104 protein-coding genes, 1 pseudogene and 1 riboswitch are annotated in these 112,831 nt (G+C 72.8%); of the genes and pseudogenes, 47 read left to right on the forward strand and 58 right to left on the reverse strand.

Features of this window, described 5'->3' with window-relative positions; translation table 11 throughout:
• Positions 1-207 precede the first annotated feature (207 nt).
• Positions 208-846 carry a peptide deformylase gene (def, locus tag ACGF15_RS04305; protein ID WP_093752265.1) on the forward strand — a complete coding sequence of 213 codons (639 nt, stop codon included), beginning with the start codon at positions 208-210 and terminating at the stop codon, positions 844-846.
• Positions 847-1,012: 166 nt separating this feature from the next.
• Positions 1,013-1,750: a D-Ala-D-Ala carboxypeptidase family metallohydrolase gene (locus tag ACGF15_RS04310; RefSeq protein ID WP_019764673.1), complete on the forward strand. Its 738-nt coding sequence runs from the start codon at positions 1,013-1,015 to the stop codon at positions 1,748-1,750.
• A 41-nt stretch (positions 1,751-1,791) separates the two neighbouring features.
• On the opposite strand, the pseudogene ACGF15_RS04315 reads toward ACGF15_RS04310, so the two are convergent.
• From ACGF15_RS04315 to ACGF15_RS04370, 12 genes and pseudogenes are all read right to left on the reverse strand, one after another.
• A pseudogene (locus tag ACGF15_RS04315) lies at positions 1,792-1,911 on the reverse strand (AraC family transcriptional regulator); the annotation flags it as partial.
• A 40-nt stretch (positions 1,912-1,951) separates the two neighbouring features.
• Entirely contained in the window at positions 1,952-2,983 is a 1,032-nt protein-coding gene (locus ACGF15_RS04320; RefSeq protein WP_258466079.1) for a hypothetical protein, read from the reverse strand.
• Between the two features lie 101 nt (positions 2,984-3,084).
• The gene (locus tag ACGF15_RS04325) at positions 3,085-3,690 is read right to left on the reverse strand and encodes an SMI1/KNR4 family protein (protein WP_381061850.1); all 606 of its coding nucleotides are present in this window, start codon (positions 3,688-3,690) and stop codon (positions 3,085-3,087) included.
• A gap of 44 nt (positions 3,691-3,734) precedes the next feature.
• Positions 3,735-4,535, reverse strand: coding sequence for an ABC transporter permease (locus ACGF15_RS04330; RefSeq protein WP_053559458.1), 801 nt, complete (start codon positions 4,533-4,535; stop codon positions 3,735-3,737).
• 6 nt (positions 4,536-4,541) lie between these two features.
• Positions 4,542-5,402 (reverse strand): ABC transporter permease, encoded by an 861-nt coding sequence (locus tag ACGF15_RS04335; protein WP_392796896.1) that lies wholly within the window; start codon positions 5,400-5,402, stop codon positions 4,542-4,544.
• Positions 5,399-6,370, reverse strand: a complete 972-nt coding sequence (locus ACGF15_RS04340; RefSeq protein WP_392796897.1) for an ATP-binding cassette domain-containing protein — start codon at positions 6,368-6,370, stop codon at positions 5,399-5,401. The genes ACGF15_RS04335 and ACGF15_RS04340 overlap by 4 nt, the downstream gene beginning before the upstream one ends.
• Before the next feature lie 186 nt (positions 6,371-6,556).
• Complete coding sequence (locus ACGF15_RS04345) at positions 6,557-7,576, reverse strand: ribonucleotide-diphosphate reductase subunit beta (RefSeq protein ID WP_362740244.1); 1,020 nt, start codon at positions 7,574-7,576, stop codon at positions 6,557-6,559.
• Complete coding sequence (locus ACGF15_RS04350; RefSeq protein WP_392796898.1) at positions 7,576-9,942, reverse strand: ribonucleoside-diphosphate reductase subunit alpha; 2,367 nt, start codon at positions 9,940-9,942, stop codon at positions 7,576-7,578. The genes ACGF15_RS04345 and ACGF15_RS04350 overlap by 1 nt, the downstream gene beginning before the upstream one ends.
• Positions 9,943-10,102: 160 nt before the next feature.
• A riboswitch (cobalamin riboswitch) is annotated at positions 10,103-10,179 on the reverse strand.
• Positions 10,180-10,292: 113 nt separating this feature from the next.
• Entirely contained in the window at positions 10,293-10,793 is a 501-nt protein-coding gene (locus ACGF15_RS04355) for a GNAT family N-acetyltransferase (RefSeq protein WP_345612925.1), read from the reverse strand.
• An 84-nt stretch (positions 10,794-10,877) separates the two neighbouring features.
• Positions 10,878-12,512, reverse strand: a complete 1,635-nt coding sequence (gene mctP / locus ACGF15_RS04360; RefSeq protein WP_362612668.1) for a monocarboxylate uptake permease MctP — start codon at positions 12,510-12,512, stop codon at positions 10,878-10,880.
• Positions 12,509-12,790: a DUF3311 domain-containing protein gene (locus tag ACGF15_RS04365; protein ID WP_345612929.1), complete on the reverse strand. Its 282-nt coding sequence runs from the start codon at positions 12,788-12,790 to the stop codon at positions 12,509-12,511. The genes mctP and ACGF15_RS04365 overlap by 4 nt, the downstream gene beginning before the upstream one ends.
• A gap of 161 nt (positions 12,791-12,951) precedes the next feature.
• The gene (locus ACGF15_RS04370; protein WP_345612931.1) at positions 12,952-13,938 is read right to left on the reverse strand and encodes a helix-turn-helix transcriptional regulator; all 987 of its coding nucleotides are present in this window, start codon (positions 13,936-13,938) and stop codon (positions 12,952-12,954) included.
• A 210-nt stretch (positions 13,939-14,148) separates the two neighbouring features.
• Here ACGF15_RS04370 and ACGF15_RS04375 point away from each other — a divergent pair, with 210 nt between their 5' ends.
• On the forward strand, positions 14,149-15,087 hold the full coding sequence (locus ACGF15_RS04375; protein WP_362612672.1) for an aldo/keto reductase: 939 nt from the start codon (positions 14,149-14,151) through the stop codon (positions 15,085-15,087).
• A 37-nt stretch (positions 15,088-15,124) separates the two neighbouring features.
• On the opposite strand, the gene ACGF15_RS04380 is transcribed toward ACGF15_RS04375, so the two are convergent.
• Positions 15,125-16,282 (reverse strand): endonuclease/exonuclease/phosphatase family protein, encoded by a 1,158-nt coding sequence (locus tag ACGF15_RS04380; RefSeq protein ID WP_392796899.1) that lies wholly within the window; start codon positions 16,280-16,282, stop codon positions 15,125-15,127.
• Positions 16,283-16,450: 168 nt separating this feature from the next.
• Here ACGF15_RS04380 and ACGF15_RS04385 point away from each other — a divergent pair, with 168 nt between their 5' ends.
• From ACGF15_RS04385 to ACGF15_RS04415, 7 genes are read left to right on the forward strand one after another with little or no spacing between them, the layout of a single operon-like run.
• A complete protein-coding gene (locus ACGF15_RS04385) occupies positions 16,451-17,449 on the forward strand; it encodes a glycosyltransferase family 2 protein (protein ID WP_345612937.1) in 999 nt (332 codons plus the stop codon).
• Complete coding sequence (locus ACGF15_RS04390) at positions 17,446-18,525, forward strand: lysylphosphatidylglycerol synthase domain-containing protein (protein WP_392796900.1); 1,080 nt, start codon at positions 17,446-17,448, stop codon at positions 18,523-18,525. Before ACGF15_RS04385 ends, ACGF15_RS04390 begins: the two co-directional genes overlap by 4 nt.
• Positions 18,476-19,912, forward strand: a complete 1,437-nt coding sequence (locus ACGF15_RS04395) for an aminotransferase class III-fold pyridoxal phosphate-dependent enzyme (RefSeq protein WP_362612683.1) — start codon at positions 18,476-18,478, stop codon at positions 19,910-19,912. The genes ACGF15_RS04390 and ACGF15_RS04395 overlap by 50 nt, the downstream gene beginning before the upstream one ends.
• Positions 19,906-20,931: an NAD-dependent epimerase/dehydratase family protein gene (locus ACGF15_RS04400; protein WP_392796901.1), complete on the forward strand. Its 1,026-nt coding sequence runs from the start codon at positions 19,906-19,908 to the stop codon at positions 20,929-20,931. The genes ACGF15_RS04395 and ACGF15_RS04400 overlap by 7 nt, the downstream gene beginning before the upstream one ends.
• Before the next feature lie 11 nt (positions 20,932-20,942).
• A complete protein-coding gene (locus ACGF15_RS04405; RefSeq protein ID WP_345612945.1) occupies positions 20,943-21,836 on the forward strand; it encodes a UbiA prenyltransferase family protein in 894 nt (297 codons plus the stop codon).
• Positions 21,837-21,874: 38 nt separating this feature from the next.
• On the forward strand, positions 21,875-22,882 hold the full coding sequence (locus ACGF15_RS04410; RefSeq protein WP_392796902.1) for a glycosyltransferase family 2 protein: 1,008 nt from the start codon (positions 21,875-21,877) through the stop codon (positions 22,880-22,882).
• Complete coding sequence (locus tag ACGF15_RS04415) at positions 22,879-24,081, forward strand: endonuclease/exonuclease/phosphatase family protein (protein ID WP_392796903.1); 1,203 nt, start codon at positions 22,879-22,881, stop codon at positions 24,079-24,081. The genes ACGF15_RS04410 and ACGF15_RS04415 overlap by 4 nt, the downstream gene beginning before the upstream one ends.
• A gap of 66 nt (positions 24,082-24,147) precedes the next feature.
• Here the strand turns inward: ACGF15_RS04415 and ACGF15_RS04420 are convergent, their stop codons facing one another.
• From ACGF15_RS04420 to ACGF15_RS04435, 4 genes are all read right to left on the reverse strand, one after another.
• Positions 24,148-24,897, reverse strand: a complete 750-nt coding sequence (locus ACGF15_RS04420; protein ID WP_345612951.1) for an AfsR/SARP family transcriptional regulator — start codon at positions 24,895-24,897, stop codon at positions 24,148-24,150.
• Positions 24,898-24,953: 56 nt separating this feature from the next.
• Positions 24,954-25,124 (reverse strand): hypothetical protein, encoded by a 171-nt coding sequence (locus ACGF15_RS04425; protein WP_256524592.1) that lies wholly within the window; start codon positions 25,122-25,124, stop codon positions 24,954-24,956.
• 142 nt (positions 25,125-25,266) lie between these two features.
• A complete protein-coding gene (locus ACGF15_RS04430; protein WP_392796904.1) occupies positions 25,267-25,461 on the reverse strand; it encodes a hypothetical protein in 195 nt (64 codons plus the stop codon).
• A 329-nt stretch (positions 25,462-25,790) separates the two neighbouring features.
• On the reverse strand, positions 25,791-26,555 hold the full coding sequence (locus tag ACGF15_RS04435) for a GntR family transcriptional regulator (protein ID WP_256524590.1): 765 nt from the start codon (positions 26,553-26,555) through the stop codon (positions 25,791-25,793).
• A gap of 284 nt (positions 26,556-26,839) precedes the next feature.
• Between ACGF15_RS04435 and ACGF15_RS04440 the strand changes: the two genes are divergently transcribed.
• The 6 genes from ACGF15_RS04440 (at position 26,840) to ACGF15_RS04465 (ending at position 34,662) form a co-directional block, all read left to right on the forward strand.
• The gene (locus tag ACGF15_RS04440) at positions 26,840-28,126 is read left to right on the forward strand and encodes an extracellular solute-binding protein (protein ID WP_345612957.1); all 1,287 of its coding nucleotides are present in this window, start codon (positions 26,840-26,842) and stop codon (positions 28,124-28,126) included.
• A 150-nt stretch (positions 28,127-28,276) separates the two neighbouring features.
• The gene (locus ACGF15_RS04445) at positions 28,277-29,293 is read left to right on the forward strand and encodes a carbohydrate ABC transporter permease (protein WP_392796905.1); all 1,017 of its coding nucleotides are present in this window, start codon (positions 28,277-28,279) and stop codon (positions 29,291-29,293) included.
• 26 nt (positions 29,294-29,319) lie between these two features.
• Positions 29,320-30,156: a carbohydrate ABC transporter permease gene (locus ACGF15_RS04450; protein ID WP_345613261.1), complete on the forward strand. Its 837-nt coding sequence runs from the start codon at positions 29,320-29,322 to the stop codon at positions 30,154-30,156.
• Positions 30,157-30,164: 8 nt separating this feature from the next.
• Positions 30,165-31,706, forward strand: coding sequence for a glycoside hydrolase family 3 protein (locus tag ACGF15_RS04455; RefSeq protein ID WP_345612961.1), 1,542 nt, complete (start codon positions 30,165-30,167; stop codon positions 31,704-31,706).
• 79 nt (positions 31,707-31,785) lie between these two features.
• A complete protein-coding gene (locus ACGF15_RS04460; RefSeq protein ID WP_362615278.1) occupies positions 31,786-32,862 on the forward strand; it encodes an SIS domain-containing protein in 1,077 nt (358 codons plus the stop codon).
• Between the two features lie 324 nt (positions 32,863-33,186).
• Complete coding sequence (locus tag ACGF15_RS04465) at positions 33,187-34,662, forward strand: PAS domain-containing sensor histidine kinase (protein WP_345613263.1); 1,476 nt, start codon at positions 33,187-33,189, stop codon at positions 34,660-34,662.
• A 197-nt stretch (positions 34,663-34,859) separates the two neighbouring features.
• Here ACGF15_RS04465 and ACGF15_RS04470 read toward each other — a convergent pair whose 3' ends face one another.
• Together ACGF15_RS04470 and ACGF15_RS04475 are read right to left on the reverse strand one after the other, a co-directional pair.
• The gene (locus ACGF15_RS04470) at positions 34,860-35,117 is read right to left on the reverse strand and encodes a WhiB family transcriptional regulator (RefSeq protein WP_003953983.1); all 258 of its coding nucleotides are present in this window, start codon (positions 35,115-35,117) and stop codon (positions 34,860-34,862) included.
• Positions 35,118-35,437: 320 nt separating this feature from the next.
• On the reverse strand, positions 35,438-36,406 hold the full coding sequence (locus ACGF15_RS04475) for a diacylglycerol kinase family protein (RefSeq protein ID WP_345612966.1): 969 nt from the start codon (positions 36,404-36,406) through the stop codon (positions 35,438-35,440).
• A gap of 159 nt (positions 36,407-36,565) precedes the next feature.
• Here ACGF15_RS04475 and ACGF15_RS04480 point away from each other — a divergent pair, with 159 nt between their 5' ends.
• The gene (locus tag ACGF15_RS04480; protein ID WP_345612968.1) at positions 36,566-36,997 is read left to right on the forward strand and encodes a hypothetical protein; all 432 of its coding nucleotides are present in this window, start codon (positions 36,566-36,568) and stop codon (positions 36,995-36,997) included.
• Between the two features lie 102 nt (positions 36,998-37,099).
• Here the strand turns inward: ACGF15_RS04480 and ACGF15_RS04485 are convergent, their stop codons facing one another.
• The 3 genes from ACGF15_RS04485 to ACGF15_RS04495 all read right to left on the reverse strand — a co-directional run bounded on the left by ACGF15_RS04485 (position 37,100) and on the right by ACGF15_RS04495 (position 39,835).
• The gene (locus tag ACGF15_RS04485; protein WP_392796906.1) at positions 37,100-38,089 is read right to left on the reverse strand and encodes an RNA polymerase sigma factor SigF; all 990 of its coding nucleotides are present in this window, start codon (positions 38,087-38,089) and stop codon (positions 37,100-37,102) included.
• Between the two features lie 23 nt (positions 38,090-38,112).
• Positions 38,113-38,526 carry an anti-sigma regulatory factor gene (locus tag ACGF15_RS04490; RefSeq protein WP_018845530.1) on the reverse strand — a complete coding sequence of 138 codons (414 nt, stop codon included), beginning with the start codon at positions 38,524-38,526 and terminating at the stop codon, positions 38,113-38,115.
• 319 nt (positions 38,527-38,845) lie between these two features.
• The gene (locus tag ACGF15_RS04495; protein WP_392796907.1) at positions 38,846-39,835 is read right to left on the reverse strand and encodes a 1-aminocyclopropane-1-carboxylate deaminase/D-cysteine desulfhydrase; all 990 of its coding nucleotides are present in this window, start codon (positions 39,833-39,835) and stop codon (positions 38,846-38,848) included.
• 258 nt (positions 39,836-40,093) lie between these two features.
• Here ACGF15_RS04495 and ACGF15_RS04500 point away from each other — a divergent pair, with 258 nt between their 5' ends.
• From ACGF15_RS04500 to ACGF15_RS04510, 3 genes are all read left to right on the forward strand, one after another.
• The gene (locus ACGF15_RS04500; protein ID WP_345612975.1) at positions 40,094-41,512 is read left to right on the forward strand and encodes a family 2B encapsulin nanocompartment shell protein; all 1,419 of its coding nucleotides are present in this window, start codon (positions 40,094-40,096) and stop codon (positions 41,510-41,512) included.
• 105 nt (positions 41,513-41,617) lie between these two features.
• Positions 41,618-42,655, forward strand: coding sequence for a family 2 encapsulin nanocompartment cargo protein polyprenyl transferase (locus ACGF15_RS04505; RefSeq protein WP_345612977.1), 1,038 nt, complete (start codon positions 41,618-41,620; stop codon positions 42,653-42,655).
• A 182-nt stretch (positions 42,656-42,837) separates the two neighbouring features.
• Complete coding sequence (locus ACGF15_RS04510) at positions 42,838-43,281, forward strand: DUF6304 family protein (protein WP_345612979.1); 444 nt, start codon at positions 42,838-42,840, stop codon at positions 43,279-43,281.
• Positions 43,282-43,408: 127 nt separating this feature from the next.
• On the opposite strand, the gene snpA is transcribed toward ACGF15_RS04510, so the two are convergent.
• Entirely contained in the window at positions 43,409-44,074 is a 666-nt protein-coding gene (gene snpA, locus ACGF15_RS04515) for a snapalysin (protein WP_345612981.1), read from the reverse strand.
• Positions 44,075-44,276: 202 nt separating this feature from the next.
• Here snpA and ACGF15_RS04520 point away from each other — a divergent pair, with 202 nt between their 5' ends.
• Positions 44,277-45,290 (forward strand): LysR family transcriptional regulator, encoded by a 1,014-nt coding sequence (locus ACGF15_RS04520; RefSeq protein WP_345612983.1) that lies wholly within the window; start codon positions 44,277-44,279, stop codon positions 45,288-45,290.
• A 999-nt stretch (positions 45,291-46,289) separates the two neighbouring features.
• On the forward strand, positions 46,290-47,597 hold the full coding sequence (locus ACGF15_RS04525; protein ID WP_392796908.1) for a VanZ family protein: 1,308 nt from the start codon (positions 46,290-46,292) through the stop codon (positions 47,595-47,597).
• A 354-nt stretch (positions 47,598-47,951) separates the two neighbouring features.
• Here the strand turns inward: ACGF15_RS04525 and sodN are convergent, their stop codons facing one another.
• Entirely contained in the window at positions 47,952-48,347 is a 396-nt protein-coding gene (gene sodN, locus ACGF15_RS04530) for a superoxide dismutase, Ni (RefSeq protein WP_256524574.1), read from the reverse strand.
• Between the two features lie 151 nt (positions 48,348-48,498).
• Between sodN and sodX the strand changes: the two genes are divergently transcribed.
• Positions 48,499-48,924 carry a nickel-type superoxide dismutase maturation protease gene (sodX, locus tag ACGF15_RS04535; protein WP_345613265.1) on the forward strand — a complete coding sequence of 142 codons (426 nt, stop codon included), beginning with the start codon at positions 48,499-48,501 and terminating at the stop codon, positions 48,922-48,924.
• On the opposite strand, the gene ACGF15_RS04540 is transcribed toward sodX, so the two are convergent.
• On the reverse strand, positions 48,843-49,457 hold the full coding sequence (locus tag ACGF15_RS04540; protein WP_345612987.1) for a CGNR zinc finger domain-containing protein: 615 nt from the start codon (positions 49,455-49,457) through the stop codon (positions 48,843-48,845). The two genes, sodX and ACGF15_RS04540, sit on opposite strands and share 82 nt — an antisense overlap.
• Positions 49,458-49,552: 95 nt before the next feature.
• On the opposite strand from ACGF15_RS04540, the gene ACGF15_RS04545 reads away from it, so the two are divergent.
• Positions 49,553-50,305, forward strand: coding sequence for a class I SAM-dependent methyltransferase (locus ACGF15_RS04545; protein WP_345612989.1), 753 nt, complete (start codon positions 49,553-49,555; stop codon positions 50,303-50,305).
• Positions 50,306-50,497: 192 nt separating this feature from the next.
• On the opposite strand, the gene ACGF15_RS04550 is transcribed toward ACGF15_RS04545, so the two are convergent.
• The 3 genes from ACGF15_RS04550 to ACGF15_RS04560 are packed head-to-tail and all read right to left on the reverse strand — an operon-like array spanning position 50,498 to position 53,258.
• Positions 50,498-51,274: an amino acid ABC transporter ATP-binding protein gene (locus ACGF15_RS04550; protein ID WP_345612991.1), complete on the reverse strand. Its 777-nt coding sequence runs from the start codon at positions 51,272-51,274 to the stop codon at positions 50,498-50,500.
• The gene (locus ACGF15_RS04555) at positions 51,271-52,251 is read right to left on the reverse strand and encodes an amino acid ABC transporter permease (protein WP_345612993.1); all 981 of its coding nucleotides are present in this window, start codon (positions 52,249-52,251) and stop codon (positions 51,271-51,273) included. Before ACGF15_RS04555 ends, ACGF15_RS04550 begins: the two co-directional genes overlap by 4 nt.
• A 41-nt stretch (positions 52,252-52,292) precedes the next feature.
• Complete coding sequence (locus ACGF15_RS04560) at positions 52,293-53,258, reverse strand: ABC transporter substrate-binding protein (protein WP_345612995.1); 966 nt, start codon at positions 53,256-53,258, stop codon at positions 52,293-52,295.
• 521 nt (positions 53,259-53,779) lie between these two features.
• On the opposite strand from ACGF15_RS04560, the gene ACGF15_RS04565 reads away from it, so the two are divergent.
• The 3 genes from ACGF15_RS04565 (at position 53,780) to ACGF15_RS04575 (ending at position 57,654) form a co-directional block, all read left to right on the forward strand.
• A complete protein-coding gene (locus ACGF15_RS04565) occupies positions 53,780-54,991 on the forward strand; it encodes an NADP-dependent malic enzyme (RefSeq protein ID WP_345612997.1) in 1,212 nt (403 codons plus the stop codon).
• A gap of 180 nt (positions 54,992-55,171) precedes the next feature.
• Positions 55,172-56,137 (forward strand): zinc-binding dehydrogenase, encoded by a 966-nt coding sequence (locus ACGF15_RS04570; RefSeq protein ID WP_362606099.1) that lies wholly within the window; start codon positions 55,172-55,174, stop codon positions 56,135-56,137.
• A gap of 86 nt (positions 56,138-56,223) precedes the next feature.
• Positions 56,224-57,654 (forward strand): glycoside hydrolase family 5 protein, encoded by a 1,431-nt coding sequence (locus ACGF15_RS04575; RefSeq protein WP_392796909.1) that lies wholly within the window; start codon positions 56,224-56,226, stop codon positions 57,652-57,654.
• Between the two features lie 79 nt (positions 57,655-57,733).
• Here the strand turns inward: ACGF15_RS04575 and ACGF15_RS04580 are convergent, their stop codons facing one another.
• The 9 genes from ACGF15_RS04580 to ACGF15_RS04620 form a co-directional block, all read right to left on the reverse strand.
• A complete protein-coding gene (locus tag ACGF15_RS04580; RefSeq protein ID WP_345613003.1) occupies positions 57,734-58,729 on the reverse strand; it encodes a PadR family transcriptional regulator in 996 nt (331 codons plus the stop codon).
• A 1-nt stretch (position 58,730) separates the two neighbouring features.
• Positions 58,731-59,597, reverse strand: coding sequence for a hypothetical protein (locus ACGF15_RS04585; RefSeq protein ID WP_345613005.1), 867 nt, complete (start codon positions 59,595-59,597; stop codon positions 58,731-58,733).
• Between the two features lie 201 nt (positions 59,598-59,798).
• Positions 59,799-59,984 carry a DUF6104 family protein gene (locus ACGF15_RS04590; RefSeq protein WP_345613007.1) on the reverse strand — a complete coding sequence of 62 codons (186 nt, stop codon included), beginning with the start codon at positions 59,982-59,984 and terminating at the stop codon, positions 59,799-59,801.
• 112 nt (positions 59,985-60,096) lie between these two features.
• The gene (locus ACGF15_RS04595; protein WP_345613009.1) at positions 60,097-63,858 is read right to left on the reverse strand and encodes a multifunctional oxoglutarate decarboxylase/oxoglutarate dehydrogenase thiamine pyrophosphate-binding subunit/dihydrolipoyllysine-residue succinyltransferase subunit; all 3,762 of its coding nucleotides are present in this window, start codon (positions 63,856-63,858) and stop codon (positions 60,097-60,099) included.
• 269 nt (positions 63,859-64,127) lie between these two features.
• Entirely contained in the window at positions 64,128-65,219 is a 1,092-nt protein-coding gene (locus ACGF15_RS04600) for a HAMP domain-containing sensor histidine kinase (RefSeq protein WP_345613011.1), read from the reverse strand.
• Positions 65,216-65,953: a response regulator transcription factor gene (locus tag ACGF15_RS04605; protein WP_256523041.1), complete on the reverse strand. Its 738-nt coding sequence runs from the start codon at positions 65,951-65,953 to the stop codon at positions 65,216-65,218. Before ACGF15_RS04605 ends, ACGF15_RS04600 begins: the two co-directional genes overlap by 4 nt.
• A 102-nt stretch (positions 65,954-66,055) precedes the next feature.
• Positions 66,056-66,754 carry a spermidine synthase gene (locus ACGF15_RS04610; protein WP_345613014.1) on the reverse strand — a complete coding sequence of 233 codons (699 nt, stop codon included), beginning with the start codon at positions 66,752-66,754 and terminating at the stop codon, positions 66,056-66,058.
• 225 nt (positions 66,755-66,979) lie between these two features.
• The gene (locus tag ACGF15_RS04615; RefSeq protein WP_345613016.1) at positions 66,980-67,627 is read right to left on the reverse strand and encodes a GNAT family N-acetyltransferase; all 648 of its coding nucleotides are present in this window, start codon (positions 67,625-67,627) and stop codon (positions 66,980-66,982) included.
• A 183-nt stretch (positions 67,628-67,810) separates the two neighbouring features.
• Positions 67,811-68,215 carry a cupin domain-containing protein gene (locus tag ACGF15_RS04620; protein ID WP_345613018.1) on the reverse strand — a complete coding sequence of 135 codons (405 nt, stop codon included), beginning with the start codon at positions 68,213-68,215 and terminating at the stop codon, positions 67,811-67,813.
• Positions 68,216-68,401: 186 nt separating this feature from the next.
• Here ACGF15_RS04620 and ACGF15_RS04625 point away from each other — a divergent pair, with 186 nt between their 5' ends.
• Complete coding sequence (locus tag ACGF15_RS04625; RefSeq protein WP_392796910.1) at positions 68,402-69,355, forward strand: GlxA family transcriptional regulator; 954 nt, start codon at positions 68,402-68,404, stop codon at positions 69,353-69,355.
• 54 nt (positions 69,356-69,409) lie between these two features.
• Here the strand turns inward: ACGF15_RS04625 and ACGF15_RS04630 are convergent, their stop codons facing one another.
• Positions 69,410-69,802 (reverse strand): hypothetical protein, encoded by a 393-nt coding sequence (locus ACGF15_RS04630; protein ID WP_345613022.1) that lies wholly within the window; start codon positions 69,800-69,802, stop codon positions 69,410-69,412.
• A 434-nt stretch (positions 69,803-70,236) separates the two neighbouring features.
• On the opposite strand from ACGF15_RS04630, the gene ACGF15_RS04635 reads away from it, so the two are divergent.
• The 4 genes from ACGF15_RS04635 (at position 70,237) to ACGF15_RS04650 (ending at position 75,159) form a co-directional block, all read left to right on the forward strand.
• Positions 70,237-70,902, forward strand: coding sequence for an MSMEG_1061 family FMN-dependent PPOX-type flavoprotein (locus ACGF15_RS04635; RefSeq protein WP_392796911.1), 666 nt, complete (start codon positions 70,237-70,239; stop codon positions 70,900-70,902).
• A 268-nt stretch (positions 70,903-71,170) separates the two neighbouring features.
• Positions 71,171-73,600, forward strand: a complete 2,430-nt coding sequence (gene lon / locus ACGF15_RS04640) for an endopeptidase La (RefSeq protein WP_392796912.1) — start codon at positions 71,171-71,173, stop codon at positions 73,598-73,600.
• 86 nt (positions 73,601-73,686) lie between these two features.
• Positions 73,687-74,484, forward strand: a complete 798-nt coding sequence (locus tag ACGF15_RS04645) for a pentapeptide repeat-containing protein (RefSeq protein ID WP_362606123.1) — start codon at positions 73,687-73,689, stop codon at positions 74,482-74,484.
• Between the two features lie 192 nt (positions 74,485-74,676).
• Positions 74,677-75,159 (forward strand): MarR family transcriptional regulator, encoded by a 483-nt coding sequence (locus tag ACGF15_RS04650; protein ID WP_345613267.1) that lies wholly within the window; start codon positions 74,677-74,679, stop codon positions 75,157-75,159.
• A gap of 18 nt (positions 75,160-75,177) precedes the next feature.
• Here ACGF15_RS04650 and ACGF15_RS04655 read toward each other — a convergent pair whose 3' ends face one another.
• Positions 75,178-75,969 carry a protein phosphatase 2C domain-containing protein gene (locus ACGF15_RS04655; protein ID WP_392796913.1) on the reverse strand — a complete coding sequence of 264 codons (792 nt, stop codon included), beginning with the start codon at positions 75,967-75,969 and terminating at the stop codon, positions 75,178-75,180.
• Between the two features lie 367 nt (positions 75,970-76,336).
• Here ACGF15_RS04655 and ACGF15_RS04660 point away from each other — a divergent pair, with 367 nt between their 5' ends.
• Genes ACGF15_RS04660 through ACGF15_RS04680 form a run of 5 tightly spaced genes read left to right on the forward strand, consistent with a single transcriptional unit; the run spans position 76,337 to position 82,353 of the window.
• On the forward strand, positions 76,337-79,501 hold the full coding sequence (locus ACGF15_RS04660; protein WP_392796914.1) for a nitrate- and nitrite sensing domain-containing protein: 3,165 nt from the start codon (positions 76,337-76,339) through the stop codon (positions 79,499-79,501).
• Complete coding sequence (locus tag ACGF15_RS04665; protein ID WP_345613036.1) at positions 79,498-79,986, forward strand: roadblock/LC7 domain-containing protein; 489 nt, start codon at positions 79,498-79,500, stop codon at positions 79,984-79,986. The genes ACGF15_RS04660 and ACGF15_RS04665 overlap by 4 nt, the downstream gene beginning before the upstream one ends.
• Positions 79,983-80,396: a DUF742 domain-containing protein gene (locus tag ACGF15_RS04670; RefSeq protein WP_345613038.1), complete on the forward strand. Its 414-nt coding sequence runs from the start codon at positions 79,983-79,985 to the stop codon at positions 80,394-80,396. Before ACGF15_RS04665 ends, ACGF15_RS04670 begins: the two co-directional genes overlap by 4 nt.
• Positions 80,377-81,090 carry an ATP/GTP-binding protein gene (locus ACGF15_RS04675; protein ID WP_376426274.1) on the forward strand — a complete coding sequence of 238 codons (714 nt, stop codon included), beginning with the start codon at positions 80,377-80,379 and terminating at the stop codon, positions 81,088-81,090. The genes ACGF15_RS04670 and ACGF15_RS04675 overlap by 20 nt, the downstream gene beginning before the upstream one ends.
• Positions 81,091-81,117: 27 nt before the next feature.
• Positions 81,118-82,353: a styrene monooxygenase/indole monooxygenase family protein gene (locus tag ACGF15_RS04680; protein ID WP_345613040.1), complete on the forward strand. Its 1,236-nt coding sequence runs from the start codon at positions 81,118-81,120 to the stop codon at positions 82,351-82,353.
• A gap of 145 nt (positions 82,354-82,498) precedes the next feature.
• Here ACGF15_RS04680 and ACGF15_RS04685 read toward each other — a convergent pair whose 3' ends face one another.
• The 3 genes from ACGF15_RS04685 to ACGF15_RS04695 are packed head-to-tail and all read right to left on the reverse strand — an operon-like array spanning position 82,499 to position 84,487.
• Positions 82,499-82,774, reverse strand: coding sequence for a hypothetical protein (locus ACGF15_RS04685; protein WP_362606135.1), 276 nt, complete (start codon positions 82,772-82,774; stop codon positions 82,499-82,501).
• Between the two features lie 10 nt (positions 82,775-82,784).
• Positions 82,785-83,513 (reverse strand): TetR/AcrR family transcriptional regulator, encoded by a 729-nt coding sequence (locus tag ACGF15_RS04690; protein ID WP_345613043.1) that lies wholly within the window; start codon positions 83,511-83,513, stop codon positions 82,785-82,787.
• Between the two features lie 38 nt (positions 83,514-83,551).
• On the reverse strand, positions 83,552-84,487 hold the full coding sequence (locus tag ACGF15_RS04695; RefSeq protein ID WP_392796915.1) for a diiron oxygenase: 936 nt from the start codon (positions 84,485-84,487) through the stop codon (positions 83,552-83,554).
• 191 nt (positions 84,488-84,678) lie between these two features.
• Here ACGF15_RS04695 and ACGF15_RS04700 point away from each other — a divergent pair, with 191 nt between their 5' ends.
• A complete protein-coding gene (locus ACGF15_RS04700; protein ID WP_345613047.1) occupies positions 84,679-85,794 on the forward strand; it encodes a ferritin-like domain-containing protein in 1,116 nt (371 codons plus the stop codon).
• 132 nt (positions 85,795-85,926) lie between these two features.
• On the opposite strand, the gene ACGF15_RS04705 is transcribed toward ACGF15_RS04700, so the two are convergent.
• From ACGF15_RS04705 to ligD, 9 genes are all read right to left on the reverse strand, one after another.
• Positions 85,927-86,445 carry a DUF3291 domain-containing protein gene (locus ACGF15_RS04705; protein WP_392796916.1) on the reverse strand — a complete coding sequence of 173 codons (519 nt, stop codon included), beginning with the start codon at positions 86,443-86,445 and terminating at the stop codon, positions 85,927-85,929.
• Positions 86,442-87,515: an amidase family protein gene (locus ACGF15_RS04710; RefSeq protein ID WP_392796917.1), complete on the reverse strand. Its 1,074-nt coding sequence runs from the start codon at positions 87,513-87,515 to the stop codon at positions 86,442-86,444. The genes ACGF15_RS04705 and ACGF15_RS04710 overlap by 4 nt, the downstream gene beginning before the upstream one ends.
• A 61-nt stretch (positions 87,516-87,576) precedes the next feature.
• Positions 87,577-89,034, reverse strand: coding sequence for a penicillin-binding transpeptidase domain-containing protein (locus ACGF15_RS04715; protein ID WP_392796918.1), 1,458 nt, complete (start codon positions 89,032-89,034; stop codon positions 87,577-87,579).
• Positions 89,031-90,413: an FtsW/RodA/SpoVE family cell cycle protein gene (locus ACGF15_RS04720; RefSeq protein WP_392796919.1), complete on the reverse strand. Its 1,383-nt coding sequence runs from the start codon at positions 90,411-90,413 to the stop codon at positions 89,031-89,033. Before ACGF15_RS04720 ends, ACGF15_RS04715 begins: the two co-directional genes overlap by 4 nt.
• Before the next feature lie 198 nt (positions 90,414-90,611).
• A complete protein-coding gene (locus ACGF15_RS04725) occupies positions 90,612-90,950 on the reverse strand; it encodes a zinc-ribbon domain-containing protein (protein WP_345613057.1) in 339 nt (112 codons plus the stop codon).
• A 61-nt stretch (positions 90,951-91,011) separates the two neighbouring features.
• Positions 91,012-93,105, reverse strand: a complete 2,094-nt coding sequence (locus tag ACGF15_RS04730; protein WP_345613059.1) for a PBS lyase — start codon at positions 93,103-93,105, stop codon at positions 91,012-91,014.
• A 339-nt stretch (positions 93,106-93,444) separates the two neighbouring features.
• A complete protein-coding gene (locus tag ACGF15_RS04735; RefSeq protein ID WP_345613061.1) occupies positions 93,445-93,876 on the reverse strand; it encodes a nuclear transport factor 2 family protein in 432 nt (143 codons plus the stop codon).
• A gap of 82 nt (positions 93,877-93,958) precedes the next feature.
• Positions 93,959-94,915 carry an ATP-dependent DNA ligase gene (locus ACGF15_RS04740; RefSeq protein ID WP_392796920.1) on the reverse strand — a complete coding sequence of 319 codons (957 nt, stop codon included), beginning with the start codon at positions 94,913-94,915 and terminating at the stop codon, positions 93,959-93,961.
• Positions 94,912-95,787, reverse strand: coding sequence for a non-homologous end-joining DNA ligase (gene ligD, locus ACGF15_RS04745; protein WP_362606162.1), 876 nt, complete (start codon positions 95,785-95,787; stop codon positions 94,912-94,914). The genes ACGF15_RS04740 and ligD overlap by 4 nt, the downstream gene beginning before the upstream one ends.
• 41 nt (positions 95,788-95,828) lie before the next feature.
• On the opposite strand from ligD, the gene ACGF15_RS04750 reads away from it, so the two are divergent.
• Positions 95,829-96,962 carry a Ku protein gene (locus tag ACGF15_RS04750; RefSeq protein ID WP_392796921.1) on the forward strand — a complete coding sequence of 378 codons (1,134 nt, stop codon included), beginning with the start codon at positions 95,829-95,831 and terminating at the stop codon, positions 96,960-96,962.
• 181 nt (positions 96,963-97,143) lie between these two features.
• Positions 97,144-97,218 (forward strand): 50S ribosomal protein bL37, encoded by a 75-nt coding sequence (locus ACGF15_RS04755; protein ID WP_374211945.1) that lies wholly within the window; start codon positions 97,144-97,146, stop codon positions 97,216-97,218.
• Between the two features lie 149 nt (positions 97,219-97,367).
• On the opposite strand, the gene ACGF15_RS04760 is transcribed toward ACGF15_RS04755, so the two are convergent.
• Positions 97,368-97,928, reverse strand: coding sequence for a TetR family transcriptional regulator (locus ACGF15_RS04760; RefSeq protein ID WP_345613069.1), 561 nt, complete (start codon positions 97,926-97,928; stop codon positions 97,368-97,370).
• 130 nt (positions 97,929-98,058) lie between these two features.
• Between ACGF15_RS04760 and ACGF15_RS04765 the strand changes: the two genes are divergently transcribed.
• The 4 genes from ACGF15_RS04765 to ACGF15_RS04780 all read left to right on the forward strand — a co-directional run bounded on the left by ACGF15_RS04765 (position 98,059) and on the right by ACGF15_RS04780 (position 103,286).
• Positions 98,059-99,636 (forward strand): FAD-dependent oxidoreductase, encoded by a 1,578-nt coding sequence (locus ACGF15_RS04765; RefSeq protein WP_392796922.1) that lies wholly within the window; start codon positions 98,059-98,061, stop codon positions 99,634-99,636.
• A gap of 1,010 nt (positions 99,637-100,646) precedes the next feature.
• Complete coding sequence (locus tag ACGF15_RS04770; protein ID WP_392796923.1) at positions 100,647-102,008, forward strand: rhodanese-like domain-containing protein; 1,362 nt, start codon at positions 100,647-100,649, stop codon at positions 102,006-102,008.
• Between the two features lie 175 nt (positions 102,009-102,183).
• Positions 102,184-102,549 carry a rhodanese-like domain-containing protein gene (locus ACGF15_RS04775; protein ID WP_345613074.1) on the forward strand — a complete coding sequence of 122 codons (366 nt, stop codon included), beginning with the start codon at positions 102,184-102,186 and terminating at the stop codon, positions 102,547-102,549.
• Positions 102,546-103,286 carry a sulfite exporter TauE/SafE family protein gene (locus ACGF15_RS04780; protein WP_392796924.1) on the forward strand — a complete coding sequence of 247 codons (741 nt, stop codon included), beginning with the start codon at positions 102,546-102,548 and terminating at the stop codon, positions 103,284-103,286. Before ACGF15_RS04775 ends, ACGF15_RS04780 begins: the two co-directional genes overlap by 4 nt.
• A 20-nt stretch (positions 103,287-103,306) precedes the next feature.
• Here the strand turns inward: ACGF15_RS04780 and ACGF15_RS04785 are convergent, their stop codons facing one another.
• Complete coding sequence (locus ACGF15_RS04785; RefSeq protein ID WP_256523006.1) at positions 103,307-103,594, reverse strand: metal-sensitive transcriptional regulator; 288 nt, start codon at positions 103,592-103,594, stop codon at positions 103,307-103,309.
• A gap of 83 nt (positions 103,595-103,677) precedes the next feature.
• Between ACGF15_RS04785 and ACGF15_RS04790 the strand changes: the two genes are divergently transcribed.
• The gene (locus ACGF15_RS04790; RefSeq protein WP_392796925.1) at positions 103,678-104,253 is read left to right on the forward strand and encodes a rhodanese-like domain-containing protein; all 576 of its coding nucleotides are present in this window, start codon (positions 103,678-103,680) and stop codon (positions 104,251-104,253) included.
• Positions 104,254-105,363: 1,110 nt separating this feature from the next.
• On the opposite strand, the gene ACGF15_RS04795 is transcribed toward ACGF15_RS04790, so the two are convergent.
• Positions 105,364-106,305, reverse strand: a complete 942-nt coding sequence (locus tag ACGF15_RS04795; protein ID WP_392797050.1) for a DUF6286 domain-containing Asp23/Gls24 family envelope stress response protein — start codon at positions 106,303-106,305, stop codon at positions 105,364-105,366.
• A 256-nt stretch (positions 106,306-106,561) separates the two neighbouring features.
• The gene (locus tag ACGF15_RS04800; protein ID WP_345613083.1) at positions 106,562-107,068 is read right to left on the reverse strand and encodes an Asp23/Gls24 family envelope stress response protein; all 507 of its coding nucleotides are present in this window, start codon (positions 107,066-107,068) and stop codon (positions 106,562-106,564) included.
• A gap of 529 nt (positions 107,069-107,597) precedes the next feature.
• On the opposite strand from ACGF15_RS04800, the gene ACGF15_RS04805 reads away from it, so the two are divergent.
• Both ACGF15_RS04805 and ACGF15_RS04810 read left to right on the forward strand, forming a co-directional pair.
• Complete coding sequence (locus ACGF15_RS04805) at positions 107,598-108,182, forward strand: sigma-70 family RNA polymerase sigma factor (RefSeq protein ID WP_345613085.1); 585 nt, start codon at positions 107,598-107,600, stop codon at positions 108,180-108,182.
• Positions 108,179-108,796 (forward strand): Asp23/Gls24 family envelope stress response protein, encoded by a 618-nt coding sequence (locus ACGF15_RS04810; protein WP_392796926.1) that lies wholly within the window; start codon positions 108,179-108,181, stop codon positions 108,794-108,796. Before ACGF15_RS04805 ends, ACGF15_RS04810 begins: the two co-directional genes overlap by 4 nt.
• Before the next feature lie 1,371 nt (positions 108,797-110,167).
• On the opposite strand, the gene ACGF15_RS04815 is transcribed toward ACGF15_RS04810, so the two are convergent.
• The 3 genes from ACGF15_RS04815 to ACGF15_RS04825 all read right to left on the reverse strand — a co-directional run bounded on the left by ACGF15_RS04815 (position 110,168) and on the right by ACGF15_RS04825 (position 112,674).
• Positions 110,168-110,434 (reverse strand): GlsB/YeaQ/YmgE family stress response membrane protein, encoded by a 267-nt coding sequence (locus ACGF15_RS04815; protein ID WP_345613089.1) that lies wholly within the window; start codon positions 110,432-110,434, stop codon positions 110,168-110,170.
• Between the two features lie 706 nt (positions 110,435-111,140).
• Positions 111,141-112,031: a hypothetical protein gene (locus tag ACGF15_RS04820; RefSeq protein ID WP_392796927.1), complete on the reverse strand. Its 891-nt coding sequence runs from the start codon at positions 112,029-112,031 to the stop codon at positions 111,141-111,143.
• Entirely contained in the window at positions 112,024-112,674 is a 651-nt protein-coding gene (locus tag ACGF15_RS04825) for a 2OG-Fe dioxygenase family protein (protein ID WP_345613093.1), read from the reverse strand. Before ACGF15_RS04825 ends, ACGF15_RS04820 begins: the two co-directional genes overlap by 8 nt.
• Positions 112,675-112,831 lie beyond the last annotated feature (157 nt).

Consider the following 112,831-nt stretch of genomic DNA (forward strand, 5'->3'; position numbering starts at 1 on the left):
GCCGGGCTGGTGCGCGGGCTGCTGGACGGCTGGGTCGCGGACAGTCCGGACAGCCGCGAGTGGCGGGATCTCGAAGAAGTCTGCTGACCGCTGCCCGTAGGCTGTACGCGCACCGATCGCGGTGCTGTTCCTCCCGCGCATCCCGGCATCCGGCCGGGTCGGGCGGGGTCACCGAGTTCAGGTTTTGCAGGAAGGCGTACGGCGGACATGTCGCAGCAGGAGACGGACGGGCGGATCGGCGTGGACGACGAGGGGTTCGTCGTCGACACCGAGGACTGCGAGGCGCGCGAGGCGGCGTACCGGGAGCGCGGCACGTCGCGCCCGATCACGGTCGTGGGCAACCCGGTGCTGCACAAGGAGTGCAAGGACGTCACCGAGTTCGACGACGAGCTGGCGAAGCTCATCGACGACATGTTCGCCAGCCAGCGCACGGCCGAGGGCGTGGGCCTGGCGGCCAACCAGATCGGTGTGGACCTGAAGGTCTTCGTCTACGACTGCCCGGACGACGACGGCAAGCGCCACGTGGGCGTCGTCTGCAACCCGGTCCTGGAGGAGCTGGAGCCCGAGCGGCGGGTGCTGGACGACTCCAACGAGGGCTGCCTCTCGGTGCCGACCGCGTACGCCTCGCTCGCCCGCCCCGACTACGCGGTGGTGCGCGGCCAGGACGCCAAGGGCAACCCGATCCGGGTCCGGGGCACCGGCTACTTCGCGCGCTGCCTCCAGCACGAGACGGACCACCTGTACGGCTACCTGTACATCGACCGGCTCTCCAAGCGCGACCGCAAGGACGCGCTGCGGCAGATGGAAGAGGGCACGCCGCGCTACGAGACGGTCCCCAACGCCTGAGGGCACGCGCTTGCGGAATGAGGCGGTCCGGCACCGGCCGGACCGCCTTTCCCATGGCCGTACGCCACGTGTGGCAGCTAACTGCCGTTTACCTGTGGATAGTTGACGCGCGTCGACCCGCTGCGCCAGGCTCGCCCCACAACGTCCGTGATCGAGAGGGAGCCCCATGCTGAAACGCGCCGCACGCGTTCTGCTCGGACTTGTCATGACCATTACTTTCGCGTTGGGCGGGGCGGTGCTGACCGCGGGCCCCGCGCAGGCCGACGGCTGCTACACCTGGACCCGCACGCTGAAGGCCGGGGCCACCGGCAACGACGTCACGCAGCTCCAGATCCGCGTGGCCGGCTGGCCGGGCTACAACTCCGTGCTGGCGATCGACGGTTCCTACGGCCCGGCCACCACCGCCGCCGTCAAGCGGTTCCAGGCGGCCTACGGCCTGGCCGCCGACGGGGTCGCGGGCCCGGCAACCCAGGCCAAGATCTACGCGCTCCAGGACAACGACTGCACGCCGATCCACTTCACGTACCCGGAGCTGAACAAGTGCAACAGCACCTGGGCGGGCGGCAAGGTCGCGGCGGGCACGGCGAAGGCGAACGCGCTGAGCAGCATGTGGAAGCTGGAGGCGCTGCGCCACGCGCTCGGTGACAAGTCCATCCGGGTCACCAGCGGCTTCCGCTCCGCCTCCTGCAACGCGGCGGTCGGCGGGGCCTCCAACAGTCGCCACATGTACGGCGACGCGGTCGACCTCGGCGCCTCGCCGCACTCCCTGTGCACGCTGGCCAAGCAGGCCCGCTACCACGGCTTCCGCGGGATCCTCGGCCCCGGCTACAGCGGCCACAACGACCACGTACACGTCAACCAGGGCCCCAACCGCCACTGGTCGGCGCCCAGCTGCGGCGTCTGACCTCCAGCGCTCCGCCGTGCCCGGCGTCCGCCTCTTCAGCTTCAGGCGACGCCGGGCATCGCGCGTTCCGGCCCAGCCCCCGGTCCCGCTCCCGGCCCCCGGAAGGTCCGGCGGTACGCGTTCGGGGTCGTCCCCAGCGTCCGTACGAACTGGTGGCGCAGGTGGCTTCTGCTCCGGTGGCACCCTCTGCCGCACCCGTCGCTATCCCTCGGCCCAGTACGCGGCCCGCACCTCCCCCTCCGCGAAGTCCCGGCGCGGCACACGCAGACCGAGGGACGCCTCCAAGGCGTGGAAGTACAGCTCGAACGTGCTGGTCACTTCGGGGTGGTCCAACTCGGCACGTCGCAGTGCCCGGTTGAGGAAGTCCAGCTCGCCGCCACGCAGATAGGGGGCGCGGCCGCGCTCGTACCAGATCAGCTCCAGCATGCCCCAGTCGTCGTCGACCCGGCGGCCGTCCCGCAGGTAGTCCAAGGTGTAGATGGCCTTCGCGGAAGTGGCTGTCAGCCATACGCTCTCTTTGATCCCCAGTGCGGCGTACGCCTCCTTGTCCGCGAAGGACCCCGGCGGTGTGTCGTGGTGCAGCAGGAACGTCCACCCGCCCGCCTGGCCGAAGCAGCAACTCTTCCACTGGCGGTCCCAGTGGGCCCGGCCGTTGTCGACGGCCTGCAGGTCCTTCAGGCGCGTACCTGCTGCGACCTGTACGGGGTCGGCCCCGTACAGCAGGGCCAGTCGCTCGGCGTCGACGGGCTGCCCGGGCGCCGCACGGAAGAAGGAGAGCGTCGTGTACGGGGCCTGCTCGCGCCAGGACTTGGCCATCCAGGCGAGCCCCTCCAGCGGGTCGCGCCCGCACTCCTCGACCGTCCCCGTGCCGTTCAGGCAGCCACTGCGGAACCGTCTGCCCCAGGCCGGGTCGATCCTGTCCAGCGTGACTGCCGTCTCCTCAGGGCTGCCGCCGTCCCGGCCGATCGCGTCCTCGGCGATCAGGTAAAGCACCTGTTCGAGGTCTCGGGTCGCGAAGACCTCCAGGTAAGGGCCGTGACGGCCATGTACCGTGCCGTCCTCGTCCAGCAGTAGAAACAGGCTGCCGTCCCCCGCCTCCTCGGCGCGCTCGGCACACGCCTCCAACTCGTCCTCCGAGAGGGCCACGGGCGGCAGCCCGACCCCGTGGAGCAGGGCGTGTTCGGAGACCGTCCGTTGCCAGGCCTCCGTCAACGTCCCCTCGGTGATCTTCATGGCGTCAGCATAAGAAGGGGCACTGACAACACAACCGGCTGATCCTCTCGGCCGCTCGATACCGGTGTGGGGCCGCCCCGTCTCCGCGAGCCCCCACTGGATCACCCGTCCCCTTCACCGAACCAGGAGCGGCCCTGGGCCCAGTGGGTCACCCACCCCGCGAAACCGGGCGTGCCCGGCATGAGGGAGGTGCCCGGCCGGGTGCCGAAGGGTATCGCGCCGTTCTCGTCGATCAGCCAGACGTGACCGCGCTCCGGGCCGGTGACGATCAGGTGCCAGTACATGCCGCAGCCGTCGGTGCCCAGCAGCAGCGAGCCATGGTCGAAGACCGGGCTCCTCCGGTCCTCGGACTGCTGGTACTCCTCCTCCGACAGCTCCGCTTCACCCTCCTCCGCCTCCCACGGCCACGCCTCCGTGAGCGGAAAGGGCTCGGAGAGCAGGCGCTCGGGACGGCCCGATCCCCAGTCCGAGGGTGTCTGCGCGAGAGGCAGCAGACCGTAGAAGGGGGGTCCCGCGCGCAGCCCGTCGCAGATCTCCGCCACGAAGGTGCGGTACGGCTCCGGGAGTACGACGCCGTGCTCCGCCTCGAAGGCCCGCACCGCTCCCCAGCCGAGAGGCGGCACTGCCTCGGGGCGGGAGGCGATGACCTCGTGGAGGGCGGCCGACTCGGCCGGGGCGCAGGTTTCCGTGTTCATGCCGGTCATCATGCAAGATCCGGCTCCTGGGCCCCACGGCCCCGGCGGCGCCCCGCTCAGTGCCCGCTGCTCTCGTAGTGGCGGGACTGCCGCTCCCAGAAGCGGTACGCGGCGTACATGAGCACGACGCCGATGGCCGGAGCGCCCCAGGCGAGCCATTCGGGGACGGCGAGTTCCTCTCCCCGGTCCATCAGCACGGTCGCCGGCAGATAGGCGACGAAGGCCAGCGGGAAGACGAAGGTCAGCCCGAAGCCGGCCACCGGGCCGAAGATCTTCAGCGGGTAGTTGCCGAAGTCGCTGAAGATCATGTCGATGGCGAACTTGATGGGGGAGACCCTCTTCATCCGGAAGACCAGTGCGGAGGCGGCCAGTTGCAGTGAGCCTTCCACCAGCGCACCGCCCACCACCGCGAGCACGAGGAAGCCGACGGCCCCCGGCGACCAGTCGACCGGGGCGGAGGCCGAGGCGATGGAGAGGAGGACCACTCCGCCCGCCAGGTCGCCGAGGGAGCTGAGCCGCACCCTGCGGGTGAGGAGCTGGACCAGCGGTGGCACCGGGCGGACGAGATAGCGGTCGTACTCGCCCTCGATGACGACCTCGTCGACGTGGATCAGCTGGTGTCCGGGGAGCAGCCAGAGGCCGTGGGCGGTCAGCCTGATCCCGTAGAGGAAGGCGATCTCGCCCAGTCCCCAGCCGCCGACCTGCCCGAAGCGGTCCAGCACGGCCCAGATGAAGGCCAGCCCGACGCCCTGGTAGAAGAGGCCGCCGATGATGTTGATGAGCAGGTTGCTCCGGTACTGGAACTCGGCCCGGAACGCCGCACCGGCCAGCAGCAGATAGACCCGTGGTCCTCGCATCGTCCCTCAGCCCCCCTGCGACATGACGCGGCGCCGGGCGCGCGACCAGACGTACGCGGCCAGGGCGCCGAGCGCGCCGATCCACGCGAGCTGGACCCCGAGGGCGGCCACGATGCCCGGGCCCTCGACCTGGCCCAGGTAGACGGCCGCCGGGGTGTACGCGGTGGCCTGGAAGGGCAGCCACTCCGCCACCACCCTGACCGGTCCTGGCATGAACCACAGCGGGACCAGGGCCCCGGAGAAGAACTGTGCGACGAAGCGGTAGGCCATGAGGGCGCCGCTCACCTCCAGGGTCCAGAAGGAGACCAGGCCGAGCAGCAGCCCGAGCAACTGGTTCACGAGCAGCGCGCCGATCAGGGCCACGGGGTAGGCGAATCCCGCAGCCGTGGAGGCGGGTGCCTGGCCGGCGCCGATCAGCAGCGCGAACGGCAGGGCCACCAGCAGGACCGGGACCGCGGCCGATGCCCACCCGAGCTGGCCGGCGAGCATCTGCCCGGGGAAGCCGACGGGCCGCAGCAGGTCCACGGCGACCTTGCCCTCCCGGACCCGCTGGTCGATGGGGGAGGACCGCCACGGGCTGACCAGCTGGTACTGGAGCGTCGTCAGCGTCGCGTACGCCGTCATGGTGGTGAGGCCGAGCCCGTCCACCTCCGCGCGGCCGTCGTAGAGGGCCTTCCAGACCACCGTCAGCAGCCAGATCTGGAGGAGCATCATCACGAAGGACGACAGATAGGCCGTGCGGTAGGTGAGGGCGGCCCGGAACTCCATCCGGGCGCAGGCGAGATGGGCCCGCAGCAGCGTTCCGAGCGGTTGCCTCGGGGAGGCGGGGGGCGTCTTCGCCGCGGTGGGGGCCGGTGCGGCGGTCATCCGCGGTCCGCGTAGATCCGGTGGATGACGCTCTCCAGCTCGGGTTCCACGATCGAGAGGTCGGTCACCCGGTGCCGCGCCAGCACCGCCGCCACCAGTTCGGCGGGCGGGGTGCGTACGGGGTCGAAGCGCAGCCACACCTTGCCGTCCTCCCGGCGGACCACCTCCGCGCCCTCGACGCTCTCCAGCCGGTCGGTCTGCACCACGAGTTCGCGGTGCGGGGCGTAGCGGGCCTTCAGCTCGTCCACCGCGCCGTCGTAGGCGACCCTGCCGTGGTCGATGAGGACGATCCGGTCGCAGAGTTCCTCGACGTCGTCCAGGTCGTGGGTGGTGAGGACGACCGTCGTGCCCGACTCCCGGTTCAGCTCCCCGACGAAGGTGCGTATTCGCTCCTTGGCGATGACGTCGAGCCCGACGGTCGGCTCGTCCAGGTAGAGGATGTCCGGGTCGTAGAGCATCGCGGCGGCGAGGTCGCCGCGCATCCGCTGGCCCAGGGAGAGCTGGCGGACGGGGGTGTCGAGGAACGGGCCGAGGTCCAGCACCTCGCTGAACTGCCGCTGCCTCTCGCGGAACCGGGCCTGCGGCACGTCGTAGAGACGGCCGATCAGCCAGAGCGAGTCCCGCAGGGGCAGGTCCCACCAGAGCTGGCTGCGCTGGCCGAAGACCACGCCTATCCGGCGGGCGTTGCGGGACCGGTCCCGCCAGGGCGTGGCACCGGCGACCGTGACCGTGCCGGACGTGGGGACGAGGATGCCGGTGAGCATCTTGATGGTGGTGGACTTGCCCGCGCCGTTGGGGCCGAGATAGCCGACCATCTCGCCCTGCTCGACCGTGAAGCCGACGCCGTCGACGGCACGCTTGACGGTCTGCTCACGGGTCAGGAGCGTGCGGATGCCCGCGAAGGGGCCTTCCTGCCGTTTGGGTCGGCTGAACTCCTTGACGAGGTCTGCCACTTCGATGACGGGCATGTGCGCCTCTCTGAGCGAGCGGGGCCCGGTCGGGCGTGATCGATCTGAGAGTGTGCACGCCAAGGCTTGGCCCAGTCCAAGCGTTTTCCGTTCGGCCGGTCCTCGTCGGCCGTGAGGGGACGCGGAAGGCCCCACCGCGCTCGGCAGCACGGTGGGGCCCTTGATTCTCCGCAGTCCGGAGCGGGTCTAGAAGTCGTCGTCGAAGCCGACGGTGCCCTCCACCGCCACCTGGTACGCGGACGGGCGGCGCTCGAAGAAGTTGGTCAGCTCCTGGACGCCCTGGAGCTCCATGAAGGAGAACGGGTTCTGCGAGCCGTACACCGGGGCGAAGCCGAGCCGCACCAGCCGCTGGTCGGCCACGCACTCCAGGTACTCGCGCATCGACTCGGTGTTCATGCCCGGCAGCCCGTCCCCGCACAGGTCGCGGCCGAACTGCAGCTCCGCCTCGACGGCCTCCTTGAGCATGTCGGTGACCTGCTGGCCGAGGGAGTCGTCGAAGAGCTCCGGCTCCTCCTTGCGGACGGTGTCCACGACCTCGAAGGCGAAGTTCATGTGCATCGTCTCGTCGCGGAAGACCCAGTTGGTGCCGGTGGCCAGGCCGTGCAGAAGGCCGCGCGAGCGGAACCAGTACACGTAGGCGAAGGCACCGTAGAAGAACAGCCCCTCGATGCACGCCGCGAAGCAGATCAGGTTCAGCAGGAAGCGGCGGCGGTCCGCCTGGGTCCGGAGGCTGCCGATCTCCTCGACGTGGTCCATCCAGCGGAAGCAGAACTGCGCCTTCTCCCGGATGGAGGGGATGTTCTCCACGGCGGCGAAGGCCGCGGCCCGGTCCTCGGGATCGGGGAGGTAGGTGTCGAGGAGCGTCAGATAGAACTGGACGTGCACGGCCTCCTCGAACAGCTGGCGCGAGAGGTACAGGCGCGCCTCGGGGGAGTTGATGTGCTTGTACAGCGTCAGGACGAGGTTGTTCGCCACGATCGAGTCGCCCGTCGCGAAGAAGGCGACCAGCCGGCCGATCAGGTGCTGCTCCGCCGGGGTCAGCTTGCCCAGGTCGGTGACGTCGGAGTGGAGGTCGACCTCCTCCACCGTCCAGGTGTTCTTGATCGCGTCCCGGTAGCGCTCGTAGAAGTCCGGATAGCGCATGGGCCGCAGGGTCAGCTCGAAGCCCGGGTCGAGCAGGTTCTTCGTGGTGCCGGGGGTGGACATTACTGGCAGGCCTCGCAGGACTCGGGGTTTTCCAGGGAGCAGGCGACGGCGTCGGGGTCGGCGGTCTGCTGGACGGGGACGGTGGCGCGCGCCGCACGGGCGATGCGCGTGGCCGGACGGGAACGCAGGTAGTAGGTGGTCTTCAGCCCCTGCTTCCAGGCGTAGGCGTACATCGAGGAGAGCTTGCCGATGGTCGGCGTCTCCAGGAACAGGTTGAGCGACTGGCTCTGGTCCAGGAACGGCGTACGGGCCGCCGCCATGTCGATCAGGCCGCGCTGAGGGATCTCCCACGCCGTGCGGTACAGCGCCCGGACGTCCTCCGGCACCCAGGTGAAGCCCTGGACCGAGCCGTTCGCATCGCGCAGCGCCTCACGGGTCTGCGCGTCCCACACGCCCAGCCGCTTCAGGTCCTCCACCAGGTAGGTGTTCACCTGGAGGAACTCCCCCGACAGGGTCTCGCGCTTGAAGAGGTTGGAGACCTGGGGCTCGATGCACTCGTAGACGCCGGCGATGGAGGCGATCGTCGCCGTCGGCGCGATGGCCAGCAGCAGCGAGTTGCGCATCCCCTTGTCCGCGACACGGGCGCGCAGCGCCTCCCAGCGCTCCGGCCAGTTCAGCTCGGTGTCGTAGTGGTCGGGGTGCAGCACACCGCGCGCGGTACGGGTCTCGGACCAGCCGGGCAGCGGGCCGTGGCGCTCGGCCAGGTCGCAGGACGCCTCGTAGGCCGCGAGCATGATGCGCTCGGCGATCCTCGTGGACAGCGCCCGGGCCTCGGGCGAGTCGAAGGGCAGCCGCAGCCGGAAGAACACGTCCTGCAGGCCCATGGCGCCCAGACCCACCGGCCGCCAGCGGGCGTTGGAGCGTCCCGCCTGCTCGGTCGGGTAGAAGTTGATGTCCACGACCCGGTCGAGGAAGGTGACGGCGGTGCGGACGGCGGCGTCCAGGCGCTCCCAGTCCACGTCCCCGGCCGCGGTGTCGACGAAGGCGCCGAGGTTGACGGAGCCCAGGTTGCAGACCGCGGTCTCGCCGTCGTCGGTGACCTCCAGGATCTCGGTGCACAGGTTCGAGGAGTGCACCACGCGCCCCGGCTCGGCCGTCTGGTTGGCCGTGCGGTTGGAGGCGTCCTTGAAGGTCATCCAGCCGTTGCCGGTCTGCGCGAGGGTGCGCATCATCCGGCCGTACAGCTCCCGCGCCGGGAGGGTGCGGCGGGCCAGCCCCGCGGCCTCCGCCCGGCGGTAGGCGGCGTCGAAGTCCGCACCCCACAGGTCGACCAGCTCGGGCACGTCGGAGGGGGAGAACAGCGACCACTCGGCGTCGGCCTCGACCCGGCGCATGAACTCGTCCGGGATCCAGTGCGCGAGGTTGAGGTTGTGGGTGCGCCGGGCGTCCTCGCCGGTGTTGTCGCGCAGCTCCAGGAACTCCTCGACGTCCGCGTGCCAGGTCTCCAGGTAGATCGCGGCCGCGCCCTTGCGCCGGCCGCCCTGGTTCACCGCGGCCACCGAGGCGTCCAGGGTCTTCAGGAACGGCACGATGCCGTTGGAGTGCCCGTTGGTGCCCCGGATCAGGGAACCGCGGGCCCGGATGCGGGAGTAGGGCAGCCCGATGCCGCCGGCGTGCTTCGACAGCCGGGCGACCTGGTGGTAGCGCTCGTAGATCGAGTCCAGCTCGTCCAGCGGCGAGTCCAGCAGGTAGCAGGAGGACATCTGCGGGTGCCGGGTGCCGGAGTTGAACAGCGTGGGGGAGGACGGCAGGTAGTCCAGGCGGCTCATCAGCCCGTACAGCGCGGCGACCTCGTCCACCGCGCGGGCCTCCCCCTCGGGGGAGTCGCTCGCCTCGGCGAGCCCCGCGGCGACGCGGAGCATGAAGAACTGGGGCGTCTCGATGACGTTCCGGGTGAGGGGGTGCCGCAGCAGGTACCGGCTGTAGAGGGTGCGCAGGCCGAAGTAGCCGAAGCGGTCGTCGGCCGCGGGGTCGACCAGCGCGTCCAGCCGGGCGGCGTGGCGCGCGGCGAACGCGGCGGTACCGTCGGCGATCAGCCCCTCGCGGTGGCCGACCGCGACCGAGGTGGAGAAGGAGACCGAGCCCTCCCCGGCCGCCTCCTCGGCGATGCTCAGGGTGAGCAGCCGTGCCGCCAGCCGGGAGTAGACCGGGTCCTCGGAGATCAGGCCGGCGGCGGCCTCGGTGGCGAGCGAGCGGAGCTCGGCCTCGTCCGATCCCGCGTGTCGCCCGCGCAGCGCGGCGGCCGCCACCCTGCCGGGGTCGGTGTCGGGCAGATCCGCGGTCAGGTCCGTGAGGACCCGCAGCAGCGCGGTCCCGGGTCCGTCGTTCCGCGTCTCTGAGACCGGATCGGCTGGCGCGATGGTCACGTGGTGCTCTCCCTCGCTCGGCACGGGGCCCGGCGGCGGAGGCAGAGGCCGCGCATGCGGGCCCGCGCGTGCGGGCAGGGGTGCACGGCGTCCACCGGCCCAACCGCGGGGCCCGGACGTCTGGGCGCCCGGAACGGTCGCACCGGGCGCACCGTCGGCAGGTCCTCGGACTCGCGGGCAGGCAGGGCCTGCCGCGCACACCGTTGCGGGACAGTCCCGGAGTCCCACCGGATTCCCCTGCGACGACAGCGGGATGAGCATACATGTGGGGGGCGGCTTGCTGCGCCACCCCCACATGTTGTGTCTACCCGGCGGAGGGGGCCGGGCCGGACCGTTCGGGGCGCCGGTGCTCAGAGCTCCAGCGCATAGGTGAGCAGGGGCACCGCGGGGATCGGGGTCCAGTCCCGCTTGGGGGTGCGGACGAAGCCCAGGCGCTCGTACATCCGCTGCGCCGGGCGCATGGCGTGCTGGGTCGACAGGACCAGCCGCACGCATCCCGGGACGGTCCTCGCACGGGCGACACAGGTGCGCACCAGCGCCTCGCCCACCCCCCGCCCGCGGGCCTCCTCGGCGACCGCGAGGGCCCGGAACTCCGCCTCGCCGGGGCGTGCGATGTCGGCGTAGGGGCCGCCCGCGGGGACGAAGGCGACACCGCCGAGCAGGCGGCCGTCCCCGTCCACGGCCACGTAGACCTCGCTGTGGGCCGCGCGGCCCGCGACGTCCCGCAGGACCTCCAGATAGGGGTCCTGCTCGCCGAAGTCGAGCAGCCCGCCGTCCAGGTAGGCCCGTGCGGTCAGTTCCCCCAGTGCGGTGAACTCCCCTGGTTCGATACGCCTGATGCTGATGTCCATGCAGGGCAGTGTGCATCACCGGAACGGCCGAGGGCCGCCGCATCCCTGGTGGGAGGCGGCGGCCCTCGTGCCGGGGCGCGGCGGTCAGTGCCCGCCGGGCGCGCCCGCGGTGGCCGGCGGCAGCTTCGCCGCGACACCCCGGTCGCCGGCGTCCGCGGTGTAGTCGGAGGGGCTCGTCTCGTCGACGCCGTCGGGTGCCTTGACCGCCCGCAGCACCAGGGTCAGGACCACGGTGACCGCGATGTTGAGGACGAAGGCGGTGAGGCCGATGTAGCCGATCTCACCGATTCCGGGGATCGCGGCGGAGGAGCCGCCGAAGTGCTTCTGGGTGGGGCTCGCGACGCCGTAGGCGGCCGCCGTGCCGTAGACCATGCCCACCGCCCAGCCGCCGATCAGCGCCCAGCGGTGGAACCAGCGGGTGAACAGGCCGCCCACCAGGGCGGGGAAGGTCTGGAGGATCCAGATGCCGCCCAGGAGCTGGAAGTTGATCGCCACGGTCTTGTCCATGGTGAGGACGAAGGCCAGGGCGCCCACCTTGACCAGCAGCGAGACCAGCTTGGAGACCTTGGTCTCCTGTGCGGGGGTCGCGTCGGGCCGCAGGAAGTCCTTGTAGATGTTGCGGGTGAAGAGGTTGGCCGCGGCGATGGACATGATCGCGGCCGGGACCAGGGCGCCGATGCCGATGGCGGCGAAGGCGACCCCCGCGAACCAGGCGGGGAACATGTTCTCGAAGAGCTGGGGGATGGCCAGTTGCCCGTTGGCCACCTCGACCCCGGCGGCGATGGCCATGAAGCCGAGGAGCGCGAGCAGCCCCAGCATCAGCGAGTACAGCGGCAGGATCGTGGTGTTGCGCCGGATCACCTCGCGGCTGCGCGAGGAGAGGGTCGCGGTGATGGAGTGGGGGTACATGAAGAGCGCCAGCGCCGAGCCGAGCGCCAGTGTGGCGTAGCCCCAGTGGCCCGCCTCGCCGGGCACCAGGGAGCCCACGGGCTTGCCGGTGTCCTCGTTCACCTGGGAGAACTTCTCCCCGGCCGCGGAGAAGATGGCGTCGAAGCCGCCCAGCTTGATGGGGATGTAGATGATCGCCACGGCGATGACCAGGTAGATCAGGGTGTCCTTGACGAAGGCGATCAGCGCCGGGGCGCGCAGCCCCGAGGAGTAGGTGTAGGCGGCGAGCACACCGAAGGCGACCAGCAGCGGGAGGTCCTTGACGAACCAGTGGGTGCTCTCGCCGCCGCCGACGCCCATCACGTCCAGTACCGCCTGGATGCCGACGAGCTGGAGTGCGATGTACGGCATGGTGGCCAGGATGCCGGTGAGGGCCACCGCGAGGGACAGGCCCTTGGAGCCGTAGCGGCCGCGGACGAAGTCGGAGGTGGTGACGTACCCGTGCCGGTGGGAGACCGACCACAGGCGGGGCAGGAAGGTGAAGATCAGCGGGTAGACCAGGATGGTGTAGGGCACGGCGAAGAAGCCGGCCGCCCCGGCCGCGTAGATGGCGGCGGGCACGGCCACGAAGGTGTAGGCCGTGTAGAGGTCGCCGCCCAGCAGGAACCAGGTGACCCAGGTGCCGAAGGAGCGGCCGCCCAGGCCCCATTCGTCGAGGCTCTGCTCGTTCTCCGCCTTGCGCCAGCGGGCGGCGAGGAAGCCCATGACCGTGACGAGGACGAAGAAGAAGACGAAGACGGCGAGTGCCACGCCGTTGACGCCGTCGTTCACCGGGACGCACCCCCCTTGCGGGCGCGCTGGTCGCGGCGCCACAGCGTGTAGGCCACCATGGTCAGCCCGGTCGAGATCACGACCCAGGCCATCTGGTACCAGTAGAAGAACGGCAGGCCGAAGAGCTCGGGGTCCGTCTTCGCGTAGGACCCGACCCAGAGCATCGCCACGAAGGGCGCGGCCAGGCAGAGGCCGATGACCACGCGTACCGGGGTGACGGCGGGCGGGCTCGCTTCGGGTGCTGCGGGCGCGTCCGGCGCCCCGGGCTCTGTCGGCATCGGGTCCGTTCCCCTCACTGGTCACACGGTTCACCTGGTGTAACGCGCAGGAAATCTAGGGGACCCGGGCCCCGTGCGGAACCCCGGCCCGGGTAACGGACAGGTGACGACCGTTCAGCGCACGGTGACGACCGCTCGGCGTGCCGGAGCGACCGCTCGTCTCAGAGCCATCCCTCCTTCGCGGCCCGGACCCCGGCCTCGAACCGGCTGCGCGCCCCCAGACGGGACATCAGCTCGGAGCTCATCCGCCGGACGGTCCGCAGCGAGACGCCGAGCCTGCGCGCGGCGATCTCGTCGGTGCTGCCGATCCCCAGGAGCAGCAGGAGCTCACGCTCCTGGGGCGAGAGGTCGTGCGCGTCGCGCCGGGGGGTCTCGCCGAAGGGTGTGCCGGACTCCCAGAGCTGCTCGAAGAGCACCACCAGGGCGCTGACCAGGCCGCCGCTGCGCACCTCCAGCGCCCCCGCACGCCCGTCGCGGGGGTCCATGGGCACCAGGGCGGCCTTGCGGTCGACGATCACCATCAGCATCGGGACCACCGGGACCGTGCGCGCGGCGCCGCCGAGGCCGCAGTACCAGCGGACGTACTCCAGCGTGGGCGGGTCGTTGCGGAAGCTCTCCTGGTACAGGGAGCGGATGCGCACCCCTCGGGCGAGGGCCAGTTCGTCCAGCGGCTGGCTGGCGTCCATGGTGTCGGGGAGCTGGGCGCCGCCGGGGAGCAGCGAGAGGCATTCCGTGCGGGCCGTGGCGGCCAGGGACTCCAGCCGCTCGCGGACGGCGTCCACGCCGTGGATGCGGTCGACGACGTCATGGCGGGCGGCCCGGTCGCAGCCCTCGGGGAAGGTGGCGAGAATCTGCTCCACCGTCCGCTCCGCGAGTTCCACCTGGCGCCTGCGGCGGCTCAGTTCGGCCTCGGCCCGGGCGAGCAGGAAGGAGAAGCCGACCTCCGGGTTGAAGGGGGCGGCCTCGTCGGCGTCCTCGCCGCCCATGGCCACCAGCTTCGCCTCGGCCAGGTGGGCGAGGGCGGAACGTACCTCCTGCTCGGGCCAGTCGAGGTGGCGTGCCATGCCGCCCACCCCCAACTCGGGCCTCTGGAGCATCAGCCGGTAGACCGTCTCCGCCGACTGCCGTATCCCCAGCGCCTCCAGCATGCGTCCCCCCGGAGCGTGCGTCGTTCTTCCCTGACCGTGCGTGGTGCGGCGTGCAGATGCGGTGATGCTATGCCGGATGGCCGATTCAGGACTAGACCAATTCTGCACATCGGACGGAGCCGTGGGATTGCCGGAAACCGCCCTCCCGGGCGCCCCTGTGATCCAAGATGGTCTAGTCCAAAGACGACTCATCTGAGGAGGACCGCGTCCATGGCAGTCCCGCAGCGCACCATCGCCCTTGGCACCCTTCCCTTCGGCACCACCGTCGACGAGGCCACCTCGTTCGCGGTGCTCGACCGGTTCGCGGAACTGGGCGGCACGGTGATCGACACGGCCAACAACTACGCGTTCTGGGTGGACGGCGGTACGGGCGACGAGAGCGAGGCGGTCATCGGCCGCTGGATGGCCGAGCGCCGCAACCGGGACGACCTGGTGGTCGCCACCAAGGCCGGCGCCCGCCCCGCCGTCCCCGGCACGGGCCTGGAGAACGCCGAGGGCCTGTCGGACAAGGCCCTCCGCACGGCGGCGGAGGCCAGCCTGAGGCGGCTCGGCACCGACCGGGTCGACCTGTACTGGACCCACATCGAGGACCGCTCGGTCGACCTCGCCGAGACCGTGGCCGCGCTGGCCGCGCTCGTCGACGCCGGCAAGGCCCTGGAACTGGGCGTCAGCAACCACGCCGTGTGGCGGGTCGAGCGGGCCCGCGCCCTGGCCGGCGACCGCCCGCGCTACGGCCACCTCCAGTACCGGTACTCCTACCTCCAGCCCCGCCTGGACATGCCGCTCCCCTCCTCCGCCCACGTCCACGTCACCGGCGAACTCCTGGACTACGTGCGCACCGAGGGCGACCTGCGCCTGTGGGTCTACAGCGCCCTGCTGGCCGGCGGCTACACGCGCCCCGACGTCGAGGTCCCCGGCGCCTACGACCACCCCGGCACCCCGCCCCGGCTCGCCGCCCTGCGCACCGTGGCGGACGAACTCGGGGCGACGGTCAACCAGGTGGTGCTGGCCTGGCTGCTGGACAGCGACCCGCCGGTCCTGCCGGTCGTCGGCGCCAGCGGCGTGGCGCAGGTCGAGGAGGCCATGGGCGCCCTGTCGCTCTCCCTCGACGCGGACCAGCGCCGCCGCCTGGACGAGGCGGGCCGCTGACACGGGGGGCGCGGGGGCGGGCGGCCCCCGCGCCCGCTCACCCGGCCGGAGCGCCGTCCGCAGGGGAGACCAGCAGCTCCTGCCCCCGGTGGTCGGACAGTCCCTCGGGCGGGACGAAGGCGTAGCGGTGGACCGCCAGCTCCCCGCCGGTGAACGTCCAGTCCAGCCGCCACAGCGCCGGCCCGCCGGCGTCCCAGGTGCCGGGGAGCAGGCCCGAGGAGGCCGGCAGCGCGTCCCGGAAGGCCGACCGCAGCCCCCGCAGATCGCCCATGGCCGGGGTGGTGTTGAAGTCCCCGGAGATCAGCACCGGGTTCCGGTTGGCCCGGGCGTCCTCCAGCAGGGCCCGGTAGTGCTCCCGGCGCTGGGCGTCCCGGTCGCGGACCACCCGGTAGAACCCGCTGCTCAGCACGGAGCGGTGGACGTCCAGCTGCACCGGGACGTGCACGTTGTAGAACGACACCACCGTGCCGTCCACGTCGATGTCGGTGCGCAGCACCTTGCCCCGCTCGAAGCGCTCGCCCCAGCCGCTGCGCGGGGTCAGCCCCCGCGCCGGCCCCACCGGCGGCACCGCCACCACCGGACGGCGGGACAGCGTGACCAGCTCGCCCAGCACGACCACGCGGTACCCGGGGAACTCCGCACGCAGCCGGGCCAGCCGGTCCACGGGGGCCGGCCGCCCGTCCCGCCAGGCCAGGTACTCCTGGAGCAGGTAGACATCGGCGTCCCGGGAGGCGAGGAAGCGGTGGAAGGCGCCCGGGTCGTCGGTGGTGTCCCAGTACAGCGTGTTCCACGAGAACACCTTCAGGGCCCCCGGCGGCGCGGGGCCCGGACCGCCGCCGGGCACCAGGGCACCCCAGTGCAGTCCGGCCCTCGGCACACCGGCCAGCAGCACCGCGACGAGCAGGGGCACCAGCCGGCCGCGCGCGCCCCGTGCGAGGGGGAGCAGACACAGCGCGAGCAGGAGCAGCGGCACCGCGGCGAACAGCGGGGGAGGCGCCAGATCGGCCAGCAGCCAGGGCCACCACCGCCCGCTCAGCAGATGCCCCAGCACGGTGAACAGCCCCCACGCCGCGGAGGCGGCGACGAGCAGGCGCAGCCCGGTGCGCCGCCGCGGGCGGGGGCCGGGCGGCCTCGCGCCGGCCGACCGGACGGGTGGGCGGGCGCCGAGCACGGCGGGGCCGGGGGGACGGGGCATGGGCACCTCTCGCATGCGGCGCGGGGGAGGAAACCGGGACATCCCGGCCGGGAACGATAGCAGCCGTCAAGGGCTGCTCCGTGCACCGTAGTTGACCCGTCCGGCGGAGTCGGCCGGGCGATACGCGAGCGATATCCGGCCAATACGCGGGCCCGGTGGACTGGTCCCATGACGCACACCGTGTCGGTCGTCATACCGGCCTACAACTCCGCCCGCACCCTGGACGCCTGCCTGCGGTCCGTCTACGCCCAGACCCACCCCGTGCACGAGGTCCTCGTCGTCGACGACGCGAGCACGGACACCACCGCGCAGATCGCGCGGCGCCACCCCTGCACGCTCATCCGCAGCCCCGTCAACAGGGGCGTCTCCGCCGCGCGGAACACCGGCATCGCCGCGGCCACGGGCGAGGTGCTGTTCTTCCTCGACTCCGACGAGGCGCTCACCCCCGACTCGGTGGCCAACGCCCTGGAGATCCTCGCCGCCGACCCGGGCTGCGGCTGCGTGCACGGCGTCATCGCCCCCGAACCGCTCTTCGACGACGGGCCCGTCGAGCACTACAAGGTCCTCCACGCCTACTGGTGGCGGGCACGCGGCGCGGGGGACGTGGAGACCGCCTTCTTCGCCCAGGCCGCCGTGCCCCGCGGCGTGTTCGAGCACCTCGGAGGTTTCGACGAGTCGCTGAGGGACTCCGAGGACCTGGAGTTCAGCGACCGGCTGGCCCCCCACTACCGGATCGTGCTCACCGAGCGGGTGATGGCACGCCACGACGAGGAGCACCGCCTCGGCCCGCTCCTCGCCGAGACCTACCGGCGCGCGCTGCTGCTGGTGCCCGCCCTGCTGTCCGCGCGACGCGGCGGGCGCAGCAACCTGACGGCCAACAGCCCCGCCTCGGTGCTGGCCGCCGCCGGGCTGTTCGCCGCGCTGCCGTGGGGCCTCGCGCTGCCCTGGCTGCCCGCCGCGGGGCTCGCCGCCTTCGGCCTCGCCAACCTCGGGCTGCTGCGCTTCGCCGCCCGCCGCCGCGGAGCCGGGTTCGTCCCGTTCTTCGCCGCCGTGCACCTGCTCAACCACGCCGCGCTGCTGGCCGGAGCCGCCGTGGGCGGCCTGCGGGCCGCCCTGCGGCCGCGCACGGCGGCGCGCTCCGGAGCCGGACGGGCGGTGGCCCGGTGACGATCGACCGGCTCCGGAGGATCCTGACCCCGGTCATCGTGGTCGCCGCCCTGGTCGGCGTGTACCTGGTGGTGCGGGGCGAGGGGCCCGAGGCCGCCCGCTCCTTCGCCCGTGCCGAGGCGGTGCCCCTGCTGGCCGCCTCGCTCGCCGCCAACGTCGCCGGACTGGTGCTCGCCGTGCACGCCTGGCGGGTGCTGCTCCCCGGCGACCACCCGATCCGCGGCCTGTACGCGGCGAAGGTCTACTTCCTCGGCCAGCTCAGCAAGTACGTGCCCGGACGCGTCTGGGGCGTCCTCACCCATGTGGCGCACGGCCGTGCGGTGGGCGTCCCCGGCTCCCAGATGACCTCGGCGTATGTGCTGAGCCTGGCGCTGACCCTGCTCACCGGTGCGGCCGTCAGCCTCGCGGCGGCCCCTGTGGCACTGCCCGGGCACTGGATGTGGCTGTGCCTGCCCGCGCTGTTCTTCCTCGCCTCCACCCTCCGCCCGGCCCTGGTGACCCGGCCCGTCGCCGCGGCCGCCCGGCTGGCCAGGCGGCCCGTGGCCACGCCCCCCGACGGCGCGGTCCGCCGTGCGGTGCTCCTCGCGGTCGCCTCCTGGACGGCCTCCGGCCTGCACCTGTGGTTCCTGGTGCTGGCGCTGGGCGCCGAGCCCTGGGGCGGACTGGGCGCCGCCGTCGGCGGTTTCGCCCTCGCGACCGTGGTCAGCAGCCTGGCCCTGATCGTGCCCGACGGCTGGGGGGTGCGGGAGCTGACCATCACCGCCGCCCTCGCCACCGTGCTTCCCGCCGGGCCCGCCGCCGCGGCCGCCATCGCCAGCCGCCTGGTCTGCGTGGTCGCCGAGCTCGGCAGCGCCGGCCTCGTCCTCGGCTGGAGCCGGCTGCGGCCCGCCCCCGCCCCCGCGCCCACCGCCACGCCCGTCACGCCCGCCACGCCCGCCACCGAGCCCCCGCCCACCGGCACCGGGACACCTCCGGACACCGGCACCGGCACCGGCACCGCACCCGCCCCACCGCACGGCGACCCGCATGCGCCGCACCGCCTCACCCCCCTGGGAGAAGCCCGTGTACACCCTTGACGAAGCCGAGAACCTCCAGATCGGCGAGGTCCACGACCTCTACCGCCGCTATGTCAACAAGAGCCAGGTCTCCCTGATGACCTCGTTCGGCTTCGGCCGCGAACTGGTCAGCAGCGCCGAGGGCGCCTATCTGACCCTCTCCGACGGCCGGCGGATCCTCGACATGACCGGCGGCGTGGGCGTGCTCAACCACGGCCACAACCACCCCCGCATCCTCGCCGCCCGGGAGCGCTTCGCCCGCGAGCGGCGGATGGAGGTGCACAAGACCTACTTCTCGCCCTACCTCGCCGCACTCGGCCACAACCTCGCCGAGGTCCTGCCCGGCGACCTCACCATGTCCTTCCTGCCGAACTCGGGAGCGGAGGCCGTCGAGGGGGCGGTCAAGCTCGCGTACAAGTACCACAAGGGACGGCGCTCCACCGTCCTGCGCGCCGACTGCGCCTTCCACGGAAAGCTGCTCGGCTCCGGCGGACTGACCGGGCAGGCGCAGTTCGGCTTCCCGACCATCCCCGGGATCGACACCTTCCGCTACGGCGACCTCGGCTCCGTCAAACGGGCCGTCGCGGCCCACCCGGACGACGTCTACGCCATCCTGATCGAGCCCTTCAGCGCCTCCACGATCCAGTGGTGCTCCGAGGAGTTCCTGCGGGGGCTGCGCGAGCTGTGCGACCGGGAGAGGATCGTCCTGATCTTCGACGAGATCTACACCGGCTGGGGCAAGACCGGCACCCTCTTCCACTTCATGCGCTACCCGGGCCTGATCCCGGACGTGCTGACCACGTCGAAGTCCTTCGGCGGCGGCAAGTCCTCGATCTCGGCCCTCGTCGCCCGCGAGGGCGTGTTCCGCAAGGCGTACGACAACCTGGGCGACGCCCTGCTGCAGTCCACCTCCACCACCTACTACGGGTTCGGCGAGGAGTGCGCCACCGCGCTGGAGGCCGTCAACATCGCCGTCGAGGACGACTACCCGGCCCGCGCGCGGGCCCTGGGCGCCGTCCTGGAACCCGGGCTGGAACGGATCGCCAAGGAGCACCCCGAGGCCGTCGGCCGGGTGGCCGGCGCCGGGGCCCTGTGGGGCGTGTTCGTCGACGGCGGCCCGCGCGTGCTCGACCTCGTCGCCAAGCTCGCCCCCGGCGGCATGGCCCGCGACCCGCGGTTCAGGACCAAGCTGGTCACCTGCGCGGTGATCAACGCGCTCTACCAGGACCACGGCATCTACGCCTACTACACCCTCAACGGCCTCAACCCGCTGATCATCGGCCCCTCGCTGGTGACCGATCCGGCGGAGGCGGAGCGCACCGTCGACGCGCTCGGCGAGGTCCTCGACCGCGGGCTGTCCCCTCTGGTCGCCCGCTTCATCAAGCAGAAGGTGGGTTCCCAGTGGTGATCACCCTCACCGGCGCGGCCGGCATGCTCGGCTCCCGGCTCGCGGAGCGGCTGCTCGCCGACGGCCACCGGGTGCGCGGCGTCGACCTCCGCCCCGGCCCCGGCGTGGAGTTCACCGGGGACATCCGCGACCGGGAGGTCATGGACCGCGCCCTCGACGGCGCCGACGTCCTGGTGCACGCCGCCGCGGCGCTGCCCAGCTACCCCGACGAGCAGATCCGCTCGATCATCGTCGGCGGCACCGAGAACGTCTTCGCCGCGGCCGCCGCCGCCGGCACCCCCCGCGTGGTGCACATCTCCTCCACGGCCGTCTACGGACTGCCGAGCGTGGTGCCCACACCGGAGGAGTACCCCCGGGAACCCGTCGACACCTACAGCCGGGCCAAGGCCGCCGCCGAGGAGGTCGCCGAGCGGTACCGCGCCGAGGGGATGTGCGTCCCGATCCTCCGCCCCAAGACCTTCGTCGGGCCCGGCCGGATGGGCCTGTTCTCGATGCTCTTCGAATGGGCCGAGGAGGGCCGCCACTTCCCCGTGCTCGGCAGGGGCGACGTGCGCATCCAGATGTTCGCCGTCGACGACCTCGTCGACGCCGTGGTCACGGTGATCGCCGCCGAGGACGACGTCGCGAACGACACCTACAACCTCGCCGCCGCGGAGTTCGGCACCCTGCGCGAGGACTTCCAGGCCGTCCTCGACGCCGCGGGCCACGGCAAGCGGGTCGTCGGGCTGCCCGCCCGTCCCGCCCTCGCCGTGCTCAGCGTCCTCCAGCGCGCCCGGCTCTCGCCCGTGTACGGGCGGCTGCTGCACAAGCTGATGGACGACTCCTACGTGAGCATCGACAAGGCCAAGGCCCGGCTCGGGTTCACCCCGCGGCTGTCCAACGCCGACGCGGTGCTGCGCACCTACCACTGGTGGCGCACCGCCCGCCACGAGGCCCCCGAGGGCGCCCCGGCCTCCGGCCGCACCAGCCGGGACCCGTGGAAGCAGGGCCTGCTGTCCGCCGCGAAGATCTTCTTCTGAGGGGGAGCACCATGACTCAGCTGGGGGAGAAGACCCAGCCCGCGGCGGTCCGCAGCAGCCGGCTGCCCGCGCCGCTCGCCCTGGCCAGACCCGGCCAGTGGCCGAAGAACCTGCTGGTCGTGCCGCTCCCGCTGCTCGGCGCCGGGTGGCAGGCGGACACCGGACTGCGGGTGGCGCTCGCCACCGCGGCCTTCGTGCTGGCCTCGTCGCTGGTGTACGTGCTCAACGACATCGCGGACGTGGAACGCGACAAGCGCCACCCGGTGAAGCGCCACCGCCCGCTCGCCTCGGGCCGGATGAGCATGGGGTCCGCGGTGACCACGGCCCTGGTGCTGGCCGGTCTGCTGGTCCCGGCGCTGGCGGTGCTCGGGACGGGCACCGCCGCCGTGGTCCTGCTCTACCTCGCCGTCAACGGCGCCTACAGCTTCAAGCTCAAGCACCTGCCCCTGCTGGACGTGTTCGTGGTCGCCACCGGCTTCGTGCTCCGCCTGCTGGGCGGCTACCAGGCCGGCGGCCGGGCGGTGGAGGTCTGGCTGGTGCTCACCGTCCTGGTCGTCTGCCTGGTCCTCATCCTGGGCAAGCGGCGCCATGAACTGGGCGTCTCCGGCACCGGGCACCGGCCCGCCCTGGTCGGCTACTCGGCCCACTTCCTCGACCTCGTCCTGGTCCTGTGCTCGGCCCTGACGATGATCGGCTACCTGATGTACCTGCGCACCGAGTCCGGGTTCGGCGACCACGCCCTGCTCACCGTGCCGTGCGCGCTCTTCGCCCTGTTCCGCTACCTCCAGGTCGTGGTCGTCGACGGGGGCGGCGGGGAGCCCGTCCGCACCCTGCTCCGGGACCGGACCATGCTCGCCAACTCCTCCGTCTGGGCCGCGCTGCTGCTCGTGCCCGTGCTCCTCTGACGCCCCTCCGCCTCCGCCGACCGAACGAGGACATCCCCATGCCCGAACCCCTCGTCTCGGTGGTCGTCCCGATGTACGACGACCGCCGGACCATCGACCTGTGCCTGGAATCGATCCTGGCCCAGACCTACCCGAACATCGAGATCGTCGTCGTCGACGACGCCAGCACCGACGGCTGCGCCGAGCGGGCCGCGGCCCACCCCGTCCGCCTGGTGCGCGCGCCCGAGAACGGGGGACCCGGTGCCAGCCGGAACCTCGGGGTGCGCTCCACCTCCGGGGAGATCGTCTTCTTCCTCGACGCGGACCTCACCATGCACCCCGACGCCGTCGCCCAGGCCGTGGCCCTGTTCGCCGAACACCCCTCCTACGGCGCGGTGTTCGGCATACCCGACAAGGAGCCGCTGTTCGCGGAGACGCTCGTCGGCCAGTACCGGATCCTCCAGTACCACTACTGGCGCAAGAGCGCCGAGGGGCTCGTCAGCGGCGGCTTCTACGCCCTCGGCGCCGTGCGCCGGTCCGCCTTCCTGGACGCCGGGTGGTTCAACCCGGCCCTGCGCCAGACGGAGGAGATCGACCACGCCGAACGGCTCGCCGCGCGGTGGCCGATGCTGCTCACCTCGCGTATCCGCGGGCGCCTCTCCGACGAGAGCAGGATGCGTCCGCTGCTGCGCAAGGCCTTCGTCCGCAGCAGGCTCCGGGTCCCCTTCTACCTGGACCGGGGCCGGGCCATGCAGGGGATGGAGACCGGTGGCCGGGCCGTCGCCTCGCTCCTCGCGGGCGTCGCCGTCGCCGCCCTGCCCCTGGCCCTCCTCACGCCCTGGGCCGCCCTGGTGTCGGCGGCCGCGGTGGCCGGGACGGTCCTGGCGGACCTCGGGCAGTACGGCTTCGTCCGCCGCGAGCGGGGCGTGCCCTTCCTCGTCTTCTTCACCGTCGCCCACCTGCTCGTCAACGCCGCCGTCGTGGCCGGACTGGCCCTCGGGCTCGGGCAGTACGCCGTCAGCCGGCGCTTCCGGCGGATGTACCAGCTGCGGGCGGGTGCCGTATGACCCTCCGGCGGACCGGGCCCGGGGCGGGTACCGCCGCCCCGGCGCCCGCCGTCCGGGTCGAGGGCCGCGCGCGCCGGACCGCCCGCGCGCTGCGCCTGTGGTACGGGCGGCTGCTGCTGGCCGCCGCCGTGCTGTGGCTCGTGTACGCCGTCGTCCGCTGGCAGGTCAGCGGACGCTGGCACTGGGCGATCCTGCTGGACGCGGCCCCGCCGCTGGCCCTCATGGCGGTCCCCGCCGTGCTGCTGCTCGCCAGTGCCGCGGCGTGCGGACGGCGCCGCCCCGCCGCGGCCGGGACCGCGGCGGCGGCCCTCGTGCTCGCCCTGCTCACCGGTTCGGGCCTCAACTGGCCGGCGCTCTTCCGCACGGAGGCCCCCGTGCCGCCCGACGCCCTGAGGGTGGTCTCGCTGAACACGCAGTACTGGGCCGTCGACAGCGGCGAGGACCGCCTCTACGCACTGCTGCACCGCCAGGACGCCGACGTCTACCTGCTCCAGGAGCACGTGCGGTGGCAACCGGGCCTGGGCGAGGACGGCTACCGGCGGCTCGACGACGACGACCGGCTGCGCGAGGAGTTCCCCGGCTACCACATCGCCCGCCGGGGGGAGCTGCTGACGGTCTCCCGGTTCCCGATCCTCGCCACACCGCCCGTGGGCCCGGGTGTGGAGCTCGACCGCGCCGAGGCGCCGCCCTTCGGCACCGTGTTCGCGCGGGACAAGGTGATGCGCACCGACCTCCGGGTCGCAGACCGGGTGCTCAGCGTCTACAACGTCCACATCACCGTGCAGTTGGCGCCCGACAACCTCGCCCTCTTCTCCGGCTTCGACTACGACGCGTACTTCCGCCGCAAGTTCGCCTGGCGCCAGGAGGAGATCAGGGGCCTGGAGGAGGACCTGAGGAGGAACCGCAACCCGGTGGTCGTCGCCGGGGACTTCAACACCACGGCGGCCATGCGCGACCTGGACGGGGTGCGCTCCCTGGCCCGGGACGCCCTGGAGGCGAACACCGACTTCCTGCCCCTGAGCTGGAAGTTCAGGGCGCCGGCGGGCTTCGACTGGGACAGCGTCCTCAACCGGCCGCTGCCCTTCTGGCGGGTGGACTGGGCCTTCACCGCGGGGGACGCCACCGCGCACCGCTACAGCCTGCGGCCCACGGACGGGATCTCGGAGCACCGGATGCAGGACCTGTGGATCACCCTGTGAGCGGGCAGGGGACCGCAGGAGGTGCCGCACGGCGCTGTGCGGCACCGGTGGGGCGGGCGGCGGTGCTCAGGCGCTCCGCCGCCCGCCGAGCAGGATGGCCCGCTCCAGCCCGCTGAGCTCGGGTCCGGGCTCGATCCCCAGCTCCTCCACGAGGGAGCGCCGGATCCGGCGGTACGCGGCCAGGGCCTCCGCCGTCCGGCAGGACCGCTGGAGGGCCAGCATCAGCTGGCCGTGCAGCCGCTCGCGGAAGGGGTGCTCGGCGGTGAGCGCCATCAGCTCCCCGATCACGTCCTCGTGGCGGCCCAGTTCGATCTCCAGCCGCACCCGCTCCTCCGTCGCCCGGACCCGGTGCTCCTCCAGGCGCCGGACCGCCGGCTGAAGGGCCGCGCTGGTCTGACCGGCCAGTGCCGGGCCCGTCCACAGCGCGAGCGCGGTGCGCAGCACCATCACGGCCTCCGCCCGCCGGCCCTCCCGCGCGAGCGACCGCGCCCGCTCCACCCGGGTGTCGAAGACGGCGGCGTCCACGGCGTGCGGGGCGAGGCGGAGCCGGTAGCCGAGGGTGTGGGTCTCGATGGCGTCGGGGGCTCCCGCCTCGGCGAAGGCCCGGCGGAGCGCGGACATGCAGATGCGGATCTGGGCGCGGGCGCTGGCGGGCGGCAGACCGTCCCACACGGCGTCGACGAGGCGGTCGGGCCCGACGGCCCGGCCCGCTGCGAGGGCGAGGACGGCGAGGATCGTCTGGGCCCGTCTGCCGCCGAGGCAGACCGGTACGCCGTCGACGGTCGCGCGCAGTGGGCCGAGGATGTGGACGAGCACGGCAGGAGTTCCCCGTTCTCTGTTCGGTGCGTGGTCTTCGGACGTGACCGGCGGGGTCACAGGAGTCGGCAGTCGGAGATCAGATGTCGGTGCAGCTCCGGGGTTCCGGCGAGCAGGCGCTGGCAGACGTCCAGCGCCCGCCCGATGGCCTCGATCTCGTCGGGGCCGTCGACGCACAGCGCGACGCGCACGGTGTGCCCCACGACCTGGGCGCGGGCGGTCTCCACCCGGTCCGCCGGGTGCAGGGCCAGGCACAGCGCCTCCCGGACGCGGGGTGCCGCGGGGGCCGTTCCGCCCCGGGGCGCGGAGGCGGTCAGGGAGACGCCGATGAGGAAGATGGCGGGTCCTGGCGGGGTGTGCGCGGGCCGGTCAGCCCCAGGAGAAGCCGTCGGCCGCGGCGGCGTGCTGCTGTGCCGAGGGCAGGGCGGCCGCCACCGCCGGGGCGGTGGCGGTGGCGGCGGCGGTGGCGGGCGCGGCCGCCAGGCACAGGCCCGCGGCCAGGACGGCGGTGACGAGCGGGCCGGCGGCGGGGCGGCGGGAGCAGGGGAGGGCGTGGGCGCGCATGGCGGGACACCTCGATCGGTCGTGACGGCGGGGAGGGTGCCGGGGCCGCTCTCCGAGGGCCTTTCCGGCGGTCCCCAGACTGCTCGATCGCCCGTGTGATGTCAGTGCGCCGCGGGTGGCAGCAACCGTCCGGGTCACTTGGAGCCATCGGCCCGAGGCGGCCGCCCGCCCCGCCCACCAGCGCGTTCTCAGGGCCTGTCACCTTGCTGCCGGGAACAAGGTGCCGTGCGGGCCCCCGGGGCCCGGGACCGGTCCCCGGTGCGCCGACGACGGCGGCGGCCGCACCCCCGGCAGGGGTGCGGCCGCCGCCGCCGCTGGTCCGGCCCGTGTCAGTCCTGGGGGCGCTGGAGCCGGGCGACGAACTTGTAGCGGTCGCCGCGGTAGACGGACCGCACCCATTCCACCGGCTCGCCCTGGGCGTCCAGCGAGTGGCGGGAGAGCATCAGCATCGGCAGGCCCACGTCCGTGCCGAGCAGCCCGGCCTCGCGGGGGGTCGCCAGCGAGGTCTCGATGGTCTCCTCGGCCTCGGCCAGACGGACGTCGTACACCTCGGCGAGCGCGGTGTAGAGCGAGGTGTACTTGACCAGGGAGCGGCGCAGCGCGGGAAAGCGCTTCGCCGACAGGTGGGTGGTCTCGATCGCCATCGGCTCGCCGCTCGCCAGCCGGAGCCGTTCGATGCGCAGCACCCGCCCGCCGGTGGAGATGTCCAGCAGGCCCGCCAGCGTGTCGTCGGCCGTGACGTAGCCGATGTCCAGGAGCTGGGAGGTGGGCTCCAGGCCCTGGGCGCGCATGTCCTCGGTGTAGGAGGTGAGCTGGAGCGCCTGGGAGACCTTGGGCTTGGCGACGAAGGTGCCCTTGCCCTGGATGCGCTCCAGGCGGCCCTCCACCACCAGTTCCTGCAGTGCCTGGCGTACGGTCGTGCGCGAGGTGTCGAACTCGGCCGCCAGGGTCCGCTCCGGGGGCACGGGGGTGCCCGGGGGCATGGTTTCGGTCATGTCGAGCAGGTGCCGCTTCAGCCTGTAGTACTTGGGCACGCGTGCGGTGCGGGCGCTCGTCCCGTTCTCGGCCTCCGTGCCACCCCCGTCCGTGGTCATGGCCCGCCTTTCCGACTGCTGCACTCGTGCCGTCACCGGCTCCTCCGTCTGTAGCGGCTCACATGGTGGCACGTACCGGTCACGGGTCGGCGCCCTCCCTCAGGTGTCGGTCCGATAACGGACGCGACAGCCCTTCTTATACACCCTTGACACCCCAAAAGGTCTAGGCCAAGCTCCGGTTACTGGTCTAAACCACTAGTGACCAAGTCCCAGCCCCACAGGCACTACTCCTTAGGTAAGGCTTCGCGGTGGGCAGGGTTGACAGGCTCCCTGAGGAGGATTGCGTGAAGCGCAGGCTCATCGCGGCGATCGGCGTCGCGGGCATGATGGTCAGCGTCGCGGCGTGCGGTACCGACGGCGGCGACAACGGCGACAGCAGCGCCGGGGGCGAGAAGACGCTCACCGTCTGGGTCATGGACGGCTCCGCTCCCGAGGCCTGGATAGCCGAGGTCAACAAGGAGTTCGAGGCCAAGCACGAGGGCGTCACCGTCAAGGTCGAGACGCAGCAGTGGAACGGCATCCAGGAGAAGGTCACCACCGCCCTCTCCGAGGACACCCCGCCGGACGTCCTGGAGCTCGGCAACACCCAGACCGCCGGCTACGCGGTCACCGGGGGTCTCGCGGACCTCACCGCCGACAAGGACAAGCTCGGCTACGCCGGGTGGAACAAGGGCATGCTGGCCTCGGCCGAGCTCGACGGCAAGCTCTTCTCCGCCCCGTGGTACGCCGCCAACCGCGTCGTCGTCTACGACAAGGCCGCCTTCAAGAAGGCCGGTGTGACCCCGCCGAAGACCCGCGAGGAGTGGATCGACGGCCTGGAGAAGATCAAGAAGTCCGACCCGGACGTCCAGCCGATCTACCTGCCGGGCCAGAGCTGGTACGTCTTCGCCGGCTTCCTGTGGGACGAGGGCGGCGACCTCGCGGTCAAGGACGGCGACACGTGGAAGGGCGCGCTGGCCACCCCGGAGGCCGTGGCCGCCATGAACTTCTACAAGGAGCTGCAGTCCTTCTCCACCGCCCCGCAGGACAAGGACGAGGCGACCCCGCAGCAGTCCACCGACATCGTCCCCAAGGGCGACGTCGCGTCCTGGATCGGCCTCGGCTGGGAGGCCGGCGGCGCGATCACCGCCATCGAGGAGGCCGGCGGCAAGGCCGACTTCGGCTACTTCCCGATCCCGGGCAAGACGGCCGACACGCCCGGCTCCGTCTTCTTCGGCGGCTCGAACCTCGCCATCGCCGAGCGCTCGAAGAACAAGGACCTCGCCACCGAGTGGCTGGCCCTCGCCGCCGGCAAGCAGCACATGGCCAAGTACGCCGAGGCCGTCACCGGCTCGCTGCTCCCGAACAACGACTCCGTGCAGTTCAAGCCGGAGGCCGGCTCCTTCGCGGAGGCCATGGGCCTGGCCGCCCCCGTCGGCAAGATCACCCCGGTGACCCCGGGCTGGGTGAACGTCGAGACCGCGCCCAACCCGATCAAGGACTACATGACCAAGGTCCTCAAGGGCACCGACCCGATGAAGGCCGGTGAAGAGGCCGACAAGGTCATCACCGAGCGCGTCAACCAGGAGTAGGTCACGGCACCCGGTGGTGCGGCCAGGCCCCTGCCGGCCGCACCACCGGGCCCGTGCCGTGACCCGCGCCCTCGGCCGAGGGCGCGGCCCGTGCTCGGCGGGAGCGCGCCCCGCCGGCGCAGCAGCCCCAGAACCGCGAGGAAGAAGACCATGACCGTGGACTCCCAGGGGGCGGTGGACTCCGCCTCCGCCGACACGCCCCGGGGGGCGGCGTCGCAGACTCCACCACCCGCCTCCGGCCCCGGCGAGGCAGTGCCGCCTCCTCGCGGCAGGCGCAGGATGCCCAGCGGGATCCTGCCCTATCTCCTGATCGCCCCGGCCGTCGCCTCGATGGCCGTCCTGCTGCTCTACCCGCTGGTCAAGAACCTGATCCTCTCGCTCCAGCAGCTCAACCGGCGGGAGATGATCACCCGCGAGACGGTCTGGATCGGGGTCGACAACTACACCAAGCTGCTGTCCGACCCGGACTTCTGGAACGTCGTCCTGCGCAGCCTCTTCTTCACCGCGGCCAACGTCGCGCTGATCATGGGGCTCGGCACGCTGATCGGCCTGCTGCTCAACCGCCTCGGCAAGGCGATGAGGCTGACCCTCTCGCTCGCCCTGATGTTCGCCTGGGCCATGCCGATCGTGGCCTCCGTGACGATCTTCCGCTGGCTCTTCGACGAGCAGTTCGGCGTGGTCAACTGGCTGATGCGCACGCTCGGCTTCGCCGGGTACGAGCAGCACAACTGGTTCGAGACCGGCTTCTCCACCCTGGTCATCGTGACCCTGCTGGTGGTCTGGGGCTCGGTCCCGTTCGTGGCCCTCAACATGTACGCGGGCCTGACCACCGTCGGCTCCGAGCTGTACGAGGCGGCCAAGATGGACGGCGCGGGCGGCTGGCGGACCTTCTGGTCCGTGGTCTTCCCGAACCTCAAGCCCTTCTTCCTGATCACCACCTTCCTGGAGATCATCTGGGTCTTCAAGGCCTTCGCCCAGGTCTACGCCATGAACCTCGGCGGCCCCGACCGGGGCTCCGAGACCCTCCCCGTCTACGCCTACATCGAGGGCCTCGGACAGCAGCACTACGGCCTTGCCGCCGCGATCTCCATCCTGACGATCGTGATGCTGCTCGCGGCCATGTCCTTCTACTTCCGCCTGATCCTGAAGCAGGAGGAGGAGCAGTGAGCACTCCCACCAGCACCCCGCAGTCCCTGCGCCGCCGCCCCCCGCTGAGGCCCGCGGCGATCCTGAAGAACCTGACCGCGCTCGTCCTGGCGGCGGTGTTCCTCTTCCCGGTCTACTGGATGTTCTCGTCCTCGCTGAAGCCCCAGCACGAGATCCTCAGCAAGGACCCGGTCTTCTTCTTCACCCCGACCTTCGAGAACTACCCGACGGCCACCGGCGTCGACCTGTTCTGGACCTTCGTCCGCAACAGCCTGGTGGTCACCCTCGGCGCGGTGCTGCTGGCCCTGCTGGTCGCCCTGGCGGCGAGCTTCGCGATCGCCCGCATGAAGTTCAAGGGCCGCAAGGCCATGGTCCTCGTCGTGATGATGGCGCAGATGGCCCCCTGGGAGGTCATGGTCATCGCGATGTACATGATCGCCCGTGACGGGGCCATGCTGAACAGCATCCCGCTGCTGACGGCGATCTACTTCGTCATGGTGCTCCCCTTCACCATCTGGACCCTGCGCGGCTTCATCGCCGCCGTCCCCGTGGAGCTGGAGGAAGCCGCCCAGATCGACGGCTGCACCCGCGGCCAGGCCTTCCGCAAGGTGATCTTCCCGCTGCTCGCACCGGGCCTGATGTCCACCTCGCTCTTCGGCTTCATCACGGCCTGGAACGAGTTCGCGATGGTCCTGGTGCTCAACAAGGACAAGGAGGCGCACACCCTGACGCTCTGGCTGACCCAGTTCCAGACCGCCTTCGGCGACGACTGGGGCGCCACGATGGCCGCCTCCACGCTGTTCGCGCTTCCCGTGCTCATCGTCTTCCTGTTCCTCCAGCGCCGGGCCGTCGGCGGGATGACCGCCGGCGCGGTGAAGGGATAACGCGCCCCATGACGACTCTTCTGCGCGGTTCGTCCGCCACACTCACCCGCGACGCCCTGACCGTCCTCCAGCCCGGCTTCCCGGGCACCACCGCCCCCGACTGGGTGCTGCGCCACATCGGCGAGGGCCTGTCCGCGGTCGGCCTGTTCGGCCGCAACATCGAGTCCCCCGAGCAGATCGCCGCCCTCGCCGCGCAGCTGCGCGCCGAGCGGGACGACGTCCTCATCGCGATCGACGAGGAGGGCGGCGACGTCACCCGGCTGGAGGTGCGCGGCGGCTCCTCCTTCCCCGGCAACTACGCGCTCGGCGCCGTCGACGACGTGGACCTCACCCGGGCCGTCGCCCGCGAACTCGGCCGCCGGCTGGCCGCCTGCGGAGTGGACCTCAACTGGTCGCCGTCCGCCGACGTCAACTCCAATCCGGACAATCCCGTCATCGGGGTGCGCGCCTTCGGGGACGAGACGGAGCTGACGGCACGGCACACGGTCGCCTACATCGAGGGCATGCAGGCCGCCGGCGTGGCCGCCTGCACCAAGCACTTCCCCGGGCACGGCGACACCAATGTCGACTCCCACGAGGACCTGCCCCGGGTCGATGTGGACCTGGACACACTCCACGCCCGTGACCTGGTGCCTTTCCGCGCCGCGATCGCCGCGGGTTCCAAAGCGGTCATGAGTGCGCATATTCTGCTCCCCGCGCTCGACCCCTCCCGCCCCGCGACCGTCAGCCCGCAGATCCTCACCGGTCTGCTGCGCGAGGAGCTGGGCTACCAGGGCCTGATCGTCACCGACGGCATCGAGATGCGCGCGGTGTCGGCCACCTACGGGATCGAGCGCGGCTCGGTCCTCGCGATCGCCGCCGGGGCCGACGCGATCTGCGTCGGCGGCGGACTGAACGACGAGGACACCGTGCTGCGGCTGCGCGACGCCCTCGTCGCCGCGGTGCGCAAGGGAGAGCTGTCCGAGGAACGGCTGGCGGACGCGGCGGAGCGGGTACGCGCACTCGCCGCGTGGACCCGCCAGGCCAGGGGGGCTGCGACGGAGCCGGGCGCGGCGACACAGGAGGGGACCGCGCCCGGCTCCGACATCGGCCTCGTCGCCGCGCGGCGGGCCGTGCGCCTCACGCCGGGGGCGCGGCCGTTCGAGCCCTTCACCGGCCCGGCCTATGTCGCGGCGCTGACGCCCGTCGCCAACTTCGCGGTCGGCGACGAGACGCCCTGGGGGATCGCCGCCGAGCTGGCCGGGCTGCTGCCCGGTACGGCTACCGGCACCTACACCGGCGAGACGTCCGCCGCGGAGCTCGTGGCAGAGGTGCTGCGCAACGCGGGGGACCGTAGGATCGTCGCAGTGGTCCGCGACGCCCACCGCCACCCCTGGATGACCGGGGCCCTCGACGCCCTGCTCGCGGCCCGTCCCGACACCGCCGTGGTCGAGATGGGCATCGACCGGGCCGAACCGAGGGGGGCGCTGCACATCGCCACCCGCGGTGCCGCCCGCGTCTGCGGACGTGCCGCCGCCGAGGTCCTCACCGGCCGGGAAGCCGGGGTCTGACCGAGGCGAACCGTGCCGTGCCGGGGGGAGAGCCGGGCGCCGTGCCGGCCCCCGGCACCCACCGTCCTGGAGGTCCGGTATGCCCACCACCCCGGCCGAGCGCAGCGAGCACGACGAGTACCCCGGCCGGGTCATGGCCGGGGAGATGGCCCAGCAGCCCGCGGTCCTGCGGCGCATCCTCGACGAGGGTGCGCCGCGGATCCGTGCGGTGGCCCGGGAGGTGGCGGCCCGGCGGCCGCGCTTCGTGCTGCTGACCGCGCGCGGCACCTCCGACAACGCCGCGCTGTACGCCAAGTACCTCATGGAGATCCGGCTCGGGCTGCCCTGCGGCCTGACCTCGATGTCCACCACCACGGCCTACGGCGCCCGGCCCGACCTGACGGACGTGCTGGTCGTCACCGTCAGCCAGTCGGGCGGCTCGCCGGACCTGGTCGCCTCCACCCGGGCCGCCCGCGAGGCCGGGGCGATCACGCTCGCGGTCACCAACAACGCGGACTCGCCGCTGGCCGCGGTCTCCGAGTTCCATGTCGACGTCCTCGCCGGACCGGAGAAGGCGCTGCCCGCCACCAAGACCTACACCGCCTCGCTGCTGGCCCTCTACCTGTTCACCGAGGGCCTGCGCGACGGTGACACCTCCGCCGCCGGGGCGCTGCCGGAACTCGCCTCGCGCGTGCTCGGCCGCCAGGACGAGGTCCGCGCCCTCGCCGCCCGCTACCGCTTCGCCGAGCGCATGGTCATCACCTCGCGCGGCTACGGCTACCCGACGGCCAAGGAGGCGGCCCTCAAGCTCATGGAGACCAGCTACATCCCCGCCCTCGCCTACTCCGGCGCCGATCTGCTGCACGGGCCGCTGGCCATGGTCGACAACGTCTCCCCGGTCATCGCCGTGGTCACCCAGGGCAGGGGCGGCGAGGCGCTCCAACCCGTCCTGGACCGGCTGCGCGGGCGGGGGGCGGACCTCTTCGTGGTGGGGCCGGCCGCCCAGGTCTCCGCCGCCTCCGCGGGCTTCGTACTGCCGACCGAGGGCGTCCCGGAGGAGCTCCAGCCGGTGCTGGAGATCCTTCCGCTGCAGCTCATGGCCTACGAGGTGACCATCGCCCGCGGGCAGGACCCGGACGCCCCGAGGGCCCTGGCGAAGGTCACCGAGACACGCTGACGGCAGCCGGTCCCATTTGCCCGGTGCATAAGTATGGCGCGGGAACTAAACTCTCCAGATGCATGGACAGCGCCAAATGGTCTAGTCCACAATGGAAGGGCCGCGCCCCTGGGTGCGCGGCACGCACCGAGCCTCCTCCCCCCACCGCACAGGGGGGTGGAACGAGGTCCCCGACGCTCTCTGCCCTGACTGCGCCGAGACCTCTGAAACGGCGGACGGGACCGCACACCCGTCGGCCGGGAAACTCGGGGCTGCGGTGCCGTACGGGTTGAGGGTCCCGTCGCGGCGCCGCGGCCCGCGGGTACCCTCGCTGCTGTGCCCTCCATGAACGATCTGGTCCGCCAGCACACCGCCCTCAGCGAGTCCGACCTCGAGTGGCTCCATCTGCTGGTCTCGGAGTGGCAGCTGCTCTCCGACCTCTCCTTCGCCGACCTGGTCCTCTGGGTGCCCACCCGGGACGGCACCCGCTATGTCTCGGTGGCCCAGATGCGCCCCAACACCGGCCCCACGAGCTACCAGGACGACATGGTCGGCCACCTGGTGCCCCGTGGCCGCCGCCCCCTGCTGGACGCCGCGCTGGACGAGGGCCGCATCGTGCGCGAGGGCGACCCGGAGTGGCGCGAGGAGGTGCCGGTGCGGGTCGAGTCCATCCCGGTCCGCCGCGAGGGCCGGGTGCTCGGAGTGATCGCCCGCAACACCAACCTGCTGACCGTCCGGACCCCCTCCCGCCTGGAGCTCACCTATCTGCAGTCCGCCTCCGACCTCGCCCAGATGATCGCCGCGGGCTCCTTCCCCTATCCCGGGGAGCAGTCCGAGATGGACGCCTCGCCGCGGGTCGGCGACGGCCTGGTCCGGCTCGACGCCGACGGGGTCGTCCAGTACGCCAGCCCCAACGCGCTCTCCGCCTACCACCGGCTCGGGCTCGCCTCCGACCTGGTGGGACACCACCTCGGGCAGACCACGGCCGAACTGGCGCCCTCCCGGGGCCCGGTGGACGAGGCCCTGGTGAAGCTCGCCAGCGGCTACGCGCCGCGCGAGTTCGAGGTCGAGGGCAACGGCGGGGTCATCCAGTTGCGGGCCATCCCCCTCAAGCCCAAGGGCGTGCGCATCGGTTCGCTGGTCCTGCTGCGGGACGTCACCGAACTGCGGCGCCGGGAACGCGAGCTGATCACCAAGGACGCCACCATCCGGGAGATCCACCACCGGGTGAAGAACAACCTCCAGACCGTGGCGGCCCTCTTGCGCCTCCAGGCCCGCCGGATGGACTCCGTGCGGGGCAGGGAGGCGCTCAACGAGGCGGTCCGCCGGGTGGGCTCCATCGCCATCGTGCACGAGACCCTCTCGCAGAACCTGGACGAGCGCGTCGAGTTCGACGAGATCGCGGACCGGGTGATCGCCATGGTGGCGGAGATCTCGCCGGGGAAGGTCGACTGCCGCCGCACCGGCCGCTTCGGCATCCTCGACGCGGAGGTCGCCACCCCCCTGTCGATGGTGCTCACCGAGGTCCTCCAGAACGCCCTGGAGCATGCCTTCGCCCCGGGCGAGCAGGGAGCGGTCGACGTGTCGGCGGTGCGCGGGGACGCCCGGCCCGGCAGCGGCCGGCTGCTGATCACCGTCCAGGACAACGGGCGCGGGCTGCCCGAGGGCTTCGACTCCCGGCAGGCCGGGAACCTGGGCCTGCAGATCGTCAGGACCCTGGTGGAGGGGGAGTTGGGCGGCACCTTCGACATGCTCCCGGTGGCGGAGCCGGGGCGCGGTACCCGTGTGGTGCTCGACGTGCCGGTGGCGGACCGGCGCTGACCGGGCCACCGCCCGTGCGCAGCGAAGAGCCCCGGACCTTTCGTCGGGTCCGGGGCTCGAAGCTCGTTGCTCGCATGTGCGAATGCGCATCGGGTACTGCGCGCTGCGGCTCGAAGGCGGTGGATGCGTGCTCGCCGTCTACGGAACGGGTGCCGTCGGGTGCACGCGCCGCCGGGGGAAGCCGGTGGCAGGGGGCGTCAGGCGCTGGCGTTGCGCGCCCGGTTGCGGGCGGCGCGGCGCTTCATCGCGCGGCGCTCGTCCTCGCTCAGGCCACCCCAGACGCCGGAGTCCTGACCGGACTCGAGCGCCCACTGCAGGCACTGCTCCATGACGGGGCAGCGGCGGCAGACGGCCTTGGCTTCCTCGATCTGCAGCAGCGCGGGACCGGTGTTGCCGATGGGGAAGAAGAGCTCGGGGTCTTCCTCGCGGCAAACGGCGTTGTGACGCCAGTCCATGGCTGCTACCTCTCCTTGGTGTTTCTTGCACGTTGCTTGTGAATGTGAACGCTTTCACGAATCCCCCCGCAAGGGAAGGGCCGACGGCTGGGGTGCCCAGCGCTGGGTCCTGGATTCGTGGAAGGGTTTCGGTGACCTGTGGGGGCCGGTGTTGCGGGCCGTCCCGATCGCCATGTAGAGATTCGCAAACCTCGGCGGCGGATACAACCCCTTCCGGAAAGTTTTTTTTGATTCCTCGGTGTCGACTAGGTCACAGCCGTACTTCTATGGGGTGGATGCGCGCCCGTACGTTCGAGATAAAGGACTTTCGGTCCTTCCACTCACACAATCACACGCAGTGCACGGCGAACGCCTGTGAACGTCACGCTCGTGCGCAGGCCGAGGTGGTCACCGTCCATCTGGAAGGGCAGTGGAACCTTGGAATGCAAGGTGAAGTCCGTCTGATCGTGGTACGTCACCGCATGCTTGCCCCGGGGTCCCCGCTCCGGGGTCGATCTGAGCAGCTGGGCACCGTAGCGGGCCACGGCCGGGGTCGACAGGCGGGACAGTCCGAGGATGTCGAGCGCCGTGTCGAAGGACGCCTTCGGGGACGCGTACACCGGGCGGTTGCCCAGATAGGTCCAGGGCGAGGTGTTGCAGACTATCGACAGGACCAGGTCCCGCACCGGGTCGAGGTCGGGCCCCTCCAGGGCGATCGTCCCGTGCCGCCGGTGGGGCTCGTCGAGGAACTGGCGGAGCACCTGGCGGACGTAGAGGGCGTGCGTGGACCGTCTGCCGCGCTCCCGCTGCTGCTCCACCCGGCCGACGACCCCCGCGTCGAAGCCGAACCCCGCGCAGAAGGTGAACCAGCGCGGCGGGACGCCCTCGTCCTCGGTCCCCGGGGTGCCGGCGGCGAGGCCCAGCCCGACCGTGCGCTCCGTGCGGTCCCGCAGCGCGTCGAGGATGGCGCCGGTCGCCTCGACCGCGTCGTTCGGCAGGCCGAGCGCGCGGGCGAACACATTGGTCGAGCCGCCGGGCACCACGGCCAGGCGGGGCAGCGCCTCCGGGTCGGGCCCGGCGTGCAGCAGGCCGTTGACCACCTCGTTGACGGTGCCGTCGCCACCCAGGGCGACCACCAGGTCGATCTCGCCGGACTCCGCGGCCCGCCGGCCGAGGTCGCGGGCGTGGCCGCGGTACTCGGTGGAGACGGCCTCCAGCTTCATCTCGCTGGCCAGCGCGTGGATCAGCACGTCCCGGGTGCGGGCACTGGTGGTGGTAGCCGCCGGGTTGACCACGAGAAGTGCACGCATGCGATGCAGCGTACCTACCGAGAGGTATCCGGCCCAGTCCGGGGTGATCCGCCGCCGCGGCCGCCCCCGGCCCGGTGCCGTGCACCGGTGCGGACGGCCGCCGGTCTCCCGGCCGCCGTCCCCGGCCGCCGTGCCGGGGGCGGCGGCTACCCTGCTGGGGTGAGCAGTGACGAAGCGACCCCCCGCCCCTCCCGCCTGACGGCCGCCGCGGCGGTCTGCGCCGCCGAGGGCCTGGCACTCGTCGCCGGCGGCCTCTTCATGCTCGTCATGGGCATCGCGGGCGACCCCGACAGCTCCTCCGCCGCGGAGACGGGCGGGGTGACGCTCGCGCTGCTGGGCGTGATCCCGCTGGCCGCCGCGCGGGGGCTGCTGCTGCGGCGCGCCTGGAGCCGGGGCCCGGCCATCATCACCCAGCTCATCGCGCTCATCCCGGCCTGGACCCTGCTGCGCGCCACCGGGGTGCTGATCCCGCTGGGCATCGTCCTGGCGGCCGTCGCGGTCGCCGGACTGGTGCTGCTGGTGAACCCGGCCACGGCACAGGCCCTCGGCATCGGCGCCGCGGGCGCGCGCGGCGGGGACTCCTCCGTCTGACCGCCGGGCCGGACCGCCGCGCCATGCGAGGAGGGGAGCACCCGCGCGGGTGCTCCCCTCCTCGCAACGGCCCGCTCCGCACACCGGGGCGGGAGCGGCGGCCTACTCCTCCACGAGGAGCTTCTCCCGCAGCTGGGCCAGGGTCCGCGCCAGCAGGCGCGAGACGTGCATCTGCGAGATCCCGACCTCCTGCGCGATCTGCGACTGGGTCATGTTCCCGAAGAACCGCAGCAGCAGGATGCGCTTCTCCCGCGGCGGCAGGTCCTCCAGCAGGGGTTTGAGCGACTCCCGGTACTCGACCCCCTCCAGCGCCTCGTCCTCGGCGCCGAGGGTGTCGGCCACCGCCGGGGACTCGTCGTCGGTGTCCGGCACGTCCAGGGACAGCGTCGAGTAGGCGTTCGCCGACTCCAGGCCCTCCAGCACCTCCTCCTCCGAGATCCCGAGCCGCTCGGCCAGCTCGTGGACGGTCGGGGAGCGGCCGTGCAGCTGCGAGAGCTCGGCGGTCGCCGTGGTCAGGGCGAGCCGGAGTTCCTGCAGCCTGCGCGGCACCCGCACCGCCCAGCCCTTGTCGCGGAAGTGGCGCTTGATCTCCCCGACCACGGTCGGGGTCGCGTACGTCGAGAACTCCACGCCCCGGTCCGGGTCGAACCGGTCGACCGACTTGATCAGGCCGATCGTGGCGACCTGGGTCAGGTCGTCCAGCGGCTCGCCCCGGTTGCGGAAACGGCGGGCGAGGTGCTCGACGAGCGGCAGGTGCATCCGGACGAGCTGGTTGCGCAGTTCGGCGCGCTGCGGGGACTGCTCCGGCAGGGAGCGGAGCTCTATGAACATCGCCCGCGCACCGCTGCGGTCGGGCCCGTCCTGCCGGTGCTGCCGCTCGTGTTCGTGCCGCTGCTCGTGCTCGCTCATCCGGTCCGCCTTCTCCCCGGGCTCCGCCCGGGCCGGAGTTGCCCCTGGGAGACCGGGGGGAGGGCTCCCCACCGGTGCCTGCTCCGCAGGTTCGTCCACCATCGGGTGCGGCCGCGCGTGCTGCTCCGGGATGCCGGCCGACGCGCTCAGCACCCCGGGGGCACGCTCCTCGTCCTCCCGCATCGAACCATCCCCGTTTCCGTTGCTCACGCCGGCCCGGGCCCCGCGCCGCGCTGCTTGTACAGGCTGATGGAGACCGTACGGTCGTCGGCGACCGAGGAGTCGACCTTCCCGGCCAGTGCCGACAGCACCGTCCAGGCGAAGGTGTCGCGCTCCGGGGCCCGGCCGTCGGTCGTGGGGGCCGAGACCGTCACTTCGAGTGAGTCGTCGACGAGGCGGAAGACACAGCTGAGCACCGATCCGGGTACGGCCTGCTGCAGCAGGATCGCGCACGCCTCGTCGACCGCGATCCGCAGGTCCTCGATCTCGTCGAGGGTGAAGTCCAACCGTGCCGCGAGACCGGCGGTGGCCGTTCGCAGCACGGACAGGTAGGCACCCGCGGCCGGCAGTCGGACTTCCACGAAGTCCTGGGTCCCGGGCTCGCCTGCGATCTGGGACACCCTCACCTCCAAGGTGGCACATGCTCTCTCTGGGGCGCGGGATGAGTTCCCGCGGCGGTGCGGTACGCGGTCACGCGACCGGTACCGGCCTGGCGACGCTATCGCGATCCGTGCTTGCCTGTCGCCGGGGACCCCTGAGCCAGCGGCTATCACTCATGGTAAGCCCATGAGTACACACAGTGGCTAGTGGTCTGCGCCGCCCAATTGCACGGAACCGGCGGATGGTTGACGTACCCCGTGCCCATGGCGCCGAATCGTCGACAAAGCGCCATGGCCACACGCGCCCCACCCGCCCCGGCGTCCGGGGCGCCGTCCGGGGTCACCCCGGGCCCGGCGGCCGGCCCGGCCGGGGCCGCCCCGAGAGGGCTGTTCCGCCCTCTGGGGCCGGTGGCCGGGCGGTTGCCGGACCCGTGACCACCGCGGCGACCGCGCTGCCGGGGGAGAAGGCCCCCTCCGCCGCCAGGGCCGCGAGGCCGTACAGCAGCTTGGCCACGTAGATCCGCTCCACCGCCAGCCCGTGGCGCTGCTCGAAACCGGCGGCGAAGTCCTCCAGCTCGGGGGCCGACCGTGCGTACCCGCCGAAGTGGAAACGTTCCTCCAGGTCCCAGGAGCCCCGCGGTCCGCCGAACGCGCGGACCTGGAGCTCGCGCACCGCGCCGCCCAGGAAGCCGCCCCGCAGCACCGCGAGGCCCAGGGCCCGTCGCCCCGCGCCGAGGCCCGCCGCGAGGCCCGCCAGCGTGCCCCCGGTGCCGCACGCGACCGCCGCCACGTCGATCCGCGTCCCGGCGTCGCGCAGCTCGCGGCCGAGCTCCGCGCAGCCCCGCACCGCCGGTGCGTTGCTGCCGCCCTCGGGGACCACGTACGCGTCCCCGGGCGCCTGCGCCTCGGCCAGCAGACGGGCGAGGACCGCGGGCTCGTCCTTGGCCCGATAGGTGGCGCGATCGGTGAAGGCCAGCCGCATCCCGTCCTCGGCGCAGCCGCGCAGCGAGGGGTTGAGCGGTCGCGAGGCCAGCTCGTCTCCCCGGACGACGCCGATGGTCGGGCAGCCCAGGAGCCGCCCGGCGGTCGCCGTCGCCCGCAGGTGGTGCGACCAGGCGCCGCCGAAGGTCACGAGCGGGCGGCCCGCCGCGGCGCGGAGGTTGGGTGCCAGTTTGCGCCACTTGTTGCCCGGGAGCTCGGGGTGGACCAGGTCGTCCCGCTTGAGCAGCAGCCTGACCCCGTGCCGCTCGAACGCCGGGTCGCGGAGTTCCTGGAGCGGGGAGGGCGGGCGCGGCTCCAGCAGCGCGTCGCGATTCACGGAGCGGTTCACGCCTCCATTGTGGGGCGTTCCCTGCGCCTCTCCCGCGCACCGGGGACCGCGCGGGCCCCTCCGGTCCGGGCGGGCACGTGCGCCGCGCCGCCGCTCCGCGGTGCGCCGGGCGCCCGCGCTTCCGGACACCGTGCGAGCCGATCCGGCCGCTTCCCCGTTCGTGCCGATCCAGTCCCACCCATTTGTGTAATGGTGCGATGACGCTCTGTACTGACAGGGTTCTCCTCGCAGGTCAGCAATTGATCGAGAGGGATTCACATGACGGTCGGTTCGGTTGGTTCCGCAGGGGACGTCCGCGAGCAGCAGACGCCCCGGCAGAGTCTCGGCACTGCTGCGGCGCGGAATCTTGCGACCACCACCAAGTCCGCCCCGCAGATGCAGGAGATCACCTCGCGGTGGCTGCTGCGCATGCTGCCGTGGGTGCAGGTGCAGGGCGGCACCTACCGGGTCAACCGCCGCCTCAGCTACGCGGTCGGCGACGGCCGGGTGACCTTCGTGCAGACGGGGGGCCGGGTCGAGGTCATCCCCGCCGAGCTGGGGGAGCTCCCCGCGCTGCGCGGCTTCGGCGACGAGGCGGCGCTCGCCGAGCTCGCCAACCGCTGCGAGCAGCGGGAGTTCTCCGCGGGCGAGATCCTGGCCACCGGCGGGGAGGCGGCGGACCGGGTCTTCCTGCTGGCGCACGGCCGGGTCGAGCAGGTCGGCGAGGGCCCCTACGGCGACGAGGCGGTCGTCGAGGTGCTCGCCGACGGCGCCTACTTCGGCGACCGGTCGCTCACCGACCGCGAGGCCGTCTGGCCCCACACCGCCCGAGCGGCGACCGCCTGCACCGTCCTCGTGCTCACCCGCGACGACGTGCTCAACCTGGCGGACCGCGCCGACTCCCTGCGCGCCCACCTCGCGGGCTTCGCGGCGGTGCCCTCGCAGCGCACCAACCCGTACGGCGAAGCCGCCATCGACCTCTCGGCGGGCCATGTCGGCGAGGCCGTCGTGCCCCACACCTACGTCGACTACGACGCGGCGCCCCGCGAGTACGAGCTGAGCGTGGCCCAGACGGTGCTGAAGGTGCACAGCCGGGTGGCCGACCTCTACAACCAGCCGATGAACCAGACCGAGCAGCAGCTGAGGCTCACGGTGGAGGCCCTGCGCGAGCGCCAGGAGCACGAGCTGGTCAACAACCGCGAGTTCGGGCTGCTGAACAACTGCGACTACGGCCAGCGGCTCCAGCCCCACGACGGCGTCCCCGGCCCCGACGACATGGACGAGCTGCTGTCCCGCCGCCGCGGCTCCAGGATGTTCCTCGCCCACCCGCGGGCCATCGCGGCCTTCGGACGCGAGTGCAACAAGCGCGGCCTGGTCCCGGGGACGGTCGACATCGGCGGCCACCAGGTGCCCTCCTGGCGGGGCGTGCCGATCTTCCCCTGCAACAAGATCCCGGTCTCCGAGGCGCGCACCACCTCGATCATCTGCATGCGGACCGGCGAGGAGGAGCAGGGCGTCGTCGGCCTCCACCAGACCGGCCTCCCGGACGAGATCGAGCCCAGCCTCTCGGTCCGCTTCATGGGCATCGACGAGCAGGCGATCATCTCCTACCTGGTCACGGCCTACTACTCGGCCGCCGTCCTCGTCCCCGACGCCCTCGGTGTCCTGGAGAACGTGGAGGTGAGCCGCTGGCGCTGATGCGTGCTCAGGGGTCCTGCCCGCTCGGGCAGGACCCGACCGCCGGGCACGGCCCCTGCCCACGCCCGGCCGGCGCAGCCCCCGTCCTGAGGAAAGGACCGCCTGTTGACCATCTCGGACACCACCGAGGGCCGTGAGGCCGTCGCCCTGCTGGAGCGCAGCCGCGGCGCGGTGCAGCCCGAGCTCCGCTCCGCCCTGGACACCCTGCCGGGGGCGGTGCGCCGTGTCGCCCTCTACCACTTCGGCTGGGAGCACGCGGACGGCAGCCCGGCCGCCGCCGGAGCGGGCAAGGCGATCCGGCCGGCCCTGGTACTGGCCTCCTGCCGTGCGCTGGGCGGGGACCCGGCCCGCGCCCTGCGCGCGGCCGCGGCCGTCGAACTGGCCCACAACTTCAGCCTGCTGCACGACGACGTCATCGACGAGGACGCCACCCGCCGCCACCGGCCCACCGCCTGGACGGTGTTCGGCACGGCCGACGCCATCGTCGCGGGCGACGCCATGCTGGCGCTCGCCCTGCGCCTGCTCGCGGAGGACGGCGACCCGCGCTCGGTGGCCGCCTCCGCGCGCCTGGCCGCCTGCGTGATCGAACTGTGCGCCGGCCAGCAGGCCGACTGCGCCTTCGAGGAGCTGTCCCCCGAGGAGGTGACCCTCGACGACTGCCTCGGCATGGCCACGGCCAAGACCGGTGCCCTGCTCGGCGCCTCCTGCGCGCTCGGCGCCCTGTACGCGGACGCCGGGGAGGAGGAGGTCCGCGCCATGGACGCCTTCGGCAGGGAGGCCGGTCTCGCCTTCCAGCTCATCGACGACCTGATGGGCATCTGGGGCGACCCGGCGCGCACCGGCAAGTCGGTCGGCGCCGACCTCTGCGCACGCAAGAAGTCCCTGCCCGTGGTCGCTGCTCTGGCCTCGGGCACGGCGGCGGCCGAGGAGCTGGCCTCGCTGTACCGGGGGCCGATGGGCGCCTCCGCCGCGGCCCGCGCGGCCGACGCCGTCGAGCGGGCGGGCGGGCGCGACTGGGCCCAACTCCAGGCCGCGGACCGCATGTCCCGCGCCCTCGGCGAGCTCTCCCGCGCCGTTCCCGACCTGGATGCGGCGGGGGACCTGCTCTCCCTCGCGGAGTTCGTCACCCGCCGGGGCTGCTGAGCCGCGTCCCGCGAGCAGCCGGAGGAGCAGGCGGGCGGACCGGCCGCGGCCCCCGGCGGTACCGGGGGACGCAAGCGGCGAAGGGCGCACCGGGGTACGAGCCGGTCGCAACGGCCGCCGGAAGTCCCCCGGGAACGCCACCTGGCACGCGGCCCCGGCCGGCCCCCCGCTACAGTCCGCGCATGTCATCGGAGTCGACAGAGGCCTGGGCGGGCTGGTACCGCGACCGGGCCGGGGCCGAGGCGGTCGCGATCACCGCGACCGACGGCCGCGTGAGCACACATGTCAGAGGCACCGCGTACGCGGGCGCCACCTTCGCCACCCTGCGTGCCGGGGGCACCGGGGCAGCCCTGACGGGCTGCGTACTGGAGTGGGACATGCCGCTCCCCGTACGGGCCGACGGCGTCGAGCGGGAGGCCACACTCAGCTGCCTGCTGACCCTCGGAGAGCCGGCTGCCGACGGCGGCGCCCCGGTCCGCTCCGAGCTCAGCCTCACCCTGCACGACGGCGGGACCGCCTACGAGGCGGCGGTCGCCGACGGGGACTTCGACGAGGCCCTCGCCCGTATCCGCCGGCAACTGCCCTCCACGGCCGAACCGGTGCTCCCGGAGCCGGTCCGGACCTGAGCCCCGTACACACGAAGGCGCCCCGCCGTGACGGCGGGGCGCTTCGTCGGCGCGGACCGGGGGTGCGGACCGGGAGTGCGGACCGCGCCCCCCGGTCCGGAGGCCGCCTGCCGGGGGGTGCCGGGGTTCAGGAGACCTGCGCCACGGCGGACGCCAGGCCGTAGGCCCACAGCTGGTTCACCCGGGAGCGCTCCTGGTAGTTCGGGTAGGCGTTGGTGCAGGAGGGGCCGGGGCCGCCGCCCGACATCAGCTCGCTGCACGGACCCGAGTAGTGGTCCGGGAGACCGAGCACATGCCCCGTCTCATGGGTCGTGACCCGCGTGGAGTTGTAGATCTGGTTCTGGCGGTAGTCGAGGAAGATGTACCCCCGGCCGTGGCCGTCGGTGCTCGCGTACGAGCCGCGCGAGTCGTTGCCCTCGTAGTAGGAGAAGTCGGCACCGGACCCCTCCACCAGCCGGACGTTGGAGACCGAGCTGTTCCAGATCCGGGTGCTGTTGGCTATCTGGGTGCGGAAGCTGGGCGCCCGGCTGGCGTTGTACACCACGGTCACGACCTGGGCGCCGGGGTTGGCGGCGCGCTTCTCGGCCACCGACTTCACGACCGCGTCGAAGAAGGCGGCGGTCGCCCTGGAGTCCTCGGCGGACCCTTCGTAGGCCGCGTACGAGGAGACGTCCGACGCGGCCGCAGGGGAGTTGGCCGGGGCGGAGGGTGCGGCGGTCGCGGGGACCGCCCCGAGCACGGCGGCGAGGCCGACGCCGAGCACGGCGGAGAGTAACGCTCTGGGGTGACGCATGGGGGGCTCCTACTCGTCCGGTTGACGATGTGCGGTAGGGCGAGTGTGGGGGAGCGGGCCCCGCGCCGGGATGATGCCGAGGGGTGATAGGACGAGCGCATCAGGGTCCCGGAGAGTTTCCGCCGCGACCTGTCCCGATCCGTCCCAGGTGCCCCGACAACGGTGTCTGGTGGGACAGTTGGGGCGGCCCTACTCTCGTCGCATGGAGCTCGAGGTGAGGCATCTGCGTGCGCTGTGCGCCATCGCCGACACCGGCAGCCTGCACAAAGCGGCCCGGCGGCTGGGCGTCAGCCAGCCCTCGCTGACCACCCAGCTGCGCAGGATCGAGAACTTCATCGGCGCCCCGCTGTTCGCCCGCGAGCGCACCGGCTGCCGCCCCACCCCGCTCGGCCGGTCCGTGCTGAGCCGCGCCCGGCCGCTGGTCGGCGAGATGGCCGCGCTCGTCGTCGAGGCCAAGGCGGCGGCCGCGCACGAGGGCGGGCCCCTGCTGCGGATCGGCTCGACGGCCAGCCGCGCCCTGGCCGGATGGCTGCGCCGGCTGCGCGTCCGGCTGCCCGGCACGGACCTCTCCCTCCATATGGACGTCTCGGCCAACGCGCTGCTGCGCCTGGTCGCCGAGGGGCAGTTGGACGTCGCCTTCGTCCACGAGGTGGAGGGGTGCCCCCTGCAGGTGCCCGACGGGCTGGAGTCACGGGTGCTGGTGCAGCGGGAGCCGCAGTTCGTCTCCCTGGCACGCGACCACCCCGCCGCCGCTTCGGCGGTGGTCGACCTGACCGACCTCGCCCACGACTGCTGGATGGTCGACCCGACCGTGGACGGCGAGTGGGACGGGCTGAGCCGGGTGCTGCGCTCGGCGGGCATCGACCCGACCATCCTGCACGGGGACTACCACACGGCTGCCTCGCTGATCGCCGTCGGCGAGGCCGTCGCGCCGTGCCAGCCCACCTCCGTGCCGCGGGAGGACATGGCGATCCGCCCGCTCAGGGGGGACCCGCTGGCCGTCCGCCTGCTGCTGTTCTCCCACCCCGGGGCGCCCGACCTGTTCGGTGCGGCGTACGAGACCCTCTCCGCCGCCTACCGCGACGCCGCGCTGCGCGCCGCCCCCTACCGCCAGTGGCTGGGACGCCACGGCAGCCCCCTCCTCGACGGACTGCCCCCGGGAACCCACCGCACCGCACCGGACCGGGCGGACACCTGCGGGACGGCGGCGGGGTGAGGCCGGGGGGGCGGGGCGTGGCCGTGCTGTGGCGACCCGTCCCACTTGATCTTTGACGTGAGCCGTCGCGCGATGCCTCGTAGGTGACCACTCCGTTCACCAACCGCCGTACACGTAAGCGGCCTTCGTCTGAGCATGCGCTCCGACCAAGGAACACGCGAGCATCGGCCGGATGCATGGCCGACCCGATCGCCGGAGGCACAGGATGCCTTACGGACGCTGACGGTGTCCGCGTGGGTGGAGAGAGTCCGAGGCCCGGTCCAAGGTGTCGGCCCGGCCCACGTCGTGCGCGGGTACTACGGCGGCCGACACCGCTACCGCATCCTCGACGGGCAAGTCCCATGAGCTTCTGATTGGCGGAGGGGAGTATCCCGCCTGCCAGCCTTCTGCGGGGTGCTTCAGACGAGATGCCTCCTGAGGTTTCCTTGAGGGTTCTCGGCTGGAATTCCCCAGTAGTGTTTACGCCTCTTCTGTGCGCAACTGCCGCCTGATTCGGCGTGGTTCGTCTGCCTCTGGAGCGGTGTTGCGCGAAGCCCTTTTCGGCCAGAAGTGATCATGCTGCTGCGTGTGATCGAATGAGGGCGGTACGGTATTCCTCGCCTTGTTCGCTTCACTGCATGCCGAAAGGCCCAAAGGTGCAGTCTTCCACGGCAAGTACCATCCGGATGCCTCGCGCACGCGGACCTTACACCAAGTACACCAAGACGGGCGGGTCGACGATCTCGGCCGAGCTCGGCTGCATCTACAAGGGAGACTACAACTGGTCTCCCCCTACTACTCCATAGCTTCGGGCGCGTCCAAGACGTACAGCTGGAACACCCTGGACTATGACTTCTGGTGCGCGACCACAGTGGGCGTGATGTCTGTCTCGGGTGGGACTTCGTACCAGACACCCATCTCGCGCTGCCAGTGACCTGAGCGGTCCTTCGCGACAGTGTGCGCCCCCGGATCTGCATCATCCGGGGGCGCACTGTGCATAGTGAACAGGAATTCTCCGCGATGCTTCAAGCAGTTCTCCATGACCGTCTGACTTTTCTCATCGCGCTCGCATTCGTGGGCCTTGCCGTCGGTGCGGCCACGTTCGTGTACGCCCGCACGAAGGGGGCCTCCGGGCCATGGTGGGGTCTGACCGGCGCGAGTGCGGTCCTGGTACTCGGAGCCACCGTGTTCTTTCCGACCCGCTCGGGCGGGGCGAACGGCTGGTGCACGATCAACAAGGACCTGTGGGAACCCCTGGTGACGGAACAGGGTGTCCTGAACGCCGTCCTGTTCGTACCGCTGGGCTTCTTCGGTGTGCTGGCGACACGCCGTGTGGTCCCGGTGGTGGCAGCGGGCGCCGTGGGGTCGATGCGTATCGAGGTCGGTCAGTCGCTCATTCCCTGGACGGGAGGTGCGTGTGACAGCGGCGACGTCCAGATGAACTCGCTCGGCACGGTACTCGGAGCGGCCTGCGGGTGGATGGTGGGACGGGCCAAGGGTGCCTCCCTGACAGCCGGAGCACGGCGAACCGGAAGGAACACCGCGGGAGCCGTTCTGGTGACGGCGCTGCTCTTCGGGCTTTTCGTCCAGCCTCAGGTGGTGGACGGCACGGGCCTGCGGACGGCGGTGGAGGACGAGCGGGCGACGGCCGAGTCAGCGATCCGGGAAGCCTTCGGAGACCGATACGCGATCTCAGCAGTTCAGTTGTCGCCGGGTATCGACGGCGCGCCTGGATCACTTCAGGTCACCTTCGAGGAGCCGCTCACGGCCATGCTCACCTGGCCGGAGGCCGACTACCTGTCAGTCCAGTTGGAGTCTGCCAGTGAACCGGGACCAGTGTCGTTCGCGGTGGGAGGTGCCGCGAACCCGCGCAGCAAGGCCGAGGCCGAGCGAATCGCGACGGCCTACGCGGACGCGCACTATCCATGGGCGGCAGAGGCGCAGCATCGGCAGACGACATCCCTGGGTGAGTTCGGGTGGATGACGTCCTGGCGTTGGGCAAAGGACGGGGTCCTGATGCCCCGTGCGCTGGACGTGCAGCTGAACACAGCGGGCCGGGTTTCCCAGCTCGTGGTCAACTCTGGTCCGGACGTACTTGAGGACCTGCCGGCCGAAACGGTGAGCAGGTCCCAGGCGGAGGCCGAGGTGCGCGAGAAGATCAAGCCGGCGATCGCCAGGGTGGGCGCCGTGACGAAGAAGGCCTACAGGGTGCGGGGCGAATGGCGAGCGGTATGGCTGGTCCGTGTGGTTCCGGACGGCGGTCCGGCGGAGACGATGAGCGTGGACGCGGCTTCGGGCGAGGTTGCGAACGGTACGCCCCTGGGGTAGCGGAACGGCTGAGTACGCTTCCTCTGCAGGGCCCACGGGAACGGAACCGCTGTCATGCCGAATTCGGTGAAGCCGGTTCCCCTCGGTGGTGGGTGAGATGCCCGGTGCCGATGAGCCCGGCGAAGCCGGTCAGGGCGCGAGGGCGTCACAGGCCGCGCCCTCCTCGCGGGGGAGGCCACGGTGCCCGACGCCGACGGCACTCCTGTCGCCGAAGCCCGGTAGTGCCCGAGCGGCCGGGCGAAGAAGACCGCACCCGGCCCGCGATGGACGCCGTGCTCGGCGGCCTGTGGGCCGGGTGCGGACAGGTAGGTAGCCGGACCCGCGAAAGTGCAGGTCAGGCGACCCAGCCAGAGATCAGGCCTTCTTGGTCTCCCAGAAGATGCGGTCGACCTCGGCGATGAGCTCCAGCGCCTTCTCGCCCGTCTTGGGGTCCGTGGACCCCTTCGCGGCCGAGAGGGCCTTGAGCGTGTCGTTGATCAGCTGGTGCAGCTCCGGGTACTTCTCGAAGTGCGGGGGCTTGAAGTAGTCGCTCCACAGCACCGAGATGTGGTGCTTGGCGAGCTCCGCGCGCTGCTCCTTGATGACGGTGGCGCGGGCGCGGAAGTGCGGGTCCTCGTTGGCCTGGTACTTCTCCTGGACGGCCTTGACCGACTCGGCCTCGATACGGGCCTGGGCCGGGTCGTAGACACCGCAAGGCAGGTCGCAGTGGGCGCTGACCTTCACCTTGGGGGCGAACAGGCGGGAGAGCATGGAGCTGTCCTTCCTCGTGATCGTCTTCTCAGGTGGGAGATTACTCCGTGGGAAGCGCGTTTTCTCGGGTGCCCCCAGGGGCTTAGGGCAAAAGTCCGGTACCAGGACGGGACCGGTGTCGGAACAGACGGTGGACAGCGGAGGTGGCCCGATGGGCGAGCAGGGGCGTGAGGCGCGAGCGCCGTTGGGCATCGCCGAGGTGACCGGGCGGTCCATGTACCCCACGCTCCACCACGGCGACCAGTTGCTGGTGCACCACGGTGCGGAGCTGCGCCCCGGCGACGTGGCGGTGCTGCGCCATCCGCTCCAGCAGGACCTGCTCATCGTGAAGCGGCTGGCGGAGCGCCGGTCCGGGGGCTGGTGGGTGCTCGGCGACAACCCGGACGGCGAGGTCGTGGACAGCCGTGCCTTCGGCCCGGTCCCCGACGAGCTGGTGCTCGCGCGGGTGCGCGCCCGCTACCGGCCCATGCTGCCGGGGCGGCGCCGCACACCGCTCTATGTGGCCTCCTGGGCGGTGTCGGCGCTGCGGCCGGTGTCGGCGGACCGGTCGGTCTCCAGGCGCTTGCGGGCCCGGTAGGCGGCGACGTTGGCGCGGGTGGCGCAGCGGTCGGAGCAGTAGCGCCGCGAGCGGTTGGTCGAGGTGTCGAGGAAGGCGTTGCGGCACGGGGCGGCCTGGCACAGGCCGAGGCGGTCGACGCCGTACTCGGTCAGGTGGAAGGCCAGGCCCATGGCGGCGATGGCCGCGTAGCCGGAGGTGGCGTTGGAGGCGTGGTCCGCCAGGTGCATGTGCCACAGCGGCCGGCCGTCCTCGTCCCGGTGGTCGTGGCCGGAGATCTGGGGGCTGACCGGGAACTCCAGCAGCAGGGAGTTGAGCAGGTCGACGGCCTGGGTCTCCTCGCCCGCGTCGGCCGCGGCGAAGACCGCGCGGAGCCGGGCGCGCACGGAGCGGAAGCGGGTGACGTCCGCGTCCGTCGCCCGGCGGGCTGCCTGCATCGAGGCACCGAAGAGTTCCCGGACGGCGTCGACGGACGTCAGCGAGTCCTTGCCGCGGGTCGGTTCCTCGGTGTTGACCAGGCGTACGGCGTAGTCCGAGTAATGGGCCAGTTCCACTTGTAGTCCTTACTGCAAGGGTCTACTGTCGGCGTAACGGATGGAGTAGGTTCGAGGGTATTACGGACGAAAGGATTCCGGTGGTGGAGACGGGCATGGGCGCGGCAACCGACTGGCGGGCCTGGCAGAAGAGCTGGGACCGCCAGCAGGAGTGGTACATGCCGGACCGGGAGGACCGGTTCCGGGTCATGCTCGACATGGTCGAGGCGACGGTCGGCCCCGAGCCCAGGGTGCTGGACCTGGCCTGCGGCACCGGCACCATCACGGACCGGCTGCTGACCCGCTTCCCCCGCGCCACCAGTACCGGCGTGGACCTCGACCCGGCCCTGCTGGCCATCGCGCGCGGCACCTTCGAGGGCGACGACCGCGTCTCCTTCGTGGCCGCCGACCTCACCGACCCGGCCTGGACGGCGGCCCTGCCGTACCCCCGGTACGACGCCGTGCTCACCGCGACCGCCCTGCACTGGCTGCACTGCGAGCCCCTCGCCGCGCTCTACGGGCAGCTCGCGGGGCTGGTGCGCGAGGGCGGCGTCCTGATGAACGCCGACCGGATGAAGGACGAGGCGACCCCGCGGATCAACGCGGCCGAGCGCGCCCACCGCCACGCGGCCATGGACCGGGCGCGCGAGGCGGGCGCGCTGGACTGGGCCGACTGGTGGGCGCTGGCCGCCGAGGACCCGGTCCTCGCCGCGCCGACCGCCGAGCGCTTCCGCATCTACGGGGAGCACGCGGACGGCGACATCCCGTCCGCCGCGTGGCACGCCGAGGCGCTTCGCGCGGCCGGCTTCGCCGAGGCACGCCCCGTGTGGGCCTCGCCCAGCGACGCCCTGGTGCTCGCCCTGCGCTGAGGGCTGTCCCGCCTGGGCGGGGCGGTGCCGCCGGACGCCGCGCACCCCGCCCCAGGGGCGGGGTGCCGCCATGTGCCGGACACGACCCCCGGCGGGACGGCGGCGCCGGACGCCGCGAGGGGCGGTACGGGCCCGTGGCCCGTACCGCCCCTCGCGCTGCGGCCTGCACCCGTCCGGTGCGGGCCCCTGGACTCAGAGCACCTTCGACAGGAACGCCTGGGTGCGCTCGTGCTGCGGGTTGCTCAGGACGTCGCGGGGGTTGCCCGACTCGACGACCACGCCGCCGTCCATGAACACCAGGGAGTCGCCCACCTCGCGGGCGAAGCCCATCTCGTGGGTGACGACGATCATCGTCATGCCGTCCTCGGCGAGACCGCGCATGACGTCCAGGACCTCGCCCACCAGCTCCGGGTCGAGGGCCGAGGTCGGCTCGTCGAAGAGCATCAGCTTCGGCTCCATCGCCAGCGCGCGGGCGATGGCCACACGCTGCTGCTGGCCGCCGGACAGCTGCGCGGGGTAGTTCCCCGCCTTGTCCTTCAGCCCGACCCGGTCCAGCAGCTTCTCGGCACGCTCCCGGGCGACCGCCCGGGACACGCCCTTGACCTGGACCGGCGCCTCCATCACGTTGGCCAGCGCCGTCATGTGGGGAAACAGGTTGAAGCGCTGGAAGACCATGCCGATGTCCCGGCGCTGCGCCGCGACCTCGCTGTCCCGCAGCTCGTAGAGCTTGTCGCCCTTCTGGCGGTAGCCCACCAGCTGGCCGTCGACCCAGAGCCGGCCGCCGTTGATCTTCTCCAGGTGGTTGATGCACCGCAGGAAGGTCGACTTGCCGGAGCCGGACGGGCCGACCAGGCAGAACACCTCCTGGGGGGCGACCTCCAGGTCGATGCCCTGGAGGACCTTCACGTGGCCGAAGGACTTGTGGACGTTCTCCGCCCTCACCATCGGCTGTGCCGTCGTGGACGTCATACCGTCGTCCCTCCCACCTTGCTGGGCACGCGGAACGAGGTCAGCTGGCGCTTCAGCCGCTCGAGCGGCGTGGGCGGCAGCGTGCGGTTCGCGCCGCGGGCGAAGTAGCGCTCCAGGTAGTACTGCCCGATCGTGAACACGGTCGTCAGGGCCAGGTACCACAGGGAGACGACGATGTAGCCCTCCATGATGGCGAGCGTACGGGAGCCGAACTCCCGGCCGCGCAGGAACAGCTCCCCGTACCCGATGGCGAAGGCCAGCGAGGACGTCTTGAGCATGTTGATGAACTCGTTGCCGGTGGGCGGGATGATCACGCGCATGGCCTGCGGCAGCACGATGCGGCGCATGGTCTTGGTGCTCTTCATGCCGAGGGCGTGCGCGGCCTCGGTCTGCCCCTGGTCCACGGACTGGATGCCGGCCCGGCAGATCTCCGCCATGTACGCCGCCTCGTTGAGGCCCAGCGCCAGCAGCGCGGCCACGAAGGGCGTCATGACCTGGTTCATCTCGTTCTTGTAGATGAAGCCGAGGTCCAGCGTCGCGAAGACGATGGAGAGGTTGAACCACAGCAGGATCTGCACCAGCACCGGGGTGCCGCGGAAGAACCAGATGTAGGCCCAGGCCACGGAGGAGAGCACCGGGTTCGGGGAGAGCCTCATCACCGCGAGCACGGTGCCGAGGACGACGCCGATCAGCATCGAGTAGACGGTGATCTTGAGCGTCTCCCAGGCGCCCAGGGCGAAGGTGCCGTTGGTGATCTGCTCACCGACGACACTCCACTGGATGTTCGCACCGGCGAAGGCCTTCACCAGCAGTGCCACCAGGACGAGCACCACGGCGGTGCCGACCCAGCGGCCGTAGTGCCGGACGGGGATGGCCTTGATGGTGTCGGGCGCCGCCGCGGACGCCGTGCGGGGGGACTCGCCCCCGCCGCCGTCCGGTGGGACGTCGGCGGGGACCTTGTCGAGGGGGTCAGTCACGAAGATGCTGCCTTACGTATGGAGGGGTCCGGAGCACCGGCTCACTGACCGGCGTTGACCGTGGCCGTCTCGATGGCGCCGGACTCGGCCTTCCACTCCTTCAGCACCTCGCCGTAGGAGCCGTCGTCGATGATCTGCTGGACGGCTGCCTGGAGGGCGTCGCGCAGCTCGGTGTTCTCCTTGCTGACGGCGATGCCGTACGGCGCTGCGTCGATCTGGTCGCCGACCACCTCGAAGAGGTTGCCGCCGCCCGCGTTGAGCTCGTTGTACAGGGCGACGGGGAAGTCGGTGATCACGACGTCCGCGCGCTTGGTCTGGAGCTGCGTGATGGAGTCGGTGTCCTGGTCGGAGATGAACTCCTTGATCTTGTCGTCACCGCACTTCGCCTGCTGGTCCTTGAGCAGGGTCTCGTTGGCGGTGCCGCGCTGGGCCGCGACCGTCAGCCCGCACAGGTCGTCGAGGGAGGAGACGTTCTCCGGGTTGCCCTTCTGGACCAGCAGCGCGGAGCCGGCCTTGAAGTAGTTCACGAAGTCGGCGCCGCCCTTGGCGTCCTCGGTGGCGCCCTGCTGGCGCTCCTTGGTGTCCGTCATGGAGGACATGACGATGTCGGTGCGGCCGTTGTTCATGCCCAGCACGAGCTGGTCGAAGGTGGCGTTCTCGAACTTGAACTCCACACCGAGGACCTCGCCCATGGCGTTGGCCAGGTCGATGTCCACGCCCGCGGGCTTGTTGTTCTCGTCCATGAACTCCATGGGCGCGTAGGCGATGTCCGAGCCGACGGTGATGACGCCCTTGTCGCGGATGGACTGCGGCAGCTTGTCGGCGAGCGGCGCGGCGGAGGCGGAGCCCGTCTCCTTGGTGCCCTCGTCGGCGCTGTCGGTCTGGTCGCCACAGGCGGTCATCAGCATGGCGCCGGCGACCGCGATGGCGCCTGCCACGACCATCCGGGACGTACGGGACGTCCTGGGCTTGGCGGCTTCGGCGCTGCGCTTGGTGCTTGCGGTCATGATCGGGGTCCTCCGGCGTGTGTAGAGGGGTGTGCCAGAAGTCGTGGCACTCACCTTCGAGTGTCGCGACCTTGTGTGTTTTCGGCATCTTGCCATTCGGACTAGCCCAATCAGGGGCTCACGCATGTCAAAATCGGATAACGGGCACCCCCGAACGTCAGCAGGCGGCACATCCCGGCCGCATCTTTCGCTGAAAACGCCACGTCTCGCCGGAGGATCTCTTGCCGATGCGCCTTCTGGGTGGATTCCGCCGTACCGGCGCACTTGCCCCGGTTCCCGGCTATGAAGCACGTCACCGCGGGGGAAACGACTCGTCTGCGGTGTGCTCCGTCCGGTAAGAAGGGTCCTTACACCCCTCATCCGGGGCTCAGGGCGCGTTGTGCGGCGCGCCCGCGCGTGCGAACCACCACCCTGTCCGGGCGGGCCAACCGCCCGGCGCGGGGTACGGACGCGGTGCCCGCCCACCCCTCCTCAACCAGGAGTGGCCACCCTCAACTGATGAAGACTTAAGGGGTCAACCCATGGCAGCGGAGATCGTCAATCCTCGCAGCGACGACACCGACACGGAGAGCGCCGACGAGCCCTTCGATCCGGCGTTCGCCCTGCACCGCGGCGGCAAGATGGCCGTCCAGGCCACCGTGCCCGTGCGGGACAAGGATGATCTGTCACTCGCGTACACACCCGGCGTCGCCAGGGTGTGCACCGCAATCGCCGAGCGGCCCGAACTCGTCCACGACTACACCTGGAAGTCCCAGGTCGTCGCCGTGGTGACGGACGGGACCGCGGTGCTCGGCCTCGGCGACATCGGGCCGGAGGCATCCCTTCCGGTCATGGAGGGGAAAGCGATCCTCTTCAAGCAGTTCGGCGGCGTGGACGCGGTCCCGATCGCGCTCGCCACCACCGACACCGACGAGATCGTCGACACCGTCGTCCGTCTCGCTCCCTCCTTCGGCGGCGTGAACCTGGAGGACATCTCGGCGCCGCGGTGCTTCGAGATCGAGCGCAGGCTCCAGGAGCGCCTCGACATCCCCGTCTTCCACGACGACCAGCACGGCACCGCCGTGGTCACCCTCGCGGCCCTGCGCAACGCGGCGAAGCTGACCGGGCGCGGCCTGGGCGATCTGCGGGCGGTCATCTCGGGGGCCGGCGCGGCCGGTGTGGCCATCGCGAAGTTCCTGCTGGCGGCCGGCCTCGGCGACGTGGCGGTCGCCGACCGCAAGGGCGTCGTCAGCCGCGACCGGGAGGACCTCACCCCGGTCAAGCGGGAACTCGCCGAGCTCACCAACCGGGCCGGGCTCAGCGGCTCGCTGGAGAGCGCGCTCGCGGGCGCCGACGTGTTCATCGGCGTCTCGGGCGGCACGGTGCCCGAGCAGGCCGTCGCGTCGATGGCGCCCGGGGCGTTCGTCTTCGCCATGGCCAACCCGAACCCGGAGGTCCACCCGGACGTCGCGCACCGCTACGCGGCCGTGGTGGCGACCGGGCGCTCGGACTACCCGAACCAGATCAACAACGTCCTGGCCTTCCCCGGCATCTTCGCCGGCGCCCTCCAGGTGCGGGCGGCCCGCATCACCGAGGGCATGAAGATCGCCGCGGCCAACGCCCTGGCGGACGTGGTCGGTGACGACCTGTCGGCCGACTACGTCATCCCCTCGCCCTTCGACGAGCGGGTCGCCCCGGCGGTCACCGCCGCGGTGGCCGCCGCCGCCCGGGCGGAGGGCGTCGCCCGGCGCTGACGGACCTGCCGCCCCCCGCGAGCGGGCCGCCCCCGTGCGGGGGGCGGCCCGTTCGGCGTCCCGTGCACCGGGGCCCACCCGCCCCCGCCTCCCGTCCGCGCACCGCGGCGACACGCACGGGATGCGCGTCACACCGCTGCGTGGTTCCGCCACGCACCCCACCGCCCTACGCTCGGGGCCATGTTCGCCGCCTACGCAGCCCGCACCGACCGCGACCAGCCCCTGACCGGCCTCGAACTGGGCGAACGCCCGGCCCCCGAGCCCCGCCCCGGCTGGACCACCGTCACCGTCAAGGCCGCCTCGCTCAACCACCACGACCTGTGGTCGCTGCGCGGTGTGGGCCTCCCGCCGGAGCGGTTGCCGATGATCCTCGGCTGCGACGCGGCGGGGATCGACGAGGACGGCAACGAGGTCGTCCTCCACTCCGTCATCGGCCAGAGCGGCCACGGCGTGGGCCCCGACGAGCCGCGCTCCATCCTCACCGAGCGCTACCAGGGCACCTTCGCCGAGCAGGTCGCCGTGCCCACCTGGAACGTCCTGCCGAAGCCCAGGGAGCTGTCCTTCGCCGAGGCCGCCTGCCTGCCGACGGCATGGCTCACCGCCTACCGGATGCTCTTCACCAACGCGGGAGTGCGCCCGGGCGACTCCGTCCTGGTCCAGGGCGCCGGCGGCGGCGTGGCCACCGCGGCCCTGGTGCTGGGGAAGGCCGCCGGTCTGCGGATGTACGCCACGAGCCGCGACGAGGCCAAGCGCAAGCGGGCCGTCGAACTCGGCGCGGAGGACGCCTACGAGCCCGGCACCCGCCTGCCGCGCCGGGTGGACGCGGTCATCGAGACGGTCGGCGCCGCCACCTGGTCCCACTCGGTGAAGTCGCTGCGCCCCGGCGGCACCCTGGTCATCTCCGGGGCGACCAGCGGTGACCGCCCCTCGCACGCGGAGCTGACCCGCATCTTCTTCCTGGAACTCAAGGTGGTCGGCTCCACCATGGGCTCCAAGGACGAACTGGAGGACCTGCTCTCCTTCTGCGCCGCCACCGGGGTGCGGCCCGTCATCGACCGCGAACTGCCCCTGGACCGGGCCCGGGAGGGCTTCGAGCGGCTGGCGTCGGGCGACCTGTTCGGGAAGATCGTCCTGACCGGCCCCTGAGGCCCTCTTGAGGCACCGTCGGCCCGGCTGATGGGATCTCCGGCACAGTCCCGCGTCTCGTACGACCGACCGTGCCGGAGGTTGCCGTGTACCGCCGACTGCTCCCGCTGCTGGCCCTGCTGCTGTGCACCGCGCTGCCGGGCGCCCCCGCGCCAGCCCGTGCGGACGCCCTCCCGCCACCCGGCGCACCCGCCCCCGCGGCACCGGGCGCCGGCATCCCGCCGCTCACCGACGAGCGGGGGCGGCTGCTGACCCTGCGCGGCTGGAACGTCGAGGACAAGGCCAACCGGGGCGAGGCCGCGCTCTCCGCGATCACCGAACGCCACTTCCGCGACCTGCGGGCCCACGGGTTCGGCTTCGCCCGCCTGCTCGTCTTCTGGGACGACCTCGAGCCCCGCCCCGGCCGCTACAGCCATGCCTACCTCGACCGGATCGAGCGCATCCTCGACTGGGCCCACCGCCACCGGGTCAGGGTGCTGATCGACGCCCACCAGGACGTCTTCGGACCGGCCTTCGGGCACCGGGGCATCCCCGCGTGGGCGACGCGCACCGACGGCCTGCCGTTCACGCCCCACCCGGACGACTGGTTCGCCGAGTACTTCGAACCGGCCGTGCAGCGCGCCTTCACCCACCTCTACGAGGACGCCGACCTGCGGCGGGCGCAGCAGCGCATGTGGCGCACCCTGGCCGAGCGCCTCCGCGGCCACCCGGCCGTGCTCGGCTACGACCTGCTCAACGAGCCCATGGGCGAGCTCCGCCCCGGCGAGAACCTGGCCGTGGCCGCCCGGCGGATCGAGCGCGAGCAGCTCACCCCGATGTACGACCGGCTGGCCCGCGCGGTGCGCGCCGTGGACCGCACCACCCGGCTGTTCGTGGAGCCGACGCCGATCGTCGGCGAGGGCGTCCCGACCGGTCTCGGGCGGATCGACGACCCCCGGGTCGTCTACGCCCCGCACTTCTACAACACGGCCATGGAGGCCGGAGCGGACTACGACCCGTCGGCGGGGTGGATCGAGGCGTACGAGGCGGCCGCCACCGTCTACCCGCGCGCCCACGGCGTCCCCGTGGTGGTGGGGGAGTGGGGGCCGCTCAACAACGCCCTGCCGAACATGGGCCGCTTCTACCGGGACGCCCTCGCCTTCCTCGCCCGCTACGGATCCGGCTGGGCCGGCTATGTCTGGTGCTACGGAGGCGGCTACTGCGCCCTCGACGGGCAGGGCCGCTTCCGGCTCAACAAGGAGCAGACCGCGGCCCCCTACGCGGAGGCCCTGGCCGGCCGGGACCCGCGCGCGGCCTACGACCGCGAGCGGGGGACCTACCGGCTGGCCTACCGGGCGCGGCCCGGCGTCACGGAGCTGTCCCTGCCGCCGCACCCGGGCGGGTGGCGCATCGCCGTGTCCGGCCCCGCGTGGAGCCCCGACCGTGCGGTACCGCCGGGGCGCTCCGCCGTCGTCCGCGTCCTGGCGCGGCCCGGCGCCGCGGTGGAGGTCACCGCCCGGGCCGGGGAGCGGGACTGAGCAACCCGGGGCAGGGCGTGCGCCGGGGGCCCGGGGCGCCGCGGGGCCCCGGGCGCCCCGGGCCCCGCCGGTGGGCGGTTCAGCCCCGGTCGGGGCGCAGCACGGCCGAGAGGTGCGCCGCGGCCGTCGACAGGTGGCGCCGGGCCTCGGACAGCTGCTCGCGCGTCACTCCGTGGTCGCGCGCCGCATCGCGTACGTCGTCCCGGAACCGGTCCAGCAGCCGCTCCAGCTCGCGGGCCGGGTCGGCGGAGCCGTCACCGGCCGCGTCCTCGGTCCCGCCGGGGCCGGTGCCCGCCGCCCCGGTGCCCGCCGCCCCCGGGCGTGCGCCCTCGGGCCCCGCGGGGCCCCGTGCCAGTCCGCCGAGCTGGCCGACCAGGTCGGCCAGGCCCTGGCGCATGCCGGTCGGCCACTCGCCCCGGGTGAGGCGCTCCTGCACCTGCTCCTGTACCTGACGGGCGATCCGCTCCATCTCGGCACGGGCGGTCTCCTGCGCCTCCCGTGCCTGCCGGCGTGCGGCCCTGGCGTCCTCCCTGGCCCGCCGCGACTCGTCCTTCGCCCGCCGGGTCTGCTCCTGCCACTCCTGCTTGGCGCGGCGCAGCTCCTCCTTGGCGGCACGCCACGCCTCTCCGTCGGGGCCGAGGCCGCCCAGGTCCCCGAGGCCGCGACCGGCCCCCCGGGAGCCGTCGCCGCGGGTCTCGTCCGCCGCGGCGCGCATCTCGCTGCGGAGCTTGCCCGCCGCGCCGCGTACGTCGTCGCGGATCTCGGCGGCCAGCTCGGAGACGGAGTCGCGGATCTCCACCTCCAGGTCCGCCAGCTCCCCGCTGCGCTCGGCCAGTTCGGCGCGGCCGGCCGCGGTGATCGAGTAGACCTTGCGGCCGCCCTCGGTGGCATGGGTGACCAGCCCCTCGGCCTCCAGCTTGGCCAGCCGGGGGTAGACGGTGCCCGCGCTCGGCGCGTACAGCCCCTGGAACCTCTCCTCCAGCAGGCGGATCACCTCGTAGCCGTGGCGGGGGGCCTCGTCGAGCAGTTTGAGCAGGTACAGGCGAAGCCTGCCGTGGGCGAAGACGGGGGGCATCTCAGAGAACCTTTCCTGCCGGGGCGTCCGCTGCCGGGGGTGTCCCGTCCTCGTCCGCCGGCGGCCTGCGCAGCAGGGCGATGGAGCCGGAGACGGTGGTGGCCCTGAGCCTCCCGGCCCCCGATCCGAGGGTGCCGGTGATCTGCTTGGAGCCCCACTGCCCGCCGACCCTCAGGTCCTCGAAGGCGCTCGACAGGGTCCCGCCCGCGGTGTTGGCCTCGACCCGGGCGTCGGCCGGGTGCGGGAGCCGGATGGCGACCTCGCCGGAGACGGTGGCCAGGCGGATGTCGGCCGGGCCGCCCGCCTCGCCCACGTCGACGACCATGTCGCCGCTCACGGACTCCGCGCGGACCGCGGAGCCGGCGGCCTCGATCACGGTGAGGTCGCCGGAGACGGACTGGTAGCGCAGGTCGCCGGTCAGCGCCTGGGCCTCCAGGCCGCCGGAGACGGTCTCCGCCTGGACGGTGCCGGAGAGGCCGACGAAGGTGGCGTCCCCGGTCACCCCGCGCAGTGCCGTGGTGCCGCGGATCCCGGAGACCACCGCGTTCGCACCGACGACGCCGACCTCGACGCGCGCCCCGGCGGGCACCACCAGGGAGACCACGGCACTGCGCCGCGGGCCCTTGGGGTCGAGCCACTTCAGCAGGGTCTTCCACGGCACGTCGTCGTAGCCGACGGTCAGCGTGCCGCCCTCGCGGGTGACGCGGAGGGGCGGGCCCTCGATCGCGGAGACCTCCAGGCGGGCGGAACCCTCGTCGGTGCCCACGACGTTGACCGTTCCGTCCACGATGCGCACCCGCAGGGTGGTCACCGGTTCGTCGAAGGCGAGTGTGCGGGGCTCGCCGACTTCCCATGCCGTCTCTGCCATCGTGCTGACCTCCCGGTCCGACGGGGACGCAACATATCGCGTCTTCTGCAAGACACGATATATCGCGGATGGTGGGTGTCAAGCGCCCTCGGTGCGCCGTGCGGCGGGCGCCTGACGCGGAGCGGGCGCCGTGCCCGGCGGACACGCAGGGAGCCCGGCACACCCACGGTGTGCCGGGCTCCCTGCGGTGCGGTGCCGCGCCTAGTCCTCGTCCTCGTCCTCGTCGTCGAGGCGGGCGAGCCATGTCGCGAGGCGCTCGACCGGGACCTCGAAGTCCGGGTTCAGGTCGACGAAGGTGCGCAGCTGCTCGGCGAGCCACCCGAAGGTGACCTCCTCCTCGCCGCGCCGCTTCTCCAGTTCCTCGATGCCGCGGTCGGTGAAGTACATGGGGACAGCGTACCCACCGCTCCACACGCCCCCCGGCGGCGGCCCGGACGGCCGAGGCCCGGCGCCCCCGCTCGGGGGCACCGGGCCTCGGATCCGGCGCGACCGTGTCCGATCAGGCGTCGAACACCTCGTTGACCAGCTGCTCCTGCTCCTGCTCGTGGCGCTTCTTCGAGCCCACGGCCGGCGAGGAGCCGTGCGGGCGCGAGATGCGGCGCAGACGCTCGGCGCCCGGGATGTCCGCACCGACGGCCAGGTCCAGGTGGTCGATCAGGTTGAGCGCGATGAACGGCCAGGCACCCTGGTTCGCCGGCTCCTCCTGGGCCCACAGGTACTTCTCGGCGTTCGGGAACTTCGCGATCTCGGCCTGGAGCTCGGCACCCGGCAGCGGGTACAGGCGCTCCAGGCGGATGATCGCGGTGTCCGTGGCGCCGCGCTTCCTCCGCTCCGCGTCGAGGTCGTAGTAGAACTTGCCGGAGGTGAAGACGACCTTGCGGACCGCGCTCGCCTCGACGCTGTCGTCGCCGATGACCGGGCGGAAGCCGCCCGTGGTGAACTCCTCCGCCTTCGAGGCCGCGGCCTTCAGGCGCAGCATCGACTTCGGGGTGAAGACGATCAGCGGCTTGTGGTGCGGGTTGTGCACCTGCCAGCGCAGCAGGTGGAAGTAGTTCGACGGCAGCGACGGCATGGCGACCGTCATGTTGTTCTGCGCGCACAGCTGGAGGAAGCGCTCGGGGCGGGCCGAGCTGTGGTCCGGCCCCTGGCCCTCGTAGCCGTGCGGGAGCAGCAGGGTGACACCGGAGTGCTGGCCCCACTTCTGCTCGGCCGAGGAGATGAACTCGTCGACGACCGTCTGCGCGCCGTTGACGAAGTCGCCGAACTGCGCCTCCCACATGACCAGCGCGTTCGGGCGGGCCAGCGAGTAGCCGTACTCGAAGCCCATGGCCGCGTACTCGCTCAGCAGCGAGTCGTAGACGTTGTAGCGGGCCTGGTCCTCGGTCAGGTAGAGCAGCGGGGTGTAGTCCTCGCCCGTCTCCTGGTCGACCAGGACCGCGTGGCGCTGCCCGAAGGTGCCGCGGCGGGTGTCCTGGCCCGACAGGCGGACCGGGGTGCCCTCCATCAGCAGCGAGCCGATGGCCAGCGTCTCGCCCATGCCCCAGTCGATGGTGCCGTCCTCCACGGAGGCGGCGCGGCGCTGGAGCTGCGGGAGCAGGCGCGGGTGGACGGTGATCCCGTCGGGGATGTTGACCTGGGAGGCGGCGATCCTCTTGACGACCTCCTGGGAGACACCCGTGGTCACCGAGACCGGGAACTCGGGCTCCGCGTCCGGGACGTGCGTCGGTGCCGGGTGGCTGGTGGCCTCGCGGACCTCCGCGAACACCTTCTCCAGCTGGCCCTGGAAGTCCTGGAGCGCCTGCTCCGCCTCTTCCAGGGTGATGTCGCCCCGGCCGATCAGCGACTCGGTGTACAGCTTGCGCACCGAGCGCTTCTTGTCGATCAGGTTGTACATCTGCGGGTTGGTGAACTGCGGGTTGTCGCCCTCGTTGTGACCGCGGCGGCGGTAGCAGATGAGGTCGATCACGACGTCCTTGTTGAACGCCTGGCGGAACTCGAAGGCCAGCCGCGCCACGCGGACCACGGCCTCGGGGTCGTCGCCGTTCACGTGGAAGATCGGCGCCTCGATCATGCGGGCCACGTCGGTGGCGTACATCGACGAGCGCGAGGACTCCGGGGCGGCGGTGAAGCCGACCTGGTTGTTGATGATGACGTGGACCGTGCCGCCGGTGCGGTACCCGCGCAGCTGCGACATGTTGAGCGTCTCGGCCACCACGCCCTGGCCGGCGAAGGCCGCGTCGCCGTGCAGCGCGATCGGCAGCACGGTGAAGTCGGTGCCGCCCTTGTTGATGATGTCCTGCTTGGCGCGGGAGACGCCCTCCAGGACCGGGTCGACGGCCTCCAGGTGGGAGGGGTTGGCGACCAGCGAGACCTTGATCTGCTCGCCGTCCAGGCCCGTGAAGGTGCCCTCGGCGCCCAGGTGGTACTTCACGTCGCCGGAGCCGTGCATCGACTTCGGGTCGAGGTTGCCCTCGAACTCGCGGAAGATCTGCGCGTAGGACTTGCCCACGATGTTGGCGAGCACGTTCAGACGGCCGCGGTGGGCCATGCCGATGACGACCTCGTCCAGGCGCGACTCGGCCGCGGAGTCGATGACCGCGTCGAGCAGCGGGATGACCGACTCGCCGCCCTCCAGGGAGAAGCGCTTCTGGCCGACGTACTTGGTCTGCAGGAAGGTCTCGAAGGCCTCGGCGGCGTTCAGCCGGCGCAGGATGCGCAACTGCTCCTCGCGCTCCGGCTTGGTGTGCGGGCGCTCCACCCGGTCCTGCAGCCACTTGCGCTGCTTCGGGTCCTGGATGTGCATGAACTCGATGCCGGTGGTGCGGCAGTACGACTCCCGCAGCACGCCGAGGATGTCGCGCAGCTTCATCATCGACTTGCCGGCGAAGCCGCCGACGGCGAACTCGCGCTCCAGGTCCCACAGCGTGAGCCCGTGCTCGGTGATGTCCAGGTCGGGGTGCTTGCGCTGGCGGTACTCCAGCGGGTCGGTGTCGGCCATGACGTGGCCGCGCACCCGGTAGGAGTGGATCAGCTCGAAGACACGGGCGGCCTTGGTGACGTCGTCGTCGTGCGAGGCGTCGATGTCCTTGAGCCAGCGGACCGGCTCGTAGGGGATCCGCAGCGACTCGAAGACGTCGTCGTAGAAGCCGTCCTCGCCCAGCAGGAGGTTGGCCACGATCCGCAGGAACTCGCCCGACGCGGCGCCCTGGATGACGCGGTGGTCGTAGGTCGAGGTGAGGGTCATCACCTTCGAGATGCCCAGCTTGTTCAGGGTGTCCTGGGAGGTGCCCTGGAACTCGGCGGGGTAGTCCATCGAGCCGACGCCCATGATGACCGACTGACCGGGCATCAGGCGGGGCACCGAGTGGACGGTGCCCAGGCCGCCGGGGTTGGTCAGCGAGACGGTGACGCCGGTGAAGTCGTCCATCGTCAGCTTGTTGTTGCGGGCGCGGCGGACGATGTCCTCGTAGGCCTGCCAGAACTCGAAGAAGTTCAGCGTCTCGGCCTTCTTGATGCCCGCGACGACGAGCTGGCGGTCGCCGTTGGGCTTCACCAGGTCGATGGCGAGGCCGAAGTTGACGTGGTCGGGCTTGACCAGCGTCGGCTTGCCGTCCTTCTCCGCGTAGCTCCAGTTCATCGACGGCATGGCCTTGATGGCCTGCACCATGGCGTAGCCGATGAGGTGGGTGAAGGAGATCTTCCCGCCCCGGGCCCGCTTGAGGTGGTTGTTGATGACGATGCGGTTGTCGAAGAGGAGCTTCACCGGCACCGCGCGCACGGAGGTGGCCGTGGGCAGCTCCAGCGAGGCGTTCATGTTCCTCGCCACGGCGGCCGACGGCCCGCGCAGCGTCACGAACTCGGTGCCCTCGGGCGCCTCCGCGGCCGGCTTCTTCGCCGGTGCGGCCTTCGGCGCGGGAGCGGGGGCCTTCGCGGGAGCGGCCGGGGCGGCCGCGGGGCGGGCGGGCGCGGGGGCGGCGGCCTGTGCGGGAGCCGCCGCCGGCTGCGCGGCGGGCGCAGCGGGGGCCGGGGTGGGGGCCGTGGCGGTGCCGGCCGCCTTGTCCTTGTCCGCCGCGCCGGCTCCCGGCTTGTAGTCGGCGAAGAAGTCCCACCAGGCACGATCGACCGAATTGGGGTCCTGGAGGTACTGCTGGTAGATCTCGTCGACGAGCCACTCGTTGGCACCGAAGGCGGCGGCAGGGCTCTGACCCTGGGCGCCTTGGTCGGCCTGGAGGCTCGAGTTACTGGGGGACTGAGACGACACGGCGAGAACCGCCCTCTTCCGCTTCACAAGGTGATGGACAGCGGAAATAAAGGCTACGCCTCCCTGGCCGGGAGGTGCAGACCGGGCGGCGCATCGTCGCGCAAGTCACACCGAAAGTCGGGTTTCGGGGTTGTGAATGGCGGGAAACACATCCGGTTCTGCACAGGCGAGGGTACGCGGCCTCACGACCGCGGCCCTCGTGGCCTGTAGCCTTCTTCCCGCCTCGCCCCCTGGTACGCGGGGCAAGGCCTTCCGGTTCGAACCCTACGTCAACCCCGGGGTGCGGGAATGCCCGGAAGGGTGACGCGTATGCGGCAGCCTCGTGCAGATTCGGCCACGCCGATCCGGCCGCCGTGCAGATCCACCGCCCAGCGGGCGATCGCCAGCCCCAGCCCCGTGCCGCCGTCGCTGCCCGGACCGTGCGGGGAGGCGGTCTGTCCCCGGTTGAAGCGCTCGAAGACCTTGTGCCGCTCCTGCTCCGGGATGCCCGGCCCCTCGTCCAGCACCTCCAGCTCCAGCGACTCGTGCCCGAAGCCGCGCCGGGCCCGCACCGTCACCCGGCCGTGCGGGGGCGAGTGCCGCACGGCGTTGTCGATGAGGTTGGCCACGACCTGGTGCAGCCGCTCCGCGTCCGCGTGCGCGGTCAGCTCCGGCGGGGACACGTCCAGGTGCAGATGCACGTCGGTGCGGGTGTGGCGGCCCGAACCGGAGGCCGGCCCCCGCTGCGAGGAGGCGAGGTTGGCCTCCCTCAGCACCCCGGACAGGTACGGCCACACCTCGAAGCGGCGGGGCCGCAGCGGCAGCACCCCGTTGTCCAGACGGGACAGGTCCAGCAGCGTCTCCACCAGCCGGCCCAGCCGCTCGGTCTGGGTCAGCGCCGTGCGCATGGTCTCCGGGTCGGCCGCGGAGACCCCGTCGACCACGTTCTCCAGCACCGCGCGCAGGGCGGCGATCGGGGTGCGCAGCTCGTGCGAGACGTTCGCCACCAGCTCCTTGCGGTGGCGGTCCACGGCCTCCAGGTCGTCGGCCATGCGGTTGATCGTGACGGCGAGGTCGCCCAGCTCGTCGCGCCGGTCCGCGCCCCGCACCCGGCGTGTGTAGTCGCCGTGCGAGATGCCCCGGGCCACCCGGTTCATCTCGTCCAGCGGCGCGGTCAGCCCGTGCGCCACGAACTGGGTGATCAGCAGCGTGGCGATCATCGTGAAGATCGTGATGAACCGCACCTCGGTCTTGCTGTGGAAGGCCATCAGCATCAGACCGGTGGTGATCAGGACCGAGACGACGACGAGGGTGCTCAGCTTCGTCTTGATCGAGATCGTGAGGGTGCCGAACCCCAGCCGGCCGCGCGGGCGCGGGCTCATGAAACCGGCGTCTCCAGGGCGTAGCCGACCCCGTGCACCGTACGGATGCGCTCCGCGCCGATCTTCCGCCGCAGCGCCTTGATGTGGCTGTCCACGGTGCGGGTGCCGGAGGCGTCGGCCCAGTCCCACACCTCCGCGAGCAGCTGCTCCCGTGAGAGCACCGCCCGGGGCGTGCCGGCCAGGCACACCAGCAGGTCGAACTCGGTGGGGGTCAGATGGACGTCCTCGGCCCGTACGCGCACCCGGCGCTGCGCGTGGTCGATCTCCAGCTCCCCGAGCCGCAGGATCCCGCTGCGCGGCGTCACCGCGGCCAGGGCCGCCCGCTCCACCCTCCGCAGCAGGACGTGCACCCGGGCGGCGAGCTCGCGCATGGAGAACGGCTTGGTCATGTAGTCGTCGGCGCCGACCCCGAGGCCCACCAGCATGTCGGTCTCGTCGTCACGCGCGGTGAGCATGAGCACCGGCACCGGCCGCTGCGCCTGCACCCGGCGGCAGACCTCCAGGCCGTCGAAGCCGGGCAGCATCACGTCCAGCACCATCAGGTCCGGCTGCCAGGACTCCGCCGCCTCCACGGCGGCGGGGCCGTCGAGCGCCGTCTGGACCAGGAAGCCCTCGGCCCGGAGTCTGGCGGCGATGGCGTCCACGATCGTCGCGTCGTCCTCGACGACGAGCACCCGCCGCTGGGCGCCCGGCGTCGCCGCCACGCCGCTGTGGCTCGTGTGTGTCTGCTCCATCGCCCCGCCTCTTGGCCCGTTTCCTGCGTCCTGGACATGGTGTTGGTGACGGGCTCCGGGGCCCGTGTGCACAGCAGCGTACGGGCATCCGCGCGTCGACGGCTACGCAGGGCTAACAGCGAGGTGGACCACGTCCGGAACGCCCCGGGCAACCGTGATCTCTTCCGTCCGTACCGCGGTGAATCCGGCATTCCGCAGTGCTTCCTCGAACGGGGCGGACGGCTTCGCCGACCACACCGCGAGCACGCCGCCGGGCCTCAGCACCCGGCGGCAGCTGGCCAGACCGGAGGGCGAGTACAGCGCCGAGTTGTCCTCGGTGACCGTCCAGTCCGGACCGTTGTCGATGTCCAGGCACAGGGCGTCGAAGCGGTCGGCGGTGGTGCGCAGGTACGCGACCAGGTCCGTGCGCAGGATCACGCTGCGCGGATCCCCGAGGGCCTCGCCGGAGACGGCGGCCAGCGGCCCCGAGCGGTGCCAGTCGACGATCGCCTGCTCCCGCTCGACCACCACGATCCGCCGCCAGTCGGAACCCGCGGCGGCGTGGGCGAAGGAGAACCCCACGCCGAGTCCGCCGATCAGCACGCTGGGGGCGACGTTGCCCGTCTGCAGGGCGCCGTGGGCGGCGTCGACGAGCAGCCGCTCGGAGCGGCCGTCGGAGGTGTCCATCAGGAAGCACCCGTTGGCGATGATCTCGTGGACGGCCTCGGCCCCCTCCCCGCGCCGACGCAGCACCACCTCGCCGTGGGGGCCCTCGCGCCGCTCCAGGACGACGGGTGCGCCGGGGGCGGCGGGGAGCGGCATGGCGGGGACCTCCGGTGGCTGGTGCGGCGGTGGCGCGTCGGGCTGCGGGGAGCCTTCCCCCATCCTGGCCGGTCATCCGCGGGGCGGCCAAACCGCGGGGCGGCGGCTCACGGCGCCGGGCCGGTGCCCGCGGGCGGGCTGCCACCGGCGGCTCCCGCGGGGCCCGGTCCAGTCCGTGGCGGCATGGCGGAGGCTGCTCAGTCCGTGCCGGCATGGGGAGGCTGATCAGTCCGTGGCGGCATGACGGAGGCTGACCAGCGGAGCCTCCGCCCGCCAGCCCAGCGCCTCGTAGAGCGCCCGCCCGTCCGGCGTGCCCCCCAGCACCCCGGTGGTGGCGCCTTGGGCGAGGGCGTCCTCGCACAGTGCGTGCACCACCAGCCGGCCGAGCCCGCGGCGACGGTGCGCCGCGGACGTCTCGATCCGGTCGACGACGGCCGTGCCGCCCGTCGGGGCGACCTGGCCGCGGGCGGCGAAGGAGCCGTCGCGGGCGGTCACCAGCACACGGGTCACGCCGCCGCGCCGCCAGCTGCGCAGCGCGTAGCCCTCGGGGACGCCGGGGCGGGGGCCGTGTCGCAGGGGGGAGCTCATGAGCCAGCCCGGGCCGTCCTCGCGCCACTCGGGCCCCGCCCACCGGCGCACCGGCGCCGGGTCGGCGAAGACCTTGAGCCAGACGGTCGGGGCGGCCGTCGCGGCGGCCACCTCGCGCACGGTGGCCTCGTCGGTGGCGGTGAGCACGTGCCGGGTCGCCTGGAGGGCCTGCCCGACGTCCACGGTGAAGCCCCAGGGGCGGGCCGCGGGCTCGGCCGCGCCGCGCGAGACGGCCCAGCCGCGGACCCATGCCTCGACGAGGGAGGAGGTGCTGCCGAGGGACACAGGTGCTCCCGATCCACGAGAAGTAAGTGACTCATGCGGTGCGTGACTATTACCGACGTGGATCATTAGACCGTGTCCGGCCGCTCCTGACGACACCGTGCCCGGGTGATCCCGGTCACCCGTCGCCCCGGCGTACGCCCCAGCCCGCACCGCGGGTGCCGACCCCGGGGTGCGGGCCGCTCCTCACGGTCCGGCCGGAGGCTCCAGGGGGTGGCCCGTGGTCGCGTCGACATGGTCGGGGATCGCCTCGTGCCGGTCCCCGACCGAGACGGTGCCGGTCGGCTCGAACATCAGGATCGACGTCGGGACCGGGGCGTAGGGCCGGTGCTCCGTGCCGCGCGGCACGGTGAAGACCTCGCCGCGGTCGAGCCGGACCGTGCGCTCGCCCGCCGGCTCGCGCAGGCCGATGTGCAGCGTGCCGTCCAGGACCAGGAAGAACTCGTCCGTGTCCTCGTGGGTGTGCCACAGGTGCTCGCCGTGCACCTTGGCGATCCGTACGTCGTAGTCGTTGACGCGGGTGACCACGCGCGGGCTCCACAGGGCCTGGAAGGAGGCCAGGGCGGCTTCGAGGGAGAGGGGTGTGTCCATGGCCCCATCGTTCCCGGCCCGCCGGGGGAGAACGAGTGCTAGGAATGGCATATGTCGCCCGGATCCTCTCACTCACCCGCCACCGCCCCTCCGCCGGTCGCCGGCCGGACCCGGGGATCCCCGGGGGTCCCCGCCACGGCCCGTGGCGAGGGCGCGGGTGCGCCGCCCTCCGGTCTGCACCGGGTCGTGGTCCTCGTGGACGAGAACTCCAACCCCTTCGAGCTGGGCTGCACCACCGAGGTCTTCGGGCTGCGCCGCCCGGAACTCGGACGCGAGCTGTACGACTTCCGCCTCTGCGCCGCCGAGCCCCGGACGCTCATGCGGGACGGATTCTTCACCCTTACGGGGGTCGCCGGTCTGGAGGCCGCGGAGACGGCGGACACCCTCGTCGTCCCCAACCGGCCCGACGTCGCCGTGCCCCGCCGCCCCGACGTGCTGGACGCCGTCCGGCGGGCGCACCGCCGCGGAGCACGCCTGGTCGGCCTGTGCAGCGGGGCGTTCACCCTGGCCGAGGCGGGGGTGCTGGACGGACGCCGGGCCACCGCCCACTGGCAGTGGGCGGAGGACTTCCGCGCCCGCTTCCCCGCCGTGCGGCTCGAAGCCGACGTGCTCTTCGTCGACGACGGCGACATCCTGACGGCGGCGGGCAGCGCCGCCGCGCTGGACCTGGGGCTCTACATCGTGCGCCGCGACCACGGCAGCGAGGTCGCGGGCGCGGTCAGCCGCCGGCTCGTCTTCGCCGCCCACCGCGACGGCGGGCAGCGCCAGTTCGTCGAGCGGCCCGTCCCCGACGCCCCCGACGAGTCCCTCGCCCCCGTGCTGGCGTGGGTGCAGGCCCGGCTGGACGCGCCGATGACCGTCTCCGACCTCGCCGCCCGGGCGAAGGTCAGCCCCGCCACCCTGCACCGCCGGTTCCGCGCCCAGCTCGGGACCACGCCGCTGGCCTGGCTGACCGCGGAGCGGCTGGCCCTCGCCTGCCGGCTGATCGAACGCGGGGAGACCGGTGTCGAGGTGGTGGCCCGGCGCAGCGGCTTCGGCAGCGCGGCCCGCCTGCGGGTGCTGATGCGCCGGGAGACGGGCCTCTCCCCGAGCGACTACCGCCGCCGCTTCGGCCCGCAGCCCGCCTCCGAGGGGCGGTAGGGCACGCACGGACGCGGGCCCGCCGGTTCGCCGGAGGGCCCGCCCGCCGGCCTCTCAGTCCCGCGGCCACATGACGTGCCCGTCACGGCGCGCCAGGCGGTAGAGGACTCTCGAGTACACCAGGGTCGCCGCCGCGACCGTGCTGGTGACGACCGCCAGTGCGAGGACGCCCAGCAGTGCGGGCCACTGGCGAAGGGAGTCACGGCACCGCTCGTACTCCGTGTACGCGGGGTCGATCAGGGGGCCGCGGCACATGTCCCCACCGGACGGCGAGGCGTAGTCGGTGACCATCAGGTAGGCGAACCACACCCAGGCCGCCACGGCCACGGCCGACCACAGCAGCGCCCGCCTGCCGACGCGGCGCGCCTCCCGGGGGTCCTGGACGGTGTGCGCCGGTGCGCTCGCCGCGCTGCCCGGCGCCTGCCCGTCCGATATCTCGTCGCTCAAGTCTCCCCCTCGTGTGTGGCGATGATGGAACGTCAGTTCATCACAGGGCCCCGGCGCGCTGCAGCGGCGCCCCGGCTCCGCGGCACCTGCGCGGGCTCGATCCGGCTCGGGGAGGTGTGGCGGGCGCCCGGTCGCGTCGCTTGGTGCATCGTGACGGGGCGCTGAGCTGCGGAGTGAAGGAAGAGCTGGTCCGGCCGGCCCGGATCTGTGCAGGCCGACTCTGCGTTGCGGACCGAGGCTCGGCTATGTCCTGCACCGAGGCGATGCCGTCGGGCAGGCGGAGGAGGAGAACGTCCCAGCTCATGTGAACCTTCCAGGTGGGGAAACGGTAGGTGGACTGCCGCGGGGTTCGGCCCGGGTGGGGTCGGCCTCCCGCGGGCGAGATCACGCTCTGCCCCGGCGCACTGTCGCGGTCGCCTTCTAGGGTCGTCCGTATGATGATCGACACTGGGGCCGCCGGGTTGCTCTTCGAGTCCCTCCGGGCGGACGCCCTCACCAGCCCGGACCACCTGCGCGAGCTCTACTCGCAGCCGAACCCGACCTCGCTCCGCAAGGAGAACGACCGGCTGACCGAGGAGGCCCGGGCGCTGATCGGCTGTTCCTCGCTGGTGTTCATCGGCAGTGCGGACGCCGAGGGCCGGGCGGACGTGACGCCGCGTGGCGGTCCGGCCGGGTTCGTCTCGGTGCTGGACGAGAGAACCTTGGCGATCCCCGACGCGACCGGCAACAAGCGGCTCGACACCATGCACAACGTGCTGCAGACCGGACGCGTCGGTCTGCTCTTCCTCGTCCCCGGCCGCCCCGACACGCTGCGCGTCAATGGCCGTGCCTGTGTCTCGGCGCGTCCGGAGTTGCTCGCCCGACTCACTCCGGTCGGAAAGCAGCCGGTCACGGCGATCGTGGTGCAGGTCGAGCAGGTCTATCCGCACTGCCCGAAGTCGCTGATGCGCGGCAACGCCTGGAAACCGGATCGGTGGTTGCCTGCTGACGCCCAGCCGACCAGTGCAGAGGTGACGCTGGCCCAGCTGAACCTGCCGGGCCTGACCGTCGACCAGATCGAGGAGGCCGAACGGGAGTCACTGCGCCTGCGCTACGAGTGACCTCGGGCCACGCGCGGGTCCTTCCCGGGTGGCGCCGGCCCTTGTGCGACCTGATCCCGCGCGCGACCCGTCACCGGCCGACCGGGCACTCGATGCAAGGTCACGCAGGCCGATGGGCAGTCGCATGCAGCCTTGGTGCGGACGGTGCAGGGTCCCCCGCATCGGACACGGGCCCTCCGATCGCTGAGAGCGAACAGAGCAGGGGAACATCCCGAGGCTCACATGCATTGAGTCGGTACAGCTCAACTTGCCTGCCTAAGGGGAGATCATGGCTGCCGATTCCACGGCCCGTACACCGCTCACGCTGCCCGTCCTGCCCCTCGACGACGAGGTCGTCCTGCCGGGGATGGTCGTCCCACTCGACCTGTCCGACACCGATGTGCGGGCCGCGGTCGAGGCGGCGCAGGCCGCGGTGCGCTCCTCCGGCAACAAGCCGAAGGTGCTGCTCGTTCCCCGGGTCGACGGCACCTACGCCGCGACCGGCGTCCTGGGGACCGTCGAGCAGGTCGGACGGCTGTCCGACGGCGACCCGGGCGCCCTGATCCGCGGGGTCGGCCGGGTCCGCATCGGAGCGGGGACCACCGGGCCGGGCGCCGCCCTGTGGGTCGAGGGCACGGCCGTCGAGGAGGCCGGACCGGGGGCGGCCTCCGGTGACGGGCCGCTTCCCGGGCAGGTCGCCGAGCTGGCCAAGGAGTACAAGGCACTCGCCACCGACTGGCTGAAGCGCCGCGGGGCGTGGCAGGTCGTCGACCGGGTGCAGCAGATCGAGGACGTCTCGCAGCTCGCGGACAACGCCGGCTACTCGCCGTTCCTGACCACCGCACAGAAGATCGCGCTGCTGGAGACCGCCGACCCCGTCGCACGCCTCCGCCTCGCCACCGAGCAGCTGCGCGAGCACCTGGCCGAGCAGGAGGTCGCCGAGGCGATCGCCAAGGACGTCCAGGAGGGCGTGGACAAGCAGCAGCGCGAGTTCCTGCTCCGCCGCCAGCTGGACGCGGTGCGCAAGGAGCTGCGCGAACTCAACGGCGAGTCCGAGGGGGAGGAGTCGGACGACTACCGCGCCCGCGTCGAGGCCGCCGAACTGCCGGAGAAGGTCCGCGAGGCGGCGCTGAAGGAGGTCGAGAAGCTGGAGCGGGCCAGCGACCAGTCCCCCGAGGGCTCCTGGATCCGCACCTGGCTGGACACCGTCCTCGAACTGCCCTGGAACGCGCGGACCGAGGACGCCTACGACATCCCGGGCGCCCAGCGGGTGCTGGACGCCGAGCACGCGGGCCTGACGGACGTCAAGGAGCGGATCACCGAGTACCTCGCGGTGCGCAAGCGCCGCGTCGACCGCGGCCTGGGGGTCGTCGGCGGCCGCCGCGGCGGTGCCGTGCTCGCGCTGGTGGGCCCGCCGGGCGTCGGAAAGACCTCGCTCGGCGAATCGGTCGCCCACGCCATGGGGCGCTCGTTCGTCCGGGTCGCGCTCGGCGGAGTGCGCGACGAGGCCGAGATCCGGGGCCACCGCCGCACCTATGTCGGCGCCCAGCCCGGGCGCATCGTCCGCGCCGTCAAGGAGGCCGGTTCGATGAACCCGGTCGTGCTGCTCGACGAGATCGACAAGCTGGGCTCCGACTTCCGGGGCGACCCCGCGGCGGCCCTCCTCGAAGTGCTGGACCCGGCCCAGAACCACACCTTCCGCGACCACTACCTGGAAGTGGAACTCGACCTCAGCGACGTGGTCTTCCTGGCGACCGCGAACGTCCTGGAGGCCATCCCGGAGGCGCTGCTGGACAGGATGGAACTGGTGCGCCTCGACGGCTACACCGAGGACGAGAAGGTCGTCATCGCCCGGGACCACCTGGTCCCCAGGCAGCTGGAGCGGGCCGGACTGGAGCCCGGCGAGGTCACCGTGGACGAGAGCGCACTGCGCCGCCTGGCGGGGGAGTACACCCGGGAGGCGGGCGTGCGGAACCTGGAGCGCTCCGTGGCGCGGCTGCTGCGCAGGATCGCCGCGCAGAGCGAACTCGGCGACCGGAAGCTGCCGTTCACCGTCACCGACGGCGAACTGCGGGCCCTGATCGGCCGGCCCCACCACGTCCCGGAGTCCGCGCAGGACCCCGCCGAGCGGCGCACCGCCGTGCCCGGCGTGGCGACGGGGCTGGCCGTCACCGGAGCCGGAGGCGACGTGCTCTTCGTCGAGGCGTCGCTCGCCGACCCGGAGACGGGCGCGGCCGGGCTGACGCTGACCGGCCAGCTGGGCGACGTGATGAAGGAGTCCGCGCAGATCGCACTGAGCTTCCTGCGTTCGCACGGGGCCGAGCTGGAGCTGCCCGTCGCCGACCTCAAGGACCGGGGCGTGCACATCCACTTCCCCGCGGGGGCGGTGCCCAAGGACGGCCCGAGCGCCGGCGTCACCATGACCACGGCCCTGGCCTCGCTGCTCTCCGGCCGCCTGGTGCGCACCGACGTGGCGATGACGGGAGAGGTCTCGCTGACCGGCAGGGTGCTGCCCGTCGGAGGCGTCAAGCAGAAGCTGCTGGCCGCCCACCGGGCGGGCATCACCACGGTGGTGATCCCCAAGCGGAACGAGCCGGACCTGGACGACGTCCCGGAGGAGATCCTCCGCACGCTGGACGTCCACCCGGTCAGCGACGTCCGCCAGGTGCTCGCCCTCGCCCTCGCCCCGGCCGAGGCACCGGTCACCGCGGCGGCCTGACGCGGGGCGGTGCGGCGGCCCGCCCGGGCCCGGCGGCGAGGGCGCCGGCGGGGCCCGGGCACCGCCGGCAGGGGCAGAATGACGGGATGACCTCCCTGAAGGCCGACTGCTCGCAGTGCTTCGGGCTGTGCTGCGCGGCCCTGCCGTTCTCCGCCTCCGCCGACTTCGCCGCCGACAAGGCCGCGGGCACCCCGTGCGGCAACCTGCGGGCCGACTTCTCCTGCGGCATCCACGCCCGGCTGCGCGAGAGCGGCTATCGCGGCTGCACCGTCTACGACTGCTTCGGCGCGGGCCAGCACGTCTCGCAGGTCCTCTACGGCGGGACCGACTGGCGCGAGGCCCCGGCGACGGCCTCCGAGATGTTCGCCGTCTTCCCCGTGGTGCGGCAGCTGCACGAACTCCTGCGCCACCTTCAGGAGGCCGAGGGCATGCCCGCGGCCGCCGCCCTACGGCCGGTGCTGGCGGAGCACCGCTCCGGCATCGAGGCGCTGACCCGCCTGGCGCCCCCGGCGCTGGTGCAGGTGGACGTGGACGCCCGGCGCCGGGAGGTGGGCCCGCTCCTCGGGCGGGCGAGCGAGCTGGCACGCGCGGCGGTCCGCGGCCGCCGGAGGGACCGCCGGGGCGCCGACCTCATGGGGGCCCGGCTGCGGGGGGCGTCCCTGCGTGGCGTCAGTCTGCGCGGGGCCTGCCTCATCGCCGCCGACCTCGCGGGAGCCGACCTCCGGCAGGCCGACCTGCTCGGCGCCGACCTGAGGGACGCCGGGCTGGCCGGTGCCGACCTGACGGGGGCGCTGTTCCTGACCCAGCCCCAGCTGAACGCGGCCCGGGGAGACGCCGCCACCCGGCTGCCGGACGGCCTCCTCCGCCCTCCGCACTGGTCCTGACGGGCCGCACCGAGGAGGATGCGCCCCGGCGGCGCCCCGCGCCCGCGGGCGTCCGCGCACACCGGACCGCCGGGGGCGGGCCGGGCGTCCGCCCCGCTCCCGGCCCGGACCTGCGAAATACTGGCCGAGCTGCGGACATGCCGGCCGCTGCTGGAGACTTTCGGGACCGGGAAGCGTGCCATGGGTGCTGAGATGTGCGAGGGCGGTGCGGCGGACACCGCCGGACCGGACGGGAGAAGTGGTGTGGATCGTGAGTTCCTCGCTCTCGAAAGGGAGCTGACGGTCTTCCTCCGGCGCGCGCGGGCGTCGTCCGGCGAGATGGCCCGGCAGGTGCACCCCGAACTGGAGCCCGCCGCCTACGGTCTGCTGGTCCGCCTGGAGGAGGCCGGCGAGCAGCGCGCCACCGAACTCGCCGGGTACTTCGGCGTCGGCAAGGCGACGATGAGCCGGCAGCTGCGGGCCCTGGAGGACCTGGGACTGGTGGCCCGGACCCCGGACCCCGCCGACGGCCGCGCCTCGCTGGTGCGGCTCACCCGTGAGGGCATGGTCCGCTTCCGGCACGTGCGCGACGCCCGGCGTGCGCGGTACCGCAGCAAGCTCGCGGGCTGGGACCGCGGCGAGGTGGCCGAACTGGCGCGGCTGCTGCACCAGCTGAACGCCGGGGCCGAGGACTGAGCACGCCTGCGCGGCGGCTCAGAACTCCGCCAGCACCGCCGTGGCGTCGTCGTGGAGCTTCCACCGCGGCGCCCCGGAGTCCGCGGCGGCCGCCGCGGACTCCCGTGCCCGCACCCGGTCGATCAGCCCTTGCGCGCCCTCCGTGCGGAGCAGCTTCATGCACGCCGTCCAGTCGCCCTCGGCGAACGTCTGCACCCAGCGGGCGGCCCCGTCGGTGAGCGCGGCCAGCGCCCGGACCCGCTCGCGGGGCACGCTGCCCGCCACGGCCCGCTCCGCCACCGCCGGGTCGGCCGCGGCCGTGAAGAAGCCCCCCTCGGCGTTGCGCAGCGCGTCCGCCGAGGCCTGGCTGCGCAGCGCCTCGCGGGGCAGCCGGTCGAGCCGGTCGTCCAGGACCGGCTCGACCGAGCCCTCCGGCGACTGCAGCAGCAGCACCGAGTCGGAGAGCACCAGGTACTCCAGCTCGCCGTCCGGGGCGCCCCAGCGCGCCAGGGCGACCGTCGCCTGAGGCGTGCGGACGTGAGAAAGGTCACAGGTTTGGCGGTGGGCGTCCGCGGTGCGCCGGATGGAGCGGGCGAGGATCGCCCGCAGGGTCAGCTCGGGCCGTGAACCGCACAGCTCGACCAGCGCACCGCCGAGCCGGGCCGTGAACCAGGGCACACCGTGCACACAACCGCCGCCGTCCCGCGGGGGCGTCACCCCGTCGAGGACGAGAAGTGATCCACCCTGGCCCTGAACGGGAAGCGCCGCCGACACCCAGTCCTCGTTGGGGTGTCCGGAGGTGCCGGGGGCGGTGGCGGCGTCGATGCGCATGGGCCCAGTCTGCACGACTCCTTCACCCGCCCCCCGAACGGGCCGCGGACGCCTCCGTACCGCCTGGTCAGGCCGGGCGCCCCGGGCTGACCGGCCCGGGCCGGAGGTGCGGGCGGGCATCCTGCCAAAGCCGGGGCCCCAGGTCCAGCCCGGCACGCCGTACGCCCCGCCCCGGCATGCCCGGGCAAGTTGTTCCCCAACTCCGCCATGTTGTTCACTCGTTCGGGTGGCGGAGCGGCCGAAGCGCGCCTCCCTCCGGAAGGCGCTGCGAAGGTCGGTAGCCGTACCAGGGGTGGGGCTCTCGCGCGTGAACCGGTCGTCATCTCTGCTTCATGGGTGGACGAGTCGAGCAGGATTGCGAGCACCGGTGCAGAAGAAGCGGCCTCGGGGCAAGGGCGGCAGCGCCACGTCGGACGGTGCGGAGTCCCCGGCCGATGCCACCGGTCTTCCCTCCCGGGAGGACCCGACCCCCGGCGGACGCCCCGTCCGCGTGCGTCGCAGGCTCGTCGTCGCGGTCGCCGTCGTGGCCGCGGTCGTGGCCGGTGCCGGGGCCCCCGGCATCCTCGCCGCCTCCGCCGACCTGACCGAGTCCCAGCGCCTGGTCGACCTCGCCTCGCTCGACCGGCAGGCCGTCACCCTCGCCCACTCGCTCTCCGACGAGCGCGACGAGGTCGTGGCCTACCTCGCCTCCCGGGTGGCGGCCTCCCCGGAGGACGGCAGCGCCGGGCCGGACGAGGAGGACGGCGAGGACGGCGACGACGCGGCGCCCCGCAGCCTCTCCGGCCCGCTCGCCGCACGCGTCGACCGGCAGATCGACGAGATCCGCGCGGAGCTCGGCGACGACCACCCCGACCTGCGGCGCGACCTCGCCTCGGTGCCCTCCCTGCGCCGTACCGCGCTCGGCGGCAAGAGCACCCCCCTGGACGCCCACCGCGCCTACACCTCCGTCGTCGACGGGCTCCAGGCGCTCGCCGACGACCTGGCCGAGCGGACACCGCCCCGCGCCGCGGACGCGACCCGCGCCCCGGCGGCCCTCGGACGCGCCGTCGAGCAGGCCTCCGCCGCGCGCGGGCTGCTGGTGGCCGCGCTGGCCGTGCCCCGGCCCCCGGCGCAGACCGTCTTCGACCCCGTCACCGGCCTCCCCGTCGAGAGCGAGGGCGAGGAGACCGGGGAGGCGGCCCGCACCCGCGACGCGCTCAGCGCCACCGCGCAGCAGGCCCGGGTGCGCGAACTCGCCGCGCTCGCCGACTTCGACCAGGCGGCAGGGCCGCAGGTCCGCGACAAGGTGGCCGCCACCGTGTCCGGCGCCGAGGTCAAGAGCGCCGAGGGGTACCTCGCCCGCCTGACCGACCAGCCCGCGCTCTCCGCCAAGGAGCGCACGACCGACGCGACCGCGCTGCAGGCCGCCCTCACGGCCCGTATCGAGCAGATGCGGGGCGCCGAGACGACGCTGGCCAGCGACCGCATCGCGGCCTTCGAGCAGCTGCGCGACGACGACGTCACGGCGCTGGAACTGCGGGTCGCCCTGGCCGCCGGGCTGCTCCTGGCGGCGGTGGGCGTGCTCGCCGCGGTCTCGCGCTCGCTCACCCGGCCGCTCGCGGTGCTCCGGCTCGGCGCGGCCCGGCTGGCCGCCGAACCCGACCACGGGGAGCCCGTCCGCTTCACCGGGCGCAACGACGAGTTCGCGCAGGTCGTTCGCTCGCTCAACACGCTGCACGGGCGGCTGGGGGACCTCGGGACCCGGGTGGGCCGCCTGGACAGCGACCACAGCGACCTGGTGGGCTCCCGGGAGGCGCTCAGCGGGGAGCTCGCGGCCGCCCGCGCAGAGCTCGGCGAGCGGACCGAGGAGCTGACCGCCGAGGTGGAGCGGCTGCGCCACACCGTCCACCACACCTTCGTCAACCTGTCCCTGCGCAGCCTCGGCCTGGTGGAGCGGCAACTCGCCGTCATCGAGAAGCTGGAGGACAAGGAGCAGGACCCGGAGCGCCTCGCCACCCTCTTCACGATCGACCACATGGCCACGGTGATGCGCCGCCACAGCGAGAACCTGCTGGTCCTCGCCGGCGCCGAGCACGGGCAGGGCCATGTGGGGCCGGTTCCGCTGGTGGACGTGCTGCGCGCAGCCGTCAGCGAGATCGAGCGCTACGACCGGGTCGTCATCCGGTCCCTGCCGCCGCACGCGCAGGTCGCGGGCTTCGCCGCGGACGACCTCAGCCACCTGGTCGCCGAGCTGCTGGAGAACGCCACCGCCTTCTCCCCGCCGGACGCGCAGGTCGAGATGGAGGGCTGGCTGCTGGAGAGCGGCGAGGTGATGCTCTCCGTCCAGGACGCGGGCATCGGCATGACCGCGGAGCGGATCGCGGAGGTCAACGCCCTGCTGGCGGATCCCGCGCAGCAGCCTCCGGCCGGCCGGGACGCCGAGGGGCTCGGCCTGCGCGTCGCGGGGCTGCTCGCGGCCCGCCACGGTGTGCGGGTGCAGCTGAGGGAGCACAAGCAGGGCGGCATCACCGCCGTGGTCGTCGTGCCCGAGGGGCTGCTGCCGCAGGCACCGCCCGCGCAGCCGGCGCCCGGAGCGGGGGAGGGGCAGGCCCTGAGCCTGCCGGGATCGGTGGCGGAGGCCAACTCCAACGTGCTGCCGGCCGCCCACCGCCGCCTGCCCGCGCCGCCCGCCGAGGCCACAACCGGCGCCGAGGAGGAGGACGGCGGCCCCACCGGGAGCGAGCGCCCCGAGGACGCCCTCAGGGACCCGGCCGCGCCGCTCGCCGCCGCGGCGCAGACGCTTCCGGAGACCGAGGCCCCGGCCCCGGCCGGGCGGGCGCACGAGCAGGGCGCCGACCCCCTCGGCGAGGAACTGCCGCAGGCCGACCCCTTCGTGGCGGCGGCCGAGCGCGCGATCGGCGACGCCGGGGCCGAGGGGGAGCGCGAGACCCACGAGCGGACCCCCGACGGGGCCGGCCCGGTGACCGGGGCCGCGGTCGACCAGGAGACCTTCGCCATGCGACTGCCCCCGCAGCCGCCTGAGCCCGGTCCCTCGGCGGACGGCGACCTCCCGGCCCCCGGCGCCGCCCGGCACCCGGAAGACGCCCCGCACCCGGCCGCCCCGGAGCTGACCCCGGACCCCGCAGACCCCGCCCCCGAGCCCCCGGGCACGGCGCCCGGACCGGCCCCGGCGTCGGGCGCCGAGTCCGGCACAGAGACCGGCACCGCGTCCGAGGACCCGCACCAGGAGGCCCCCGGCGGCTGGGACCGCGTGACGGACAAGGGACTGCCCAAGCGGACCCCGAGGATCGTCGGCCAGCCCTCCGGACCGGCCGAGCGCACGGGCGCGGTGGACGCCGAGGCGCTGCGCCGCCGCCTGGGCGGATTCCAGCGGGGCGCACGGGACGGCCGGCGCGATGCCGAGGCCGAGATCACCGGTGCGCCCGAGGGCGCACCGGCCGGTGCCGCCGAGGCATCGCCCGCACCGCGCGGCCGGGACGCGGGGGAGACGGGTACCGAAGCGGGGGACACAGTCGAGGAGGCACGCAGGTGACTGCGACCGGCACTTTCGGGCTGAGCAGCGAAGCCCGCAATCTGCAGTGGTTGTTGGGCAATCTGGTGGAGGAGGTGCCAGGAGTCCGCTCGGTCGCCGTCGTGTCGTCCGACGGTCTGCTGCTGCTCTCCTCCGACACCGCCCCTAAGGACGCTGCGGCGGACGGCCCCGCCCCCCGCCCGCAGAGCCCCCGCGGTTCCAGCGCCGACCTCGCCACCATCGTCTCCGGCATCGGCAGCCTCACCGTCGGCGCCGCCGGGCTGATGGACGGCGGCGGCGTCAAGCAGACCATGATCACCATGGAGGACTGCAGCGTCCTGGTGATGTCCGTCAGCGACGGCTCCCTGCTCGGCGTCCACGCCGCGCCGGACAGCGACATGAGCGTCGTCGCCTACCACATGGGGCTGTTCGTCGGCCGCGCCGGCCATGTGCTCACCCCCGAGGTCCGCAGCGAGCTGCGCAAGTCGCTGGAGAGCCCGCGGTGAGCGCCGCCGCCTCGTCCCCGAAGCTGCCCGTGCGCGGCCAGGGCCGCCGCCCCGCACGTGTGCGCCCCTACTCGCTGACCGGCGGGCGCACCCGCTTCGGCCACGTCCTGCTGGTGGAGACCTTCGTCGCCGCACTCGACGCGCCCGCGGAGCGGCGGGAGCCGAGGGGCGGCCCCACCCTCGCCGCCCGGGTGATGCCCGAACTCCGTGCCATCGTCGAGCTGTGCCGCCGGATGCGCACCGTCGCCGAGATCTCGGCGCTGCTGAAGATCCCGCTGGGTGTCGTCCGGGTGCTGCTGAGCGACCTCGCCGACCAGGGAAAGATCCGTGTGTACGGCACCGGTCACGGCACCGGCCAGCCCGACCGCGCACTGCTCGAAAGGGTGCTGAGTGGACTCCGCCGCCTCTGACACGCTCCCCGCCCGCCCGCAGGGCGACTCCGGCCCCGCCGCCACCCCACCCGCGCCCGGCGCGGCCCGGGAGCACCCCGGCGGAGCGGCCGCGCCCGTGCCGGAGCCCGACGAGGAACTCCAGGCCTGGCAGCTCGACACCACCCGCGCCCCCACGGCGGTGAAGGTCGTGGTGGCGGGCGGCTTCGGCGTCGGCAAGACCACCTTCGTCGGCGCCGTCTCGGAGATCACCCCGCTCCGGACCGAGGCCCTGATGACCCGGGCCAGCGAGGAGACCGACGACCTGTCGGCCACCCCGGACAAGGTCACCACCACCGTGGCCATGGACTTCGGCCGGATCACCCTCGACGACGACCTGGTGCTCTACGTCTTCGGCACCCCCGGGCAGCAGCGCTTCTGGTTCATGTGGGACGACCTGGTGCGCGGGGCCATCGGGGCGGTCGTTCTCGCGGACACCCGGCGGCTGCCCGACTGCTTCCCCGCGCTCGACTACTTCGAGAGCTGCGGACTGCCGTACGTGGTGGCCGTCAACCACTTCGAGGGGACACCCGCCTACGAGGCCGAGGACGTACGGGAGGCCCTGACGGTCCCGTCCCGCGTCCCCGTGGTGATCATGGACGCACGCGACAGGGCGGCGGTCGTCGAGGCGCTCCTGGCGCTCGTCGGCCACGCCCTCGAAGCCACCCCCGAATAGCCTCCCGAACCCCAACGGAGCACCGCCATGCGGAAGATACTCGTCGTCGGAGCCGGGCAGTCCGGTCTCCAGCTCGCGCTCGGCCTCCAGTCCCAGGGCTACGAGGTCACCCTGATGTCCAACCGCACGGCCGACGAGATCCGGTCCGGCCGTGTGATGTCGACCCAGTGCATGTTCCACACGGCGCTCCAGCACGAGCGCGACCTGGGGATCAACTTCTGGGAGTCCCAGGCGCCCCGCATCGAGGGCCTCGGCGTGTCCGTCGCGGGGCCCGACGGCGGACGCGCCGTCGACTGGGTCGGCCGCCTCGGCGGCTACGCCCAGTCCGTCGACCAGCGCGTCAAGATGGCCGGCTGGATGGAGACCTTCGCCCGGCGCGGCGGGCAGCTCGTCATCCACGGCGCCGCCGTCTCCGACCTCGACTACTTCTCCCGCGCCTACGACCTGGTCCTCGTCTCGGCGGGCAAGGGCGAGCTGGTCTCCCTCTTCGAGAGGGACGCCGACCGCTCCCCCTACTCCGCACCGCAGCGCGCCCTGGCCGTCGCCTATGTGCACGGCCTCGGGCCCCGCCCGGAGCACCCGGACTACGACGCGGTGCGCTGCAACCTGGTGCCGGGTGTCGGGGAGCTGTTCGTGATGCCCACCTTCACCACCTCCGGGCGCGCCGACATCCTCTTCTGGGAAGGTGTCCCCGGCGGCCCGCTGGACGTCTTCCGGGGCGTCCGGGACCCGGCCGAGCACCTGTCGCTGACCCTGGAGCTGATGGAGAAGTACACGCCCTGGGAGTACGCGCGCGCCACCCGGGTCGAACTCACCGACGCGGGCGGCACCCTCGCCGGCCGCTACGCCCCCACCGTGCGCAGGCCCGTGGGAAGGCTGCCCGGCGGCGGACTGGTGCTCGGTGTGGCCGATGTCGTGGTGGCGAACGACCCGATCACCGGGCAGGGCTCCAACTCGGCCGCCAAGTGCGCCGCCTCCTACCTGGACTCCATCACCGCGCACGGCGACCGGCCCTTCGACGAGGAGTGGATGCGCGGCGCCTTCGACCGCTACTGGGACACGGCACGGCACGTGACCAAGTGGACCAACGCGATGCTCGGTGCGCCGCCGGAGCACGTGCTCGGCCTGATCGGCGCCGCCGGTGCCCACCAGCCTGTCGCCGACCGCTTCGCGAACGGCTTCAACGACCCGGCGGACTTCGAGGACTTCTTCTACGACCCGGAGCGGACCGCCGCCTACCTGGCCTCGGTCGCCGGGGCCTGACGGGGCCCGAGCCGTGCCCGCCCGCGGCCGCGGTCCCGGGCGGGAAGGGGAGGGGCCGCGGAGCGGTGCGGGCTCGGGTGGGCCGTGGGCGGCACCGCCCGGGAGGTGCCGTGGGGGGCGGCCGTCCGGGGCTGCGCGGCAGCCCCTACCCCGGGTCCTTCGGCTTCGACCAGGGCCAGCGGATCTCGCGCCGCTCCACACCCCCGGGGGCGTACTCGTACCTCCAGCCCTGCTGCAGGTGGAGCCGCTTGCTGTACCCCGCGGGGACACGGCGGTAGACGTGCACCGTTTCGGGGGCGCCGTCGTCGTTCGGGACGGGGATCCGGTACCACTTCGGCGGGTGTCCGGTGGGCCCGACCAGGACGGGCAGGACGCGCCCGTCGAGCGGGCCGCCGCTGAAGGGGGTGTTCTCGCTTCTCACCCGGACAGTGTCACAGCAGGTGGGCCGCGCCGCCCACCACGGGGCCCAGCCGCCCGGCCAGGCTCCCGATGCGGCCGCCCCGCTGCTCCTGCTGCAGCAGGCGGGCCACGGCCCGCGCGGTCTCCTCGTCGCCGGCCGCGGTGACGCCCAGCAGGCCGACGAGGTGCTCCACGAGCCAGTCGCGCAGTTCGTCCGCCCCGGGGCGCTTGCCCTCGTCGATCCAGATCAGCGACGCGGCCTCCACGGCGGCGATCCAGGTGCGGACCATCATGCCCAGGCGCGGCCCCGGGCGGGTCACGCCGAGGTGGCGCAGGATCTGCTCCGCCGCCGCCCGGCGGACCCCGTCCACGATCGCGGTGGTCCGCGAGGTCTCCGCGACGCTGCCCCCGCGCATCAGGGCGGTGAACCCGGTGTCGTGCTGGTCGACGAAGCGCAGGTAGCGGTCGAGGACGCGGGCCACCCGGTCGGTGGGGGGCCCGTCGGCGGGCTCGGCGAAGCACCCTTCCAGCTCCTCGGCCGCCGAGCGCAGGGCCGCCTCGTAGAGCTGCTGCTTGCCGCCGGCGAAGTAGCGGTAGACGAGCGGCCGGGAGACGCCCGCCGCCTCGGCCACGTCGTCGAGGGAGACCTCCTCGGGCGGCCGGTGGGCGAACAGGCCGAGAGCCGCCGCGAGGAGCTGGGCACGGCGCTCCTCGACACTGAGCCTGCGGTAGGCGGGGGTGGCCGATGCGGGACTGGTCATGCCCGCAGGGTAGCCGCCGTGCCCGCGCCCACCGCTCGTCAGGCGAGGAGGCCCGAGCTCTTCCAGAGCCTGCGCCCCGGACCGCGCAGCAGCCCGATGTCGTCGAGGAAGTCGGTCAGCCTGCGGGCCCCGGACTGCATCACCTCGCGCCGGTGGCCGCTCGCCCTCACCTGGGCGACGGCCTGGCGCCGGTCGAGGCCCACGTTGTCGTAGACCCGGGGGTTCACGAAGCACACGGAGAACACCCTGGCCGCCTCCCCGCAGCTCAGCCGGGTGAACTCGCGCTCCCAGCGGGGTGCGGTCGCCATCTGGCGGCGCAGCTCCTCGCGGGCGTAGCGCACATGGCGGGCCTCCTCCACCACGTGGATGCGGGTCACCCCGCGCACCAGTGTCTGCACCCGCTCGTCGGGGAAGGTCAGCCGCTGCATCCAGTCCAGGATCTCCTCGCCGAGCAGCGTGGCGGCGAAGGAACCCGGCGTGGTGGACACCGTCTTCAGCACCCGGGCGAGGTTGTGGTAGACGCGGGGGACGGGGTACTCGGGGGTCCCTCCCTTGCGGATCAGCCGGGCGAACATCATCGAGTGGCGGCACTCGTCGGCGATCTCCGTCAGGGCGTAGCGGACGTGGTTGCTGGTCAGCGACTTGTCGTAGATATGACGGACCAGCAGCTGCATCAGGATGACCTCGAACCAGATGCCCAGGGAGGCCAGCGAGGCGGCCTCGTGGCGCGCGAGGTCCCGGCGCTGCTCCTCGGACATCCGCCGCCACATCGGGGTGTCGTACAGCGAGACGAGCTCGGGGGGCCAGAACCACTTGCCCTCCTCCGCCGGGGCCTCCCAGTCGAGTTCGCGGTCCGGGTCGAAGGAGTGCCTGGCGGAGGACTCGAGCAGGCGGGCGGCGACCTGCTCCCGGTCCCGGAGGAGGCCGAGGGCGTCGCGGAGCGGCTCTGCGCCGCGGGTGCTGAGGGGGGTCATGGCGGGCACCTCGTCACTGGGCTTACCGGGTCCGAGAGTTATGAGACTCCCTGTCAGCAGGCCCGTCAATCCCTTCCGCACGACTTGTTGACTGACCGTCTACCGCCATGTGACGCTGCCCACAGGTAATTGCACAGCGGTGAGCACGTAAGGGAATGCGCCAACGGATCGTGAGGCGAAGGAGCCGCCCGGTGTCGACACAGGACCGCTACACCACCCCGCCCGACTCCCTGCTCTGGCAGGTGCCCGCCGACGGGGCAGCCCGGTTCAGCTGGGAGTACGACGACGGCCGCGACCGCCTCCTCGCCCTGTACCAGAAGGGCAAGGACAAGCAGTGGGACGGCGCCAAGCGCATCGACTGGGAGCTGGAGGTCGACCCCACGGACCCGCTGGGCACCCCCGACGAGGTGCTGCCCCTGCACAACACCCGCCACTGGGCACGCCTGACCGAACGGGACCGGGGCGAGCTGCGCAAGCACTACACCTCCTGGCAGTTCAGCCAGTTCCTCCACGGCGAGCAGGGCGCGATGGTGTGCGCCGCGCGGATCGTCGAGTCGGTCCCGGACCTCGACGCCAAGTTCTACTCGGCCACCCAGACCATGGACGAGGCCCGCCACGCCGAGATCTACGGGCGCTTCCTGCACGAGAAGATCGGCATGCTGTACCCGATCAACGACAACCTGCGGGCCCTGCTCGGAGACACCCTCCGGGACTCCCGCTGGGACATGCCCTACCTCGGCATGCAGGTCCTCATCGAAGGGCTGGCCCTCGCCGCCTTCGGGATGATCCGCGACACCACGACCAAGCCGCTCCCGCGGCAGATCCTGACCTACGTCATGCAGGACGAGGCCCGCCACGTGGCCTTCGGCCGCATGGCGCTGCGCGACTACTACCGCGGGCTCACCGACGCCGAACGCCGCGAGCGCGAGGAGTTCGTCATCGAGGGCTGCTATCTGATGCGCGACCGGCTCCGCGGACTGGAGGTCCTGGAGAACTTCGGCGTCCCGCGGAAGGAGGCGGAGGAGTACACCGAGCAGTCGGAGTTCCTGCACCTCTTCCGCAAGCTGCTCTTCAGCCGGATCGTGCCCTGTGTGAAGGACATCGGGCTGTGGGGCGAGCGCCTGCAGAAGGCGTATCTGGACATGGGCGTCTTCGACCTCGGGGACGCCAACCTGGACCTGCTGATGACCCAGGACGAGGAGATGGCCGACCGGCTCGACCGCGAGCGCTTCGCCGCCGAGGAGCACGAGCGCGTCGCCGAGGTGGCCACCGCGATCGCGGAGGGCGGCGCGGAGGGGGCGGCGTAGCGCACTCCGGGTCCCGGTCGGCGCGGTCCCCGGGACCGGGGCGCGCGCGGACCGTCGCGGCGATCGCACCGCCGCCCCGCGGGGCCTGCGGGGCGGGAGCGCCCGCAGGGCGCGGCCCCCGTGCGGGCGCGGTCAGCCGGAGGCCGCCGCCCCGGCCCGTTCGCCCTCCGGTGCGCAGCCGTCCCCGGACCGCTCCGTGCCGGCCGCGGGCGGCGGGAACGAGGTGCGCAGGGTGAACGCCCGCTCCGTCGGGCCGTGCTCCCTCAGGTGCCGCAGCCGCTCCTCGGCCTCCGCCACGGAGGGCCGGTGCCCGGCGGGCACCCACCACAGTGCGGTCATGGCCTCCTTGACGCGCTCGAAGAACTCGAAGCGCCGGGCGAGCAGCTCCCGGTGCATGCCCTGGTACATGAACGCGGTCAGGGCGTTCGGGTCCCGCCACACCGACAGGTTCACGATGATCGAGGGGTCGTCGAACACGCGCACCTCGGTGGCGTCGCCCGTGTCGCCCTTCAGGCGCCACACGAAGCCGTCGGAGGCGTCGGCGACGGCGTTCACCGGCTCCAGGTTGTCGACGAAGTCCTTCAGTTCCGGGGAGTCCAGCGGGTGCTTGAGCCGGGCTATGTTCACCTGGGCGAGTTCGTAGGAGGTCATGGGCGCAGGGTAGTCAGCACCCGCTGCAGCGCAACGGATCTCCCGACCAGTGAGACGTCCGACCCCCTGGGCGCGACGAGTTGGAGCCCGACCGGGCAGCCGTCCGGGGTGAAGCCCGCCGGAATGCTGGCCGCGGGATGGCCGCTGAGGTTGAAGGCCCAGGTGAGAGCCGTGGAGTAGCGGTCAGGTCCGGGGCCGTCGTGGCCGTGCGGCCGGTTGGGCGTGGTGGGGGTCACCAGGACCTCGGCCGAGGCGAACAGGGCGTCCAGTACGCGGTCGTTGCCCTCCCGCACGGCGCGCGCCTCCTCCGGGCGGCCCCCGCGCACCGCCCGCCAGGCGTCCGCCGGGTCCGCCAGCACCGGGCCCGGGCCGGTGGTGGCCAGGAGGCCCGCCGACTCCAGGCGCCCCACGGCGGCCTCGGCGACCGCGAGGACCCCGGGGTCGACCCCGTCGGCGAACCCCAGGTCCGCCGACCACACCGCCCGCAGCGGCGCCCCGGGTGCCGGGTCCGTCCCGGGCTCCGGGCCGGGAGCGCCGAGCAGGCAGTGCAGTGCGGTCAGGGCATCGGCCGCCGTCCGGGCCAGCAGCCCGGGGGCCGCAAGCCCGGAGGGATCGGGGGAGGGGAGCAGCCCGTTGCTCGTCTTCAACCCGAACACCCCGCACCAGGCCGCCGGGATCCGCACGGACCCCGCGCCGTCGCCACCGGTCGCGAGAGCGGCCATGCCGGTGGCCACCGCGACGGCCGCCCCGGCGGAGGAGCCCCCCGGGGTGCGGTCGCTCCGCCAGGGGTTCCTGGTCGGTCCATGGGCTCCGAGTCCCCAGGTGCGCCAGGGGGTGCCGGGCCCGGGGACGGCGGTGGCGCCCACGGGCACCGCCCCCGCGGCCACCAGCCTTCGGGCGGTGTGCGCGCGGAGCCCCGAGCGGCCCTTGACCGCGAGCGGCACCCCGGCCAGTTCGGCGGACGGATCCGGCCGGGCGGCGGAGGCCGCCTTTCTCCACACCTCGACGAAGGCGCTCAGCCCGGCGTCCCGCCGGTCGATCTCCTCCAGTGCCCTGCGGATCTCCTCCATGTCCCCTCCCGTGCCCCAGTCTGCCCGGGGCCGGGCACCCGGGCACGGCGCTCCCGCGGGCTCAGCCGGAGAGCACGGCCTCCATCACGGCGCGGGCGATCGGTGCGGCGCTGCCGCCTCCGCTGATCTCCGCGCGGTCCCCGGTGGCGTCCTCGACGACCACCGCCACCGCCACCTGCGGCTGCGGCGCGTCCTCGGCCCGCGCCCAGGAGATGAACCAGGCGTAGGGCGTGCCCGCGTTGCCGACCCCGTGCTGGGCCGTGCCCGTCTTGCCGCCGACGACCGCCCCCGGGATCGCGGCGCGCCCGCCCGTCCCGTCCTCGACCGCCCGCACCATCAGCTCCCGCAGGCGGGCGGCGGTCGCGGCACTCACCGCCTGCCGGCCGGCCCCCGGCCCGTAGTGGGCGACCGGGTCGCCGTCGGCGCGGGTCGCCGTCTCGACCAGGTACGGCCTGCGCAGGGTGCCGCCGGACGCGACCGCGGACGCGACCATCGCCATCTGCAGGGGCGTCGCCGTGGTGTTGAACTGCCCGATGGAGGAGAGGGCCACCTGGTCGGGGGACATGTCCGTGTCGAAGTTGGAGCGGGCGACCGCCGCGGGGATGCGCAGCCCGGTGTCGTTGAAGCCGAAGGCCACCGCCGTCCCGACCATGTCCGCGAGGCCGACGCGGGCTCCGAGACGGGCCATGACGGTGTTGCACGACCAGCGGACGGCATAGGAGAGGGAGGCGTCCTCGCAGCCCTCGGCCGCGTCCGGGAGCACGGTGGCCGTCCCGGGCAGCAGGTAGGGGTGAGGGGTGCGGGTCGGGGCGTCGACGTCCTCCACCACCCCGGACTCCAGCGCCGCCGCGGCCGTCACGATCTTGAAGGCGGAGCCGGGGGGATAGGTCTGCCGGATGGCCCGGTTGAGCAGGGGGCGGTCGGCCGCGCCGTTGAGCCGGGTCCAGGCGCCGGCGGCTGCCTCGCCCGCACCCGAGAAGGCGGACGGGTCGTAGCTGGGGCTGCTGACCAGTGCGAGGATCCGCCCGGTCGCGGGCTCGATCGCGGCGACCGCCCCGCGGCGGCCGTCCAGCCCCTCGAAGGCAGCCCGCTGGGCGGCGTCCCGGATGGTGGTGACGACCCGCCCGCCCGGCCGCCGTCGGCTGCCGAGGCCGTCGAGCAGGGGGAGCGGCGACAGCAGCGGGTCGCTGCCCGCCAGGATGCCGTCCTGGAGGTTCTCGACGAGTGAGGTGCCGTAGCGCTGGGACGCGTACCCGGTGACGGGCGCGTAGAGGGCGCCGTCGGTGTAGGTCCGCTCGTAGCGCAGCCTCCGCCCGGTGTCCCGGGAGCCCGTCACGGGCCGCCCGTCCACCACGATGTCCCCGCGCGGCAGGCTCCACCGGGCGATGTCGTCCCTGAGGTCGGCCGGGTTGTCCCGCAGGGACGGGCCCGGCACGAGCTGGACGCGGGCCGTGTTCACCAGCAGGACGGCCAGCAGCAGGGCGAACACCGCGGCCACCTGCCGGGTGCAGCGGTTCACCGCAGCACCGCCGGACGGGCCGGGGGCCGGTCGGCGGGGGCGGCGGCCGCCGGGCGCGGTGCCCGGGCCGCGTGGCTCAGCCGTACGAGCAGCGCCACGATCACCCAGCTGGTCACCGCGGAGGAGCCGCCCTGTGCGAGGAAGGGCATCGCCATGCCGGTGAGCGGGACGAGCCCGGTGACACCTCCGGCGATGACGAAGACCTGGAGGGCGAGGAGCGAGGACAGCCCGACCGCGAGCAGGGTGCCGAAGGCGTCGGCCGTGCCCAGCGCCGCGCGGAAGCCCCGGCCCACCAGCAGTGCGTAGAGCAGGAGCAGGGCGGTCAGCCCGGCCAGGCCGAGTTCCTCGCCGACGGTGGCCAGGATGAAGTCCGACTTGGCGGCGAAGCCGATCAGGGCCGAGTGCCCGAGCCCGAGCCCGGTGCCGGACATCCCGCCGTGGGCGAAGGCGAACAGCGACTGGGCGAGCTGGCCGGGGCCCTGCCCTGCGGTGATCGAGGCGAACGGGTCGAGCCAGTCCGCCACCCGGCTGTGGACGTGCGGCTCCAGCGACCCGACCGCCCAGGCGCCCGCGGAGGCCAGCAGCAGACCGGCGCCGATCCAGCCGATCCGGCCGGTCGCGACGTAGAGCAGGACGACGAAGAGGCCGAAGAACAGCAGGGAGGTGCCGAGGTCGCGTTCCACGACCAGCACGAGCATGCTCAGCAGCCACACGGCGGCCGCGGGAGCCAGCGTCCGGCCGAAGGGCCCCCGGGTGCCCTTCGGCCGGCGGCCCGTGTGCGGGGGCTTCGGCCGGTGGGCGGCCAGCCGGGCGGCGAAGTACACGGTGAGCAGCACCTTGGCGAACTCGCCCGGCTGGAGGGACAGACCGCCCACCCGGATCCAGATGCTGGCCCCGTTGACGGAGGGGAAGAGGATCGGGGCGCCGAGCAGCAGCAGGGCGGCGACCCCGGCGGTGCGGGCGTGCCGGCGCAGGCGCCGGTGGTCGTGCACGGCGATGACGGCGGCGCCGAAGAGGACCGCGCCGAGGGCCGACCAGACCAGCTGGGTGGGGGCGGCGGGCTCGCCCGGGGTCTCCTGGTCGAGCCGGTGGATGAGCACCAGGCCGATGCCGTTGAGCAGGACGGCGATCGGCAGCAGGAGCGGGTCGGCGTAGGGGGCGCGCAGGCGGACGACGAGGTGACCGAGGAGCGCGAGGGCGCCCAGGCCCGCCGCGTAGCCCGCCGTGTCCGGCGGTACGGCCCCGTGCCGCGCGAGTCCCACGGCGGCGTACCCGTAGACGCAGACGAGGACGGCGCAGACGAGGAGGGACAGCTCGACCCCTCGCCGCTTGGCACGGGGCGGCGCGTGCCGGGGAGCCTCCGCCGTCAGTGCGGTCATGCCACGCAACGTAGCAAGCGCACGGAGTTCTTGTCCGCTTATGTCACGGTGCGTTCTTCTGGTGGCGGGGTTGTGTGTGACTTCCTGTCAGGGTGTCCTCCCGGCGGGGACGGGGCCTCGGGGTGCCGGTGGCGTCCCGGGGGAAGGGGTGGCGCGCCCGGCCGGGCCGGGCCGCCTCGCCCGTGAAGTGACGTTTCCTCAGTTCTGGTAGGGGTTGTGCTGCCCGTGGGCCTGCCCGTACTGCGGTCCGGTCGCGGGGCCCGCCCCGTACCCGGCCGCGTGGCCCGGCGCCGCCTGCCCGCCTCCGGCCTGCTGCCGGAGCTGCTCCGCCTGTGCGGCGGTGGTCTGCTGCTCGGCCCCGCAGAAGGTGCACTGCGTCGTGTACTTCGTCGAGAACGGGAACAGCGGGACGAAGAACAGGGTGAACTTGGTGACCCGCTTGCGCAGGGTGTGCGCCGCGGGGTTGCCGCAGCGGCCGCAGACGAGGGTCAGGACGGCCAGCTGGTACAGATAGCCCTTGGTACCGAAGATGATCATGTGGTGCCTCGTCCTTCGTCGTGGTGCGCGCCCACCGGGCGCCGCCGTCCGGGCGGCATGCTCACGGCCCGCCGGTGACCGTCTGCCGGCACAGTGCCAGCAGCCTCTCGTCCGCAAAGATGTCATGAACCCCCGTGCCGCCGTCCAGCGCGTTGTGCCGTCGCGGCGACAGGAGTTCGCGGTCGACCAGCCGGTCGGCGCCCTCGGCGCCCCGCGTGGACAGCTCCGCCAGCACGGCCGCCACCCGCGGCCGTGCGTACGGCAGCTCCTCCCACGCCCGGCGCAGCACCGGCCAGGCCCGACCGGGGTCACCCGTCACCCGCCAGAGCGCGGCGGCCGACTCCACCCGGGTCCACGGCTCCGCGGAGCGCATCAGCGAGCCGAGCAGCGGTGCGGCCGCGGCACCGGCGTCGCCGAGCCGTCCCGCCACCGACGCCGCGGTGCGCCGCGCCCCCTCGTCCCGGCCGCTCAGCACCTCGCACAGCACCGGCAGCGCCGTGTCCGCGTCGCGGTCGATGGCCCACAGCGCGCCGGCCGCCCGGGCGTTCAGCGCCGCCGGGAGGCCGCCGTCCGCCGTCCGTGAGGGCATGAGCAGCGTCCGGAGCACGGGCGCCGCCTCCCCTGCGGCCGGTCCGAAGGAGGCCAGCGTGCGCAGCGCACCGGCCACCACCTGCTCCCTGCCGTACGCGGGGGCCCCGCGCAGCACACGCAGCACCGCGGGGACGGCCGCGGGCAGTATGTCGGCGGCCCGCACCGCGGCCAGGCCCCGCAGCAGCGGCTCCGCCCGTTCCGGCAGCCTTCCGTCGAGGCCCAGGCGCGCCAGGCGGTCGCAGAGCGCGGGAGCGAGCGGCGCCGCCGCCGTGCCCAGCCGGTCGAGGGAGCGGGCGAGGTCGGCGGGGGTGTCGCCCTGCCGGAGGATCTCGGCCAGGATCGGCACCACCCGGGGATCGCCCGCCCGGGCGAGCGCGAGGACCGGGGCGCCCAGTGCGTCCCGTCCGTCGGGGCCGGAGCGCACCCAGCAGCGCGGATCGGTGTTCAGCTGCTCCAGCAGGGCGTCGGCCGCCGGAGCGGCCAGCTGGAACAGGCCGCCCAGGACGGCCGCGGCGGCGTCCTGCAGGTGCGGGTCCCGGTCGGCGAGCTGCTCGCCGATCAGGGCCACCAGCTCCCCGTAGGCGCCGCGCCAGGTCCGCAGCAGCTCCTCGCTCATGCGCACGGCGTCGATGCGCTGACTGAGGTCGGGGCTGCACAACTGGTCGGCGAGGAGGGCGATGCGGTCGTCCACCCGGTCGCCCAGGCCCGCGTGCAGGGTCCTCAGCAGCCCGGCCGTCCACGGGGCGACCCGTCCGGCGACCGCCGCGGCCCGTATCTCGCGGGCCGCCCCGGTCAGCGGCGGGGGCGGCTCCGACGAGGCGGCCACCACCACGGGCGCCGCCCGCATCTCGCGCAGCACGCCGGTCGCCCAGGGGACCACGTCGGCGGGGAGCGAGGCGGGGGAGCAGCGCGCCAGCTGGGCCAGCGCGCCCAGGCGCAGCCCCGCGCAGTAGCCCGATTCCTTCACCCCGATGAGCCAGTCGACGACCTCGGGGGTGAGGTCGCGGTGCCGGAGCGCTATCCGCCCGCCCGCCTCTATGCAGGCGAGCCGGACCTCGTCGTCCGTCTCGACCGGCAGGCGTCCGCGCAGCAGGCGCAGCACCCTGACCGGGTCGGGGTGCAGCGTGGCCAGCGCGAGCGGCACCACCAGCCGCACCTCGCGGTCGTGGTCGCCCGCCAGCTGCAGGAAGACCTCGGAGCCGGCGGCGACCGCGGAGGCCGCCATGGCGTAGTTGGCGGCGTCCTCGAACTCCTCGTCCTCCGGGTCCAGCTCGTCGTCCCCGTCCAGGTCGATGCCGCCGATGCTGGTCAGCAGCTCGACCACGGGGCCGCGGTCCTCCACCAGGGGGTCGGCGACCAACTCCATCAGGTAGGGGATGCAGGCGAGTGTGGAGTCGAAGACCTCACCCTGGCTGTGCACCGTGGCGTACAGCGAGTCCAGGGCGCCCTCCCTCTCCGCGGCGTCGGCGGAGGCCAGTCCCCGCAGTAATCCCGGCACGCCGTCGGCCGGGCCGTAGGCATGCTCCAGCGCTGCCCAGTCGACCTCGTCGATCCCTGCGAACACCAATTGCCCCCATCCCAAGAACTCTCGTCCCGTCCTTGTGTCTGGGGAGAGTGTGCCCCACGTCCCGGGGAAGGCGACCGGTATCGCGCCGCCCGGCTGCCGCCCCCGGCGGGCCCTCCGGGCGCCCGTGCCGCTCCCGGGGCCGCTGCGGCGGTGCCCGCGGGGGGAGTTCGGGCCCGCAGTGCGGGCGGGGCCGAGGACGGGTCGTGCCGTAACGGACCTTCCGGGCGCCGCCGCTGTCACCGCGTGCCGGGGGCACAACGGCCGGATCAGGGTGGTCCCCCGCCGGGCGTCCGGACGGCCCGTGCGGACCGCCCGGACGGCCCTTGCGGACCCGGGCTACAGGGCGCCGCCCCAGCCGCCCTGCATCATCGTCTGGAACGCCCAGCCGTCGCCCCGCCGGATGAGGATGTCGGCGTACCGCAGCCGCTGCACCGTCTCGCCCGCCGTCATGGTCGAGTCGGTGAACACCACGGCCATCGCCGGCGACAGGAAGACGGGCGTGCGCTCCGACTCGAAGGAGATGCCGGCCTCCCCCGCCTCGGCGAGTACCTGCCGCATGGTCTCCGTGTACCGCCCGCGGTCCCACTGCGCGCACGCCCCGTGGCCCGATGCGTCGTCGCTCACCAGGTTGAGCGGGAAGACGGCCAGATCGGCCATGCGCTCGACGTCGCGTGCCGCACTGGCCTCGTCGTAGTCGGCGAACCAGGCGTCCAGGCCCGCACGGTCCTCGGGGGTGGGGGTGTAGCCGGTGTCGGGAAGCAGGGTCATCACAACTCCTCGGGAGGTTCGGCGGGCCCACCCGGCGGAGGGCCGGGGGCGGCGGTGACCGTACGCCCTCCGACCCCACTAGTCAAACTTTATTAGTACCCCCGCCCCCGGGGTCGCGCTCGCCCGGCACCCCCGGGTCGAACTCCTCGGGCAGCCTCAGCCGCCGCACCGTCGCGACCGGATGCCGTGCCGTCCCCGCCTCCACCTCCGCCGTCAGGCCGGGGGAGAGCGGGCGGTAGCCGATCTCGCCGCGGCCGGGCGCCACCGCCGTGCCGGTCCCCGGCGCCGTCCAACGGGGCAGCAGGGCCGCCGCCTGGGCGCGCAGGGCGGGCGTCAGCGGACGCGAGACCAGGGGTGCCGCCTCGCCGGGCACGGCGAGCACCAGTGCCGAGGGGTGCTCCGGCCTGCCGGTGAATCCCAGGACGGCCGCGTCGCTGCCGATGGTGCGCCGCAGCTTGCGCCATGCCCGTGCCCCGCTCCGGTACGGCTGGTCCCACCGCTTGACCACCAGGCCCTCGACGCCGAGCGCGGGCAGGGTCTCCAGCCAGGTCTGCGCCTCGCCCGGGTCGCGTGTCATCGGCACCGGCTGGATCGGCGGCCCCAGCGGCCCCACCAGCGCGACCAGGCGCGCCCGGCGCCGCCCGTACGGCAGTGGCCGCAGGTCCTCGCCGCCCTCGGCCAGCAGGTCGAAGGCCGCGTACGAGGCGGGCAGCGCGCGGGCCAGGGCGGGCGCGCGCCCCGGGGGCGCCGCGGCCCGGCGCTGGACCGCGGCGAAGTCCGTCCGCCCGTCCCGCCACACGACCACCTCTCCGTCGAGCACGGTCCCCTGCGGCAGTGCCGCGGCGGCTCGCTCCAGGTCGGGGAAGGCGGCCGTGACGATCCGCCCGGACCGCGCCTGGAGCACCGCCCTCCCGTCGGCGGCGAAGAGCACCATCCGATGCCCGTCGAACTTGGGTTCGTAGGCCAGGCCCGCCTCCCTCGGCAGGGTGGCCACCGGCTCCGCGGTGGCCACCCGCAGCGGCGGCCGGAGGGTGCTCACGGCAGCCGCCCCCCGGCCCCGGGGTCCGTGAGCGGTGCGAGGAGGTCTCCGTGGTGCTCGAGCCGGGCGGGCATGTCCCCGAGACGGAAGACCAGCGGCCCGCGCCGCTCCACCTCCTCCCAGGTCACCGGCGCCGACACCGTGGGCTCCCGGCGGGCTCGCAGGGTGTAGGGCGTCGCGGTGGTCTTGGCGGCGGCGTTCTGGCTGTGGTCCACGAACACCTTCCCGGGGCGCAGGGCCCGGGTCATCCGGTGCAGCACCAGCCCCGGCAGCGCCGCCTCCCCCGCGACCGCGAGCGAGCGCGCGTACGCCGACACCTCCCGCGAGGGCGTCGGCGCCAGGGGGACCAGCAGGTGCAGCCCCTTGGCGCCCGAGGTCTTGGCGTAGGCGTCCAGGCCGTCCCCGGCGAGTCTCTCCCGCAGCCACAGCGCGACCTCGCAGCACTCCGCCAGCCCGGCGGGCGCCCCCGGGTCGAGATCCAGCACCAGGCGGTCGGCGAGGCCCGGGGCGTCCGCCCGCCACTGGGGGGTGTGGAACTCGGTGACCAGGTTGGCGGCCCAGACCAGGGTCGGCAGATCGTCCACCACGATCTGCCGGGCGCCGGGGTCGTCCGACCGGGGGACGGGTGCCGTGCGCACCCACTCGGGCGTCCCGGGGGGCGGGTTCTTGGTGAAGAAGACCTGGCCGTCGGGGCCGTCGGGGTAGCGCAGGAACGAGGCCGGCCGATGGCGCAGATGGGGCAGGATCGCGGGTGCCGCCACGGCGTAGTAGTGCAGGATCTCGCCCTTGGTCGTCCCGGTCGCCGGGTGGATGACCTTGTCCAGGTTGCTCAGCGCCAGCCGCCGGCCCGCCACCTCTGTGATCGGCGTCATACGATGAGAATCCCATGATTCCGGTAGGGAAGGGACATAGCGTGCGATCCATATGGAACGGGGCGATCTCCTTCGGTCTGGTGAGCATTCCGATCAAGCTCGTGAACGCGACCGAGAGCCATGCGGTGTCCTTCCGGCAGATCCACGAGGCGGACGGCGGCCGGATCCGCTACCGCAAGGTCTGCGAGCTGGAGGAGAAGGAGGTGTCCAACACCGAGATCGGCCGGGCCTACGAGGACGCCGACGGCTCGATGATCCCCATCACGGACGAGGACCTTGCGGCGCTGCCGCTGCCGACCGCCAGGACGATCGAGATCGTGGCCTTCGTGCCCGCCGCCGACATCGACCCGCTCCAGATGGACGCCGCGTACTACCTCTCGGCGAACGGGGCCCCGGCCGCCAAGCCGTACACCCTGCTCCGCGAGGCGCTCAAGCGCAGCAACAAGGTGGCCATAGCCAAGTTCGCCCTCCGGGGCCGCGAACGCCTGGGCATGCTGCGCGTCGTCGACGACGTGATCGCCATGCACGGCCTGCTGTGGCCGGACGAGATCCGCGCACCGGAAGGGGTGGCGCCGCAGGTGGAGGTGACCGTGCGCGACGCCGAGCTGGATCTGGCCGACGCTCTCATGGACACGCTCGGCGAGGTGGACCTGGAGTCCCTCCACGACGACTACCGCGAGGCCGTCGAGGCGATGATCGCCGCCAAGGCCGAGGGCGGGGCCGTCCCGGTGCCGGAGTCGGGCGAGGGCGACGGGGGGCGGGTCATCGACCTGATGGCCGCGCTGGAGGGCAGCGTGCGCGCGGCGAAGGAGGCGCGAGGGGAGGAGGGGGGCGTCGCCGGGGTCACCCCGATCGCGGGCCGCTCGGCTCCCAAGGCGGCGAGCGGCAAGAAGTCCACGGCGCGCACGGCGAAGAAGGGGGAGGGTGGCAGGGCGGCTCCGGCCAAGTCCACGGCGCGGGCGTCGAAGGCGGCCGGGAAGGCGGCGTCGAAGCAGGCGCGGTCCGGGGCCTCCGGAAAGTCCGGGGCCTCCGCGAAGTCGGGGGCCTCCGGGAGGTCGGGGGCGTCCGAGGCGTCCGCGTCGGGGGGTGGCGGGTCCGGTGCGAAGCCGGGGGCCGCGTCCGGGGGCCGGTCCGCCGCGAAGAAGACGGCGTCCCGCCGCCGGAGTTCCGCCTGACGCGGGGCCGGTTCGCCGGAGGGCACCCGTGGACGCTCCAACGGTGCCCCGCCGTGTGTGGCGGGCCGCCTCCCCGGCGCGCCGCCGTGCGTGAGGGCCGCCTCCCCGGTGCGCCGGGCGACCTCGGAACCTAGACTGATCGACGCCCGGAATGACCGATATGCGGAGAGGGGGTGTCGTCATGTCGAAGCGAGGCAACAAGCGCCGTGCGCGCAAGAAGAAGAGTGCGAACCACGGCAAGCGCCCCAACGCCTGAGCACCTGGGGGATCGGGGGGTCGGGGGCTGGGGGGGCGGGGTACGGTCCGACGTCGCCGGCCCGGGGCCCGTGCGCGTCGAACCGGCGGGGCGCGGTGGCGGCGGGCGGCCCCCTTGCGGGGTCGCCGCCGCGGTGCGGAGGGGCGGCCCTACGGCCGCTCGGCGGTGAGGTAGCGCTGGACGGTGGGGCCCAGCCAGGCGATCACCTCGTCGCGGGACAGTTCGACCGCCGGCGGCAGGCGCAGCACATAGCGCGCGAGTGCCATCCCGAGGATCTGGGACGCGGCGAGCGCGGCCCGGCGCGGGGCCTCGGCGGGCTCGGGGCAGACGCCGAGTGCGACGGGGCCGAGCTGCTCCGCGAAGATCGCCTGCATCCGCTCCGCTCCGGCTGCGTTGGTGACCCCCACGCGCAGCAGTCCGGTGAGCACGTCGTCCCGCTCCCACCGGTCGAGGAAGTGCGTGACGAGCGCCGCGCCGACGTGCCGGGAAGGCAGGGCGCCGAGCTCCGGGAGTTCGAGCTCGATGGCCGAGGCCGCGGCGAACAGCCCCTCCTTGTTCCCGAAGTAGCGCATGACCATCGAGGGGTCGATCCCCGCGTCGCGGGCGATGGCCCTGATGGTCGCCCGCTCGTAGCCGTCGGAGGCGAAGCGCTCGCGGGCGGCTTCGAGGATCGCGGCGCGTGTGGCGTCGGAGCGGCGTGCGGTCGTCATGCCAACAACAGTAGGCCAACGGGTGTTGACGTGTCACTCCGGGGTGCTCTAGGTTGACCAACAAGCGTTGACCAACAAGCGTTGGCCTACATCTGTTGGTCAACGGTCGTAGGCACACCTGGAGGCAGTGATGAGCACGAGGGGTACACGCGACGTCCCGGGCGCCGCCGCGGTCCCGGAGCCGGTCCCGGACTCGGAGCCGGTCCCGGAGTCGGGCGAGGGCGCGGGCCCCGGCGCGGGTCCGGTCCCGGACTCGGGCGAGGGCGCGGGCCCCGGCGCGGGTCCGGTCCCCGCCGCGGCCCCGGTGAGGGCCGCCGACGGCACCGACGCGGACGTCCTCGTCGTGGGCGCGGGGCCGACCGGGCTGCTGCTCGCCGGGGACCTGGCCGCCGCCGGGCTGCGGGTCACGCTCGTCGAGCGCAGGGAGCAGGGCATCAGCAACCTGACGCGTGCCTTCGGGGTGCACGCCCGCACCCTGGAGCAGCTCGACGCCCGCGGCCTCGCCGACGAACTGGTCGCCACGGGCACGCCCGTCACGGAGCTGAGCCTCTTCCGGCGGCTCACGCTCGACCTCGGTCGGCTGTCCTCCCGCTTCGACTTCCTGCTGATCACCCCGCAGTTCGAGGTCGAACGGCTCCTGGAGCGCAGGGCGCTCGCCGCTGGGGTCCGCTTCCGGTACGGGGTGGAGCTGCGCGGTCTGAGCCAGGACGCCGACTCCGTCACCGCCGAATTCGCCGGTGGGGCGCCCGCACTGCGGGCCCGCTACCTCGTCGGCACCGACGGCCTGCGCAGCGCGGTGCGCGGTGCGCTGGGCCTGCCCTTCCCCGGGGTGTCCGTGGTGCGCTCCATCGTCCTCGCCGACGTCCGGCTGGCGCAGGAGCCCGAGGGGCTGCTCACCGTGGCCGCCTCGGGGGACGCCTTCGCGTTCATCACCCCCTTCGGCGGCGGCTGGTACCGGGTGATGGGCTGGGACCGCGGGCACCAGGCCCCCGACGGCGCGCCGGTGGAGCTCGACGAGGTCAGGGCGATCGCCCGCAAGGCTCTCGGCAGCGACTTCGGGATGCACGGACCCCGCTGGATGTCCCGCTTCCACAGCGACGAGCGCCAGGTGCCCTCCTATCGCGTCGGCCGTGTCTTCCTCGCGGGAGACGCCGCGCATGTGCACTCTCCCGCGGGCGGGCAGGGCATGAACACCGGGCTCCAGGATGCGGCCAACCTCTCCTGGAAGCTCGCGGCGGTCCTGCGGGGAGAGGCGTCCGACCCCGAGGGGCTGCTCGACAGCTACCACGGAGAACGGCACCCCGTCGGGGCCCGTGTGCTGCGCAGCAGTGGCGCCATCGTCCGTCTCGCCATGGCCCGCACCCCGCTCCAGCGCGCGGCCCGCGGGCTCGCGGCGGGGCTGCTGAACGCCGTCCGTCCGGCCTCCGCGCGGGTCATGGGCATGATCACGGGCATCGGCATCTCCTACGGTCCCGGTGCCCGGCGTGTTCCGGACCTGGCCCTGCGCGAGGGCAGGCTCTACGAACTGCTGCGGGACCGCGCGTTCGTGCTCGTCGCCCCGTCCGGCGAGGTCCCCGGCCTGCCCCGCACCTCCCCGGTGGCGGGTGGGCGCCTGATACGGGCCACCTGGGCCGATCCGGCCCGCCGTGACACGCTCCTGGTCCGGCCCGACGGCTATGCGGTCCCGTCGGGGGGCGGGAAGGGGTGAAAGCGGCAGGGGTGGGGCCGGCGCCGGGGTACCGCTCCGGCCTCCGGGGTCGCGGTCGGCACCGGCGTCGGCGTCGGTGGGCACCGGCGGCGTGGGAGGGCGCGGCCGCCCGACCCGGGGCGCCGGGTCGGCGTGCGGCGCTCCGCCAGGGGCGCCCCGGCTGATCCCCGCCTCGGTGCCGGAGGGCTCGTGCGGAGGCCCGACGCCTCCCCGCCCCTGCCGGTGGAGGGGCGGCCGTCGGGCGCCCGCCGCTCGTGCGGGGAAGCTGCTGGGGCGGAAGCGCAGTCGCCCGCCCATGACGGCCCGGGGTGGACGTCTCGGCGGAGGGGCCGCCGCGCGGTTGCCCGGCCCTCGCTGCCACCTCCCGCCTTCCCGGCAGGGCGCCGAGGGCGTCGCTCCGCCCGAGGTGACCCGGACGGTCCGGGAGCCGCCTCCGCTTGGCGCGGGGGAGCGGCCCGAGTCCCCGTCCCGTCCCGGCCGCGCCCTTCCGCAGGGCGTCGGCCGCGCGCTGCTTCCGGTACCGCCCTCAGACGGTCGGCCCGGCGCGAAGCCGCCGCACATCCCGTACGAGCGAGCACAGGGCGCTGAAGAGGATCACAGCTCCCACCGCGATCCAGAGGGCCGATGCTCCGGAGCGGTACCCGCGAACGGCACCGCCGAGCAGCAAGACGCCGGCAAGGGCACCGAAGACCGAAATCGCAGCGCTGATGCGGTTTGTTGCATGGACATCATCAACGGCAACCTCAGTCAGCGGAACCGATCCGAACGCAACAGTCCAGGTGCTCCGTTCGGCCGCCGGCCGGGGTCTGTCGGCGCTGCGCAGCGGCTCCGGGGTCAGCCCGTGCGCCTGCATGCCGCCGTGATCGGCGCCGGGCCGTGCATCCTCGGCCGCGTGTCGGGTACTCGGTGGGCGAGGTGGTCGCCGCGACAGCGGAATATACCCCCTGGGGTACTGGTGTTAGGGTGGGTGTAATACCCCCTGGGGTAATCAATCGGGAAAGGGGTTCCCCGTGTTCTTCGTCGACACCATCGAGCTGGAAGGCCTCGGAAACCGCAGCTATCTGGCCGGTGGGAGCCGGACGGCGGTGGCGGTGGACCCTTCGCGGGACATCGACCGGGTGCTGGCCGCCGCCGTGCGCCGCGGTGTACGGATCTCCCACGTGGTCGAGACGCATGTGCACAACGACTACCTCACCGGCGGCCTCGAACTCGCTCGGATCGCCGGTGCGGCGTACCTCGTACCGTCCGGGGCGAGGGTGTCCTTCGCCAGGACTCCCGTGTCCGACGGCGACTCCTTCACCGTCGACTCCGGTCTCGTCCTGACCGCGATGGCCACACCCGGACACACGCCCCACCACACCTCCTATGTGCTCAGCGACGGCGATACCCCCGTGGCGGCGTTCACCGGAGGATCCCTTCTCGTCGGCTCGGTCGGCCGACCGGACCTGGTCGAGCCCAGGCTCACCGAGCAGCTCGCACGCGCCCAGCACGCATCCGCCCACCGCCTCGCTGCCGCGTTGCCCGACGACACCGCGGTCCTGCCCACCCACGGCTTCGGCAGCTTCTGTTCCTCTGCGCAGGCCGACGGAGGCGACACCACGACGATCGGCAAGGAGAAGGCCGCGAACACGGCGCTCACCACCGAGGTCGACACCTTCGTCGCCGACCTGCTCGGCGGCCTCGACGATGTGCCCGCCTACTACGCCCACATGGGTCCGGCGAATGCCAGGGGCCCGGCGCCGGTGGATCTGACCCCGCCCGCCCTCGCCGACGCGGAGGAGATCGCCTCCCGCCTCGCGGCCGGGGAATGGGTGGTGGATCTGCGGAGCCGCCTCGCCTTCGCCGAAGGCCATGTGGCCGGTTCCTTCAACTTCGAGGCCGACGGAAGTCTCGCCACCTACCTCGCCTGGATGATCCCCTGGGGCAAGCCGGTCACCCTGCTTGCCGCGGATGCCGACCAGCTGGCCGCCGCGCAGCGGGAACTCGTCCGGGTCGGCATCGACCGCCCCGCCGCAGCAGCCACGGGGGGCCCCGGGGGCTGGCTCCGGGCCGGGGAGGAGCCGGCGAGCTTTCCGCGTGCCACCTTCGCCGGGCTCGCCGAGCAGGGGGTCGACCAGGTCGTGGTGCTCGATGTGCGCCGGGACTCCGAGCGGGCGGACGGGTGGATCGAAGGCGCCGTGCACATTCCCGTGCACGAGCTGACCCGCCGCGTTCACGAGGTCCCCGAGGGCACGGTGTGGGTGCACTGCGCCGGAGGCATGCGCGCCGCGATCGCCGCCTCGCTGCTGGATGCCGCCGGGCGCGAGGTGGTCGCTGTCGACGACGACTTCGAGGCCGCCAGTGCTGCGGGCCTACCGCTCGTTCCGGCGTGACTCTGACGCCCGTCGACCCGGGCGCGGCAGCCATCAACGCCGTCGATCCGGGCCCGGAGACCGTGCGACCCGCGGTCGCCTTCCGGATCGGCGCGAGTCCGCCCGGCGCGGCCCGCGCCGACCGGTCGGACCTCTGTCCGGCCCTCACCCGACCCGACACGGAAGGAAGCCCAGCATGTTCCTGTCCCGCCGAAACACGCCGCGCCTCAGCGTAGGCGAGGCCTACAGCCGCACTCGCGGGGACCGGCCAGGTGCCGTCCTTCTCGACGTACGCGAAGCGCCGGAGTGGAGCGCGGGGCACGCTCCCGGGGCGGTGCATGCCGCGCTCACGGACCTTGTGGCGGGTGCGTCCCTGCCGCGTGCCGCGCAGGAGCTGCCCCTCGTGGTGATCTGCCGCAGCGGGCGGCGCTCCCAGCGTGCGGCGCAGCTCCTCGTGGAGCGCGGCGCGGAGGCCGTGGACGTCGAGGGAGGCATGAACGCGTGGGCCTCCGCCGGATACCCGGTCGTCGATGAACGCGGGAACAGCGGCCGAATCGCGTGACCGCTCTCGTCCTCGCCCTCATTGCCGGCGCCGTCGTCGGACTGGCCCTCGGGGCGCTCGGTGGCGGTGGCAGTGTCCTCGCCGTTCCGGCCCTGATCTACCTGCTCGGTTTCACTCCCGTCGCGGCCACGACGGCAAGCCTCGTCATCGTCACGGCGACCTCCGCCACGGCTCTGTACGCGCACGCCCGCGACGGCGCCGTGGCCTGGAGGACGGGTGCGCTGTTCGCCGCGGCGGGCATCGGTCCGGCCTTCCTCGCCGGTGCCGTCGCGGGGCGGCTGGCCCCGGCGCTGCTCACCGGTGCCTTCGCCGTCATTGCGGGCTTGGCCGCTGTGCGAATGCTGCGCCCTGCCGCCGGCCCCTCGGGGCCGGTCCGACCTGTCAAGGCTGCCGGAGCGGGTGCAGGGCTGGGAGCCGTGACGGGATTCCTCGGGGTGGGAGGCGGCTTCCTGGCGGTCCCCGCCCTGGTGGGCGTGCTCGGATTGCGTATGCGCCAGGCAGTGGGCACCAGTCTGCTGGTGATCACCGTGAACTCGCTCGCCGCACTGGCGGCACGCGCGGGAACGGGCGGTGCGCTGGACTGGGCGGTGATCGGGCCCTTTGCCGGGGCGGCGGTCCTGGGGGCCTGGGACGGGAAGCGTCTTGCCTCCAAGGTCTCCGGCGCGGCCCTGCAGCGGATCTTCGCCTGTGTCCTGCTGATGGTGGCGGCCTTCATGCTCATCGACGTGATCGTCTGAACCTGAACGCCGCCACCAGGTCAGGCCAGCGACAGGAACAGCTTCTCCAGGCGGCTGCGCATCGCGTCCCGGTCCTCGCCTGACTGCTTGCCGTCCTCGATGCCGGTCAGGCACTGCTGGAGTCCGGTGGCGATGATCGCGAAGCCGGCCCGGTCGAGTGCGCGGGATGCGGCCGCCAGCTGGGTGACGACCTCCTCGCAGTCCCTGCCCTCTTCGATCATCCGGATGACTCCGGCGATCTGGCCCTGAGCCCGGCGCAGCCGGTTGAGGACGGCCTTCAGTTCGGCACCGGCCAGATCAAGTTCCACGACAACTCCTCACGAAATACCCCGAGGGGTACTCTGGTGCCCTCGTTGGGGGGCTCCGCCGACACACAAGGATGACATCTGCCATGACGACGCCTGAGGCCCTCGCCATTCACGAGGCCCGGACCCGCCTGCACGAGCTGACCATCATCGATGTCCGCACCCCGGGAGAGTTCGCCGGCGGACACGTGCCCGGTGCCCTCAACATTCCCCTCGACCGGATCGCACAGGCCCTGCCGGACATCCGGCATGCGGCCGACCGTGGAGACGTCCTCGTCGTCTGCGCTTCGGGGGCGCGCTCCGGCAACGCCTGCCGGATCCTCGCGGAGAATGGCGTCACGACGGCCACACTCTCCGGCGGCACCGGGGCGTGGGCCGCGGACGGGCACGAACTGCACCGCCCGCAGGGCGCACCGCGGGCCGCCTGGGGTATGGAGCGCCAGGTGCGCCTGACCGCAGGTGCCGTCGTGCTCCTCGGCGTACTCCTCGGGGTTCTCGTCCACCCGGCCTTCCAGCTCGTCTCGGCCGGGATCGCGGCGGGCCTCGTCTTCTCGGCTCTGACCAACACATGCGGCATGGCTGCCCTGCTCGCCAAACTCCCCCACAACCGACCCCGTGGCGTGGATCTTGAGGAGTCCCTCGCCGCCTTGCGCAGCCGCTGACCCGAGCGCTGTGCGAGCAGTTGCTGGCATGCCGCAGCGCCCTACCGAGACGTCCTCATGAGGGCTCGGAACCTCCGGCGGCCCTCTCGCGACGTGCACGACGCTGGCTCGGCGAAGGCGGACCGGCCCGGTCTCCTGTGTGCGCGTGGGAGGCAGCAGGTGTCGCCACGAGCGACTGCGCGACACAGAGGTCCCGCGTGCCGTCCTCCCCTGGGGAAGGAGGGCACCCCACTCGCGGAGAGACCGCTGCGCGATGTCTGTCGCCTCTGCTGCCGCCGTCGGGACTGGTTCTGCAGTTCCGCCACAGGCTGACGGGCCGACCGGGGCTCGCATGGCCGCGATTCGATGGCGGAGCCGGTCAAGCCCCGGCGGAGGAGCACGATGCCCTTTGAGGTTCGGCCTCTGGTGGTCCCTGCCCTGCTGGTCCGTCGACGGCCTTCGCCTGCCAGCCGTCGTCCCCGAACCTCCCGCTGGCAGGACGCTCACCGCACTCTCCGGCCTCGTGACGACCGGGTCGGGAGAATGCCCACCCCACGGGCCCTGCGTGGGGCTCCGAAACGCACCCGTGTCCGGAGGTGGCCCGGGGCAAGTGCCTTCTCCAGTTCGGCCACCACTACCTCCAGCGTCGCCAGGACGGTGCCTGGTGCGACCCCCTGCCGTAGTCGGACATCCAGGTGGAGACACAACTTCCCGGACGGTCCCGCAAGCCGAGCACGGCAGGAATCGACGCCGCTGATGCCAGCCGCCTGCCACGCCACGGCATCCTCCAGTGCCTTGGTTCGTACCGCACCGTCGGCCACCTGCAGCGCCAGCAGGGAACGCCTGCCGTCTCCCAACTGCCGGGCGGACCACAGACCGCACACGAGCACTACGGCGAGTACGGCCGCCATGAACTGAGGGCTCCAGGGCGGACTCAGGTCGATCGCTACGGATCTCACCTCCTCCAGGAACACCGTGCGCTGCGCGAAGCCGGGCCCCCACGGGGGAAGCCCCAGGCCCCAAACCGACGACATGACCGCGGCAGCCACGATCACGAGCACCAGTCCCGTGAGACCGAGCAGGGTACGGTTCACAGCCGTTCGGCAGTGGAACATCAGGGGGGTGCCCTCCTTACGGGTCGTGGCTCTCGGAGCAGATGCGGAGAGGATCGAAGACCTGCCGCTCAGCGGTGCTCCCCGCCGCTGGTTCCGGAACCCAGGCAGGTGAGAGGCGGGCATTGAGTGACAAGCGCGGTGTTCGATGCAATCGGCACCCTGCCAGAGCCGTGACGGCCTCCCGTCGCGCCAAGTCCAGTGCAGCTGCACGGCTACCGAAGGCAAGCTCCGCCCGCACCGCCATCCGCCGCCTTCGCAGACGCACCCGCACGGTGCTCACCCCGGTCACGCGTTCTGCGGCGTCCTGTACGAGTGCCTCCAGTGCGCGCCGGTCGACGGCTGCTCGCAGGCGAGCCGTCGACGCGAGGGTGTGGAGACGGCGAAGGCCCGGAGTCAGGGCCAAGGCGATCATCGCGAGCCCCAGCGCGGCGACCGCTCCGGCCATGGCCGTCACCGCTGGGCCCCCGAGCCGTGAGAGTGCCCATCCGCTTTCCGCGCTCCCGGCGGATCCTCCGATCGGCGTCCCGAAGACGTCCAGCACCAGGAGCGCTGCTGCGAGAGCGACCGGCATGGTCAGCAGCGCCGAAGGCAGCTGACGTTGCGACCACCAGCGCAGCGGTGTTCGGCTACCGAAAGCCGCTTCCGGTGCTGGTTGGCCTGTGCCGACCTGTTCCAGAAGGAGGCCTGAAGGAGAACGCGGTGAGAGGACGCTGACGGTGATGCGCGGGCGGGCTACCTCGCACCCGGTCAGCTCCCGAGTACGCGCAAGCACATGCTCCTGAACTCGATGCACAGCATCCGACAGCGGAACCGGGTAGCGCAATGAGACGCGGATGGAGAGTCCCGAGCGACCGAGGCGCACGGTGGTGGATCGCTTTGTGCTACCGGAGCCGGTGAGGGACAGCCCCTCTTCTGCCGCCCGTTCGGCGATCCGACGGATGGCCGTGTCAGAGATCATGATTGCGCCGCGCTCTACGGGGTCGGTCACCGAGGACCTCTCTCGTACACGTCCCTCAGATCGCTGATCCGTCCGCCACCGTCGACCCAGTGACCGATGGCCCAACCGGTCGCGCCCAGGGCCGCCACCAAGAGGAGAGCGACGAAGCCACCGAAGAAGCCGGCGAACCCCAGAGCCATACCTGCGGCCGTACCGAGACCTGGCGTCTTCACAAGCCTGCTCCTGTCGGGTTGGTGCCGCTCCGTCGGGAACTCGGTCACTCCACACGGGAGTCAGCGACGGAGTGATCCCCGTCGTCCTCTGGCAGGTGGACGTCGTTGACGGAGATGTTCACCTCCACCACCTCCAGCCCGGTGATACGTTCCACTGCGGAGATCACGTTCTCGCGCACGTCGTGAGCGACATCGGTGATGGTGACCCCGTACTCCACGACGAGGTCCAGGTCGATCGCGGTCTGGCGCTCTCCGACTTCGACCTTCACGCCCCGTCCCACGTTCGGCCTGCCGCCCGGAACACGATCGCGTACCGCGCCGATCGTGCGCGACAAGCCGCCTCCCATGTCATGTACTCCGGGGATTTCACGCGCGGCGATCCCGGCCACCTTCACTACCACCACGTCCGCGATCGAAGTCTTCCCACGGTTCGCGGCCGGCTGATCCACGCCGGTGACGCCGGCTGATAGAGCGGTGGCCGTGTGTGCTGCTGCCTTTGCGCTCTGCCGGGCGGAAAGGTCCTTCTCGAACGTGGTGGTCTGCATCGTCATGGCACAGCCCTTTCTGCGGAGGGGTATTGGCTCTCACTTCGTCAGACACACCGGCCGGACATGTGTGACGCGCGAGTCCGCGAGCGTTCCCGGCTGACGGGCCGCCGGTCGCCGCGGCATGCCAAGGACCGAGCGGCACGGCGCCGTGACGAGTCCACGGGGCCGTTCGGCCGGCGTGCAGGTACGACATCCCGCGCTTCGCCAGAGGCCCGCCCGAATCCCGGGCGGCAACTCCCTTCCCACAGGGAGGCGTGGTCCGGCCCCCGGCAGGGCAGGGCGGGTGGGGCAGTCCCGAGAGCGGTGCAGGCGCCTCCCGGGCCGTGGCCGTCGGGTGCCCTCCGCCTCCGGCCGTGTACGTGCGCGGCCCCGATCCGGCGCCCTCCCGGTGCCCGGCTCGGTGACCCCGGGGCGCCGCGGTCACGGGCGGACTCGGCGGGCATCCGACCGATGCCCTCGCCAGGAAATCGTGCATAACACGGCACCGGGGAGCCGTGTCCTACGTTCAGAGACCGGACGAGAGGAGCGGCCAGTGACGGGGGCCCGCACAGACACCGCATCACCCGATGCCTGCGGCGACACCGACGAGGACCTGCTGGTCGTCCGAGCGGCGGAGGGCGACGAGGATGCCTTCGCCGTGCTCGTCCAGCGGCACGCGCCAGCGCTGATCCGTGTGGCCACGCGCCTGCTGGATACCAGGTCCGAGGCTGAGGACGCCGTGCAGGATGCCTTCATCAGCGCGTGGCGGCGACTTCCCGAGTTCCACAGGAATTCCACGTTCACCACGTGGATATATCGCATCGTCACCAATCGCTGCCTCAATGTCCTGCGCAGCCGTCGCCTGATGGCACCTCTGGAGTCGGCGGGTGACGTACCGGCAGCGGAACACGTCTCGTCCCCGGCGCGGATCACCGAGGCCCGAGATGCGGTGCGGGAGCTGCGGGACGCGCTCGAACTGCTCTCGGCGGAGCAGCGTGCATGCTGGGTGCTGCGAGAGTTGGACGGACGACCTTATGAGTTCATCGCGGAAGCGGTCGGCATCAGTCAGGAGGCTGTCCGAGCTCGCGTATTCCGTGCACGCCGCAGCCTGACACAAGCGATGGGGGCCTGGCGATGACCACGCGCACTACTTCACCTGACCACGGCCGTGACGAGGAGGACGAGCAGCTGGCATGCGGGCGTCTCGTCTTCGACGTGTGGGACGCCTGGGAGTACGGCCGGAGCGATGCGCATCTGCGGGACTGCCCCCACTGCCGTGAGTCCGTGCGCGGCCTCGAGCAGCTGCAGTCGGCAGTTCGCGGCCTCCGCGACAGCGCCGTGGACCCCCCGGCTGACGACATGGCACCGCTCACTCAGCGGATCATGGACGTGGTGCGCCTCGAACTGCGGCCGGGTCGGCCCCTGCCGCTCGGTGAAGCCGGGGAGGACTTGTGGATCACGGAGGCGGTGGCAGCGCGGACACTGCGCGCGGCGGCCGAAGGCGTCTCCGGCGTGCGGGCAGGCTCGTGCCGCTTCGCGCCCAGCCTCTCCTTCGACACCGGACCGGTCGAGGTGTGCCTGGACATCCATGCCCCGGTGGATGCGCACCTTCCGGATATTGCCGATGATGTGCGCCGTGAGGTGCGGGCCGCGGCGGACGATCAGCTTGGTCTGGTCATAGCGGCGGTAGACGTACGGATCACTGACCTGGTGGTCGATTCGGACGAGAGCCGGGAGGGGCGAAGCCGATGACCCGGGACCCTGCCCGCAGCCTGGTGGCGCGGGAGATCGCCCGATCCGTCGTGGAGGTGCCAGGTGTGGCGTTCCTCAATCCGGGCCTCACCGCTCTGCTCCGGCCCTTTGAACCCCGGACGGCGGACCCTGCGTTGCCGTCCGGGGTGAGGGTGAACGGGCATCATGGTGCCGAGCCCATGAGGATTGACGTCCGTATCGTCGTTCTCCGGCACAGCCGTCCCGCCGATGTCGCTCGCGCGACCCGGCGAGCCGTAGGGGAGTGCATTGCCTTGCTGCACCCCGAGGGCACAGGCAGGCCGGTGCAGGTCAGAGTGACGGTCACCGGCAGGCTCTGAGTCACCGCGGGGAGGCTGCGGATCCGCGGCGTCAGAGAAGTGGAGGTGGAGAGGTGATCAAGAGGTAAAGGCAGGCCGCCCAGACGGCCGCTGCGACCGCCGCGGCACGCAGCCGTCGTCGTCGTGCAGGCGACACAGGATCGGGCCTGCATCCTGGCCGGATTGCCTTCGGCATGGCGATGTGACCGTGCGGCACGGCTGTCGCGGCGGCGGGAACTGCGCGTGATGAAGGGTTCCGTACCCGAGGCGGGACGCTGTGCACCCCCGGGTGATGTTCCTTCCTTCCAGCGCCAGAAGCTCGATGCTTCATGGCATGACGAGGAGCCTGAGGGGTCTGGGTCTGTGTGATGGCCTCCGCCTCTGGCGCCTCGTGCTCTGGGATCAGCCCTTGGGCAAGGCCGTTCAGGAATGCGGAGTACGCAGCCCGTCGCAGCCCCGTGGGGGAGGTGCGTCCGGCCTCCCATGAGCGCACCGTGGCCACGGTCACCCCGAACGCGTCTGCCACGTGGCCTTCTGTCAGGTGCCAGGCTCGACGGAGGCGCGCCCTGTCCCGCGGACTGGGCAAGGGAGCCCGAACATCCCGACGGCGCAGATGGGAGGGCATGGGGTGCGGCTGAAGCAGCGGCTTGATCGTCATGACCGTATGACAACCCGACCTTGACTGATGTGATCGTGTACCGGGGAAATCCCCCGTATGCCGCACGAACTCCGGGGGCCGGTGGGCCGCCGGAGGGAAGAGCAGGGGGTGGGATCCACCACCGCCGGGGCGCAGGGCTTCCGCCGGCGGCGGTTGACCTGAGGACGGCCGGGAGCGGCAGCCGTGCGTCGTGGGCCGACGCCGTCACCCGGTCGAAGCCCGGGGCAACGGTGTGGCGGCATGGGGGCCTGTGGGCGCGGGCATCCCGGAGAGCCGAATGCGCACCATGGAGTGAAACAGGGCCTGCCCACTGGGTCGAGCCGGCACGGGGCGTGGGATCGGCCCGCCCGGGCGTCGCGCTGCTCCACCGCCCGGGCGTTCGGCTCGTGTGTGTTCTCAGTCTCGCGAGTTGCCGAACAGGAGCCGATAGGCGACCAGAAGCACCAGAGATCCGCCGACGGCCGCTCCCCAGGTTGCGAGGTCGAAGAGCTCGTTCTGGATGGGCCGGTCCAAGAGCTTCGCCGAAAGCCATCCGCCGGTGAACGCCCCGGCGACGCCGATCACAGTGGTGCCGATCAGGCCTCCCGGGTCGCGTCCGGGTAGCAGGAACTTCGCTATCGCTCCTGCGAGGAGCCCGAGGACGATCCAACCGATGATGCTCATGCGATGTGCTGCTCTCTCTGTGCGGCGACTGCGGCTGCCGTGCGGCCCGATTCCTGGCGAAGCGAGTGCCAGGCAGCATGCCCCCATGCGGTGGCACTGTCGTCGGAGGGTGGTGACGTCGGCAAGAATCTACAACCTTGTAGAAGGGCGTGGCGATGCGTGTCGATCAACAGTCCGAGCCTTCCCGCGTGTGGGGTGTTCACTCCAGGGCGCCGCGCCTGTGCCGGGGGTGGGACCCTGGAAGACCGGTCCCGGCGCTGCGCTGTCATCCGTGCCAGGAGCGACCAGGGGCAACATGGCGGCCGAGTACACGCCCGACCTGCAGGCCGCAGCCGGGAACGGTGCGAAACCAGGCAGGACCGCTCGGTGAGCGGGCAGTGTTCGACAAGGCCGACATGGCCTTGTTCACCGGTGCGGTCGGCCCGTTCCCCCAGGCCTACGGTGCGATCATGAACGCCCAACAGGCATACGCCACAGCCCTGATGTCCGATGAGTTCCACAACCCCGGTGGTCACGGCGACACGGCGGAGGCCGTGTGGAAGGGGTCCACTCGGGAGGCGAGATCGCCGGTCTCACGTCCGAGGCGAGGCTCAGGCCGTGCCCGATGCCAAGGCCCATGAGGCCAAGGGTCCGAACCGGCCACACCCCCACGGCCCACTGCGCGAGAAGGAGCGAGGCCCCGGCGAACACTCGTTGCGCCGACCGGTCACCCCCGGGGCCGCCCGAGGCGGTCGCGAACAGCGTGGGCCAGACGGTCCGCGGCCTGGTCGTCGTACAGCAGGTAGAGGAACGGTTCGATCAGTTCCACCTCGACGATGCGCGGCTGGCCGCTCCTGTCGCGGATCATGTCGACGCGTGCGTGGAGGAGGTCCCTGGCGCCGGGAACGCTCTCCAGGGCGTGCCCGGCCGTCGAGAAGTGATCGGGGCCGGGACGGCAGGGGCGAGCGGACCATTCGCTCCCCGGCTCCGGTGCGAGGATCCCGTCACGGAGCGACTCGGGGGCGAGGTAGCCCTGCTTGCGGACGGCGTGACTGAAGGCGCCCCCGATGTACACCAGGGAGATCTCACCTCCGTGATCCACTTCGCGGAGGTAGGGCTGGACCATCATGGGTGGGCCGGAAGCGGCGTACACGCACGCCGCGTCGCGGTCGGTGGTCCGCAGGACGTGCTGACCGCCGACCCCGACGACCGGCTTGACCACGACCTCCGTCCAGTCGGCCGGCAGATCGGCGACGGTCGGGCGGCCCCCGGGCGTCGTCCACACCGTGGGAATCACCGCGCAGCCCCGTCCGGCCAGGTGACGCAGGTAGTTCTTGCGGCTGTTCCACGCGATCACGGGCACCGGGTTCCACAATGCGGTCCGCTCCCCGATGCGCCGGAGGGCGGCCAGGAACTGGGCGTGCCGACTCGTGTAGTCCCACGTGCTGCGCACCACGGCCGCTCGGTACGCACCCCAGTCGACGTCCCGGGCGTCCCAGGGAACGGCCTCCGCGCGCACCCCCAGATCCTCCATGGCCTCAACGGCGGGCTTGAGTTCGGGATCGAAGCCGTCGAAGGTCAGGTACGCCACATCCGCCGGGCCGCGCGCCTTACGCATTGCGACCCTCTCGAGCGGAGAGGGGCGCGAGGGTGACCACGACGACGTCGCGATGGGCGCGTCCGGGCCGACGGGGAGTCAGCGGGCTGACGTAGTGCTCCACCAAGGGGTCCACCAGCAGGAGTGCGTCGCCGGCGGCAAGAGAGCCCTCGTAGAGCAGCTCCGAGGCGGCGCCCAGCCGCCGGACGGAGGTGACGGCACCACTGTCGTTGTGCCGCGCGATGCAGGCGATGAGCACCTGGGCGAAGCCGTCCTGGTGGAACCCCTCCGGGGTGGGCAGCCCCGCGAACGCGTCCGTGGCGACGACACGGATCTGATGGCAGCCGAGAAGTAACTCCCCCCGCGGAGCGATCCCCTGCCCCTGCGCGCGCAGGGCCAAGGCCCGCGCGAACTCGCGGGCGGGTTCCGCCAACGGGGCGAAGGTACGGTCGATGCCCCCGGCACGGCTATTGAGGCGCTTGCTCTGGAAGAACGGGCCCCCGAGCCTCCAGTGCGGTTCGCCGGAGGCGAGCAGTGTCTCGCCGAAGGCCCGGTACCGGTAGACGTGATCCCCGTCGAGGTACCCGTCCGCCGGAAGGTCCTCGTAGCTCGCGACGAGACGGTCGTCGACGAGGTCCGCGCATGCGAGTGTGTGGACGGGCAAGGACTCTCCTTGTGTCGAACCGGTGGGCCTGAACCGGGGTGCACGCCCCACCAACCCCGGCCCGGCGTATGCGGTCCAGTCAGGTGATGCCTGTCTCCGCTTCGGCCGTCGACGGCGCCCCGGGCGCACCGCACGGGCAGGTCCGAGGGGCCGGGAC

Origin of the sequence: Streptomyces sp. NPDC048001, from assembly GCF_043203115.1 — a bacterium.
In the GTDB taxonomy this organism is placed as follows: domain Bacteria; phylum Actinomycetota; class Actinomycetes; order Streptomycetales; family Streptomycetaceae; genus Streptomyces; species Streptomyces sanyensis.

Coding starts and splice junctions, on each gene's coding strand:
- ACGF15_RS04525 (WP_392796908.1), top strand. CDS start 46,290: ATGCTTCAAGCAGTTCTCCATGACCGTCTGACTTTTCTCATCGCGCTC.
- snpA (WP_345612981.1), bottom strand. CDS start 44,074: ATGCGTCACCCCAGAGCGTTACTCTCCGCCGTGCTCGGCGTCGGCCTC.
- ACGF15_RS04765 (WP_392796922.1), top strand. CDS start 98,059: ATGAGCACGAGGGGTACACGCGACGTCCCGGGCGCCGCCGCGGTCCCG.
- ACGF15_RS04565 (WP_345612997.1), top strand. CDS start 53,780: ATGGCAGCGGAGATCGTCAATCCTCGCAGCGACGACACCGACACGGAG.
- ligD (WP_362606162.1), bottom strand. CDS start 95,787: ATGACGCCGATCACAGAGGTGGCGGGCCGGCGGCTGGCGCTGAGCAAC.
- ACGF15_RS04340 (WP_392796897.1), bottom strand. CDS start 6,370: ATGCCCGTCATCGAAGTGGCAGACCTCGTCAAGGAGTTCAGCCGACCC.
- ACGF15_RS04475 (WP_345612966.1), bottom strand. CDS start 36,406: ATGCGTGCACTTCTCGTGGTCAACCCGGCGGCTACCACCACCAGTGCC.
- lon (WP_392796912.1), top strand. CDS start 71,171: ATGGCTGCCGATTCCACGGCCCGTACACCGCTCACGCTGCCCGTCCTG.
- ACGF15_RS04370 (WP_345612931.1), bottom strand. CDS start 13,938: ATGCTGGAGGCGCTGGGGATACGGCAGTCGGCGGAGACGGTCTACCGG.
- ACGF15_RS04710 (WP_392796917.1), bottom strand. CDS start 87,515: ATGGAGGAGATCCGCAGGGCACTGGAGGAGATCGACCGGCGGGACGCC.
- ACGF15_RS04775 (WP_345613074.1), top strand. CDS start 102,184: ATGTTCCTGTCCCGCCGAAACACGCCGCGCCTCAGCGTAGGCGAGGCC.
- ACGF15_RS04820 (WP_392796927.1), bottom strand. CDS start 112,031: ATGCGTAAGGCGCGCGGCCCGGCGGATGTGGCGTACCTGACCTTCGAC.
- ACGF15_RS04445 (WP_392796905.1), top strand. CDS start 28,277: ATGACCGTGGACTCCCAGGGGGCGGTGGACTCCGCCTCCGCCGACACG.
- ACGF15_RS04600 (WP_345613011.1), bottom strand. CDS start 65,219: ATGAGCCCGCGCCCGCGCGGCCGGCTGGGGTTCGGCACCCTCACGATC.
- ACGF15_RS04520 (WP_345612983.1), top strand. CDS start 44,277: ATGGAGCTCGAGGTGAGGCATCTGCGTGCGCTGTGCGCCATCGCCGAC.
- ACGF15_RS04620 (WP_345613018.1), bottom strand. CDS start 68,215: ATGGACACACCCCTCTCCCTCGAAGCCGCCCTGGCCTCCTTCCAGGCC.
- ACGF15_RS04590 (WP_345613007.1), bottom strand. CDS start 59,984: ATGTACTTCACCGACCGCGGCATCGAGGAACTGGAGAAGCGGCGCGGC.
- ACGF15_RS04650 (WP_345613267.1), top strand. CDS start 74,677: ATGTGCGAGGGCGGTGCGGCGGACACCGCCGGACCGGACGGGAGAAGT.
- ACGF15_RS04375 (WP_362612672.1), top strand. CDS start 14,149: ATGGCAGTCCCGCAGCGCACCATCGCCCTTGGCACCCTTCCCTTCGGC.
- ACGF15_RS04655 (WP_392796913.1), bottom strand. CDS start 75,969: ATGCGCATCGACGCCGCCACCGCCCCCGGCACCTCCGGACACCCCAAC.
- ACGF15_RS04385 (WP_345612937.1), top strand. CDS start 16,451: ATGACGCACACCGTGTCGGTCGTCATACCGGCCTACAACTCCGCCCGC.
- ACGF15_RS04330 (WP_053559458.1), bottom strand. CDS start 4,535: ATGCGAGGACCACGGGTCTATCTGCTGCTGGCCGGTGCGGCGTTCCGG.
- ACGF15_RS04800 (WP_345613083.1), bottom strand. CDS start 107,068: ATGACGATGCAGACCACCACGTTCGAGAAGGACCTTTCCGCCCGGCAG.
- ACGF15_RS04560 (WP_345612995.1), bottom strand. CDS start 53,258: ATGACCGCAAGCACCAAGCGCAGCGCCGAAGCCGCCAAGCCCAGGACG.
- ACGF15_RS04795 (WP_392797050.1), bottom strand. CDS start 106,305: ATGATCTCTGACACGGCCATCCGTCGGATCGCCGAACGGGCGGCAGAA.
- ACGF15_RS04815 (WP_345613089.1), bottom strand. CDS start 110,434: ATGAGCATCATCGGTTGGATCGTCCTCGGGCTCCTCGCAGGAGCGATA.
- ACGF15_RS04460 (WP_362615278.1), top strand. CDS start 31,786: ATGCCCACCACCCCGGCCGAGCGCAGCGAGCACGACGAGTACCCCGGC.
- ACGF15_RS04635 (WP_392796911.1), top strand. CDS start 70,237: ATGATGATCGACACTGGGGCCGCCGGGTTGCTCTTCGAGTCCCTCCGG.
- ACGF15_RS04510 (WP_345612979.1), top strand. CDS start 42,838: ATGTCATCGGAGTCGACAGAGGCCTGGGCGGGCTGGTACCGCGACCGG.
- ACGF15_RS04355 (WP_345612925.1), bottom strand. CDS start 10,793: ATGGACATCAGCATCAGGCGTATCGAACCAGGGGAGTTCACCGCACTG.
- ACGF15_RS04435 (WP_256524590.1), bottom strand. CDS start 26,555: ATGACCACGGACGGGGGTGGCACGGAGGCCGAGAACGGGACGAGCGCC.
- ACGF15_RS04500 (WP_345612975.1), top strand. CDS start 40,094: ATGACGGTCGGTTCGGTTGGTTCCGCAGGGGACGTCCGCGAGCAGCAG.
- ACGF15_RS04550 (WP_345612991.1), bottom strand. CDS start 51,274: ATGACGTCCACGACGGCACAGCCGATGGTGAGGGCGGAGAACGTCCAC.
- ACGF15_RS04585 (WP_345613005.1), bottom strand. CDS start 59,597: ATGGCAGAGACGGCATGGGAAGTCGGCGAGCCCCGCACACTCGCCTTC.
- ACGF15_RS04415 (WP_392796903.1), top strand. CDS start 22,879: ATGACCCTCCGGCGGACCGGGCCCGGGGCGGGTACCGCCGCCCCGGCG.
- ACGF15_RS04610 (WP_345613014.1), bottom strand. CDS start 66,754: ATGCCGCTCCCCGCCGCCCCCGGCGCACCCGTCGTCCTGGAGCGGCGC.
- ACGF15_RS04790 (WP_392796925.1), top strand. CDS start 103,678: ATGACGACGCCTGAGGCCCTCGCCATTCACGAGGCCCGGACCCGCCTG.
- ACGF15_RS04735 (WP_345613061.1), bottom strand. CDS start 93,876: ATGACCCTGCTTCCCGACACCGGCTACACCCCCACCCCCGAGGACCGT.
- ACGF15_RS04410 (WP_392796902.1), top strand. CDS start 21,875: ATGCCCGAACCCCTCGTCTCGGTGGTCGTCCCGATGTACGACGACCGC.
- sodN (WP_256524574.1), bottom strand. CDS start 48,347: ATGCTCTCCCGCCTGTTCGCCCCCAAGGTGAAGGTCAGCGCCCACTGC.
- ACGF15_RS04470 (WP_003953983.1), bottom strand. CDS start 35,117: ATGGACTGGCGTCACAACGCCGTTTGCCGCGAGGAAGACCCCGAGCTC.
- ACGF15_RS04605 (WP_256523041.1), bottom strand. CDS start 65,953: ATGGAGCAGACACACACGAGCCACAGCGGCGTGGCGGCGACGCCGGGC.
- ACGF15_RS04405 (WP_345612945.1), top strand. CDS start 20,943: ATGACTCAGCTGGGGGAGAAGACCCAGCCCGCGGCGGTCCGCAGCAGC.
- ACGF15_RS04705 (WP_392796916.1), bottom strand. CDS start 86,445: ATGACCTCCTACGAACTCGCCCAGGTGAACATAGCCCGGCTCAAGCAC.
- ACGF15_RS04760 (WP_345613069.1), bottom strand. CDS start 97,928: ATGACGACCGCACGCCGCTCCGACGCCACACGCGCCGCGATCCTCGAA.
- ACGF15_RS04680 (WP_345613040.1), top strand. CDS start 81,118: ATGCGGAAGATACTCGTCGTCGGAGCCGGGCAGTCCGGTCTCCAGCTC.
- ACGF15_RS04690 (WP_345613043.1), bottom strand. CDS start 83,513: ATGACCAGTCCCGCATCGGCCACCCCCGCCTACCGCAGGCTCAGTGTC.
- sodX (WP_345613265.1), top strand. CDS start 48,499: ATGGGCGAGCAGGGGCGTGAGGCGCGAGCGCCGTTGGGCATCGCCGAG.
- ACGF15_RS04320 (WP_258466079.1), bottom strand. CDS start 2,983: ATGAAGATCACCGAGGGGACGTTGACGGAGGCCTGGCAACGGACGGTC.
- ACGF15_RS04380 (WP_392796899.1), bottom strand. CDS start 16,282: ATGCCCCGTCCCCCCGGCCCCGCCGTGCTCGGCGCCCGCCCACCCGTC.
- ACGF15_RS04335 (WP_392796896.1), bottom strand. CDS start 5,402: ATGACCGCCGCACCGGCCCCCACCGCGGCGAAGACGCCCCCCGCCTCC.
- ACGF15_RS04395 (WP_362612683.1), top strand. CDS start 18,476: ATGCGCCGCACCGCCTCACCCCCCTGGGAGAAGCCCGTGTACACCCTT.
- ACGF15_RS04430 (WP_392796904.1), bottom strand. CDS start 25,461: ATGCGCGCCCACGCCCTCCCCTGCTCCCGCCGCCCCGCCGCCGGCCCG.
- ACGF15_RS04455 (WP_345612961.1), top strand. CDS start 30,165: ATGACGACTCTTCTGCGCGGTTCGTCCGCCACACTCACCCGCGACGCC.
- ACGF15_RS04720 (WP_392796919.1), bottom strand. CDS start 90,413: ATGACCGCACTGACGGCGGAGGCTCCCCGGCACGCGCCGCCCCGTGCC.
- ACGF15_RS04570 (WP_362606099.1), top strand. CDS start 55,172: ATGTTCGCCGCCTACGCAGCCCGCACCGACCGCGACCAGCCCCTGACC.
- ACGF15_RS04485 (WP_392796906.1), bottom strand. CDS start 38,089: ATGCGGGAGGACGAGGAGCGTGCCCCCGGGGTGCTGAGCGCGTCGGCC.
- ACGF15_RS04810 (WP_392796926.1), top strand. CDS start 108,179: ATGACCACGCGCACTACTTCACCTGACCACGGCCGTGACGAGGAGGAC.
- ACGF15_RS04645 (WP_362606123.1), top strand. CDS start 73,687: ATGACCTCCCTGAAGGCCGACTGCTCGCAGTGCTTCGGGCTGTGCTGC.
- ACGF15_RS04465 (WP_345613263.1), top strand. CDS start 33,187: ATGAACGATCTGGTCCGCCAGCACACCGCCCTCAGCGAGTCCGACCTC.
- def (WP_093752265.1), top strand. CDS start 208: ATGTCGCAGCAGGAGACGGACGGGCGGATCGGCGTGGACGACGAGGGG.
- ACGF15_RS04580 (WP_345613003.1), bottom strand. CDS start 58,729: ATGCCCCCCGTCTTCGCCCACGGCAGGCTTCGCCTGTACCTGCTCAAA.
- ACGF15_RS04345 (WP_362740244.1), bottom strand. CDS start 7,576: ATGTCCACCCCCGGCACCACGAAGAACCTGCTCGACCCGGGCTTCGAG.
- ACGF15_RS04325 (WP_381061850.1), bottom strand. CDS start 3,690: ATGATGACCGGCATGAACACGGAAACCTGCGCCCCGGCCGAGTCGGCC.
- ACGF15_RS04695 (WP_392796915.1), bottom strand. CDS start 84,487: ATGACCCCCCTCAGCACCCGCGGCGCAGAGCCGCTCCGCGACGCCCTC.
- ACGF15_RS04725 (WP_345613057.1), bottom strand. CDS start 90,950: ATGATCATCTTCGGTACCAAGGGCTATCTGTACCAGCTGGCCGTCCTG.
- ACGF15_RS04365 (WP_345612929.1), bottom strand. CDS start 12,790: ATGCCGACAGAGCCCGGGGCGCCGGACGCGCCCGCAGCACCCGAAGCG.
- ACGF15_RS04310 (WP_019764673.1), top strand. CDS start 1,013: ATGCTGAAACGCGCCGCACGCGTTCTGCTCGGACTTGTCATGACCATT.
- ACGF15_RS04545 (WP_345612989.1), top strand. CDS start 49,553: ATGGGCGCGGCAACCGACTGGCGGGCCTGGCAGAAGAGCTGGGACCGC.